Genomic DNA, 112,785 nt, shown 5'->3' with positions numbered 1-112,785 from the left:
CGTGTTCGCCCTGGGCGGACGCGTCGGACGGCCCGTAGCCGGACGGGAACGAGGCGGAGTCGGTACGGTGACCTCACCGGGCCGGTCCGGTGAGATCGGGCGCTGTGCATGTCGGGTGGGATGAGGAGGGTGGCATGGCTGTGCTGCTGCGTGAGGCGATCGGCGGCAGCCTTCGGCGTGCCCGCACCGCGCGTCGGCGGACGCTGCGCGAGGTGTCCCGGCGGGCCCGGGTGAGCCTCGGCTACCTGTCCGAGATCGAACGCGGGCGCAAGGAGCCCTCCAGTGAACTGCTGGCCGCGATCTGCGAGGCCCTCGACATCTCGCTGCCCGACCTCGTCGCGTCGGCCGCCGAGGACATGGCCGCCGCCATGCGGCTGCAGATGATCGTCCCGATCGGCCAGCGGCACGCCGATCTGCGCATCGCCGGCGCCGCCAACCCGTTGGTGAGCCCGCAGCCGTCCGCGCCGCTGGCACCGTCCGCCCCGGTGGCCCGGGTCAGCGCGGCCGCCTGAGCCCGGTTCGTCCGGTTCTGTCCGGCTCCGTCGCCAGCGGCCCACCGTGACCGTTGGGTAGCCTGGTCTCCGGGTCGCCCGGACGGCGGCCTCCGGAAGATCCCCGATATCGTCGGCGGGCGCTGGTAGCGGGCCCCGCGCAATGCCACGATGGGGCGCAGCAAGCGGCGCACCGACGCCCCACAGTCGGACGGCGCGGTGGCAGACGGTGTCGCACTCGGAGGTAGGCGGAGGAGATGGCCAACCCTTTCACGAAGGCCTGGAAGTACCTGATGGCGCTGTTCTCGTCGAAGGTCGACGAGTACGCCGACCCCAAGGTGCAGATCCAGCAGGCCATCGAGGACGCCCAGCGGCAGCATCAGGCGCTGTCCCAGCAGGCCGCCGCGGTGATCGGCAACCAGCGCCAGCTGGAGATGAAGCTGAACCGGCAGCTCGGTGAGATCGAGAAGCTGCAGGCCTCGGCCCGGCAGGCCCTCGTGCTCGCCGATCAGTCCCGCGCCCAGGGCGACGAGACCAAGGCTCAGCAGTACGAGCAGTCCGCGCAGGCGTTCGCGACCCAGCTGGTGACGGCCGAGCAGTCGGTCGAGGACCTCAAGACGTTGCACGACCAGTCCATCCAGGCCGCGGCGCAGGCCAAGCAGTCGGTCGAGCGCAACTCGATGATGCTGCAGCAGAAGATCGCCGAGCGGACCAAGCTGCTCAGCCAGCTCGAACAGGCCAAGATGCAGGAGCAGGCCGCGGCCTCGCTGCGTCAGATGTCCGAGCTGTCGGCGCCGGGCAACACCCCCTCGCTGGAGGAGGTCCGGGACAAGATCGAGCGGCGTTACGCCAATGCGATCGGCTCCGCCGAGCTCGCCCAGAACTCGGTCCAGGGCCGGATGCTCGAGGTCCAGCAGTCGACCGTGGACATGGCCGGGCAGAACCGCCTCGAGCAGATCCGCGCGTCGCTGCACGGCACCCCGGTCGCCGGTGAGGTGACCTCCGGTTCGCAGCAGCCGACCACGCAGCTCCCCGCCTCCCCGCAGAGCGGCCAGCAGACCCAGCAGCAGCCGGGTACCGCCTGAGCCGCGCGCCCCTCACGCGACGCGCCCGTCCCGGTCCGCCGGGGCGGGCGTTCGTCGTTCACGCCCGGGCGGCGCGCCGCTCCCGGCCACCGGCGACCCGGCCGCCGCGCGGCGCCGGGCCCGGCTGGCAGTGCGGGCACCAGTAGGCCACCCGCGCGTACACCCCGTCGCCCTGCTCGGCGGTGCGGATCCGGGTCCCGCACCGCCGGCACCGGCGCCCGGCGCGCTCGAAGATCCAGTGCGCCTCGGCCGGGTGCAGTGAACCTGTGGTGGTCTGTTCCGGGCGGTCGGCGTTGCGCAGCAGCAGCGTGCGGGACAGCGCGACGACCGCAGCCAGGTCGGGCACGTCGCGGACCGGTGTCCACGGCGACAGCCCGAGCAGGAAGCAGACCTCGGTCTTGTAGAGGTTCCCGACCCCGGCCATCACCCGCTGCTCCAGCAGCGCGAGCCCGATCTCGGAGTCGGCCCGGGCGGTGAGCCGGCGCACCGCCTCGGCGGCGTGCGTGTCGTCCCAGGCCGGATCGAGCAGGTCCGGGCCGAGGTGGCCGACGAGCCGGTCCTCGGCGTCGGTGGGCAGCAGCTCCATGTCGTGCAGCGCGAACCCGACGGCGACCCGGTCGTCGGTCTCCAGCACGGCGCGGGCCTCGCGAGCCGGCCGCCGCCAGCGCATCCCCGGCCGATAGAGGTGCCACGAGCCGTCCATCCGGAAGTGGCTGTGCAGGCTGCGGCCGTCGTCGAAGCGGGTGAACAGGTGCTTCCCGACGCTCACCACCCCGAGCACGGTCCGGCCTGCCAGGTCGTGCTCGACGAGCCGCGGATGCCGCAGTTCCCCGCGCAGCAGCCGTCGGCCGGCGAGGGCCGCGTGCAGCCGCTTGCCGGCGAGGTGGACGGTGTCACCCTCGGGCATGAGGGCGACGGTAACCGCGTCCGGCCCTGCCCGCCGCGCGGCGACCGACCGGCGGGCGGTACGCGACCGGGGCGCGCACCGGTCGCGGGCCCCGGTCCGGCCGGTCGGCGTCGGTGATCGATGGCCCGGTCGCGGGTTTCCGGTACCGTTTGTGCTGGGTGCCCGCGCCGGGTGCGCCACCCGCACTGTCCCGCCCACCCAGAAGGGCCCCACACCATGTCCCGCACCGGCACGGTCGCGCAGGCGCTCGCCCTGCTCGTGCTGGGCTACGTGCTCGTCGCCGGCGAACCGGGCGTGGTCATCGGCGTCCTCGGCGCCGCGCTGTGGGCCTGGGGCATGGCCCGGCACGCCTGCGTCGTGCTCCGCGCCACCACGATCTCCGGCCCGGCCACCGCGGTCCGGGCGCTGCGCCGGTCCCTGGACCGGGCCGCGGTGCCTCGTCAGCAGGACCCGGACGCCCCCGGGCACACCCGTGCCCGCGCCCCGTCGGGACTGCTCCCGGCGGTGTAGCCCGCGGGCGCCCTTCCCGGGCGCCCGCACACGGGCGGCGCGGCGTGCACCTCACACCCCGCCCGGCAGCTCGTCGCCGCCTCGACGTGTCCTCATCGTCCCGGCTCCCTGGAGCGTTGCCATGCGGGTTTCCCCCGTCCTGTCCCTCTCGTGCGGCGAGGCCGCCCCGTGCTAGACGTCATCTACTACCCCGTCTCCGCCGTCATGTGGTTCTGGCACCAGGTCTTCGGCTTCCTGCTCGGACCCTCCAGCGGTGTCGCCTGGGCGCTGTCCGTGGTGTTCCTCGTGCTCACCCTGCGCGCCCTGATGATCAAGCCGTTCCTGTCGCAGGTCCGGTCCACCCGCAAGATGCGCGTGCTCGCCCCGCAGATGGCGGAGCTGCGCAAGAAGCATCGCTCCGACAAACAGCGGCTGATGGAGGAGACCCAGAAGCTGCAGCGCGAGCACGGCGTCAACCCGCTCGGCGGCTGCCTGCCGGTGCTGATCCAGATGCCGGTGTTCATCGCGCTGCTGCACGTGCTGCGCTACTTCAACCGGCCGGGTCTGAGCTTCGAGCAGAACGCGGCCATCCCGAACTACGTCTTCGGCCCGGACGAGGTGCGCTCGTTCCTCGAGGCCCGGCTGTTCGGGGCGCCGCTGTCGGCCTACATCAGCATGCCGCAGAACCTGCTCGACTCCTTCGGCTCGCACGTCGAGCGCTGGGAGGTCATCGCCGTCGCGGCGCCGCTGATGGTGCTGGCCGCGGTGGCCACGCACTTCACCGCGCGGTTCTCGCTGCGCCAGCAGCAGACGCAGCCGCAGGCGACCGGCCAGATGGCGCAGATGGCGTCGTTCATGCGGATGACGCCGTGGATCTTCCCGCTCGGTGCGCTCGTCGGTGGGCTGTTCTTCCCGTTCCCGATCGCGATCCTGCTCTACTGGCTGACCAACAACGCCTGGACGATGACCCAGCAGCACCTCGTCTACCGCAAGATGGACGCCGAGGACGCCGAGCTGGCGAAGGTCCGGGCGGTCACCCGGGCGGACACCGCGCCCAAGCCCGGCCAGAAGCCGGCGCCGGCGTTGCTGCCGGGGGCCAAGCCGGTGCCGGTGTCGTCGGCCACGAAGCCGGGAGCCAAGCCCGTCGCGACCGCGCAGCGCGCCGGCGCCCAGCGCGGCGGCAAGGCCGCAGCCGGCCGCAAGCGCCCGGGCAACCGCAAGGGCGGCCGCCGGTGACCTGCGGGGTCCGGACCCGCTGACGCGGCCCGAACGGCCGCGTTCCCCCGCCCGGATCCGCCACGATGGCCGCCATGCGGAGCAACCTGTTCGAACAGCAGCACGCCGAGGTCGCGACCACACAGCGGTTCACCCTGCAGTCGTCGAAGATGCTCAAGGTCCTGCTCGGGCCCGATCTGCTCGCGCTCAAGGGCAGCATGGTCGCCTATCAGGGCCGGGTGGAGTTCCACCACGAGGGCGCGGGCAGCATGGGCAAGCTGGTCAAACGGCTGGTGAGCAGCGAGGACACTCCGCTGATGCGCGTGCGCGGGCAGGGCGAGGTGTTCTTCGCCCACCGCGCGCAGAACATCTTCCTGGTCGGCCTGGAGGGTGACGCGATCAGCGTCAACGGGACCAACCTGCTCGCCTTCGACGCCGAGCTGAGCTGGGACGTCCGCCGGGTCAAGGGCGCCGGCATGGCCACCGGCGGGCTGTTCACCACCGAGATCGGCGGCGAGGGCACCGTTGCGCTCACCTCCGACGGCGAGCCGCTGCTGCTGGACTGTTCGCAGCAGCCCACGTGCGTCGACGTCCAGGCCGCCGTCGCCTGGTCGGCCGGCCTCGTCCCGCAGGTGGTCTCCAGCATGAACATGCGCTCGCTGCTGCGCGGCGGCAGCGGGGAGGCGCTGCAGTACGCCTTCCACGGGCCCGGGTTCGTCGTCGTGCAGCCCTCGGAGGGGGTGCCGGTGGCCACCGGGCAGGGCAGCTGACGGCAGCGCAGGCGGGGGGCCTACCGTCTCGGGTGTGCCCCTCCTGGACCGCCTCCGAGTCCGTCTGCCGGTCGTGCTGCTGGCCGTCGGCCTCGCCGTGCTGCCGGCCGCCGGCTGCGCCTCGGCGAATCAGCAGAACCCCGCGTCGGGGCCGGCACAGAGCCTGTCGCTGGCCGACGCCCTCGACAAGCTCGAGGCGATCAGCCAGGACGAGTGCGATACCCAGCCGCCCGCGACGGTCTACAGCGGGTGCACCCGGTTCCTCACCGAGCTGGCCAACACCCTGAACAGCGTGCGGAGCGAGGCCGCCGGGCTGCCGCAGTCGGCGGCCGTCACCGCTGCCGCCAACACGATCACCTCGGCGATCAACGACTTCAACCAGCGCGGGTGCGCGCCACCGCCGGGCCTGCCGCCGTCCGCCGGCGCGGCCACGCAAGCCCCGTGCGTCACCGACTTCGCGAGGATCCAGGCCGGGCTCCGGCAGCTCATCGCCGTGCTCTCCCCGGTGGTCTCGCGCAGCGCCACCCCCAGCTGACGCCCCCGGCCGCCCAGCCGGCGCGGGTGCGGGCGAGCGCGGCGAACGCGTCGACGGCCGAAGGGGGAGTGGGTGGTCGAACGGCCCCGGCTCGAACTCCAGCGGTCCGGTCCCGGCCAGCAGATCGGCCCAGGCGAGTACCCCGTCACCGGCCACCGCGTGCGGCCGTACGGCACCGCCACGACGGGGTCAGGCCCGGCAGCCCGCGCGGATCGCGGCGACCTCGGCGCGCTTGTCGATCTGCTTGTCGTGTTCGGCAGGTAACCGATCACCCGGTCGCCCGGCCCGACGCCGAGCCGGCGCAGTCCCGCCCGGGCCCGCGCCACCTGATCGCGCAGGTCGCCGAAGGTCAGCTCGCTCGGTTCCCGGGTCTGCGACCGGGCGATCACGGCGGTGCGGCCTGCGTCGGTGTCGTCACCGGGCCCGCCCAGCATGTGCTCGGCGTAACTCAGGGTCGCACCGGGAACACTGCGCGCCCGGCATCTGCGCCGAACCGAGCACCCGCTCGTGCGGGCTGTGCGCGTACCTCGAAGTGCTCCCGGATCGAGAGCAGAACGCCTCCGGTCGTCGATCGACCAGCGCCACAGCGCGTCGTGGTCGGCGAACTCGAGGCCCCGCTCGGTGGCGAGCCAGCCGGCGTAGCGTCCGATCCCGGTGGTCGCCACGGTGTCGGCGGCGGGCTCGCGGAGCACCGCACCGGGGGTGCGGGGGCTGACGTCGGCAGCAGCGCCGCTCATGACCCCGATCATGGCCCGGCGGTCGGCGGCCGTCACCCGTCCCACGAACGGGTGAATACGACAAGCCGGACGGCGGGGGGTGCGCTGCAACGTCTGTCAGGCCCTCGGGTGACAATGACGACCGCGCGGTGGCGGTCAAGGTGATCGCAGGGGCCGCGCCGGGAACGGAGCGGCCGGATGGGTTGGGCGCGCGGACACAGGCGGCGCTGGTTGTCGGGCGCCCTGGGTCTGATGGTCGTGGCGATGCTGTGTGTCGGCGTGGGGCTGGCGACGCATCCGGCGACATTGACGGCGGACAGTGCGGCCGCGGCCCGAGCCGGTTCCGGTTCGGGCTCCGGTTCCGGTCCCGCACCGCAGGGCGACTCCGCCGCGCCGCCCACCGTCGCCGCGGTGCCGCGTCCGGTGGTCTTGATCACACCGGACAGCGGGACCGCGCTCAACCCCACCGACCCCATCGTGGTGAAGGTCGAGCGCGGCACCGCCCACTCGGTCGTGGTGACCAACAGCAAGACCGGCACCGCCGTGCCGGGAAAGCTCACCAAGGACGGCTCGTCCTGGACCTCGAGCGGGACGCTCGCCTACGGCGCAACCTACGACGTCGCGGTCGACAGCGTCGCCACCGACGGCAGCGCCGATCACCAGACCGGCACGGTGCACACGATCTCGCCGAGCGCGCAGGCGTACCCGTCGTTCATCCCGGCGCCGAACCAGCCCTCGGTCGGGGTCGGTCAGCCCATCGTCGTCCGCTTCGACCACCCGATCCACGACCGGGCGACCGCGGAGAAGGACTTGAGCGTCACCGCCAGCCCGCCCCAACCGGGCGGCTGGTACTGGCTGTCGAACACCGAGGTGCACTACCGGCCGCAGTCCTACTGGCGGCCCGGGACCACGATCACGGTGAAGGCGAACCTGTTCGGGGTCGACCTCGGCAGCGGCGTCTACGGCGCGACCGACCGGACCGAGACGGTGCACGTGCACGACGCGTGGATCGCCAAGGCCGACGGCAAGACCGATCAGATGCAGATCTTCGACAACGGCGCGCTGGTCAAGACGATGCCGATCAGCCTCGGCTCGCCGGGCTTCCCGTCGCACACCGGCCCGCACGTCATCACCGACAAGCAGCCCAGCGTGATCATGGATTCGTGCACGTACGGGGTCTGCCAGGGCCAGCCCGGCTACTACCGGGAACAGGTGAACCTCGACGAGCGGATCTCCAACGACGGCGAGTTCGTGCACTCTGCGCCGTGGTCGGTCGACCAGCAGGGCAGCGACAACGTCTCCCACGGGTGCGTCAACCTCAGCCCGGACAACGCGCAGTGGTTCTTCGACCACTTCAACATCGGCGACGTGGTGGAGATCACGAACTCCGGTGGGCCGCCGCTGCCGATCGACGACACCTACGGCGACTGGGAGCTGAGCTGGAGCCAGTGGCAGGCCGGCAGCGCGCTGAACTCCTGAGCGGCGGACCCGCCGCGGCTCACCCCGCGGCGGGCCCGGTGCGGACGTCGCCGAGATCGGCGGTGCGGGTCGTCGACCAGTAGCCCACGATTCGCCGGCGCAGCGTGCAGGCCACCCGGCCGGTCTCGTCGTGGCTCCAGTTGTCCATCCCCGGGTGCGCCCAGATCACCCTGGCGTGCGCCTCGTCGTGCCGGCGCACGTAGGCGCCCTCGACCTCGGGTGGGCACTCCACCGCCCGATCCCGGCGTCGATCATGGTGACGAGCGGGTCGACGATGTAGCTCACCTGGCACCCGGTGATCGTGATGTAGCTGCCGCCGTGCCCGGGCCCGGTGCCGGGGCTCCACGTCGTCCCGGCGCAGCGCGGCGTACCAGCAGCATCCGCTTGCCGAGGGCGGGTGGTCCGGGAGCGCCTCGGCCAGCAGCCGGTGGCCCGGGAGCGCAACCGGCCCAGCCATCGATTCGCTGTGAATCGAGCCCCAGCTGATCAAGTCGCTGTGAAGGCCGCAGAAACGTCAACATTGCGCCCGGCTCGTTCGTCCTCGGATCATGAAGCGCCGTCGACGCCCGAGCCAGACCGTGTTCTGGACCATCACGCTGTCCACCGCACTGGCCGTCGCGTCGGTCGGTACCACCGTCGGGATCGTGCACCGCAGCAGCGTGGTCGCCCAGGCGCCGGTCCGGTCCACGGCGGCGGACGTCCCGGCCCCGGGCCCCGCCGCGCCGGCGCTGAAATCGGCAGCGGCGGTCGCCCCGGCCCGCCCCGAGGTGTCCGATGCGGTCCGTGCGGTGACCGCCGCCGACGCCGACGCCGCGAAGGACGACGACACCCAGTTCGGCATCGCGGTCCTCGACCGGGACACCGGGGACCTCGCGGCCGGGGAGAACGGCGACGTCGCGTTCTATTCGGCGTCGGTGGTCAAGCTGTTCACCGTCGTCGCGATCCTGCACCGGACCGAGACCGACGGGCTGACGCTGACCGCGGCCGACCGCACCGACATCGAGCGCGCGCTCAGCCTCAGCGACGACAACGCGATGGACGCGCTGTGGGAGCAGTTCGGCGGCCCCGAGACCGTGCAGCAGACCATCGACCTGGTCGGGCTGCAGGACACCCGGCCGCCGTCGGACCCCTCACAGTGGGGCGAGACGCTGATCTCCGCACGCGACGTGGTGGCCGTCTACCGGTACGTGCTCACCTCGATGCCGGCCGCCGACCGGGACACGATCATGAACGCGCTCGGCGCCGCGCAGGACTCCGGAGCCGACGGGTTCGACCAGGCGTTCGGCCTGCTCCGGGAGCCCCGGTTGCCGGACGTGGCGGCCAAGCAGGGCTGGATGTGGTTCGGGTCGGACTTCTACCTGCACACCACCGGGGTCGTCGGGTCCGACGACCGCTATGTCGTCGCCCTGCTCAGCAAGCAGCCGGCGAGCGAAGGCTCGGCCGCCGCGAGCACGTCGGTCACCGCGGCCACGAACGACGTGCTCGCCGCGCTCGGCTGAGGTGCGGCGGCTCAGGCCCGCAGCCGCAGGCCCTTGGGGGTGACCCGGAACCCGGCCTCGGTGAGCACCTCGGCGAGTTCCGAACCCAGCGAGTCGACGCCGTCGGCGCGCTCCACCGCCAGCGAGCCCAGCCAGCCTTCGTGCACCGCCCCGGCCAACGCCTCGGCACCCGCGCGCAGCTCGTCGCGGTCGGTGGTGAACGACAGCAGCGACCGGCCGCCCCGCTCGACATAGAGCGCGGGTGCACCCTCGACCAGCACCACCAGCGCGCCGGCCTTGCGGCCGGGCCGGTGCTTGGTGTCGCCGACGGTGTCCGGCCAGACCAGCGCCGCCCCGTAGGGCTGCGCCGGGTCGGCCGCGGCCAGCACCACGCGGGACGGCCCGCTGCCCGCACCCCGGCCCGGGCCGGCCGGGTGGCCGTCGTAACCGTGGTCGATCGGGGCGCCGTCGAACCCCCCGAAGCCGGGGCCGGCATCGTCGCGGGCTGCGTACCCCTCGCCGTCGAAGGCCGGACCACCGGCCGCCGGCGCATCACCGGCCCCGCCGAACGACGTGTCTTCCGGCCGGGACAGGGCACGGAGCCGATCGATCGCCCCCGGCACCGCGAACTGGGCGGCTCCCAACCCGTCGACGACGTAGCCGCGCCGGCACCGCCCGGAGTCCTCCATGGCGCGCAGCACCCGGTACACCCCGGCGAAGCCGCCCGCGACCCGCTCGGTGGACAGCGCCCCGCGGGTGAGCACGCCGTGCCGCTCCAGGAACGCCTCGGCGCGCGCGTGCGCCCGGCGCGTCGGGTCGGGCTCGCGCTCCACCGCGAGCGCCCAGCGGCCACCCACGGAGGGCGGCCCGCCGCGGCCGGGCATGCTCGGGCGCCCGGCGCGCAGCTGCGCGTAGCGACCGCGCGGCGCCGGCCGCCGGGAGCGGTGCGCCCCGCCGCGGCCGCCGGACAGCCGGGCCCGCAGTGGACCGAGGGTGTCGTTGGTGAGCAATCCCGCCCACACCAGGTCCCAGATCGCGGTGACCACCGCGTCGTCGGCCGGCGCCGGCTCCCCGGCGTCGACCAGGGCCCGGCCGGCGCGGTCGGCCAGCTCCCGGAAGAACAGCGCACCGCCTCCGGTCGGGGGCGCGTCGAGATCCGGCAGCCCCAGCGCAGCGAGCACCGCCCGGTGCAGCGGCGTCGCCGCGACATCGGCCTCGGGCTCGGGCAGCAGCAGGTCGGCCACATCGGACGGGGCCACGGCGAGCCAGCCGTCGCTGCCGGCCAGCGGCCCGCACCCGGTCCAGGTGACCTCCCCGGAGGCGGTCAGCTCGTCGAGCAGCGCCGGTGAGTACCCGGGCAGCCGGGCGGGGAGGATGAGCGACTCGAGCGCGCTCGCCGGCAGTGGCGCCCCGGCCAACTGCTCGACCACCCCGAGCACGTCCTCGGCACCCGGCGCCCGGCGCATCCGGCCCCGCCGGCCCGTCCCCGGGCTCGCCGTCTGCACGCCCTGCCACGCCGGCAGGAACCGGCCGAGCGCCCGCTGCTCGACGGGCTCGACCTCGGCGCGCAGCCGGGCCAGCGAGGCGCGGCGCAACCGGCGCAGCACCTCGGCGTCGCAGTACTCCACTCCGTCCGCGCCCGGTCGCAGCTCACCGCGCACCAGCCGTCCCGCACCGGTCAGCCGGTCGAGCACCCCGGCCACCACGGCCACCCCGAGGCCGAAGCGCGCGGCACAGTCGACCGCCGGGAACGGCCCGTGGGTGCGGGCGTAGCGCAGCACGAGGTCGCCGAGCGGGTCGGCCACCGGCTCGGTGAAGGTCTCGGGCACCCCGACCGGCAACGCGGCGCCCAGCGCGTCGCGGACCCGACCGGCGTCCTCGATCGCCAGCCAGCGCTGCTCACCGGCGATCCGCACCCGGATCGCCCGCCGCGCCGACTCCAGATCGGCCAGCCATTCCGGACGCACGCCACGCTCGGCGGCCTCGGCCTCGGTCAGGTCGCCGAGGAAGCGCAGCAGGTCGGCGGCGCCCTCGGCGTCGCGGGCGTGCCGGTCCTGCGCGAGGCGCTGCAGCGAGGCCTCGACCTGGGCCAGCACCTCGGGGTCGAGCAGCTCGCGGATCGCCTCCGATCCGAGCAGCTCGGCCAGCAGCGTCGAGTCCAGCGACAGCGCGGCCGCCCGGCGCTCGGCCAGCGGCGCGTCCATCTCGTACAGGAACATCCCGATGTAGCCGAACAGCAGGCTGCGCGCGAACGGCGACGGCGACGGGGTCGCGACCTCGACGACCTTCACCTTGCGCGCCACCACGTCGGACATCAGCTCGCGCAGGCCGGGCAGGTCGTAGACGTCCTGCACGCACTCGCGCATCGCCTCGAGCGTCACCGGGAACTGCTCGTACCTGCCGGCCACCGCGAGCAGCTGCGCGGAGCGCTGCCGCTGCTGCCACAGCGGGCTGCGCCGCTTCGGGTCCCGGCGGGGGAGCAGCAGCGCGCGCGCCGCGCACTCCCGGAACCGGGACGCGAACAGCGACGACCCGCCCAGCTCGGCCACCACGACCTGCTCGATCTCGGCCGGGTCGAGCAGCACGTCCTCCGCGGTGGGCACGACCTCGGCGCCGTTCTCGTCGACCGCGTCGGGCAGCCGCAGCACGATCCCGTCGTCGGCGCCGGCGGCGTGCACCTCGACCCCGCGCCGCTCCCGCATCCGGGCCGCGATCGCCAGCCCCCACGGGCCGTTGACCTGGGCGCCGAACGGGGAGTGCACGACGAGGCGCCAGTCGCCCAGCTCGTCGCGGAACCGCTCGACCAGGATCGTCCGGTCGCTGGGCACGTGCCGGGTGGTCTCGCGCTGCTCGCGCAGGTACGCGAGCAGGTTGTCGGTGGCCCATTCGTCGAGGCCGGCGGCGCCGGCACGGGCCCGCGCCGGCTCGTCCTCCAGCCCCGACATCTCCCGGACGAAGGCACCCACCGCGCGGCCCAGCTCCAGCGGGCGGCCGATCGACTCGCCCTTCCAGAACGGCATCCGTGCCGGTTGCCCGGGCGCCGGGGTGACGATCACCCGGTCGTGGGTGATGTCCTCGATCTTCCACGACGAGGTGCCGAGCAGGAACGTGTCGCCCACCCGGGACTCGTACACCATCTCCTCGTCGAGCTCACCGACCCGCGAGCCGGCGCCGTCGGCACCGCCCGGCGTCATGACCATGAACAGGCCACGGTCGGGGATGGTCCCGCCGGACGTGACGGCCAGCCGTTGCGCGCCGGGCCGGCCGCGCAGCTCGTCGGTCACCCGGTCCCAGGTGATGCGGGCGCGCAGCTCGCCGAACTCCTCGCTCGGGTAGCGCCCGGCCAGCATGTCCAGCGTCGCGTGCAGCGCCGAATCGGGCAGCGCCGTGAACGGGGCGGCCCGCCGGACGACCTTCGCCAGGTCGTCGAGCTGCCACGGCTCCATCGCCACCATGGCGACGATGTGCTGGGCCAGCACGTCGAGGGGGTTGCGCGGGTAGCGCAGCGACTCGATCGCCCCGCCGGCCATCCGTTCGGCCACGACCGCGCAGGACACCAGGTCGCCGCGGTACTTCGGGAACACCACGCCGCGCGACACCGCGCCGACCTGGTGCCCGGCCCGGCCGACCCGCTGCAGCCCGGACGCGACGCTCGGCGGCGCCTCCACCTGTACGACCAGGTCGACCGCGCCCATGTCGATGCCCAGCTCCAGGCTGGAGGTGGCCACCACGCAGGGCAGCAGGCCGCCCTTGAGCTCCTCCTCGACCAGGGTCCGCTGCTCGCGCGACATCGAGCCGTGGTGGGCCTTGGCGACCGTCGGCAGGGTTCCGCCGCCGACGCCCGACTGCCCGACCGCCTCGGCCGGGAACCTGTCCGGGAGGCCGGCAGCGCCGAGGTCCGGGTCGTCGAGGTCCTGGGCCTCCGCAGTGGCGGCCTCCTCCGCCGCCAGCTCGTTGAGCCGCGACGTGAGACGTTCGGCGAGCCGCCGCGAGTTCGCGAACACGATCGTCGACCGGTGCTCGCGGACCAGGTCCAGCAGCCGGCGCTCCACCGCCGGCCAGATCGAGGGCCGCTGTGCGGTGCCGGCGGCCGACCCGATGACCTCCTCGTCGGAGCTGCCCGGCGCCGGACGCTCGTCGAGCGCCGCGAGATCGGGCACCGGGACCTCGACCGAGACCTCGATCGTCTTGGGGGTCTCGGGCCGGACGATCTCCACCGGCCGCGCGCCGGCCAGGAACGTGGAGACCTCGTCGATCGGGCGGACCGTGGCCGACAGGCCGATCCGCTGCGCCGGGCCGTTCACCAGCAGTTCGTCGAGCCGCTCCAGCGACACCGCCAGGTGCGCGCCGCGCTTGGTGCCCGCCACCGCGTGCACCTCGTCGAGGATGACCGTCTCCACCCCGCGCAGCGACTCCCGTGCCGCGGAGGTGAGCAGCAGGAACAGCGACTCCGGAGTGGTGACCAGCACGTCCGGCGGAGTGCGGGCGAAGAGCCTGCGCTCCTTGGCGGGGGTGTCGCCGGTGCGCATGCCGACGGTGATGTCCGGGACCGGGGCGCCGATCCGCCGTGCCGCCTGCCGGATGCCGGCCAGCGGGGAGCGCAGGTTGCGCTGCACGTCGACCGCGAGCGCCTTGAGCGGCGACACGTACAGCACCCGGCAGCGGTGCCCGGGTTCGCCGGGGGCGGGGGCGCAGGCCAGCCGGTCGAGCGCCCAGAGAAACGCCGCCAGGGTCTTGCCGGAACCGGTGGGAGCGACGACCAGGGCGTGCTTGCCGGCCTGTGCCGCGGTCCACGCACCCTCCTGGGCGGCGGTCGGGGCGGCGAAGGCGCCACGGAACCAGTCACGGGTCGCGGGGGAGAAGTTGTCCAGAACGGTCGGCGCCGATGCGCCGCGGGCGGCGCCTCGCGCCGATGCGTCATTCACGTTGTTCATAGTGCAGTCGACCACCGACATTACGCCTGCCGACGACCCCGGCGAGGATCTTCGAGGCCGCCCCCCGGCCGCCGTTGACCAGGGCAGGAGCGCCGGATCGGACACCCACAGGTGGCCTCGCAGCGGTGCTGCCGATCCCCGCCTGGAGGGGCCCGGCGTGGTCGCCCGCGGCCTCAGCGCCTGCGCTGCTGCCACCACCAGCGCAACAGCACCACCAGCGAGGAGAGCAGGGCGAGCAGGACGACGATCCGCCCGACCGGGGAGGAGAAGCCGGTCGGATCGCCCTGGGCGAGCAGCAGGAACCCGGACACAACGATCAAACTACCGGCGTCCAGGCCGGGGTCGCCGAGCCGAAGGCCGGCGCCGGAGCCGGCCAGTGCAGGCCGCCACCGTGGACGGTGCCCGGCGGCGACGCGAGGGTGAGCCGGCCGTCCGGGGCGTCGACGACCTCGAGATGCGGCGCCGCGTCGACCTCCGCAACCTCCACCGGGCCGTCGGCCCGGGGCTGGTCCAGCAGCCACGCCGCCGTCCCCACCAGCGACAACCGCACGTGCGGGGTGCCTCCGGTCCGGCGCTGCCCGGCCAGCGCGACCAGCGTCGCCGCAGCCGCCAGATAGCCCGTCGCGTGGTCCAGGACCTGCGCGGGCAGCGCCCCCGGCGGCCGCTGCGGGTCCCCACCGCTCTCCACGAATCCGATACCGGTGGCCGCCTGCACCAGGCTGTCGAAGCCGCGCCGCTGCGCCCACGGCCCGCGGTGGCCCCAGGCCGACAGCGTCACGATCGTCAGGCCCGGATGCCGGGCGGCGAGCTTCCGTGGCTCGAGCCCGAACCGGTCGAGCGCGCCCGGGCGGTAGCCCGTGACCACGACGTCGGCGCCGGCCAGCAGTTCCTCCAGCCGGGTGCCGTCGGTGCGCAGGTCGAGCAGCGCGCTGCGCTTGCCGGGCAGGGTGTCCCAGTACTGCAGCGGGATCTCCGGCCGGCCCGGGGCGTCGAGCCGGAGCACGTCGGCACCGTGCGCGGCCAGCGTGCGGGTGGCGACCGGGCCCGCGATGACCCGGGTCAGGTCCAGCACCCGGGGCCGGCGCTGCGGGCGCGGCGCGGCCGGGCCCAGGTCCCTGCGCTCGACGAGCGGCAGCGACCGGGCCGCCCGGCCCGCCTCGGTGGCCCACCATTCCTGCTCGGTGCGCACCGCAGCGGCCACCCCGCCGGCCTCGTGCAGCGCGGTCTCGAGCTCGACCGACGACCACCGCCGCACCGCGGCGGCCAGCTCGTCCGGCCCCGCCGACCCGTCGCAGCCCAGCACCCGCAGCGCCGCGGCCCGGTGCCACGGGTAGTTCGCGTGCAGCCGCAGCCACCCGTCGGCGGTGCGGTGGAAGGCCGACAGCGGGTCGAACGGGTCGCCCGCGCGGGCGCCGTCGCGACGCAGGTACCGCTCGCTGCGCAGGGCGACCGCGAGCTGGCGGGTGTCGAGCCCGACCGGGTCCCGGCCGGCCGTGGTGGCCGCGAGCAGGCTCGCCCCGACGGCGGCGACCCCCACCCCGGTCACCCGGAACCGGGAGCGCAGGGTGTCCATGGGTCCGGTGACGGTGAGCCGGTCGGGCTCGCCGGCCGCACCGCCGACGGCGTTCCAGGCCTGCTGCAGCAGTCGTTCCCACACGTCGCTCAGCCTGCCATCCGCGGGCGCCGCGGGGACGCCGTCCGGGCCGGCCCGGATTCACCGGGTGGCCGGGCCGGCCGGCGGCCGGGTCGTGAAGCTGCCCGGCGACTGTCCGGTGCTCTGTCGGGTCGTCGTCGTCGGCGGCCCGGCCGTGGGGGCGCCCGTCGCCGGCGTGCGCTCCGATCGCCTCGTGGCTGTCGACGGTCCCGTCGTGGTGGCCGGCGGGCCGGGCACGATCGTCGTCGGCGGGCTTGCCGCGGTGGTCCGCGGCTGCCGGGTCGTGACCGGCGCGGGCGGCTCCTGGGTGAGCGGCGCCGGCGGTGCCTGCGTGACCGGGTTCGGCGGCAGTGTCGCCGGGTTCGCCGGGTTCGCCGGGGTCGCCGGGGTCGCCGGGGTCGCCGGGGTCGCCGGGGTCGCCGGGGTCGCCGGGGTCGTCGCCGTCGTCGGCGGGGTGGCCGGTGCCTGTCGTCCCGTCGCGGTGTCCGGCGGCCCGCCGGCCGTGGTGACCGGCGGTGGGGTCGAGCCGTCGGCGGGGGCGCTCGGCACCGCGTGCGGCACGGGGTTCGCGGTGCCCGGCGACGGCTCCGTGCCGGTGGGCGGAGTGGCCGGGCTCGTGCCGGGGGAGGCCGACGGCTGCGGCCCGGCGGCCGACCAGGGGTGGTCGTGGAGCACGGCGGGCTGCAGGGCGGTTCCCGGCGGAGCTGGCCGGTAGCCGGCCGTGCCCGGGACCACGATCAGCGCCGCCCCGCCGGGGACGTCGGCCATGACGAACCGATCGATCATGACGGGCGACCGCCGGATGACCGTGATGGCGCCCGGCGTGAACCCCGCCCAGGGCAGGCCGTGGAAGGACGGAGCCCGGAGGTAGCCCATCGGCGGGGTCAACGGGTCGCCGCAGGAGCATTTGACCGCCGGCTGGCCGAAACGGTCGACCAGCACCGCCGTGCCCGCCTGCAACACCGCAGGCACTTCGGTGGCATCGCCGTCGGCATACCCGTGATCGGTGAGGAATGTGTCCGACCGCAGAATCGCCGGGGACAGTCCGCGGACGTAGCCGGGTATCGCGTCGGGATCGATGTCGAGCACGCCCGCCCAGGCGTCCGCGACCCGCGGGTCGGCCCTCAGCAGGGCGATCAGTCGCTCGCGGTCGCACGCGGGCCCTGCCGCCGTCACCCCGTAGACGCCGGGGCTGTCGGCCAGCAGCGTCCCGCCGGCGGTCTCGACGGGGCTGAGGCCGGCCTGGTCGGCGCCCACGGGCGCGGTGAACGGATCCGGCTGCGGGGTCGACACCGCCTCCAGCGCCACGGCGTCGGGTGCGGGCGCGGGTGCGGCCTCGGTCGCCGGCGCGGACCCGGCCCCGGGAGGTGCGGGCGCACTCCGGGGCGGACCCCGCCAGATCAGGAGCACACCCAGGGTCATGGCCAGCACGGTCGCCATCGCCAGGCACGTCCGTACCACCGACATGAGCCCACCCCCGATCCGGAAGCCCCATCACAGGCGCGATCCGGTGCCCGGCGGCAGAGCCCAAGGTCCCGGCGCCGGGCGGAGCGCGGCCGGTCGCGCCCGGTGGGCGGCGGGCCCGCCGGGAGCGCGGCGGTGATCGGAGCCCTACCCTCGACACGGTGCGACTGACCCACTTTCGTCAGCTGATGGAGGGCGAGTTCGGCCCGGTCCGCGCCGGCTCGCTGGCCAGGGACCACGTCTTCGCCGAGCTCGGGGGGCGGACCGTCGACCAGGCCATCGAGGACGGCATCGACCCGAAGAAGGTCTGGTTGGCGGTGTGCGAGGCCTACGACGTGCCGGCGCAGCGACGCTGAACCGGCACGGAGCCGGCACGCAGCGCCGGAGGGTATCGGATCGGCGTGTCGGTAGCCGATCGAACAGGCGTTCGTATACGCTGTTGTGCACATCGCGGCCCAGCCGTCCACAGCTGGCGGCGCGATCGTCGGGACTGTCGGTGCGACCCAATACGGTTTCATCCGTGGCTCCCCGCAAGACCTCAACCGCACAGTCCCGGACCGCCCCAGAGCGCACATCAGCGAGGTGGCAAGAGATGACCGCACCCGACCGCGAGAAGGCGCTTCAGCTCGCTCTCGCCCAGATCGAGAAGAACCACGGCAAGGGCTCGGTGATGCGCCTCGGCGACGAGACCCGCCCGCCGATCGGTGTGATCCCCACCGGTTCCATCGCGCTCGACGTCGCACTCGGCGTCGGGGGGCTGCCCCGCGGCCGGGTGGTGGAGATCTACGGCCCGGAGTCCAGCGGTAAGACCACGGTGGCGCTGCACGCGGTGGCCAACGCCCAGGCGGCCGGCGGTATCGCGGCCTTCATCGACGCCGAGCACGCGCTCGACCCGGAGTACGCCAAGGCACTCGGGGTCAACACCGACGATCTGCTGGTCTCCCAGCCCGACACCGGTGAGCAGGCACTCGAGATCGCCGACATGCTGATCCGCTCCGGCGCGCTCGACATCATCGTCATCGACTCGGTGGCGGCCCTGGTGCCCCGCGCGGAGATCGAGGGTGAGATGGGCGACAGCCACGTCGGCCTGCAGGCCCGGCTGATGAGCCAGGCACTGCGGAAGATCACCGGTGCGCTGAGCAACTCCGGCACCACCGCGATCTTCATCAACCAGTTGCGCGAGAAGATCGGCGTCATGTTCGGGTCGCCGGAGACCACGACCGGTGGCAAGGCGCTGAAGTTCTACGCCTCGGTGCGTCTCGACATCCGCCGCATCGAGACGCTCAAGGACGGCACCGACATGGTCGGTAGCCGGACCCGCGTCAAGGTCGTGAAGAACAAGGTCGCCCCGCCGTTCAAGCAGGCCGAGTTCGACGTGCTCTACGGCGTCGGCATCAGCCGTGAGGGCTCGCTGATCGACGTCGGCGTGGAGCAGGGCATCATCCGCAAGTCCGGTGCCTGGTACACCTACGAGGGCGACCAGATGGGCCAGGGCAAGGAGAACGCCCGGAAGTTCCTCAAGGACAACCCGGACGTCGCGGCCGAGATCGAGAAGAAGATCAAGGAGAAGCTCGGTATCGGCGCGGTGCTCGACGCCGACGCGGAGCCGCTGCCGGCGCCGGTCGACTTCTGAGCCCGATGGAAGGCCCGGACGAGCGGCCCGAGGGCCGCACCGAGCCGGGCGACGGCACAGCGCAGCGGCCCTCGGGCGTGCGCGTCGCCCGGTTGGACGACTTCGTCATCGGTGAGCAGCAGGACCGATATGCGGTTGCCGCCCTCGACGACGTCGGCGCGACGGCCGACGCTCCGGGTCCGGCCCCGGTGGCGTCACTGGACGACCTGGGGACGACCGGCGGTCCCGGTCCGGTGCCCGTCGCACGGTTCGACACCTCCGAGCCGGCCCGTGGCCGCCGGAACTCGGCCCGGATGCCGGACGCCGGGGACGCGCCCACCACGGACCGTCGCCGCTCCCCGGCCGGGGGACGGGCCCGGCGCGCCGGCGCTGCCGGGCGGGAGGGCTCCGGCGACCGGCCGGTCGGGGCCGACGCCGAGTCCGACAGCCTGAACGGCGGTGGTGTCGTCTCCCGGGCCGCGGCGCCCGGCGATGACCGTCCCGCTGGTGGCCGGCGCCGGCAGCGCCGATCCGGCGTGGACGCCGACGGGCCCGACGGGGGCCCGGCCCGGGGCAGGCCCGGTGCTCGGGGCCGCACCGGTTGGGGAGCGGCGGAGCGTGACGACGACGCCGACCCGGACTCGGTGGCCCGGTCGATCTGCCTGCGGCTGCTCACCGACCGCGCCCGGACCAGGCAGGAGCTCGCCCAGGCGCTGCGCAAGCGCGGCGTTCCCGACGATGCGGCGGCCCGGGTGCTCGACCGGTTCGGTGAGGTCGGCCTGATCGACGACGCGGCGTTCGCGGGGCAGTGGGTCCGTTCCCGCCACACGTTCCGCGGCTTGGGCCGGCGCGCCATCGCGATCGAGCTGCGGCGCAAGGGTGTCGACGACGAGACCGCGGGCGAGGCGCTCGCCGAGGTCGACCAGGAGGCCGAGGAACAGCGCGCCCGTGAGCTCGTGGACCGCAAGCTGCGCACTCAGCGCGGCGAGGTCGACGAGGCCGTGGCCCGCCGGCTGCTGGGCATGCTCGCCCGCAAGGGCTACCCCGCGGGCGTCGCCTACCGGGCGGTGCGGGAAGCACTCGCCGAGCACGCCGCCGAGCTGGCCGAGCAGTTGCCGTCCGGCGACGAGGACTGAGCGCAGCCCGCCAGAGCCGCTCAGCCCCGAGAGCCGGTCAGTTCCGGGGGGCGGGCCGGCGCGGGGTCTCCTCCCGCCACCGGTGCAGCACCTGCACGTCCGCGGAGAGCCCGCCGATCGCGGACACCTCGCCGATGAACGACAGCAGCGTGTCGCAGAAGGCCTGGGAGGCCTGGGTGGGCGCGACGTCGGAGCGGCGGGCCAGCGCGACGGTCCGATACAACGGTGGGGTGAGCACGGTCCGGCGCAGCCGCGGTCGGCCGGCGAACACCAGGTCGGGCACCACGGCGACGCCCGTCCCGGCCTCGACCATCCGCAGGACCGCGTCCATCTCGCCGCCCTCGACGGCGAACTTCGGGGTCACCCCGGCGTCGGCGTAGGCCTGCAGCGTCACCTCGCGCAGGTCGTAGCCCTTGCGGAACATCACCAGCGAGCGCCGGGACAGCTCGGCCACCGACATCGAACCGCGACCCGACGGCGGCCGCCCGGACCGCGGCGAGGCCACCGAGAGGCGTTCCCGCATCAGCGGGGTGATCTCCAGCGACGGGTCGAGGCCCTCCCGCGGCACGACGAGGACCGCGACGTCGAGCAGGCCGCGGGTGAGGTCGCGGACCAGCGGCTGCGAACCGTTCTCACTCAGTTCGAGATGGATGTCCGGGTACTGCTCGTGGAAGACCCGCAGCACGTCGGCCACCACGCCGATGCACAGCGAGGGCGTGGCGCCCACCCGGACCCGCCCGCGGCGCAGCCCGACGATCTCGGCGACCGCGGTCCGGGCGCTTTCGGAGTCCGCGAGAATCCGCCGGGCCAGCGGGAGCACTGCCTCGCCGGCCGGGGTCAGCGTCAGCTCGCCACGTCCACGGTTGACCAGCGGCGCGCCGAGCTCGTCCTCCAGGGCCTTCAGCTGGCGGGACAGTGTGGGCTGCGCGACACCGGATTGATCGGCCGCACGAGTGAAGCTGCGCACGTCCGCCAGCGCGACGAAGTACGCGAGCTGCTGAAGTGTCACGCCTATAGCCTACGTGCATCGAATGTGTCGCAACGATGCATTGGACGGCAGCGGGACCCGGTAGTCGACTGTGCGCCGTGGTGACAACAGTGGCGCGTGGAGCGGGCACGGCCGGCGGCGCCGTTCCCGCGCGACGGCGGCAGCGTGTGCCGTCCGTCCTGCTCAAGTACGTGATGGCCGTGACCGGCGCGATCATGCTGCTCTATCTGGTGCTGCACATGATCGGCAACCTGAAGATCTTCCTCGGGGCTGCCGCCCTCGACGACTACTCCGCGTGGCTGCGCACGATGCTCGAGCCCGCGGTGCCGCGCACCGGGGCCCTCTGGATCATCCGCGTGGTCCTGACCGTGTCGGTGGTGGCCCACATCGTCTCGGCGATCGTGCTGGCCCGCCGTGCCCGTGCGGCCCGCCCGGTCCGCTACACCCACCGCCAGCCGGTGCAGGGCAGCTACGCCGCCCGCACCATGCGCTGGGGCGGCGTGATCATCGCGCTGTTCGTCGTCTACCACCTGCTGGACCTCACCGCGGGGACGCTGAACCCGAACGGTGTGCACGGCGCGGTCTACGACAACGTGGCCGCGGACTTCGCGCCGTCGCACTGGTACGCGACGCTGATCTACGTCATCGCCGTCATCGCCGTGGGCTTCCACGTGCGCCACGGGCTCTGGAGCGGCCTGCAGACGTTCGGCCGCTCGAGTGCGGCGACCCAGAACGCGCTGAAGGGATTCGCCCTGGTCTTCGCCGTCGTGCTGACCGTGGGCTTCCTGTCCGTCCCGCTCGCCGTCACCTTCGGATTGGTCTGATATGAGCTACGTCGACTACACCGTCGGCGCGCCGGTCGTGGACAAGGCCGCGCCCGACGGGCCGATCGAGACCCGCTGGGAGCGCCGGCGCTTCGGTGTGAAGCTGGTCAACCCCGCGAACAAGCGCAAGATGCACATCATCGTCGTGGGCACCGGACTGGCCGGCGGCTCGGCCGCCGCGACCCTGGCCGAGCTGGGCTACCGGGTCAGCTCGTTCTGCTACCAGGACAGCCCGCGCCGCGCGCACAGCATCGCCGCGCAGGGCGGCATCAACGCCGCGAAGAACTACCGCAACGACGGCGACAGCGTCTACCGGCTGTTCTACGACACCGTCAAGGGCGGCGACTTCCGCGCCCGCGAGTCGAACGTGCACCGGCTCGCCGAGATCAGCCGCCAGATCATCGACCAGTGCGTCGCGCAGGGCGTCCCGTTCGCCCGCGAGTACGGCGGCCTGCTCGACAACCGCTCCTTCGGCGGCGCGCAGGTCTCCCGGACCTTCTACGCCCGCGGTCAGACGGGTCAGCAGCTGCTGCTGGGCGCCTACCAGGCCCTCGAGCGTCAGATCGACGCCGGCGGGGTCACCATGTACCCGCGGCACGAGATGCTCGAGCTGATCGTCGTCGACGGCCACGCCCGCGGCATCGTCGCCCGCGACCTGATCACCGGCGAGACCCGCAGCCACCTGGCCGACGCGGTCGTGCTGGCCTCCGGCGGCTACGGCAACGTCTTCTACCTGTCGACGAACGCCAAGGGCTGCAACGTCACCGCGAGCTGGCGGGCGCACCGCAAGGGCGCGCTGTTCGCGAACCCCTGCTACACCCAGATCCACCCGACCTGCATCCCGGTCTCCGGCGACCACCAGTCGAAGCTGACCCTGATGTCGGAGTCGCTGCGCAACGACGGCCGCGTCTGGGTGCCCGAGCGCAAGGGCGACGACCGCAACCCGAACGACATCCCCGAGGACGAGCGGGACTACTTCCTCGAGCGCCAGTACCCGGCCTTCGGCAACCTCGTTCCCCGCGACATCGCCTCCCGCGCGGCGAAGAACGTCTGCGACGAGGGCCGCGGCGTCGGCCCCACCGGGCTGGGCGTCTACCTGGACTTCGCCGAGGTCATCTCGCGCCTCGGCCGCCCGGCCGTCGCGGCGAAGTACGGGAACCTGTTCCAGATGTACCAGCGCATCACCGGCGAGGACCCCTACCAGGTCCCGATGCGGATCTTCCCGGCGGTGCACTACACGATGGGCGGGCTGTGGGTCGACTACGACCTGCAGAGCACCATCCCGGGCCTGTTCGTGGTCGGCGAGGCCAACTTCTCCGACCACGGCGCCAACCGGCTCGGCGCCTCCGCGCTGATGCAGGGCCTGGCCGACGGCTACTTCGTGCTGCCCAACACGATCGGCGACTACCTGGCCACCTACAAGCACGGCCCGGTGGACCCGGACGCTCCCGAGGTGAAGCAGGCCGAGGCCGACGTCGCCGAGCGCGTCGACACGCTGCTGTCGATCAACGGCGAGCGCACCGTCGACTCCTTTCACCGCGAGCTCGGCCACATCATGTGGGAGCAGTGCGGCATGGAGCGCACCGATGCCGGCCTGCGCAAGGCGCTGGACCGGATCCCCGAGCTGCGCAAGGAGTTCTGGGAGAACGTCAAGGTGCCGGGCACGGGCGTCGAGCTCAACCAGAGCCTCGAGCGGGCCGGCCGGGTCGCGGACTTCCTCGAGCTCGGCGAGCTCATGTGCCTCGACGCGCTGCACCGCACCGAGTCCTGCGGCGGGCACTTCCGCGGGGAGAGCCAGACCGAGGACGGCGAGGCCGCCCGTGACGACGAGAACTTCTCCTACGCCGCCGCGTGGGAGTACACCGGCCGCGGCGAGGCCCCGGTCCTCCACAAGGAGGACCTGACCTTCGAGTACGTGACCCCCAGCCAGCGGAGCTACAAGTGAAGTTGCACCTCAAGGTCTGGCGGCAGCAGAACGCCGACGACAAGGGCAAGATCGTCAACTACGACGTGGACGACGCGTCGCCGGACATGTCGTTCCTCGAGCTGCTCGACGTGCTCAACGAGAAGCTCGCCCTGGCGGGCGAGGACCCGGTGGCCTTCGACCACGACTGCCGCGAGGGGATCTGCGGCTCGTGCAGCATGGTGATCGACGGCCAGCCGCACGGCCCGGAGAAGGCGACCACCACCTGCCAGCTGCACATGCGGCACTTCTCCGACGGCGACACGATCACCATCGAGCCCTTCCGGGCCGGCGCGTTCCCGGTGATCAAGGACCTGGTCGTCGACCGGAACGCCTTCGACCGGATCATCCAGGCCGGTGGCTACATCAGTGCCCCGACCGGGTCCGCGCCCGACGCGCACGCCGCCCCGGTGCCGAAGGAGCACGCCGACCGCGCGTTCGCCGCCGCGGCCTGTATCGGCTGCGGTGCCTGCGTGGCGGCGTGCCCGAACGGCTCGGCGTCGCTGTTCCTCGGCGCGAAGATCACCCACCTCGGTGAGCTGCCGCAGGGCCAGCCCGAGCGCAACAGCCGGGTGCTGGCGATGGTCTCCGAGCACGACGCCTCCGGGTTCGGCGGGTGCACCAACACCGGTGAGTGCGCCGTCGCCTGCCCCAAGGAGATCCCGCTCGACGTCATCTCCCAGCTCAACCGGGACTACCTCAACGCGCGGAAGGCCCGCCGCAAGGGCGCGTGACGACAGCGGCGTGACGCCGCACCCGGAGCGGCCCGGCCCCACGACGGGGCCGGGCGCTTCGCCGTTCCCGCAGCACGTCACGGGTGCGTCCCCCGGGTGTGACCCCGGTCTCCAGCAGCGGTTTTGTTCCCACCCTGATCCGCCGTCGGTGTGACTTCCGTCGTAGGCTCACTGTGATCCATACGACCCGACGATGTGGCGTACTGGTGGCCTTCATCCTGGGGGCTGTCCGGAGCGGCGCCGTCGGCTTCGACAGATGAGGACACCCCTGACGTGTCATCCACCACAGACGCGTCCGCCGGGCGGGCGCAGATCGCGGCACGGACACTCCGCACGGATCGATGGTGGCTGCCGCCATTGGCGACCGCGGTGGGCCTGGGCGCCTGGGTCATCTACGCCACGGTCCGGGCCTTCATGCAGGAGTGGTACTTCGTCGCGGACTACAACTACCTGACGCCGTTCTACTCGCCGTGTGTGTCGAACGGCTGCGTGGAGCAGGCCGCACACTTCGGCCGGTTCCTCCCCGACGTGTGGTGGCTGCCGTACGCCGCGATCTCGCTGCCGTTTCTGCTGCTGTTCCGGCTCACCTGCTACTACTACCGGAAGGCCTACTACCGGGCGTTCTGGTTGTCGCCGCCGGCCTGCGCGGTGGCCGAGCCGCACCAGCGCTACACCGGGGAGACCCGTTTCCCGCTGCTGTTCCAGAACCTGCACCGCTACTTCTTCTACATCGCGGCGCTCATCTCGATCATCAACACCTACGACGCGATCAGGGCCTTTCAGAAGGCCGACGGCAGCTTCGGCCTCGGCCTGGGCAACATCATCCTGCTGATCAACGTGGTGTTCCTGTGGGCCTACACGCTGTCCTGCCATTCGTGCCGCAGCATCATCGGCGGCCGGCTGAACCACTTCTCCAAGCACCCGTTGCGCTACAAGCTGTGGGGTCAGGTGAGCCGGCTCAACGGCAAGCACATGCAGCTGGCCTGGACCACGCTGGTGACCCTGGCGGTCACGGACTTCTACATCATGGCCGTCTCGGCCGGCTGGATCCCCGACCTGCGCATCATCAACTGAGGAGGGTGACCAATGACTGAGGTGGAGAGGCACGACTACGACGTCGTGGTCATCGGCGCGGGCGGCGCCGGCCTGCGAGCGGCCATCGAGGCCCGCATGCAGGGCAAGCGCACCGCGATCATCTCCAAGTCGCTGTTCGGCAAGGCGCACACGGTGATGGCCGAGGGCGGCTGCGCGGCGTCGATGGGCAACGCCAACCCCAACGACAACTGGATGGTGCACTACCGCGACACCATGCGCGGCGGGAAGTTCCTCAACAACTGGCGGATGGCCGAGCTGCACGCCAAGGAGGCCCCGGACCGGGTCTGGGAACTGGAGACCTACGGCGCGCTGTTCGACCGCACCAAGGACGGCAAGATCAGCCAGCGCAACTTCGGCGGGCACACCTACCCGCGGCTGGCGCACGTCGGCGACCGCACCGGCCTGGAGCTGATCCGCACGCTGCAGCAGAAGATCGTGTCGCTGCAGCAGGAGGACTTCACGGCCACCGGCGACTACGAGTCGCACATCCGGGTCTTCCACGAGACCACGATCACCGAGCTGCTCAAGACCGACGGGAAGATGTCGGGCGCGTTCGGCTACTACCGCAACACCGGCGCGTTCGTGCTGTTCTCCGCGCCGGCGATCGTGCTGGCGACCGGCGGGGTGGGCAAGAGCTACCAGGTCACGTCGAACTCCTGGGAGTACACCGGCGACGGGCACGCACTCGCCCTGCGCGCGGGCGCCACGCTGATCAACATGGAGTTCCTGCAGTTCCACCCGACGGGCATGGTGTGGCCGCCGTCGGTGAAGGGCATCCTGGTCACCGAGTCGGTCCGCGGTGACGGCGGCGTGCTCCGGAACTCCGAGGGCAAGCGGTTCATGTTCGACTACATCCCGGACGTGTTCAAGGAGCAGTACGCCACCACCGAGGAGGAGGGCGACCGCTGGTACACCGACCCGGACAACAACCGCCGCCCGCCGGAGCTGCTGCCCCGTGACGAGGTCGCCCGGGCGATCAACTCCGAGGTCAAGGCCGGTCGTGGCTCCCCGCACGGCGGGGTGTACCTCGACGTCTCCACCCGGCTCAAGCCGGAGGAGATCATCAAGCGGCTGCCGTCGATGCACCACCAGTTCAAGGAGCTGGCCGACGTCGACATCACCAAGGAGCCGATGGAGGTCGGCCCCACCTGCCATTACGTGATGGGCGGTGTGGAGGTCGACCCGGACACCACGATGTCGACGGTGCCCGGGCTGTTCGCGGCCGGCGAGGTCGCGGGCGGCATGCACGGGTCGAACCGGCTCGGCGGAAACTCGCTGTCCGACCTGTTGGTGTTCGGCCGCCGCGCCGGGCTCGGCGCCGCCGAGTACGTCGACGCCGCCGGTGCCCGACCGGCCGTCGACGAGGCGGACGTCGAGAAGGCGGTCGAGCGGGCGCTGCTGCCGTTCAGCAACGCCACCGACGGCGGCGAGAACCCGTTCGTGGTCCAGCTCGAACTGCAGAAGACGATGCACGAGCTGGTCGGCATCATCCGCCGGGCCGACGAGATGGAGATGGCGCTCAAGAAGCTCGAGGACATCGCCACCCGCACCCGGACCGTCTCCGTGGAGGGACACCGGGAGTTCAACCCGGGCTGGCACCTCGCGCTCGACCTGCGCAACATGCTGCTGGTCTCGCTCTGCGTGGCGAAGGGGGCGCTGGAGCGCCAGGAGAGCCGCGGCGGGCACACCCGCGACGACTTCCCGGTGATGGACTCCGACTGGCGGCACGTGCTGCTGGTGTGCTCCGCGCTCGGCGAGGACAACGTGAACATCGCCCGCGAGGAGCAGGTCCCGATGCGCCCGGACCTGCTCGACCTGTTCGAGCTCGACGAGCTCAAGAAGTACTACACCGGCGAGGAGTTGGGCGGGCACCGCGCCGACAGCGCCGCCGACAGAGCAGCCGGCACCGCGGCCGACCAGGGGGAGAAGGCATGAGTCACTGGCAGCACTTCCGTGTCTGGCGCGGCGACTCGGAGAAGGGCGAGCTGGTCGACTACCCGGTGGAGGTGAACGAGGGCGAGGTCGTCCTCGACATCATCCACCGGCTCCAGCAGACCGAGGCGAACGACCTGGCCGTGCGGTGGAACTGCAAGGCCGGCAAGTGCGGCTCGTGCAGCGCCGAGATCAACGGCCGGCCGCGGTTGATGTGCATGACCCGGATGTCCACGTTCACCGAGGACGAGGTCATCACGGTCACGCCGCTGCGGACCTTCCCGGTGATCCGGGACCTGGTCACCGACGTGTCGTTCAACTACACGAAGGCGCGGGAGATCCCGAGCTTCGCGCCGCCGAAGGACCTCGCGCCCGGCGAGTACCGGATGCAGCAGGTCGACGTGGAGCGGAGCCAGGAGTTCCGCAAGTGCATCGAGTGCTATCTGTGCCAGAACACCTGCCACGTGGTGCGTGACCACGAGGAGAACAAGGAGAACTTCGCGGGCCCGCGTTATCTGATGCGGATCGCGGAGCTGGACATGCACCCGCTGGACAGCGCGGACCGCCAGCTCGCGGCCCAGGAGGAGCACGGCCTGGGCTTCTGCAACATCACCAAGTGCTGCACCGAGGTCTGCCCCGAGCACATCAAGATCACCGACAACGCGCTGATCCCGATGAAGGAGCGCGTGGTCGACCGCAAGTACGACCCGCTGGTGTGGCTCGGCAACAAGATCTTCAAGCGCTCCGGCGCCTGAGACGGGCCTGGCGGCGGGTGGTGCTCTCCGGCACCGCCCGCCGCTCAGTCGTCTGCGCGCATCGACCGGCGGATCTCCTCGAGCCGGTCCCGGCCCGCCTTCTCCCGGGCGGCCTGCTGCTCCTCGGCCGACTGTGCCGCCACGGTGCCCTCGGCCAGTTCCGTCGCGCCCAGCGAGCGGGCGTACCGGCCCTCGATCTTGTCCCGCACATGGTCCAGAGTGGGCACGCCGGACTCGTCGTAGTCGGGGACCGGGTCCGGCGTCGGGGCGGTCGCCGGCACGGCCTTCGCCGGTTCCGTCCGGTGCTCGTCGTCCATCGCGCCCTCTTTCCTCGAGCCTGCGGTGGCTGCATCGCCACGCTACGTCGTGCCGCCGTCCTCGGCCCGTATCCGGGCTGTGCCCGGTGCGGCTGCGCCGTCCGGCGTAGCACCCGGTTGCGCACGTGACGTCCTGGTTCGTCACTCGTTGACCGGTGCGGACCCGGCGCCGCCGTCGTCCGGCTTGTGCGGTGACGAGAGGCAGGACGAATGACGGCTCCGGTCGGATCCGGGGAGAAGGTGGAGGTGTCCCGGATCGCGCTGTCCGGGGTCCCGGTCGATCTGACGCTGCCGGCCGTGCTGGGCGACTACCGGTGGTACGGCAACACCCGGTTCGCCGGTCCGCGCCTCGCCCGGCAGTTCTTCCTCGCCCCGGCGGGCGAGCACCGGGCGATCCCCACGCACATCCTCCCTCGCGCGCGGGAGAGCCGCCGGACCTTCCGCGGCTACGACGCCGTGCTGTTCGAGGCCCCGGACCGCTCGGACGCGGCGCTCGTGCTGGCCGGGCCGTACCACGAGGCGACCACCTGGTTCGGCGGCCCCGCCCCGGATGCCGACGGGCTGGGCCGGCTGGTGAACACGCTGCGCTTCGTCGACTCGCCGTCCGGCGCGACGCTGCGGCCCGCCTCGGACCTGCTCGTCGTGCAGCCCGACGTCACGCTGATCGGCCGCAACGCCGCTTCGGTGCTGATGGTCCGGCGCTCGGCCGAGGCGTTGCCGACGCTGCCGGACTGGGCGGGGCTGCGGCTGCCCGGCGGCGAACTGTGGCGCGGCGAGCGGGTGCTCGACCCCGCCCAGTCCGATCTGGTCGCGGGCACCCCGCACCGGTGGCGCTACCTGCTGGCCGGCGACAGCGCCGTGCTGGACCTGGTGCTGCTCGGCCCGGAGTCGGGCCGGCCGCCGACCGCCCTGGACGAGCAGCAGATCCTCGACGCGCTGGGCGTGCTCGGCGCGCGCTGGGCCGGCTGAGCCGTGTCGCTGTCCCTGGCGGTCGCCCTGATCGCGCTGCTGTTCGCGCTGTTCGCGCTGGTGGCGCTGGTGGCTGTCCATGCGCGGGTGCGGGCGCTGGAGGCCGGGCGCGGTGCCGGCCTGTCGGGCTATGCGGCGCTGGTCGGGCGCCCGGCGCCGGCGTCGGTGCACCCCCGCGCCGGGGAGCGGCTCGCGATCGTGGCCGTGCTGGACGGCGGCTGCGCGCTGTGTCGCAGCGTCTGGGACACCGTCGACGCCGTCGCCGCCGATCGGGCGGGTGACCCGGCGGGTACCCCGGTCCGCTTCGTGGGGCTCGTGGACCGGGTCTCGGACCTCCCGGGTCTCCCGGCCGCGCCCGGCACCCGGATCGAACTGCTCGCCGACATCACCGCCCGGGCGGACCTGTTCGAGGGCTACTCGCCGACGCTGCTCGCCGTGGACGCGGCCGGGACGATCGTGCACCGCAGCTTCGTCTACCCCGACACCGACGTGCGCGCGCTGCTGCTGGACCTGACCGGCCCTGACCGAAGGACAGAGGTGACCGGGGCATGACGCGCTTGGACGACATCCCCACCACCGTGGCCCCGCCCGGGCACGCGCGGCGCAGCGAGATGGTCGCGCGCATCCGGTCCTACCGGCCGAGCCGGCGCACCGTGGTGCGCGGGCTGGTGATCGCCGCGGCCGCGAGTGCGCTGGTGCCGGTGGACTGGTGGCTCACCCGGCGCGGCGCGGCCGCGGCCCCGCACCGCGACGGCGGCGACGACAGGTCCGAGTACGGCTCGTGCATGCCGGACAGCTACGACGAGGAGGTCAACAACTGGTGGGCCGGCGGCCCCGCGGTCTGCTATGGCGGCTGGCGGCGCGGCAGCTACCCGTGCTCGGGCGGCTACCACCGGGAGGGCTCGTACTCCGCGCGGGAGGAGTCCTACACCTCGACCCGGCTGACCACGAACTGCCACGGCCGCAACGCCTGGCGCTGGCACGGCTACCGCTGCTCCGACGCGGTGACCACCGCGACGTTCTCCGACGGCACCGAGTACACCGGCCTGACCATCGCGGCCTGCGCGCTGCCCGAGGACTCCGCAGCGGCGCCCCCGGACCCGGCCCGGCCGCGGCGCAAGAAGCTGCTGGGCGGGCTCGACGGCTGACCACGTGACCCCCTCGGCGCGGCCCCGCGCACGCTGGCCGCTGCATCCGCTGACCACGGTGCTGGCGCTGCTCGTGGCCGGGGCGTTCGCGGCGATGGCGGCGTTCGGGGCGCAGCGTGACCTGGCCACCGCCGCGGCCGGGTTGTTGCTGGTCACGGTGGCCGGCGCGGCGGCGGGGTTCGCGAACTCCGGCTCCACGTGAAGCCACAACTCGGCGTTCCTGCTGAGCGCGCCGGTCTGGCGCGGCAAGCCCGTTGTCTCCTACTTCGGCGGTGGCCTGTTCCTGGGCGCGACCGCGGTGGCGTTCGCCGCCGCGGTGCTGGGCGCGCTGCCGCAGGCGCTGCTGCCCGGCTCCGTGCGGTCGGCGGTGTTCGGCGCGGCGGCGCTGGCAGTGCTCGGCCGGGAACTGCGCCTGTGGCGGTTGCGGGTGCCGGAGAACGCCCGGCTGGTGCCCGAGCGGGTGCAGCACCTGGGCGAGTGGGGCGCGCTGCAGTTCGGCTTCGAGATGGGCACCGGGATGCGCACCTATTCGCCGTCCGCGCTGCCGCACCTGGCGCTGCTCGCGATCGTGCTGGTCGTGCCGTTCCCGGCGGCGTTCGCGGTGGCCACCGGGTTCGCCGCGGGCCGGTTCGCGATGCCGCTGCTGAGCAACGCCTGGAGCGACGACGGCGGCTGGACCGCGCTGTGGGTCCGCTCCGAGCCGGTGGCGCGCCCGCTGCTGGCCCTGACCTGCGTGGGCACGCTGACGGTTGCGATGCTGCTGCGGTGAAGGTCGTCGAGGTCGTCGTGGTCTACGACGTGGGCTGCCCGAAGTGCTCGCAGATCGCCTGGGAGCTGCCCGACTACGTGCGGGTGCCGGTGAAGGTGCGGTCCTGCCGGGATCCGCAGCTGGCCGAGACGTACCCGTCGCTGCGGTCGAGGCCCTGGGCCACCGGCTGCCGGGCGCCCGCGATCGGCACCGTCCACCGCGACGGGTCGGTGCGCTGGTGGCCGGGCCTGACCGGGGCGGCCGGGCTGCTGCCGGTGCTGCGGCCGCGCTGGGCGTGGGAGGCGTTCGGGCTGCTGCGCCAGGCGTTCCGGACGGCGCGCACGCGCTAGCGTGACCGGATGACGATCTCGGAACTGCCGTTCGGATCCTGGCCCACCCCGATCACCTCCGAGCTCGTGGTGGCCGCCGCGGTGCGACTGTCCGAGGCACGGGTCGACGGGACGGACGTGTACTGGTCGGAGGGCCGACCGGTCGAGGGCGGCCGCACCCAGATCGTCCGCCGGGCCGCGGACGGCAGGGTCACCGACCTACTGCCCGACGGGATGGACGCGCGTACCGGGGTGCACGAGTACGGCGGTGCCGCCTGGTGGGTCCGTGACGGCGTCGTCTGGTTCACCAACTGGACCGATCAGCGCCTGTACCGGCTCGAGCGCGGCGCCGCGCCCGTCCCGCTCACACCGGCGCCCGCCCTGCCCCGCGGCGACCGGTACGCCGACGGCGACCTGAGCCCGGACGGCACCGCGATCGTCGCCGTGCGCGAGCACCATCCCGTCGGCGGCAGCGGCGCGGTCGACGTCCGCAACGAGATCGTCCGGCTGGCCGCCGATCGCCCGTCGCAGCCCGAGGTGCTGGTCAGCGGCCCGGACTTCGTCGTCGCGCCCCGGCTGAGCCCGGACGGCGCCGCGCTGGCCTGGGTATCGTGGGACCACCCGTCCATGCCCTGGGACGACACCGTGCTCACCGTGCGCGACCTCGCGAGCGGCACCGACACCGTCGTCGCCGGCGGGCCGGGGGAGTCGGTGGCCGAGCCGCGCTGGCAGGCCGACGGCACGCTGCTGTTCCTGTCGGACCGGACCGGCTGGTGGAACCTGTACCGCTGGACCCCGGGCGGCGCGGTCGAGCCGGTGATCGAACTGGATGCCGAGATCGGCGTGCCGGCCTGGCAGCTCGGATCGTCGCGCTACGCGGTGCTCGGCGACGGCAGAGCCGGCACCGTCGTGTTCGCCCGCTGGCGCGACGGCTACGACGGCCTCGCCGTGCGCCGCCCGGACGGCACCGTGGCCGACCTGGATCTGCCCTTCTCCGCGATCGCAGGAGTCCGCGCCGCCGGACCGGACGGGGTCGTCGTGGTCGCGGGCGCCCCGACCGCCGAGCCCGCCGTGTACCGCATCGGGCTCGCAACCCCGGCGCCGCAGGTCGAGACGCTGCGCCCGCCTCGCGACCTCGGCCTCGACCCCGCGGCGCTGTCGGTGCCCGAGCCGATCTCGTTCCCGTCGGTGGACGGCACGGGTGCCCCGCGCATCGGGCATGCGTTGTTCTACCCGCCGACCGGCAGCGGCCACCGCGGCCCGGACGGTGAGCTGCCGCCGCTGCTCGTCGTGATCCACGGCGGCCCGACCGGTTCGGCGACGCCGGTGCTCTCGGTCGGCACCCAGTACTGGACCAGCCGGGGGTTCGCCGTCGTCGACGTCAACTACGGCGGGTCCACCGGGTACGGCAGGGCCTACCGCGACCTGCTCAAGGGCGCCTGGGGCGTGGTCGACGTGGCCGACTGCATCGCCGCCGCCCGCTGGCTGGGCGAGCAGGGCCGGGTGGATCCGCACCGGCTCGCCATCCGCGGTGGCTCCGCGGGCGGCTACACGACGCTGGCCGCGCTGGCCCGCGAGGACACCCCGTTCGCCGCGGGCGCCGACCACTTCGGGGTCGCCGACCTCGAGGCGCTCGCGGCCGACACCCACAAGTTCGAGAGCCGCTACCTCGACGGGCTGGTCGGGGACTACCCGGCGCAGCGCGAGGTCTACCTCGAGCGGTCCCCGATCCACCACGTGGACCGGTTCGACCGGCCGCTGATCGTGCTGCAGGGCAGCGAGGACGCGGTCGTCCCGCCCAACCAGTCGGAGATGATCGTCGACGCGCTGCGGGCCCGGAAGGTGCCGGTGGCCTACCTGCTCTTCGACGGCGAGCAGCACGGGTTCCGGCGCGCGGAGAACATCCGCCGCGCGCTGGACTCCGAGCTGAGCTTCTACGCCCAGGTGTTCGGGTTCGCGCTGCCGCCCGAGGAGGACATCGCGCCGGTCGAGGTCGAGAACCTCCGCTAGCTAGCGGGAGGCCCGTAGCGCGTCCACCAGCCACTGGAAGGCGGGCACGGTCGGCGGGAACGGGTCCCAGCCGTTGAGCGTGCCGATCAGCTGCCAGTACCGCTCGACGCGCGGGTCGGTGAACGTCGCGATCCGGTCGGCCAGCTCGGCCCGGGCCGCCGCGCCGGTCGCGGGCGGCACGATCCGGTCCAGCACCGCGCGCGCCTCGGCCGAGGCCGGGTCGATGCCCGCGGCCACCGCGCCGCCGGCGTGCTGCACGACCAGGCCCGTGTCGACGTCGCGCTGCGGTGTGCCGGTGGCGTCCGAGCCGGCCACCGCCATCTCCCGGACCCGGGTGCGGAACGACGGGTCGCCGGCCAGCTCGGCCAGCTCGATCCACGCCTCGAGCTGGTCGGCGGTGGGCTCGTCGGGCAGTTCGGCCGGCAGCGTCCGCATCGCGTTCGCGATGCCGGCGCCCGGGGCGTCCGGGTCGGTCCCCGCGAAGGTCGCGTCGACGAACTCGTCGATCATCTGCTGGCGCTGCGCGGCGGAGAACCGGGCGAGGTCGTTCATCAGGGTGGTCTCCCGTTCGGTGCGGGCCCCGCGGGCGAGCAGCGTGCAGACGGTGCGCTGCACCCGCAGGGTGCGGATCTGGCTGTCGAGGGCGCTCACGTGCGCGGCGGCGATCTCTTCGACGCTGCGCTCGCGCAGCAGCACCCGGCGTACGTCGTCCAGTCCGAGGCCGAGCTCGCGCAGTGTGCGCACGAGATCGAGCCGGGCGGCGGCGGTGGCGTCGTAGCGGCGGTAGTTCCCGGCGGAGCGGTCGGTGGGGGGCAACACGCCGGAGTCCGACCAGAACCGGATGGTCCGGACCGGCACACCCGAGCGGCGGGCGAGCTGCCCGATGGTGAGCATCGGCTGCGCGGCGGTCTCGGTGGTCATGGGACCACCTTCGACTCTCCAGCGGGGGGAAGGTCAAGACCGGCCGCGGTGCGGGCTGACAGCAACCGTTCAGGTTCCGCTGACACACTGGCGGCCGTGCAGGTGCTCGCCGCAGGTCCGGGATCCGTACCACCGTTCGCGGACACCCTGCGGACCGCACTGGAGACGGCCGCCGGTCGGCCCGCAGTGCTCGCCGCAGCGGTGCTGGCGCTGATCGTCGTGCTGTGGTCGGCGTCCTGGCGGCTGACCCGAACGGTCGTCACCATCGCCCACGAGGGGGGCCACGCCCTCTTCGCCGTGCTCACCGGCCGCGGGCTCACCGGCATCCGGCTGCACGCCGACACCTCCGGTGTCACGCACTCCACCGGCGCCGGCCGCGGCCCAGGCCTGGTCCTCACCTTCCTCGGCGGCTACCCGGCACCGCCGCTGCTGGGGCTTGCCGGGGCGATCCTGGTGGCCGCCGACCAGACCCAGGTGATGCTGTGGATCGCCACCGGGCTGCTGGTCGCCACCCTGATCCACATCCGGAACCTGTTCGGGGCGCTGGCGGTGCTGGTCACCGGCGCCGCGGTCGCCTCGATCGCGTACTGGGCCCCGCCGGACGTGCGCGCGGTGTTCGCCGCGACGCTGTGCTGGTTCCTGCTGTTCGGTGGGCTGCGCGCGGTCCGGGAGTTGCAGCGCGGCCGCCGCCGGGGGCTGCACTCCGACTCCGACGCCGACGCACTGGCGCGGCTCACCGGGGTGCCCGGCGGCCTGTGGGCGGCCCTGTTCTGGCTGGTCGCAGTGGCGGCGGTGCTCGCGGGCGGCTGGGTACTGCTGCGCTGATCCCGATCGGATGACCGGCACGGCCCGGCCGGAATGCGCGCGGTGTCGATCGTGTTGGCAGGCACAGTGGCGTCCGTCACCGCAGGAGTGGCGGCACCGTTCCGATCGGCGAGGAGAGCGTGATGACGAGCCCGAGAGACTGGAACCAGCAGATCATCGAAGAGTTCCGGGCGAACGGCGGCAAGGTCGGCGGCCAGTTCGCCGGCGCGCCGATGATCCTGATCCACCACATCGGTGCGAAGTCGGGGACGGTGCGGGTGAACCCGCTGGTCTACTTCCCCGACGGCGACCGCTTCGTGATCGTCGCATCGAAGGCCGGGGCGCCCACGAACCCCGACTGGTACCACAACCTCAAGGCGCACCCGCGCATCGACGTCGAGGTGGGCACGCAGACCTTCCCCGTCGACGTGCAGGAGGCCACCGGCGAGGAGCGCGAGGTGCTGTGGAAGCGCATCGTCGAGCAGATGCCGGGGTTCGGTGACTACCAGGCGAACACCTCCCGGAGGATCCCTGTGCTCGTCCTCACCCGGGCGGCCTGAGCCCGGGCACGGCAGGATCGGCGCGGAGAGATCACCGCCGATCGGAGGACACGAACCAGTGAGCATCACCCTGGAGCAGGCCGAGACCATCGTCCGAGCCGCGCTGGCCCACGGCACCGAGCAGGGCTTCAACCCGTTGACCGTCGCCGTGCTCGACCCCGGAGGGGCCCTCGTCGCGCTGGCCCGCCAGGACGGGTCGGGCAACCTGCGCCCGGACATCGCCGTGGCGAAGGCCTGGGGTGTGCTGGGCCTGGGCATGACGAACCGCGCCATCGCGGCCCGCGCCGCCGACTCCCCGGAGTTCTTCACCTCGGTCGCGACCCTGGCCGGTGGCCGCATCCTCTCCGTGCCCGGCGGGGTGTTCGTCCGTGATGCCGACGGGCGGCTGCTCGGGGCGGTCGGCGTCACCGGGGACGCCTCGCTCAACGACGAGGCGGCCGCGGTCGCCGGCATCCGGGCGGCCGGGCTGACGCCGATCACCGGCGCCGAGGACTGACCCACACCGGGCCGGGGCCGGGGGCGGCGACGGCGCCGGGGCTCGCCGTCCTCTCCGCGCTCTCGTCCGGCCTGTCCGGTCCGTTCGCCGAGGCGCTGATCGACGCCGGCTGGGCAGCCACCGGCGCGGTGCTGGTCCGGCTGGGCGGGGCGGCGGTGGTGCTGATGCTGGGCCGGGTCCCGCCCCGGCGTGCCGGGCCCCCGGGCGACCGGCTGGTCTGCCCGGGGGCGCGGGTGGTGGCGCCGGCGGCGCTCAGCTCAGGAAGCCGAGCACGTGCCGGCGCACGACGTCGGGGGCCTCCAGCTGGGGCAGGTGCCCGGCGTTGTCGATGAGCTCCAGCCGGGAGTCACGCAGCCGCGAGGTGAACTCCTCGGCGTAGACGGGGTCCACCAGCTTGTCCTGGGCGCCCCAGATCAGCAGCGTCGGCGCGCTGAGCCGGTGGATCCGCCGGTCCAGGCCCTTGTCCGGGATCGGCCAGATGAAGTGCAGGATGCTGGCCATCCGCATGGCCGCTTCGAACAGTGCCTGCGGGTCGTCCGCGGGTGGGGTCAGCATCGCCGCGAGCGGACTCTGCGGGTCGGCCAGCACGAGGCCGGGCAGGGCCTCCGGCGGGATGCCCGCGATGTCCGGGATCGGCGCGTCGTCGCGCCAGAATCCGATCGGCGCGATGAGCACCAGCTTCGAGACCCGCTTCGGGCTGTTCGAGGCGAACTCGGCGGCGACCATGCCGCCGAAGGAGTGCCCCACCACCTGCACGGTGTCGAGGCCCAGGGCGTCGAGCAGCCCGTCGTAGAACAGCACGAGCTCCCAGATCCCGGGCAGGTGGGTCAGCGCGTCGGACTCGCCGCCGCCGGGGTGCTCGACGGCGTACACGGTGTGGCCCTCGGCCAGCGCGTCGAGGAACGGGTCCCACCAGAGGCCGCCGGCGCCGTGGATGAACAGCACCGGGTCGCCGGCGCCCGCGACGAGGACCCGGGCCTGGATCTGCCCGACCTGGACGAGGCGCTCGGTGACGTCCGCGGAGGGTGCGGTCGTGGTCATCGTCGTCTCCCTCAGGCCTGCGCGCCGGCGGGCGCCTCGGTCACCGCGCGGTTGGCCGCGCCGGACGGCCACCAGTTGTGGGTCCACCCCTCGGAATCCCACACGTGCCGGATCCGCGGCATGACCTCCTCCGCGAACAGCGTGATGTTCTTCTTGGTCAGCTCGTGCGGCATCGAGCCGATCTGCAGCAGCGCGTGCAGGTTGCCGACCCGCAGCGTCTTCGCGGCCTCGATGAGCCGGTCGGCGACGGTGGCCGGGCTGCCGCCGATGATGAAGCCCTCCTCGTTGAGGGTCTTCCAGTTCTTCTCCAGCGCCGCGGCGGCGGCGATGTCACCGGGCTGGTTGGTCTTGATCGCGAACTCGGTGCTCTTGCGTGTCCGGTATCCGGGTGCCTCGAAGAAGTAGGGCGGAATGTGCAGGCACTTCTTGAAGAAGTATGTGACGTGTTCCAGGTACTCCTTCTCGGCCCGTTCGTCGGTCTCGGAGACGCAGATCTGCTGGGCGAATCCGGCGCGGAACGGATTGCGGTCCACGCCCATCTCGTCCATCTTGGCCCAGAATCCGTCCATCAGCTTCTTGCCGAACTTCGCGCCGAAGAAGCTGAGGTAGCTGTAGGTGTAGTCCTTGTTCCCGGCGAGCTCCCAGGTCTCCACGGATCCGCCGCCGGCGAGCCACACCGGCGGGTGCGGCTTCTGCAGCGGCTGCGGCCACGGGTTCACATAGCGCAGCTGGTTGTACCGGCCGTTGAAGGTGAACGGGCCCGGTCTCGTCCAGGCCTGGATGACGAGCTCCTCGGCTTCCCGGAAGCGCGGGCGGGTCTGCGTGGGCGGGACCCCGTAGCAGAAGTTGACGTCCATCGAGGTGCCCACCGGGAACCCGGCCGCGAGCCGTCCGTTGCTCAGCACGTCGAGCATCGCGAACTCCTCGGCGACCCGCGTCGCCGGGGAGTAGAGGGCCAGCGTGTTGCCCAGCACCATGATCGCGCTGTTGTTCGGGGTGCGCCGGGCGAGCGCGGCTGCCATCAGGTTCGGCGAGGCCATGAAGCCGTAGCCGTTCTGGTGGTGCTCGTTGACCCCTACACCGTCGAAGCCGAGCCGGTCGGCGAGCTCGAGCTCGTCGAGGTTCCACTGGTAGTACTGGGCAACCTTGCGCGGATCGCACAGCTCGCTGTTCGGTGGGGTGACCCAGATGCTCTCGTACCTCGATTCGAAGTCGTCCGGGAGATCCCGGTAGGGCATCAGGTGGAAGAAGATCGACTTCATCGACATCCCTTCGTCGGGCCGCGCCGTTGCGGCCGCACGAGCAGCCCGGGCGCCGAGAAGGGCGCGCGGGAACGGGCGTCGTCGGCGGTTCGCCGGGTGACGCTCAGGAGGAACGGACTTAACGAGGTGCCGGAATCGGTGACGGGAGACCGCCCACGGTCGCGTCCACCCCTTTCGCCGAGCCGGGAGATTCCTGCCTTCGGCGCGACGGGACGAGCACGCGTGGCCACCGGCCTGTGACGCCGAACACGTACCGTCCGATGAAACTCCCCCGGGTGGTCCGTTGTCAATGCACACGTTAAGGCATCTGCTTCGACGAATGGTCGTGCCGTTCGATCGTGAATGCAAGATCCAGAGCGTGGCGCCGGAGTGGCTCGATCGGCTGCACGATGTGGGGCCGAACGGCTGTAGGGGGAAACGCACCGGGAACCTACGCTGCGGAATTCGGCGCCATGCCGACCGCCCCCGGGCGGGTGCCGGCGGACGAGGGGGACCGAGGGAGGGGTGAACGCCGTTCACCCCTCCCTTCCCCGCCGATCAGGCCTGCATCGCCGCGGCGAACGCCTCCAGCTCGCGCGGGATGTCCGGCCCCGCCGGCTGATAGGCGATCTCGGTGGAGCCGCCTGCCTCCAGCTTCGCGATCTTGTCCCGCCATTCCGACGCGGTCAGGGCCAGGCCGCCCTTCACCATCAGCTCGCCGGTGACGAACGGCTCGTCGCGCTCGTTGACCGCCACCAGGTGCCGGTCGTGCAGCGCGAGATGCCGCTTCTCGGGTGGGACGTCGTCGTACGCGGCGGCCCACTCCCGGCCGCGCTCGGGCAGCAGTTCGTCGATGACGCCGTGCTCGACGGCCCAGTGCAGCACGATGCTCAACCCGTGCCCGGCGGCGTCGATCACCCGCTGGGAACCGGGGTCCTCGCCGTCGTCGAGCACGGTGCCGAAGTCGAGGATGACGCTCGAGGCGAAGTCCGGGTTCGGTACGAGCACGGTGAGCACCTCGGCGCCGAGCTCGCGGGTCACCCCGTAGCCCTTCGGGCCGTTCGCGGCGATGACCCAGTCGACCTCGATGGGGCGGGCGGGCCCGAACCGCTCGTCCGGTGCCATCATCTTCATGATGCCGCCCTCCCACTCGACCTCCTCGCCGCGCAGCAGGGCCTGCAGCACCAGCGTGTACTCGCGGACCTTGGCCCAGGGCAGTGGTCGCTTGCCCATGGAGAGCCGTCCGGTGAACCCCGAGCCGACGCCGACCATCACGCGGTCCTGGCCGGCGATCGAGGCGAGGGTGCCGATCGCCGAGGCGGTGATCATGGGGTGGCGCAGGCTCGGGATCAGCACGCCCGGGCCGAGCTTGATCCGCTCGGTGATCTCCGCCGCGCGGCAGAGCTGGACCCAGACGTCAGGGTAGAGGGCGGGCGAGTCGTAGAAGAAGGCGCGCTCGTATCCCAGCGATTCGGCGATACGGGCGTGCTCGTGGCTCTCCAGCGAGGTGGCGAACGCGCACGACATCTTCATTGCTGACGGCCTCCGGCTCGGTGTCCGATGGGGTGAGGACTCGCCGCCGACGCTAGTTGGGGGTGACGTGGATGACTGTCCGATCGCCGGACACCGGGGTCAGGGCAGCCCGCGGGGCCGATCCGGGCCCTGGTCAGTGCCGGCCGAGCAGGTTGTCCGACACTCCTGCGAGGTGCTCGCGCATCCGGTCGCGGGCGCCGTCGGGGTCGCGGTCGCGCAGCGCGTCGACGATCGCGGTGTGCTCGGCGTGGTAACAGCGTCGTCGCTCCGGTGTGGACGTCCGGCTCTTCAGGCTGCCCCACACCGGCAGCGCGCGGGCGTCGTTCATCACGTCGAACATGGTCAGCAGCAGTCCGTTGTGCGCGGCCTGTGCGATCGCCCGGTGCAGCGCCCCGTCCCACGCCTCGAAACCCTCGTGGTCGTCGCTCTGCCCGCCGCGGGCGAGGCAGTGCGCGATGCGGTCGAGGTCGGCCTGGGTGGCGACGCGCGCGGCCAGGGACGCCACCTGTGGCTCGATCAGCAGACGCACCTGCATGATCTCCGCCGGACTCGTGTCGGCCGGGGCCATGCCGGGCCGGTCCGGCGGTTCGGTGACGAAGGTGCCGCGGCCGACGTGGCGGACCACGAGCCCGTCGCGTTCGAGGGCGGCCAGCGCGCGGCGCACCGCGCTGCGCGGGGCGGCCAGCCGCTCGACGAGGTCGCGCTCGGTGGGCAGCTGGGATCCGGGGCCGAGCGTGCCGTCCTGGGCGCCTGCGGCGAGCAGCGCCCGCAGCGTCTGCTCCACGGTCGTCACGATCGCACACTCTAGCGCGTCGATCTGAACCAATCGAGACCAATCATTCGGACCGCTGTTTTCGCACGTGGATGCCTATCGACAGTCCACTGAAGGGGGCGTACGGTTCACCGCTATCACCATTGGTATCAATTGGTTCAGATTGGTTCTACAGATGAAGCTGGTGACCTTCTCCGCCGGATCCGGACCGCGCGTCGGTGTCGTCGACGCCGACCGCGGAGTGGTCCGCGACCTGAGTGGACGGCTGCCGGCCGGCGCGGGACTGCTCGACCTGATCGACGGCTGGGCCGAGCTGGGGCCGTCACTGGCCGCGGCCACCGGGACCGCCGACGATCCCGAGCACGCCCTCGACCCCGAGCACGCCCTCGACGCGGTCACGCTGCTCGCGCCCATCCCCGTGCCGCGGCGCAACATCTTCTGCGTCGGCAAGAACTACCGCGAGCACGTCGCCGAGTTCGGCCGCAGCGGCTACGACACCCCGAGCCGCTCGGAGGCGCTGCCCGACAAGCCGATCGTCTTCTCGAAGGCGACCACGTCGGTGACCGGTCCGGGCACCGAGATCGACCCGCACCCCGGCGTGGCCCACGAACTGGACTACGAGGCCGAGCTCGCGGTGATCATCGGAACCGGGGGGCGCACGATCCCGGCGGAGCGGGCCTACGAGCACGTGTGGGGCTACACGATCGTCAACGACGTCACCGCCCGCGACCTGCAGCGCGACCACAAGCAGTGGCTGCTCGGCAAGTCGCTGGACACGTACTGCCCGATGGGGCCGTGGGCGGTCACCGCCGACGAGGTCGGCGATGTCACCCGGCTCCAGGTCGAATCGTGGGTCAACGGGGAGCGCAGGCAGAAGGCGTCCGTCGCCGATCTGATCTTCGACATCCCCACGCTCATCGCGACCATCTCCGCGGGCATCACGCTGCTGCCCGGCGACGTCATCGCCACCGGCACCCCGGCCGGCGTCGGCATCGGCTTCGACCCGCCGCGCTTCCTGACCGGCGGCGACGTCGTCGAGATCGCCGTCACCGGCCTGGGCACCCTCACCAACCGCGTCGGCCGAACACCCACCGAAGAAGGAGACACGTGAACGTCAACGGCAAGGAGCTGGCGGTTGCGATCGACGGGGAGGGCCCCGCGGTCCTGCTCGTGCACGGCCTGGGCGGGACCTCGAACTTCTACCAGGTGCAGGCCGACGCGCTGGCGGGGAGCTTCCAGGTGATCCGCCCGGACCTGGAGGGCTCCGGGCGGTCCCCGGCGGTCGGCCACCCCAGCATCGACAGCTACGCCGAGGACCTCGCCGCGCTGCTCGACGGGCTCGGCCTCACCGGCGCACGGGTCGTCGGACACTCGATGGGCACCCTCGTGGTCCGCGCGCTGGCCGCGAAGCGCCCCGACCTGGTGTCCTCGCTGGTGTTGCTCGGCGCGGTCCGCGAGCCCGCCGAGGCCGGGCGGCAGGCCCAGCGCGATCGCGCCGCCGTGCTGCGGGAGAAGGGCACCGCCGCCGTCGCACCCGGCGTCGTCGCCAACGCGTTGTCGGAGACCACCCGGCGCGAGCGGCCCGAGGTCGCCGCGTTCGTCCGCGAACTCGTCATGCGCCAGGACGCCGAGGGCTACGCGCGCAGCTGCGAGGCGCTCGCCGGTGCGGGCGACCCGGGCCCGATCGACCAGGCGCTGCCGCTGCTGCTCATCACCGGCGACGACGACAAGGTCGGCCCGCCCGAGGCCAGCCAGGAGCTCGCCGACGCCCACGGCAACGCCCGCGTCGAGATCCTCCCCGGCGTCGGGCACTGGACCGCCCTCGAGGCCGCCGGACCCGTCACCGACCTGTTGCGCAGCTTCCTCTAGATCGCTCACCCTCACCGACGAGGAGATCAACCCATGCCCGTCCCGACCGAGAAGGTCCTGTTCACCGGCGTCAGCATCCTGGACTCCACGGGCGCCGTCCCGTACCCCGGTGACGTCCTGATCGAGAACGACCGCATCGCCACGGTCGGCACCGTGGACCCGGCGCGCAGCGCGGGCGCGCGGGTGGTGCAGGGCCGCGGCCGCACCCTGATGTCCGGGCTCTGCGACGCGCACACCCACTTCACCTGGAACAACAGCGCCGACCTCGACGGCCTGGGCACCATGCCCGTCGAGGAGCACCTGCTCTTCGCCATCGAGTCGGCCCGGACCTACATCGACTCCGGGTACACCATGTGTGTCGGGGCGGCCTCGGCCAAGCCGCGGCTCGACGTCGTCTGCCGGGACGCGATCAACGCCGGGCGCATCCCCGGCCCGCGGTACCTGGCCAACGGCCCGGAGATCGCCGTGACCGGCGGCGCGCTGATCCCGTCGATCACGACGTTCGCCGACGGTCCCGAGGGCATGCGTAAGGCGGTCCGCGAGCTGATCGGCCTCGGCGTGGACCAGATCAAGCTGTCGATGACCGGCGAGGAGATCACCGGCACGCTGCGCGCGGAGGACACCTACTTCTCCGACGAGGAGGTCGCGGCCGCGGTCACCGAGGCGCACCGCCGCGGTGTCCGGGTCTGCGCGCACGCCCGCAGTGCCGAGAGCGTGAAGATGTGCGTCCGGCACGGGGTCGACATCATCTATCACGCCAGCTTCACCGACGCCGAGGGCATGGACATGCTCGAGGCCGCCAAGGACTGGGTGTTCGTCGCGCCGGGCATCAACTGGCTCGTCGCGACCCTGTACGAGGCGGAGAGCTTCGGCTTCCCGCAGGAGGCCGCCGAGGCGGTCGGGTACAAGAGGGAACTGGAGATCGCCACCGAGGGTCTGCGCGAGATGCACCGCCGCGGGATCAAGCTGCTCCCCGGCGGGGACTACGGCTTCGCCTGGACCCCGCACGGCACCTACGCCCGCGACCTCGAGCACTTCGTGGAGCGGCTCGGGTTCACGCCGATGGAGGCGATCCTGTCGGCCACCGCGCTCGGCGGGGAGATCATGCTTCGCCCCGACGAGCTGGGGAAGGTCCAGCCCGGGTACCTCGCCGACCTGATCCTGGTCGACGGCGACCCGCTGGCCGACATCACGATCCTGCAGGACCAGGACCGGCTGCACTACATCATGAAGGACGGCCGGTTCCACAAGGAGCACGCCGCCGAGCCGGTCGCGGCCGCCGCCTGATCGAGACCGTCACCGCCGCCCGGTTCGCGGACCTGTTCGGAGAACCGGGCGGCGCGGCGTCGACGACCGAGGAGCTCGATGGCCCTGCTGATCTGCCGTACCTGCCCGCGCTACGACCCGCGCGAGACCGGGGAGTTCGGCCGCCGGCTCAGCGCCGCCATCGCCGAGCACCCGCAGGCTCGCCACCTGCACGTCCGCAAGGTCGCCTGCCTCGGTGGCTGCCCCGACGACGGGGTTGTCGCGGTGGACGGGCCGGGGAAGGCGCGGGTCCGCTTCACCGGCATCAGCGCCGACGACGCCGAGGCCGTGCTCGCCGCGGCCGCGGCGCACGACGCCTGCCTGTCCGGGGTGCCACCGGACTGGGAGGTCCCGACGGCGCTGTCCGATCGGGTCAGCTCGGTGACGCTGAAACGCCCGGCGATCCGGACCCCGCACGCAGCGGGCGCTGTCGCCGGTCAGTGAGTCGACGCCGGGACGATCCCCGCGGGCGGGGTCACCGCGGCGTCGCGAGTCCCGGTCTGGGTGCGGACGCTGCCCAGCGCCACGAACGCCGCCACCAGGACGACGATGAACGCGGCCAGCGCGAACCACAGCAGGCGGTGGCGGCGCGGCCGCTTGTGCCGGGCCGACCGCGATGCCGGGGACGGCGGGGGCGGCCAGTGCGGCGGGCGGCGCTGCGCCGGGATGCGCACAGCGCGATGCCGGGCGCGCAGCCGCGACGACGGGCGCGGGGTCCATTGCGAGGTCATCGCGGTCTCGGTCCGGTCAGATGTCGGGGGCAGGGTCTGTCCTTCGAGCGTGTGGTCGGGTCCGGCGTGACCGGTTGCCCAGACAAATAGTCACACGAGGCGGCGTCCGGCGCACCGAGAAGGCCCGGAACCGCCGTATCGGGTGGATTCCGGGCCTCCGGGCCTCCGGGCCGAGGCATGGCCCCGGCTCCGCGTACGACGAAAGCCCCGGTGTCCCCACCCGAGAACAGGGGACACCGGGGCTTCGTGGCCTGACGGCCTGATCACCCAGCCTGAACGCGTCGCCGCAGCTCAGGTGGCGTTACCGATCAGACGTCGTAGTAGAGGGCGAACTCGTACGGGTGCGGGCGCAGCCGCAGCGGGTCGATCTCGGCCTCGCGCTTGTAGGAGATCCACGTCTCGATCAGGTCGGGGGTGAACACGCCACCCTCGAGCAGGTAGTCATGGTCCTCCTCGAGCCGGTTGATCACGGCCTCGAGGCTGGCCGGCACCTGCGGGATGTCCTTGGCTTCCTCGGGCGGCAGCTCGTAGAGGTCCTTGTCGACCGGGGCCGGCGGCTCGATCTTGTTCTTGATGCCGTCGAGGCCGGCCATCATCATCGCCGCGAACGCCAGGTACGGGTTACCCGAGGAATCGGGGCAGCGGAACTCGAGGCGCTTGGCCTTCGGGTTGTTACCCGACAGCGGGATCCGGATGCAGGCCGAGCGGTTGCGGGCCGAGTAGACCAGGTTCACCGGGGCCTCGAAGCCGGGGACCAGGCGGTGGTAGGAGTTCACCGTCGGGTTGGTGAACGCGAGCAGGCTCGGGGCGTGGTGCAGCAGGCCGCCGATGTAGTAGCGCGCCACGTCGGACAGGCCGCCGTAGCCGGCCTCGTCGTGGAACAGCGGCACGCCGTCCTTCCACAGCGACTGGTGGGCGTGCATGCCCGAGCCGTTGTCGCCGAACAGCGGCTTCGGCATGAAGGTGACGGTCTTGCCCGCCTGCCACGCGGTGTTCTTGATGATGTACTTGAACAGCATCACGTCGTCGGCCGAGTGCAGCAGCGTGTTGAACTTGTAGTTGATCTCGGCCTGTCCCGCGGTGCCGACCTCGTGGTGGCCGCGCTCGACGACGAAGCCGCTGTTGGCCAGGTTGGTGACCATGTCGTCGCGCAGGTCGGCGTAGTGGTCGACCGGCGGGACCGGGAAGTAGCCGCCCTTGTAGGCGACCTTGTAGCCGAGGTTGCCGCCCTCCTCCTCGCGACCGGTGTTCCACCAGCCCTCGACGGAGTCGATGTGGCTGTACTGCTGGTGCGGGTCGGAGCCGAACCGCACCGAGTCGAAGATGTAGAACTCGGCCTCGGCGCCGAAGTAGCAGGTGTCCGCGATGCCCGACGCGGCCAGGTACTCCTCGGCCTTGCGGGCGACGTTGCGCGGGTCACGGCTGTAGGGCTCGCCCGTCAGCGGGTCGTGCACGAAGAAGTTCATGTTGAGCGTCTTGTGCTTGCGGAACGGGTCGAGCCGCGCCGTCGCCGGATCCGGCAACAGCGACATGTCCGACTCGTTGATGGCCTGGAAACCACGGACGGACGAACCGTCGAAGGCGACGCCGTCGTCCAGGAAGTCCTGGTCGACCGCGGAGGCTGGGACGGTGAGGTGCTGCATGACGCCGGGCAGGTCGCAGAACCTGATGTCGACGTACTCGACCTTCTCGTCCGAGATGTACTTCAGTACCTCTTCGGAGTTGCTGAACACGCTCACTGGCTCCTTCGGTCGACGCCGGGACTGGCCGCGACGCTATGGCCGCGTTGTTGCCCGTCGGTCACTCGTTCGTTTCACGGAGGTTAACGGGCCCGTTTAGCGGCTCGCCTCACACCAGCCGCCTAGGCTATGAGCCATGGCCCGTTGGATCGACTCCTGGTTGCCCGGATCACCCGTCGGATCATCTGCTGGGCCGGATGGCGGCACGACCAGCACCTATCCGGGTGAGAAGTTCGGGCTTCCGCGCAACGGGGTGGGCGCGGTGGCCGGCTTCGGCCGGCGGCTCGGCGCCGTCACCGTCGACTGGTTGCTCGGCTACCTGATCGCGCTGCTGTTCGCCGGGCCCGACGCCTTCGGCGCGCACTCGAACTTCGGCTGGACGGTCTGGCTCGTCTGGTTCGTCCTCACCGTGGTACCGGTCGCGATCTTCGGCGCGACGGCGGGGATGACGGCGCTGGGCATCCGCGTGGCATCCATCGACTCCGCCGCGCTGATCGGCGTCCCGCGGGCCCTGTTACGGACCGTGCTGCTGGGGGTCGTCATCCCGGCCCTGCTGCGCGACGCCGACGGTCGGGGCTGGCACGACCGCGCCGCGCGGACGGTGGTCATCCGCACGCGCTGAGCCGGGCGGTCAGCGCCGGCGGACGGTCCGCTGCACGCTGCGCATCTTCGCCCCGGCCGGCATCGGGCCCTTGGGCATCGCGGCGGCGCGCGAACCGAGGGCGGCGAGGCGGGACTCCAGGGTGTCCATCTGCTTGGCGTCGATGTTGCGCGGCAGCTTCATCAGGTGCCGCTGCAGCTTGCTGAGCGGGATCTGCCCCTCGTCGTTGCCGACGACGACGTCGTAGATCGGCGTCGAACCGACCACCCGGGCGGTCCGCTTCTTCTCCTGGGCGAGCAGGCTCTTCACCCGGTGCGGCGCGCCCTCGGCGACGAGGATGATCCCGGGCCGGCCGATGACCCGGTGTACGGCGTCGAGGTGCGTGGTGCCCGCGACGCCGGGGGTGACCCGCCACTGGCCGCGCATGTTGTCCAGCGCCCAGCCGGCGGCCCCGGGTTGCCCGTCGGCCTTCGTGTAGACCGATCTCTGCACGCGACGACCGAAGATGCTGATCGCGGCCAGGACGCCGATCGCGATGCCCAGCGGCAGGAACACCCACTGCAGGTTCCAGATCAGGCCGAGGCAGAACACCACCACGACCGCGAGCAGGAAGACACCGACCATCCACGGGATGAGCGCCTTGTCCTCGCGGCGTTGCATCTTGAACGCCTCGAAGATCTGCTTGCGACGCTGCTTGGAGGCCTCACGCTTCTCGCGCTTGGCTTGCTGCTGCGCCGCCTTCTGGGCTGCCTTGTCGGGCTTGCCGGCCATGCGCCCCAGGATACGGGCTTAACGGGCCAGCAGAGACCTGGCCTCCTGGGCGGCGGCGCCCTCGGCGGCCAGGTGCGCGAGTTCGGGGGACAGCTGCTCCCCGCGGTGCGCGACGGTCTGGGCGTAGAGCCGCCCGGCCCGGTAGGAGGAGCGCACCAGCGGCCCGGCCATCACCCCAGCGAACCCGATCTGCTCGGCCGCCTCGGCGTGTTCGACGAACTCCTCGGGCTTGACCCAGCGCTCCACCGGGTGATGCCGCTTGGACGGGCGCAGGTACTGGGTGATCGTGATGATCTCGCAGCCGGCCGCGTGCAGGTCGCGCAGCGCCGCGGTGACTTCGTCGGGGGTCTCGCCCATGCCGAGGATCAGGTTCGACTTGGTGACCAGCCCGTCCTCCCGGGCCCGGGTCAGCACCTGAAGCGAGCGGGCGTAGCGGAACCCGGGGCGGATCCGGCGGAAGATCCGCGGCACCGTCTCCAGGTTGTGCGCCAGCACCTCCGGCCGGGAGCCGAACACCTCGGCCAGCTGGGCGTCGTCGGCGTTGAAGTCCGGGATCAGCAGCTCCACGCCGGTACCCGGGTTGAGCGCGTGGATCTGCCGGACGGTCTCGGCGTACAGCCAGGCCCCCCCGTCGGGCAGGTCGTCGCGGGCCACCCCGGTGACCGTGGAGTAGCGCAGGCCCATGGTGCGCACCGACTCGGCGACCCGGCGCGGCTCGTCGCGGTCCAGCTCGGCCGGCTTGCCGGTGTCGATCTGGCAGAAGTCGCAGCGGCGGGTGCACTGCTCGCCGCCGATCAGGAAGGTGGCCTCGCGGTCTTCCCAGCACTCGTAGATGTTCGGGCAGCCCGCCTCCTCGCACACCGTGTGCAGGCCGCCGGAGCGCACCAGCGACTTCAGCTCGGTGTACTGCGGGCCGGTCCGCGCCCGGGTGCGGATCCACGACGGCTTGCGCTCGATCGGGGTCTCGCTGTTGCGGACCTCGAGACGCAGCAACTTGCGGCCTTCGGGTGCGATGGTCACGGCGAGAAGACTACGCCGGGCGTCTCACTTCGGATCGGGTTGCACCGACGTGGCAGCTGCCGTGCGCTCCCACAGCCGCCGGGCCAGCACCACGTCCGCCGCGGCGGCGCTCGGCTGGGCGGCCCCGGGGTGCCCGCGGGTCTCGCCGAGCCGGTCGGGCCCGATGTAGTCGCCCCCGCGGACCTGCGCGGCGGTGGCCGCGTAGAGCTGCGGCAACATCCCCGCCCGCACCGGCTGGGTGATCAGTTTGTTGATCGGGCCGCTCAGCGCGCCGAGCAGCCTGCTGCGCAACCGCATCGAGTTGCCGAGCAGGTCGGTGTCGGCCAGCCCCGGATGTGCGGCGACGGAGATCACGTCGGCGCCCTCGGCGCGCAGCCGGCGGTCGAGCTCGGTGGCGAACAGCAGGTTCGCCAGCTTCGACGCGCTGTACGCCGTCGAGGGTAGGTAGCGGCGGCGGGCGAAGTGCAGATCGTCGACGTCCAGGCCACCGCCACGGTGCGCCAGGCTCGACAGCGTCACCACCCGGGCCGCCCGCTGCGGAGTGCCGGCCGCGCGCAACGCCGGCATCAGCAGCCAGGTCAGCGCGGCGTGGCCGAGGTGGTTGGTGCCGATCTGCAGTTCGAACCCGTCGACGGTGAATCGCGGCGGGGTGCCCATCACGCCGGCGTTGTTCATCAGCACGTGCAGCGCGTTCCCGGTGCGCTCCCGCACGTCGGCGGCCGCGTTGCGGACCGAGTCCAGATCGGCCAGGTCGAGCTCGATGAGCTCGGCGCCCGGCCCGCCCTCCTTGCGCACCCGGGTCAGCGCCGCCTTGCCGCGCTCGCGGTCGCGGGCGGTGAGCAGCACCCGGGCGCCGCACCCGGCCAGCGCGATCGCCGACGCGAGCCCGAGGCCCGAGGTGGCGCCGGTGACGAGGACCGTGCGCCCGCTCTGGTCCGGGATGTGCTCGAGGCTCCAGCAACTCACGAGCGTCGGTCTTACCCGTTGCGCCGCGGCGGCGCCAACCGATCACCGGGGCTAGCCTTGGCAGCCGTGGACTTTCGGATCTTCACCGAGCCCCAGCAGGGCGCCTTCTACGACGACCTGCTCCGGGTCGCCCGTGCGACCGAGGACGCCGGTTACGACGCGTTCTTCCGCTCCGACCACTACCTCGCCATGGGCAGCGCCAGCGGCGAGCCCGGCCCCACCGACGCCTGGGTGACCTTGGCCGCACTGGCCCGCGAGACCCGGCGGATCCGGCTCGGCACCCTGGTCACCTCGGCCACGTTCCGGCTTCCCGGGCCGCTCGCGGTCGCGGTCGCGAACGTCGACCAGATGTCCGGCGGCCGCATCGAGCTGGGCCTGGGCACCGGCTGGTTCGAGGCCGAGCACACCGCCTACGGGATCCCGTTCCCGCCGCTGGCCGAGCGCTTCGACCGGCTCTCCGAGCAGCTCGCGATCATCACCGGGCTGTGGGCGACGTTGCCGGGCGACCGGTTCGACTTCGACGGCCGGTACTACCGCGTCGCCGACTCGCCGGCGCTGCCCAAGCCGGTGCAGCAGCCGCGCCCGCCGGTGATCATCGGTGGTCAGGGCAAGCGTCGCACCCCGCAGCTCGCTGCCCACTACGCCGACGAGTTCAACGTCCCGTTCTCGCCGGTCGACGCCGTGGCCGCGCAGTTCGAGCGGGTCGACCAGGCCTGCAAAAAGATCGGCCGGGACCCGTCCCAGCTGATCCGCTCCGTCGCGCAGACCGTCTGCGTCGGGCGCGACGACACCGAGGTCGCCAACCGCGCGCTGGCCATCGGCCGGGAGGTCGACGACCTGCGGGAGAACGGCCTGGCCGGTACGCCCGCGGAGGTCGTGGACCGGCTCGGCACCTGGCGCGAGCGCACCGGCGTGACCCGGGTCTACCTCCAGCTTCTCGACCTCAACGACATCGACCAGATCGAGCTGATCGCCGCCGAGGTCGTCCCGCAGCTGCGCTGAGGTCTCGCCTCAGTGCAGCGACGGGTGCAGTTGCAGGTCGAGCCCCGCCACGTCCGGGGCGGCCTGCTTCGGCACCGGGTGCTCGGTCACCGGCAGCGCACCGTCGAGCGCGGCGATGACCGCCGCGGCGACCGTGTCGCGCATCTCGGCCACGGTGACCCGCCGCCCGAGCTCCACCGACAGTGAACTCACCCCGGCGTCGGTGATGCCGCAGGGCACGATCCGGTCGAACTCGGCGAGGTCGGGGTCGCAGTTCAGGGCGAAGCCGTGCAGCGTGACGCCGCCCTGTACCCGCACCCCGATCGCGCCGAGCTTGCGTTCCGGGCGCCCGCCGCCCGCCGGCAGCCACACGCCGCTGCGTCCCTCGACCCGCCCGGCGGCGCTCACACCCAGCCCGGCGCACACCGCGATCAGGGCCTCCTCGAGCCGGCGCACGTAGTCGACGACGTCGAGCGGCTCATCCAGCGCGATGATCGGATAGCCGACGATCTGACCCGGCCCGTGCCAGGTGATCCGGCCGCCGCGGTCGACGTCGATGACCGGGGAGCCGTCGGTCGGCCGGTCCTCGGGCCGGGTGCGCTTTCCCGCGGTGTACACCGACGGGTGTTCCAGCAGCATCAGCACGTCCGGCCCGGTGCCGTCGCGGCGGGCCTGCGCGTGCTCGCGCTGCAGGTCCCACGCCGCGAGGTAGTCGATCGAGTCGATGACGTCGACGCGCAGTGGCTCGGTGCTGCGGCGGCAGGAGCGGGTGGTGGGACGGCCGGAGTTCGACGCAGCACTCGACATGACGGCCACGCTACGCCCGGCTGCGGGTGATGCGGGAGGAGCGCTTCGCCACGCCGGGCCGGCCTCCCGGATCCGCCGACTCACCCTCCCGAAAACGCCGACTCGCGGGTCAGGGGGCGCCGGTCATTCGGTGGCCGCCGCGAGCGCCTCGCCCAGGGCCTGGTGGCGGAACTGGAAGCCGGCGTGGAGCAGCTTGGCCGGTATCGCCCGCTGGCCGTTGAGCAGCAGTTCCTGGCCCATCTCGCCGAGCGCGGCGCGGATCGCGAAGGCCGGCACCGGGAACGCCGTCGGGCGCCCCAGCGCGGACGCGAGCGCCGAGGTGAACTCCGCGTTGGTCACCGGGGTCGGCCCGGTCAGGTTCACCGGGCCGGTCAGCGCGTCGTTCTCGATCGCGAACCGGATCGCGCCGACCTCGTCGTCCAGGGAGATCCACGGCATGTACTGCCGGCCGTCACCGAGACGCCCGCCGAGGAAGCCCTTGAACAGCGGCCGCAGCCGGCCGAGCAGGCCACCGGCGCGGGAGAGCACCAGCCCGGTGCGCAGCAGCACGACGCGGGCCCCCGCGTCGCGGGCCCGGCCGGTGGCGGCCTCCCAGTCGCGGCAGACCTCGGCCAGGAATCCGGTGCCCGACGGGGCGCTCTCGTCGACCGCGCGCCCATCGGTGTCGCCGTAGTACCCGACGGCCGAGCCGCTGATCATGGCCGGGACGCCGTGCTCGGCGACCGCTGTGGCGAGCACCTCGGTGGGCACGTTGCGGCTGTCGCGGATCAGCTGCTTGCGCGACCCGCTCCACGGGCGGTCGCCGATGCCGACCCCGTTGAGGTTGACGACGGCGTCGACGCCGTCGAAGGTGCCGTCGTCGACGCCACCGGCCGGGGGATCCCAGCCGCGCTCGTCGGGCGCGGCCGGCCTGCGCCGGACCAGTCGCAGGACGTCATGCCCGGCCTCCCGGAGCTGGGCGACCAGGGCGGTTCCGATCAGGCCGGACGATCCGGCGACGACGACGCGCACACCCGAGATCCTTCCGGACCCCGGCGGGGTGCGCGACCCGGGCCTGCGAAGTCGTTCGTGCGCGGCGAGTGGTGCCTGCGCACCACTCGCCGCGCACGAGGGTCACATCCCGAGCTCGGACTCGAACGCGCCCTCCTCGAGGCGCGCCTTGACCGCGCTCACGAAGCGACCGGCGTCCGCGCCGTCGACGAGCCGGTGGTCGTAGGTCAGCGGCAGGAAGCACACCGAGCGGATCGCGATGGTGTCCTCGCCGTCCGGGCCCGGCACCACCACGGGCTGCTTGGTGATCGCGCCGGTGCCGAGGATGCCGACCTGCGGCTGGTTGATGATCGGCGTGTCGAACAGGGCGCCCGCGCTGCCGATGTTGGTGATCGTGAAGGTGCCACCGGACAGCTCGTCGGGGGCGATCTTGTTGGCCCGGGTCCGGGCGGCCAGGTCGGCGATCCGCCTGGCCAGGCCGGCGATGTTCAGCTCGTCGGCGTTGTGGATCACCGGGACGAGCAGCCCGCGGGGGGTGTCCACCGCGATCGCCAGGTGCACGGCGCCGTGGTAGGTCACTTCCTTGGTCTCGTCGTTGATCGACGCGTTGAGCTGCGGGAACGCCTTGAGCGCCTCGACGGTCGCCTTCGCGAAGAACGGCAGGTAGGTGAGCTTGACGCCCTCGCGGGCCTCGAACTCGGCCTTCGCCCGGGCCCGCAGCTTCGCCACCCGGGTGACGTCGACCTCCTGCACGGTGGTGAGCTGGGCGGAGACCCGCAGGGAGTCGGTCATCCGCTGGGCGATCACCTGCCGCAGCCGCGGCATCTTGACCGTGGTGCCCGGTTGCGGGCCGTCGGCGGGTGCGGTCGGCCGGGCCGCCGGGGTCCTCGACGGCGCCGCGGCCGCGGCCGGGGCGGTCCGCTGCGGCTCGGCGGCCGGCGCGGCTGTTTTCTGCTGCGCGGCCTCGGCCGCGGCCAGCACGTCCTGCTTGCGGATGCGGCCGCCGACGCCGGTGCCCTCGATCGTGTCGAGGTCGATGTCGTGCTCGGCGGCGAGCTTGCGCACCAGCGGGGTCACGTACGGGGCGCCACGGGACTCGCCCCCGGCCTCCGTGGCCGGCTCCGGCGCGGTTTCGGCCTTGCCGTTGGCGCGGACCTTCTCCGCAGCCGGCGCGGCGGGCTCGGCCTGCTTCGCGGCCGGCTGCTCCCGGGCCTGGTCCACGGGCGCGGGCTCCGTCTTCGGCTCGGGCTTGGGCGCCGCAGCCGGGGCGGGCGCCGCGGCTGCGTCACCGACGACGGCGAGCTGCGCGCCGACCTCGACGGTCTCGTCCTCGGCGACGGTGATCTCCAGGACGGTGCCGGCGACCGGCGACGGGATCTCGGTGTCGACCTTGTCGGTGGACACCTCGAGCAGCGGCTCGTCGACCGCGACGGTGTCGCCGACCTGCTTGAGCCAGCGGGTGACGGTGCCCTCGGTGACACTCTCGCCGAGCTCCGGCATCGTCACCGGGGTGCCGGCCCCCGAGGACGAGGGGGCGGCCGGCGCGGCCTCGGCCCGCGGGGCCTCCTGCGGCTCCTCGGCCCGGGAGGTGGGCTCCTCGGCGGGCGCGGGCTCGGCCTCGGCCTGCGCGGGCTCGGCGCCACCCCCGCCGCCGGAACCGGCGCCCTCGTCACCCTCGCCGATCACCGCGAGTTCGCCGCCGACCTCGACCGTCTCGTCCTCACCGGCGACGATGCGCTGCAGCACACCGGCGGCCGGGGACGGGATCTCGGTGTCGACCTTGTCGGTCGAGACCTCGAGCAGCGGCTCGTCGACCTCGACCCTGTCACCCTCCTGCTTGAGCCAGCGGGTGACGGTTCCCTCGGTGACGCTCTCACCGAGCGCGGGCATCTGGACGGAGAAGGCCATGACGGGTCGGAGCTCCTCTTTCTACGGTGAGCCAGGTTCAGGCGGCGGTCGGCCGGCCGTCAACCGTGGGTGTGCAGCGGTTTGCCGGCCAACGCGAGGTGTGCCTCGCCGAAGGCCTCGTTCTGGGTCGGGTGGGCGTGGATGAGGGCGGCGACGTCCTCGGCTTGTGCATCCCAGTTGTAGACCAGCTGGGCTTCGCCGATGAGCTCGCCCACCCGGGCGCCGACCATGTGAATGCCCACCACCGGACCCTCTGTCCCCGGGGCACCGGCCTTGATCAGCTTGATCGCGCCGGAGGTGCGCAGGATCTGGGACTTGCCGTTGCCGCCCAGGTCGTAGGTCAGGGTCTGGATCTCGCCGTGCCGCTCGCGGGCCTGGGTCTCGGTCAGCCCGACCGAGGCGACCTCGGGCTCGCAGTAGGTGACCCGGGGGATGCCGGCCTCGTCGATGACCGGCGGGTTCAGTCCGGCGATGTCCTCGGCGACGAAGATGCCCTGGGCGAAACCACGGTGGGCGAGCTGCAGGCCGGGCACGATGTCACCGACGGCGTAGACACCGGGCAGGTTGGTGCGCAGCCGCTCGTCGGTGATCACGAAGCCGCGTTCCATGGTGACGCCGGCCTCGTCGTAGCCGTGGCCGGCGGTGTTCGGGCCGCGGCCGACGGCGACGAGCAGCAGGTCGGCCTCGATGTCCTCGCCGGTCTCCAGCGACACGGTCACACCGTTGTCGGTCTGCTTGGCCCCGGTGAACTTCACCCCGGTCTTGAATCCGATCTTGCGGCGGCGGAAGGCGCGCTCGAGCTGCTTGGACGCGAACTCGTCCTCGTTCGGCACCAGCCGGGGCAGCGCCTCGACCACGGTGACCTCGGCGCCGAAGGACTTCCACACCGACGCGAACTCGACGCCGATCACGCCGCCGCCGAGCACCACGACCCGGTCCGGGACCTCGTCGAGGGTCAGCGCCTGGTCGGAGGTGATGATCCGGCCGCCGATCTCCAGGTCGGGCAGGCTGCGGGCGTAGGAGCCGGTGGCCAGCACCACGTTCGCGCCGACGTAGCGCTCGCCGTCGACCTCGACCGCATTCGGCGCCACGAAGGTCCCCGCGCCGTTCACCAGCTCGATCTTGCGGGACGTCACCAGCCCCTGCAGTCCCTTGTAGAGCTTGCCGACGACGCCGTCCTTGTAGGCGTTGACCCCGGCCATGTCGATGCCCGCGACCGAGCTCTTGACCCCGATCTGGTCGCCCTCGCGGGCGGCGTCGGCCACCTCCGCGGCGTGCAGCAGGGCCTTGGTCGGGATGCAGCCGCGGTGCAGGCACGTCCCGCCGAGCTTGTCCTTCTCCACCAGGACCACGGACATCCCCAGCTCGGCCGCCCGCAGGGCACAGGCGTAACCCCCCGACCCACCACCGAGGATCACCAGGTCGGCGTTGTGCTCGGGCACGTCAGGACTCCTTCTTCTGCTCGCTGGGCGACGTCGAGCAAGTCGCGGCGCCCATCTTGTCACCCTGCGCGGTTCGGCGTCGGGCTGGGCCGATCGGGAGAAAAACGGACGCCCGCGACGTTGGAACCATCGACGGGCGTGCCGTGACCAGCGGCACCGGACGGGAGGTGGCGCGATGGGCCTGTTCGGCAGGTTCCGGGGGGACGGACCGGGCAGGTTGCGCCGGGTCGGCGGCGGTGACGAGGAACACCTGCGGTCGTGGGCGACGGCCCGAGAGGGCGTCGAGGCCTTTGTGGAACCGCGTACCACCGTGACCGACACGACGATGGTGCTCGTGGCCAAGGACGGCGAGTGGACGCGCCGGCGGGTGTCCGGTCCGGACCGCGCGAAGAAGCTGGCCCGGTCGCTGAAGATCCCGGTCTACGACGTGCAACTCGTCGGCTACCCCCAGCGCATGCGCGACCACGACGCCCGGCAGAAGGTGCTGCGCGAGCGGGAGCGCCGCCGTGACCTGGGCGCCTGACGGCACACGACCGGGGTGCGGTCAGTGCAGCGTGCGGGCCCGGCGGCGGCCGATCGCCCGCATGACCGGCTCGAGCCGCAGCATCGGGCCGGGTGCCAGCGCGGTCGAGCGCATCAGCGCCCCACGCCATCCGGGCAGCGTCCGGTACACGCGGCGGGTGCCGAACATGTCGGCCAGGGCCCGGGCGACCTGCGCGGGCGTGACCAGCACGCCGCTGCGCACCAGGGCCTTGGCCTGGCCGTCGTCGGCCATCGACCGCAGCAGCTCGGTGTTCACCCCGTCGGGGCAGATCGCGTGCACCCCGATCCGCTCGGCGCGCAACTCGCAGGCCTGCGCGGCGGCGAGCGACAACACCGCGGCCTTGGTCGCGGCGTAGAGCGACAGCCCCGGGACCGGGCCCAGCGCGCTCAGCGACGCGGTGATGCCGATGTCCCCGCCGGGCGTCCCCGCGGCGGTCTGCTCGCGGAACGCGGCGACCGCGGCGCGGCAGCCCCACACGACGCCCATCAGGTTGACCTCGACCAGCGCCCGGACGTGCTCGGACGACAGCTCGGACAGCGCCCCGTCGAAGCCGACGCCGGCGTTGTTCACCCACGCGCCCAGCGGAGCCAGCTCGCGGGCGCGGGCCGCGACGTCGTGGGCGGCGTGCTCGTCGGTGACGTCGTAGCCGACCCCGGCCGCCGCCCCGATCCGGGTGGCGGTGGCGGCCGCCGCGGCGGCGTCGACGTCGGTCACCAGCACCCGGTAGCCGCGCCGGACGAGCTCGGTCCCGATCGCCTCGCCGATCCCGCGTCCACCCCCGGTGACGACGGCGGAGCGGGGAGCGTGGGCGGGCACGGTGTGGGAGCGGCGAGGCATGCCGGGCAGTATGCCCTTGGTTACTGCCCGGTAGGTAGACCCGGAACCGTGATCAGCCGTTCTCGGCGATGTCGGAGAGCACCGCGAAGATGGTGCGTACCGGCACGCCGGTGCCGCCCTTGCCGGTGTAGCCCCACGGCCCGCCGCTGTTGAACGCCGGACCGGCCACATCGATGTGCGCCCAGGGCAGGTTCTCCGGAACGAACTCGCGCAGGAAGACCCCGGCCGCCAGCATGCCGCCGAAGCGGTGGCCGGTGACGTTGGCGATGTCGGCGATCCGCGAGTCCAGGTCGGGTCGCAGGTGGTCGGGCAGCGGCATCGGCCAGCCGCCCTCGCCGGTCGCCTGCGCGTGGCGCGCGACCCGGTCCCGGAACTCGTCGCTGCCCATGATCCCGGCGGTGCGGGTGCCCAGCGCGACCATCTGTGCGCCCGTCAGGGTGGAGGTCTCGATGAGGTAGTCGGGGTCGTCCTCGCCCGCGCGGACGATCGCGTCGGCCAGGATCAGCCGGCCCTCGGCGTCGGTGTTGAGCACCTCGACGGTCTTGCCGCCGTACATGCGCAGCACGTCACCCGGGCGATAGGCGGTGTCCGAGGGCATGTTCTCGGCCATCGGCACCGTCGCGGTCACCGCGACCGGCAGGCCCAGCTGCGCGGCCAACACCGTCGTCGCGATCACCGCGGCGGCCCCGGACATATCCGAGGTCATGTGGTCCATGTTCGCCGCCGGCTTGATCGAGATCCCGCCGGTGTCGAACGTGATGCCCTTGCCGACCAGCGCCACCTTCGCCCGCGGCGCATCGCCGCCGGACCAGCGCAGCCGGACCAGCCGCGGCTTGCGGGAGGACCCGCTGCCCACGCCGAGCACGCCGCCGTAGCCGCCCTCGGCCAGCGCGGCGTCGTCGAGCACCTCGACCTCGAGGCCGGCCGCCTCGCCGAGCTCGCGGGCCCGGGCGGCGAACGTCTCGGGGTAGAGGTCGTTGGGCGGGGTGTTGATCAGGTCGCGGGCGGTGCGCACGGCGTCGGCGACGGCCGCGCAGCGGCGCAGCGTCTCCTCGCCGTCGTCCGCAGTGGTCAGCAGGTCCACCCGCTCGACCGGGTTCTTGGCGCCCGAGCCGTTGCCGTTCGAGCCCTTGTAGGCGGTGAACGTGTAGGCCCCCAGCGAAGAACCCTCGGCCGCCGCGGGCAGGTCGATGCGGCCGAGCGTGCTGACCGCGGTGCCGGTGCCGGCCAGCGCCCGGGCGGCCGCACCGGAGGCCCGGCGCACCTGCTCCGGCTCGGGCTTCCCGTCGGCGTCGGGCTTGCCCAGCCCGACGCCCACCACGACCGGTGCGGCGACCGCGCCCCGGCTCGGCAGCCGCACGACCTCGTCGGCCTTGCCCGAGGCCCCGGCCAGCGCGAACTCCTCGGCCAGCTTGCCGCCGAACGCCGCGTCCACCTCCTCGGCGCCGGGGGCGAGCGTCGGCCCGTTCCCGTCCGATCCCGCCGGGATCAGACCCACGACGACCGCATCGGCCTCCGCGGTCGCGGCCGATTCGTTCCGGATGCGCAGCTCGGTGGACACGGGGCTCCTCGGAAGACGGGTTCAGACGGCTGCACAGCGGTGTGCAGTGATGACGAGACCGCTTCGAAATGCTAATGACACCGGCGGGCCCCCCTTTCAGGCAGCCCCGGATGCGAGGCTGGGCGTCGTGCCCCCGCCCCTGTCCGGACGCCTGGGGACCGCCGACGCGGTCGCTCTCGGCCTCGCGGCCATGCTCGGCGCCGGGGTGTTCGCGGTGTTCTCCCCGGCTGCCGCGGCGGCCGGGCCCTGGCTGCCGGCCGCGGTCGTCCTGGCCGGGGTCGTCGCGTTGTGCAACGCCGCGTCGACGGCCGATCTCGCCGTGGCCCACCCGGCGAGCGGTGGCGGGTACGGCTACGCCCGGGAACGGCTCTCGCCGGCGGCCGGACGACTCGCCGGCGTCGCGTTCCTCGTCGGGAAGATCGCGTCCGCCGCGGCGGCCGCCGGGGTGTTCGGCAGCTACGTGCTGCCGGCACATCCGGTGGTCACCGCGACCGTCGTGATCGTCGTCGTCACGGCGCTGAACATCGCCGGGGTGCGCCAGACCGTGCGGTCGGCGTGGTTGCTGGCCGGCGGCACGCTCGCGGTGCTCCTGGTGGTGGTCGTCGTCGGGCTGTTCGGCCCCGGGGGGGCGAACTCCTGGTCGGCCTCGGCGAGCACGGAGCCGGTGATGGCGAACGAGCCGATGCCGGGCGCGCTGGGGGTGTTCACCGCGGCCGGGCTGGTCTTCTTCGCGTTCGCCGGCTACGCCCGCATCGCCACGCTCGGCCGGGACGTGCGCGACCCGGCGCGGACTCTGCGCCGGGCGGTCATGATCGCGCTGGGCATCACCCTGGTCGTCTACCTCGCGGTCGCCGGGGCGCTGCTGGTCGGGCTCGGCACCGACCGGTTGGTCACCGAGCGGTCCCCGCTGGTCGCACTCGTCGACACCGGGCAGGCGCCGGCCCTCGGCGTGCTGGTGCGGGTCGGAGCGGCGGTGGCGGCCGGGTCGGCGCTGCTGTCGGCGCTGGCAGGGGCCGGCCGGACCGGGCTGGCGATGGCGCGGCGCCACGAGTTGCCGCACGTGCTGGCGGCGATCGGCCCGAAGGGCACGCCGTGGCGTGCCGACCTGGTCGGCGGGGTGCTCGCGATCGTGGTCGCGGTGCTGGCCGGCCCGGCGGCCGCGATCGCGCTGTCCGCGTGCTCGGTGCTCGTCCACTACGCGGTGGTCAACCTCGCGGCGTTGCGGCTGCCCACGGTGCTCCGCCGGTGGCCGGCCTGGACCTCGGTGCTCGGGTTGCTGCTGTGCATCGGGCTCGCGGTGCTGCTGCCGTTGGCGTCGGTGCTCGTCACCGCGATCGCACTGGTGGCGGGCTGGCTGCTGTGCACCCTGCTGGGCCGCTGGGCGGCAGCCCGCGGCGCGACCCCCGGCTGACCGGGCCGCCCCACCCGATCCTGCCGACTCGCACACCCGAACCTGCCGACTCGCGGGATGGGGTTCCCCGCGAGTCGGCAGGTTCTGGTTGGTGTGTCGGCACTTCTCGGCGACGCGGGTACGGTGCCGCCGTGAGCGAACCCGCGGACCTGCTGGCCAGCCCGCTGCACGACCGGCACGTCGCGCTCGGCGCGACCATGGGAGCGTTCGGCGGCTGGTCGATGCCGCTGTCCTACCCCGACGGGACGGTCGCCGAGCACACCGCCGTGCGCGAGACCGTCGGGATCTTCGACGTCAGCCACCTCGGCAAGCTGTCGATCACCGGCCCGGGGGCCGCCGAGTTCGTCAACTCGTGCCTCACCGCCGACCTCGGGAAGATCTCGCCCGGGCACGCGCAGTACACGCTGGCCTGCACCGAGTCCGGCGGCGTCGTCGACGACCTGATCGTCTACCTGGTGGGCCCGGACGAGGTGCTCGCGGTGCCCAACGCGGCGAACGCCGCCGAGGTCGCCGACCGGCTGCGCGCCGCCGCCCCGGCCGGGATCACCATCACCGACCGGCACCGCGACATCGCCGTCCTCGCCGTGCAGGGCCCGCGCTCGGCCGAGCTGGTGAGTACGGTGCTCGGCATCGCGGGCTCGGCGAGCCTGGCCGACCTGGACTACATGGCCTTCGCCGACGCCGGCCGGATCCGCGTCTGCCGGACCGGGTACACCGGCGAGCACGGCTACGAGCTGCTGGTGCCCGCCGCGGAGGCGGCCGCGGTCTGGGACGCGCTGCTGACCGGGGCGGCCGCGCTGGGCGGGCGCCCGGCCGGCCTGGGTGCGCGCGACACCCTGCGCACCGAGATGGGCTACCCGCTGCACGGCCAGGACCTCTCGCCCGAGATCAGCCCGGTGCAGGCGGGCAGCGGCTGGGCGGTCGGCTGGTCGAAGCCCGCGTTCTGGGGCCGCGACGCGCTGGTCGCGGAGAAGGCGGCCGGCCCGGTGCGGCGGCTGCGCGGGCTGCGCGCCACCGGCCGCGGCGTACCCCGGCCCGGGATGGACGTGCTGCGCGACGGGCAGAGGATCGGTGTGACCACGTCGGGCACGTTCTCCCCGACGCTCAAGACCGGCATCGCGCTGGCGCTGATCGACTCCGCGGCCGGCGTCGGGCCGGACGACACGGTGACCATCGACGTCCGCGGCCGCAGCCTCGACGCCACGGTGGTCCGGCCGCCGTTCGTGGCCTCGCACGTGCGCTGACCTCGCCGTCGTCCGTGAGGTCCGCCACCTGACGGCCGAGAATCGCGCCGGAGGTCGGACTTGCGACCATCGGTCTTGCCGGACGGGTTACCGTCTGCGCTATGAGCGCGCCGCACTTCGCCCGGACCCTCAACCCCGCACCGGTGCCGGAGGCCCGGCGCGCGGAGATCGTTGCCGCCCCGGGCTTCGGCCGGTACTTCACCGACCACATGGTGACCATCCGCTGGACGCAGGGGGAGGGCTGGCACGACCCGGCGGTCGTGCCCTACGGGCCGCTGACCCTCGACCCGGCCTCGATGGTGCTGCACTACGGCCAGGAGATCTTCGAGGGGCTCAAGGCCTACCAGCAGCCGGACGGCTCCATCGCCTCGTTCCGGCCGGAGGCCAACGCGGCCCGCTTCCGTTCCTCGGCCATCCGGCTCGGCATGGCGCCGCTGCCCGACGACCTGTTCCTCGCCTCGCTCTCCGAGCTGATCGAGGTCGACCGGGCCTGGATGCCGCCGGCCGGCGGCGAGGAGTCGATGTACCTGCGGCCCTTCATGATCGCCACTGAGGTGGGGCTGGGCGTGCGTCCCGCCTCGGAGTACCTCTACGCGCTGATCGCGTCCCCGGCCGGGGCGTACTTCCCCGGTGGGGTCAAGCCGGTCGACGTGTGGCTGTGCACCGACTACACCCGCGCCGCGATCGGCGGGACCGGCGCGGCGAAGTGCGGCGGGAACTATGCAGCGTCGCTGCTCCCGCAGGCCCAGGCCGCCGAGCACGGCTGCGCCCAGGTCGCCTACCTCGACGCCGCGGAGCGCAGGTGGGTCGAGGAGATGGGCGGGATGAACCTGTTCTACGTCTTTGGCTCCGGCGACGACGTGGAGGTCGTCACGCCGGAACTGTCCGGCTCGATCCTGCCCGGCATCACCCGCGACTCGCTGCTGGTGCTGGCCAAGGAGCTGGGCTGCCAGGTCACCGAGCGCAAGATCGCGGCGCAGGAGTGGCTGGAGGGCGCCGCGGACGGGCGGATCAGCGAGGTCTTCGCGTGCGGCACCGCCGCCGTGATCACCCCGGTCGGGCGGGTCAAGCACAACGACGGCGAGGTCACCGTGGCCGACGGTGAGCCCGGCCCGGTCACCACCCGGCTGCGCAGCCTGCTCACCGAGATCCAGCGCGGCACCGCGCCGGACACACACTCCTGGATGCGCACCCTGGCCCCGGCCGGCGCCTGACGACGTTCGGGCTCAGCCCGCGCTGAGCGCGACGAGCACGACGGTCACGCCCAGTTCCGAGGCCGCGCCCAGCACGTCGCCGGTCACCCCGCCGAACCGGCGGCGGGTGTGCGCCGACAGCGCGACGACCACGGTGGCCGCCAGCAGCACCGCGAGCGGCCCCTGCCACGGCCGCCCCGGCACCGTGAGGACCGCGGCACCGGCCAGGGCCGCCCACCACAGTGGCGCGACCCAGCACGGCTGGGAACCGGCCACCGTCGAGCCCAGCCCGCCCGGGCGCGCGGCCGGTACCCCGCGCCGCGCGCACCAGCCGAACCCGGCCCGGCCGGCCGCGGTGGCGAGCACGGTCGTGGCGACCAGACCGGCGGCGGGCCGGGTGGCCAATGCCGCGAGCGCCGCGGCCTGCGCGCCGAGCGTCACCAGCAGTGTGACGACCGCGAACGGGCCGGCGCCACCGTCGCGCATGACCGCCAGTGCCCGCTCCGGCGGGCCGTAGCAGCCCAGCCCATCGGCGGTGTCGGCCAGCCCGTCGAGGTGCATGCCGCGGGTGGCCAGGGCCAGAAACCCGATCGTGAGCAGGCCCCCGGCCAGGGCCGGCACACCCAGCGCGGTCAGCCCGAGCAGCACCGCCGCGGCCGCGGCGCCGAGCAGCGCGCCGACCAGCGGCGCCCACCGGATCGCCGCCGCGGCCACCCGGGGGTCCAGCGCGGCGCCGTCGGCGGGTCCGGCGCGGACCGGCAGCACGGTCAGCCAGCTGACGGCCAGCGCCAGACCCCGCACCTCAGGCCCCGGGCTTCGCCGGGGCGATCCCAGTGTCCGCGGCGGTCGCGGTCTCGGCGAGCAACCGGGCCGACATCTGCAGCAGCGGCACCACGGCCAGCGCGCCGCTGCCGTCACCGAGGCGGACCTGCAGGTCGAGCAGCGGGGTCAGCTGCAGCTGGTCGAGCACGAGCGCCATCGCCGGCTCGGGGGAGCGTTGCGCGGCCAGCCACCATTCCCGCGCACCGGGCGCCAGCTCCTCGGCGACGAGCGCCGCGGCGCCGGCGACGAGCCCGTCGAGGAGGACCGGGGTCTTGCGCAGCGCGGCCTGCACCAGGAATCCGGTGAGCACGGCGAGGTCGGCGCCGCCGGCCACCCGGAGCAGCGCCAGCGGGTCGCGGGTGAACGGGCGCGCGCGGCGCAGCCCGTCGCGGATCGCGGCGGCCTTGCGCATCCAGGTGTCGTCGTCGATGCCGCTGCCCCGGCCGACCACGGCGACCGGCTCGGTCCCGGTCAGCGCCGCCACCAGGACCGACGCCGGGGTGGTGGCCCCGACGCCGAGGGAGGCCGGGACGAGCAGGTCGGCGCCCGCGTCGACCTCCTCGTCGGCCAGCGTGCGCCCGATGGCGAACGCGGCGGTCGTCTCGTCCCCGGTGAGCGCGTCGGCGCGATCGATCCACCCGGAGCCGCTGCGCACGCGGTAGCGGGCGGCCGCGGCGGTGCCGTCCGCCGTGTTGTCCGAGCCGTGGTCGAGGCCGACGTCGACGACCCGCACCGACGCGCCGGCCACCGGGGCGAGCACCGACGCGGGCAGGGTCTGTTCGCGGGCCGCGGCGACCTGCCGGGCCGTCACCCCGGGCGGGTAGGCGGACACACCGGCCTCGGCGATGCCGTGGTCAGCGGCGATCACCACGACCCGCGGCCGGGCCGGTGGCCGCGGCGGGCAGATGCCCTGGCACGCGGCCAGCCAGCAGCCGAGCTCGGCGAGCAGGCCGAGGCCGCCGGTCGGGACCGCGAGCTCGGCGTGCCGGGCGACGGCGGCCCGCCGGGACTCGGCGTCGGGGGCGGTGACGGCGGGGAGGGCTGGGGCGTCCACGACGCCTTCCTATCGCGCCGCTACTTCAGCCGCACCGGCAGGCCGGCCACGAGCAGCAGCACCTCGTCGCACACCCGGGCCAGCGCGGCGTTGACCAGGCCCAGCTCGTCACGGAACAGCCGTCCGGCGCGGGTCGCCGGGATCACCCCGAGCCCGACCTCCGCCGAGACCAGCACCACCCGCCCGGTGCAGCCGGCGACCGCGTCGACCAGTGCGGACACCTGGGCGCCGACCGCGGGCGGCACCTCGGGGCACCCCCAGGCACCGGCGTCGTCGAGCACCGCGGTCAGCCAGGTGACGAGGTCGTCGACCAGCAACGGGGCGTCGCCCGGGCCGGTGCCGGCCAGCAGCGTGACGAGATCGGGCTCCTCGACGGTCACCCACGCCGGTGGGCGACGCGCCCGGTGCGCCGCGATCCGGCCGGTCCACTCCCCGTCGTCGTCGCGGCGCCGGGCGGTGGCGGCGTAGCGGACAGGGGCGTCGGCGGACAGCAGGTCCTCGGCGTACGCGGACTTGCCGGACCGGGCCCCACCCAGCACGAGCGTGCGACGGGCGGCGATCACTCCCGTCACGCTAGCCTCTCGCCGTGGCATTCCGGTGGCGGTACCTGGACGCGGCGGGTGAACCCGTCGACGGCCCCGACGAGACCTTCGACGACCAGGGCCAGGCCGAGCAGTGGTTCGGCGATGCCTGGGAGGAGCTGCGGATCGACGGCGTCGACGCCGTGGTGCTGCTCGACGGCGACGACGAGGTGTACGGCCCGATGAGCCTGCAGGAGGGCTGAGCCCGAACCTCGAGACGCGCCGTACCGGGTACTGCGCCCGACACAGCGCGTCTCGACACGTCGCTGCGATCCGATCGGAGCTGCTGTTCAGCTGTTGGCCGGGACGAAGCCGTAGCAGTAGCTCGACCTGTCGTCGAAGATCCAGATGTCGTCGCCGGTCTTCTGGCCGACGATTCCGGCCTGCGTCGATCCGTGCCGGCTCGGAACCGCTTCACCCGGTCACGGGTGTGGGGCCGGCATTGCCGCCTTCCGCCAGCACCGTCCGGCTCGCCCACTGGTTGATGGCGGCCTGGACGCACCAGACATCGTGATGGTCGGGAGAACCGGCACCGATCGGGGCGACCCCGGCGCGGCGAACGCCTGGCCGGCCAGGGCTACCGCCGACAGTGCCACCGCCGCTGCCAGCGTGCCGACGCGCACGGGCGGCGACGGAGCAGCCGGGACGTCCCACATCGACCTGATCTTCCCGGTGGCCCTGTCGCCGCCGGTGGCGGCCGGCCCGGCCCTCGCCGCCCCGGCGACGGCTGCCGCCCCGGCCTCGGTGGGCGGCACCGCCCCCGCCTGCATCGGGCGCACCGGGGGCTCCGACGACAGGTTCGGTGGGGGCTGGTGGGAGACCGTGACGAACAACTGCGGCAAGACCATGCGCGTCGAGGTCCTGGGCAGCGTCTCCTGGCAGCACAGCGCCTGCCACACGCCGGCTCCCGGCCAGAGCTTCACGCACACCGAGCACCACTTCGGGCACTACGACAAGACCGTGGTCTGCTGACCCCAGACCGCGTTGATCAAGCCCCTCCGGGACTGCGGACGGAGGGGCTAGACGTTCGCGCCGCGCTCGACCCGCGGCTTGGGGATCCGTAGCTTGCGCAGCTGGCTGGCCCGGGTGAACGCGTACCACCCGGTGCTCAGGCCGCTGATCTGCTCGTTCGGGAACTTCGCCCGGGCCTTGCGGGTGACCTGCGTGCCGAGGAACACGCCGTCCACGATCATCGCGAGCAGTGCGACCAGGCTGAACAGGCTCAGGTACTGCTGTACGGCCGGGATCGGCAGCAGCACCGAGAGCACCACCACACCGGCGAGCGGCATGAACAGGCCCATGAGGTGCGGCCGGGAGTCCACGATGTCGCGGATGTAGGCCTTGACCGGACCGCGGTCGCGCGGCAGGAGCACCTTGTCGTCGCCTGCGGCCATCCGCTGCCGGCGCTCGGCGGCCTGCTGCCGGCGCTCGTCCCGGCTGGGGCGGTTGGCTCGGGCGAGGCGGGCCGCCTCGCGCTGGGTCCGCGGCGGGGCCGGGGCCGGGCCGCGGCGCTTGTTCTCGGCGTCGCGGCGCCTGGGCGTCGGGCGGCCCTTGCCCTGCGTGCGGGTGCCGTTGACGGCCGGTCCGGTGTCCTGCCCGGAGTTCTGCTCCGGAGCGGACCCTTCGGCGCCGGTGTCGGCGGTCTGGTCGGAGCGGCGCAGGAACCTCACAAACCCCAGCCTACGGGCGGTAGCCTGCGACGCGTGCGGGTGGTGGTCGCTCCGGATTCCTTCGGCGGAACGCTGAGCGCGACGGCGGCGGCCGCCGCCATCGCCGACGGGTGGCGCCGCGCGGCGCCCGATGACGATCTTCGGCTGCTCCCGCTGGCCGACGGCGGCACCGGCTTCGTCGATGTACTGCACACCGCTCTGGGCGGGACCCGGCACGAGCGGACCGTCACCGGCCCGTTCAGCGCCCCCGTGGCGGCCGAATGGCTGCAGGTCGGGGGCACCGCGTACCTGGAGTCGGCGGCCGCGTGCGGGCTGCACCTGGTGCCGCAGGAGCTGCGCACGCCCGACACCGCCGGCCGGGTCACCAGCCGCGGGGTCGGTGAGCTGATCGCCGCGGCCCGCGACGCCGGGGCGACCGAGATCGTCGTCGGCCTCGGCGGGTCGGCGACCACCGACGGCGGCGCCGGCATGCTGGCCGCCCTCGGGGCCGAGCCGGTCGACGCCACCGGTGCGCCGGTCCCGGACGGCGGGGCGGTGCTGGCCCGGTGTGCCCGGCTGGACGGCCGGCCGAAGCTGAACGGGGTGCGGCTGGTGGCCGCCGCCGACGTGGACAACCCGTTGCTCGGCCGGCACGGCGCCGCCGCGGTGTTCGGGCCGCAGAAGGGCGCCGACGACGCCGCGGTGGCCGTGCTCGACGCCGCGCTCGCCGTGTTCGCCGACGTGCTGGCCACGGCACTGGGCGGTTCCGAGGGCAGGGACGTGCGCGACGAACCCGGCGCCGGGGCGGCCGGTGGACTCGGGGCGGCGCTGCTGGCCTGCGGCGCGCGCCGGGTGTCCGGGGCCGGGCTGGTCCGGGACCTGGTGGGGCTGGACGCCGCGCTGGACGGGGTGGCGGCGTCCTCGGGACTCGCCGTCACCGGCGAGGGCAGCTTCGACTGGCAGTCGCTGCGCGGGAAGCTGATCACCGCGGTGGCCCGGGCCGCAGCCGACCGTGGGGTCCCGTGCCTGGTGCTGGCCGGCCAGGTGTCGGTGGGCCGGCGGGAGGCCGCCTCGGTCGGGGTGGACGCGGCGTATTCGGTGTCGGACGAGGTGGGCGGCGTCGAGGCCTCGATGGCCGACCCGGCGGGCACACTGGCCGCGCTCGCCGAGCGGGTCGCCGCCCGCTGGAGCCGCTGACCGGATCACCCGGGGGGTGGTGCGGATCACCCCGGTGCTCCGGGCGGGCTCGCCGACGCCGGCAGCGGTGTCGTGGAGAAGGCCTACTATGGGGTCGGCACGTGGAACTGCGGGCAGCGCCGGGAACGACCGGGGCGCCGGGAACGGATCCACGGCACAAGGAACAGCATTGCCCCGCGCGTTGTTGGGAGAGTCATGACCGTCGAGAACACCGTCCAGAGCGACGCGGCCACCGAGACGCACGGCGTCGAGCTGACCGACGCTGCCGCGATCAAGGCCCGTGCGCTGCTGGACCAGGAAGGCCGCGACGACATGCACCTGCGCATCGCGGTGCAGCCGGGCGGCTGTGCCGGCCTGCGCTACCAGCTGTTCTTCGACGACAGGTCGCTGGACGGCGACCTGTTCCGCGAGTTCCACGGTCTCAAGGTCGGGGTCGACCGGATGAGCGCTCCCTACCTGCAGGGTGCCGTCATCGACTTCGTGGACACGATCGAGAAGCAGGGCTTCACGATCGACAACCCGAACGCCGGTGGCTCCTGCGCCTGCGGCGACTCGTTCAACTGATCGACACCGACCCGCCGGCCCGCCGGCGGTTGCCGGTCGTTCCCGGACCCCCGGTCCCCCTGGCGTACGCGCTCTGGGCCCGGGGGTCCGCTGCATCGGGAGGTAGGGTGATCGACCGTGCCTATCGCAGTGACCGGATCCATCGCCACCGACCACCTGATGCACTTCCCGGGGAAGTTCAACGACCAGTTGGTGGCCGAGCAGCTGCAGCGGGTGTCGCTCAGCTTCCTCGTCGATGACCTGGTGATCCGCCGTGGCGGGGTGGCCGGCAACATCGCGTTCGCGCTCGGGGTGCTCGGGCAGGCCCCGGTGCTCGTGGGCGCGGTCGGTTCGGACTTCGCCGACTATCGGTCCTGGCTGGAGCGGCACGGCGTGGACTGCGCCGGTGTGCACGTGTACGACGACGTGCACACCGCCCGGTTCGTCTGCACCACCGACGACGACATGTGCCAGATCGCGTCCTTCTACGCCGGCGCGATGGCCCGGGCCCGTGAGATCGAGCTCGGCCCGGTCGCCGAGCGGGTCGGCGGGCTCGACCTGGTGCTCGTCGGCGCCAACGACCCCGAGGCCATGGTGCGGCACACCGACGAGTGCCGGCAGCGTGGCTTCGCGTTCGCGGCCGACCCCTCGCAGCAGCTCGCGCGCATGGAGGGCCCGGAGATCCGCCGGCTCGTCGAGGGCGCGACGTACCTGCTCACGAACGACTACGAGTGGGAGCTGATGCTCAAGAAGACCGGCTGGACCGAGGAGCAGGTCCGCGAACTGGTCGACATCCGCATCACCACGCTCGGCGAGAAGGGCGTGCAGATCGTCGGGCGCGACGGCGTCGAGCTCAAGGTCGGTGTCGTCCCGGAGACCGGCAAGGTCGACCCGACCGGCGTGGGTGACGCGTTCCGCGCCGGCTTCCTGGCCGGGACCGCGGGCGGGCTGGGGCTGGAGCGGGCCGCGCAGCTGGGCTCGCTGATCGCGGTGAACGTCCTGGAGACCGACGGCCCGCAGGAGTGGACCTGGGACCGGGCGCGGGGCCTCGACCGGCTGCGCGACGCCTACGGTCCCGAGGCCGCCGCGGAGATCGCCCCCGTCCTCCCCGCCTGACCCCGCGAGTCGCCCTTCTCGGGAGCGAGAGTCGGCGTTTTCCGTAGGGCGAGTCGTCCTTCTCGGGGCCCCGCCGCCCTCCTCGCCGGGCGCCCCGCGCCCGAGGGCGAGCTAGCCGTCCGTGCGGTCGTCGAGCTTGCGGGTCAGGTCCGTGATGTGGGCGCGCGCGTCGCGCAGGTCGCTGCGGGCCTGTGCCAGCTCGTCGGTGCGCTCGTCGAGATCGCTGCGCGTCTCCTTCAGCTCGCGTCCGGCCCCGGCCAACTCGTCCTCGAGCAGCACGATCCGGTGCGCGGAGACCAGCGTGTGGCCCTCGTCGAACAGCGTCCGCAGCCGGGCGGCGATGGTCAGCTGGCGCCGGGAGTAGCGCCGGTGCCCGCCGGCGGTGCGGTGCGGGCTGAGCACTCCGCCGGCGTCCAGGCTGCGCAGGAATGCAGGCTGGACGCCGAGCAGTTCCGCAGCCTGTCCCATCGTGACGGCCGGGTAATCCTCGTCGTCCAGCCTGCTCAGGTTCATCCGTCTCCTGCGTGCGATGTGGTGCCGTGACCGGTCAGGTGCCTCCCGAACGGTCCGTCAAACGTGTTGTGTCGAACGGCGGATCTCAGCCGCCCGCGTTCGCCGTCAGCGCCTGCGGCTCCGCGTCGTGGGCGATCGCGATGCGCCGGGGCTTGGCCCGCTCGGCGACCGGGATCGTGACGGTCAGGACGCCGTCGCGGTAGGTCGCAGCCAACTGGTCGGTGTCCAGGCTGCGGCCCAGCATCAACTGCCGGCTGAACGTGCCGCGCGGGCGCTCGCTGACCAGCCAGGCGGCTGCGTCGTGCGGGGCGCTGCGCTCGGCGCGGACGGTCAACGTGTTGCCCTCGACGGTGACGTCGATCGAGCCCGGGTCGACTCCCGGCAGGTCGAAGGAGGCGACGAAGTGGTCGTCGAGCCGGCAGACGTCCATCGGCATGCCGGTCCGCGAGGGCCGGGCGGCGGAGTCGGCCAACCGGTCGAACAGACGGAACGCGTCGGTGGCGAGGGGCTCGTAGTTGAGCAGCATCGCGATGTCTCCTTTCTCGGGTGCTGCCAACCTGGCAGTGCTCTGACGATGAAAGTTGTACCTGCGACTGCAAATTGAGTCAAGCGGCCGTCGCAAGAAAAGTCGTCACACGTCAAGCTCCCATTCCCCGGGCCGGTCCAGCGGGAGGAACCCCATGGCCTCGTCGATCGAGACCATGTACGGGGTGGAGTCGGCGTTGTACGGGTTGGAGTCGGCGTCGATCGGGCGCAGCGCAGGGTGCCGGTCGCGCACCAGCGCCAGGTTCGCGAGCTCCACGAGCATGCCGAGCCGGCGACCGCGGTGCCGGCCCGGCGCATCCCGCGGGCCCGGCAGGTCGCGTCGCGCGCGAATGCGCTGCGCGTCGTAGTGCTCCGGGTCCAGGTTCAGCTGTCGGCGCAGCTCAGAGCCGGACGGGGTACGCCGGCTCCGGGACCTCCGGCCGGATCCGCCGCTCGACGAAGATGCCGTGCCAGATCAGGAACACCAGCAGCGTCCAGATCCGGCGGCTGTGGTCGATCGGGCCGGTGCGGTGCGCGTCGAGCATCCGCTGCACCGCGGCGAGGTCGACGAGATGGTCGGCCTGCGAGTCGCGGATGATGCCGCGGGCCCAGGCGTACATCTCGTCGCGCAGCCAGAGCCGGATCGGCACCGGGAAGCCGAGCTTGCGGCGGTGCAGCACGTGCGAGGGCACGATCCCCTCGAGCGCCCGGCGCAGCGCGTACTTGGTGGTCCCGGAGCCGTCGGAGCGGCCCGAGATCTTCTGCTCCAGCGGCAGTCCGGACGCGACCTCGAACACCGCGGGATCGAGGAAGGGCACCCGCAGCTCGAGCGAGTTGGCCATCGTCATCTTGTCGGCCTTCACCAGGATGTCGCCGCGCAGCCAGGTGAACAGGTCGACGTGCTGCATCCGGGCCACCGGGTCCCAGTCGACGGAGTCGGCGTAGTGCGGCGCGGTGATGTCGGTGTAGGAGCGCCGCGGGTCGTACTGCCGCAACAGCCCCGCCAGCTCGCCGTCGCGGAAGATCCGGGCGTTGCCGTAGTAGCGCTCCTCCAGCGGCAGCGCGCCCCGGCGCAGCAGGTCCTTGCCGCGCATGCCCTCGGGAAGCCGTCGCGAGGCCTTGCCGAGCAGCGGCCGCAGCGCGCCCGGCACCTTCTCGAACGGCGCGAGCGACAGCGGCTCGCGGTAGATGGTGTAGCCGCCGAACAGCTCGTCGGCGCCCTCCCCGGACAGCACGACCTTGACGTGCTGGCGGGCCTCCCGGGCGATGAACCACAGCGGGACGAGCGCCGGGTCGGCCACCGGGTCGTCGAGGTACCAGACGATGAGCGGCAGTGCCTCCATCATCTCGTCGGGCTTGACGGTGCGGACGACGTGGCGCACCCCGATCGCGGCGGCCGACTCGGCGGCCACGTCGACCTCGGAGTAGCCCTCGCGTTCGAACCCGGTGGTGAAGGTGATCAGGTCCGGGTTGTGTTCCTTGGCCAGTGCGGCGATCGCGGTGGAGTCGATGCCCCCGGAGAGGAAGGCGCCGACCGTCACGTCCGCGCGCATGTGCTTGGCGACCGAGTCGCGCAGCACGTCGGCGATCCGTCCGTGCAGCGCGGCCTCCCCGTGCGGGCCCGCGGGTGTGCCCGAGCCGCGGACGTCGAAGGTGGGGAAGAAGTAGCGCTCGTGCTCCACCTCGCCGCCCGGGCGCACGGTGAAGTACGTGCCGGACTCGACCCGGCGGACCGCGCGGTGCAGCGTCGCCGGCTCGGGGACGTACTGCAGCAGCAGGTAGTGCTGCAGCGCCGCGGCGTCGAGGTCGCCGCCGACGCCGCCGGACATGCCCAGCGCGCCGGCCATCGACAGCAGGCTCTTCTTCTCACTGGCGAACGCGACGCCCGCGGGGCCGGTGGCCATGAACAGCGGCTTGATGCCGAACGGGTCGCGGGCTCCGAACAGCACCCGCTCCTGGCGGTCCCAGATGAGGAAGGCGAACATCCCGCGCAGCCGGCGCACGGCCTGGGGGCCCCAGTAGTGGTAGGCCGCCACGATCGCCTCGGTGTCGCCGTCCGTGGCGAACGTCGCCCCGTGGCGGGCGGTGAGCTCCGCGCGCAGTTCCAGGTAGTTGTAGATCTCGCCGTTGAAGGCGATGGTGTAGCGCCCGTCCGCGTACTGCAGCGGCTGGTGGGAGTGCTCCACGTCGATGATCGACAACCGGTTGAAACCGAACACCACGTCGGCGTCGTTCCAGGTGCCGCTCTCGTCGGGCCCGCGGTGGCGTTGGCAGCGCAGGGCACGCGCCGTCGGCTCGATCCGGTAGGCCGCGTCGGCCCCGGCGGTCAGCAGTCCCAGCAGTCCGCACACAGCGAGCCAGTATGCCGAGGCCCCCCACCCGGACGTGCCACACCCGACGGGCGATTGGGCGATCAGCTCGGCTAGGCTCTACGCCGGGTCGAAGAACGTGAATGCGCGTTCGGCGACCGTGGCCTGGTCAGAGCATGTTTGAACGGGCCGTGTCAGGTGCACCAACACGGGCATGAGGGCAGGGAGGCGGCGAGCAGTGGGCCGAGCACAGCGCGGGGGAGACCGCGGCCGCACCGGTGTCAGGCGGGCGGTCAAGCTGGTCGGGTTGTCCGCACTGGTCATCCCGCTGACCACCGGTTGCTCGGTGCAGGAGGCCATCCGCTTCGGCTGGCCGGAGGGCGTCACGCCCGAGGCCGAGCAGATGCGGCATCTGTGGACCTGGTCGGCGATTGCGGCACTCATCGTGGGTGTCATCACCTGGGGCGCGATGTTCTGGGCGGTGATCTTCCACCGCAAGCGCAAGGGCGACGACGACACGCCGCCCCGCCAGACCCAGTACAACCTGCCGGTCGAGATCGTCTTCACGGTCGTTCCGACGATCATCGTGGCCGTGCTGTTCGGCTTCACGGTGAACGTGCAGAACTACGTGACGTCGAAGACCCCGAACCCCGACGTGCGGGTCGCGGTCACCGCGTTCCAGTGGAACTGGCAGTTCGACTACACCGGCACCCGCACCCCGAACGGGCGGCCGGTCGAGACCCTGGGCACCAGCGCGACGATCCCGATCCTGGTGCTGCCGACGGATCGGCGGATCCAGTTCACGCTCACGTCCAGGGACGTCATCCACAGCTTCTGGGTGCCGGAGTTCCTGTTCAAGCGTGACGTCTTCCCGATGCCGGAGAAGAACGACACGGACAACGTGTTCCAGATCGCCAAGATCGACCGTGAGGGTGCCTTCGTCGGCCGCTGCGCCGAGCTGTGCGGCGCCTACCACGCGGCGATGAACTTCGAGGTGCGCGCGCTGCAGCCGGCCCTCTACGACCGCTACATCGCGCTGCGCAGCCAGAACAACCCGCAGACCGGTGCGCCCTACACCGCGGGCGAGGCCCTGGCCGCGCTGAACTGTGGTCAGTGGTGCGCGCCGGAGGCGATCACCACCTACCCGTTCGCCACCAACCGTACCCAGCGGGCGGCCACGCTGCCGACCAGCGGCTGACCGGGCGCAGAGGAGCATTCCCCGATGAAGGTCGAATCCCGGATCTTCGAGATCTGCACCGCGTTCTTCTTCCTCGCCGCGATCGTCTACAGCGTCCTGGCCAAGGAGCCGGTCGGCATGGCCGCGCTGTTCCTCACCGGTGGTCTGTCGCTGATCGTCGGCACCTACTTCCGGTTCGTGTCCCGGCGGCTGGAGTCCCGCCCCGAGGACAACCCGGACGCCGAGGTGTCCGACGGTGCGGGCGAGATCGGCTTCTTCTCGCCGGGAAGCTACTGGCCGATCGCGGTGGCCGCGTCCGCCGCGCTCGTCGGGCTCGGCCTGGCGTTCTGGTACATCTGGCTGATCGTCATCGCCGGGGTGATCCTGCTGATCACCGTCGGTGGCCTGGTCTTCGAGTACCACATCCGGCCCGCCGACCACTGAGCACGAACCACGACGCCGGGTCCGCGCACCGCGCGGACCCGGCGTCGTGGGTGTGCGGGCCGTGTCTACAGCTCCCGGTGCATGATGTGCAGCCCCACCAGCCCGGCGCTCGGATGCCGGAACGCCCGCGGCACCGTGCCGATCACCTCGAAGCCCAGCGAGCGCCACAGCCCGACGGCGCGGATGTTCGCTTCGACCACGGCGTTGAACTGCATCGCCGTGTAGCCGCGCCGGCGCGCCTCGTCGAGCACGTGCCCGGCCAGCCGCCGCCCGATCCCGCCGCCGGCCTGGTCCGGGTCGACCATGAACCCGGCGTTGGCGACGTGGTCGCCGAGGCCGGGCTGCACGGGCTTGAGCTGCGCCGTGGCCACGATGCGCGCCCCGGCGGCGGGGACGAGGCGCTCGGCGACGAACACCGCGGCCGGCGGCGGCGCCATCCACGCGGCGCGCGCGGCAGGCTCCGTTGTCGCGGGGTGCCAGGTGTAGGTCTCGCCGGCGCTGACCACGCGGTGCCAGATCGGCCAGATCGCCGGCCAGTCGGTGGTGGTGGCGGTCCGTATCCGGAGGTCGGTGCTCGTCGCGGTCACCGCCCCATCCTGCCCGGCTCGGGTGCGGCCGACGTCAGCCGCGCGCGGCCTTGCCCAGCGCATGCCGCGCGATGATCACCTGCTGGATCTGGCTGGTGCCCTCGTAGATCCGGAACAACCGGGCGTCGCGGTAGAACCGCTCCACGGCCACCCCGCGCATGTAGCCCGCGCCGCCGTGGACCTGGACCGCGCGGTCGGCGACCCGGCCGACCATCTCCGAGCAGAAGTACTTGGCCGCCGAGGGGCCGGCCACCTTGTCGGTGCCCGCGTCGAAGGCCCGTGCGGTCTCCAGCACCAGCGCGCGCCCGGCGTAGTAGTCGGTCACCGAGTCCGCGATCAGGCCCTGGACCAGCTGGAACGTCGCGATCGGCGTGCCGCCGGCCTGCCGGGTCTGGGCGAAGCTCACCGATTCGGAGACCAGCCGGTTCGCCATGCCGACGCACAGCGCGGCGATGTGCACCCGGCCGTGGGCCAGACACTTGGCGGCGGTGAGGAAGCCGTTGTCGATGCCCGCCTCGCCGCCGATCACGGCATCCGTGGGGACGCGGACGTCGTCGAGGTAGACGTCGGCGGTCCAGGCGCCGAACTGGCCCATCTTGTGGTCCTTGGGCCCGACCGAGAGCCCGGGGGTGTCGGTGGGGACCAGGAAGGTGGAGATACCCCGGTTGCCCGGGGCGTCGGGGTTGGTCCGGGCGAACACCATGATCACGTCGGCGACCGGGGCGTTCGTGATGTAGCGCTTGGCGCCGTTGATCACCCAGTCCGAGCCGTCGCGGCGGGCCGTGGTGGTCAGCGTGGACGGGTCGGAGCCGGCGTCGGCCTCGGTGAGCCCGAACGACGCGGTGACCTCGCCGGAGGCCAGCCGGGGCAGCCAGGCCTTCTTCTGCTCGTCGGTGGCGCCCTCGAGCAGCACGTGCCCGGCGATGCCGTTGTTGGTGCCGAACAGCGACCGCAGTGCCGGGGTGGTCCAGCCGAGCTCGAAGACGAGCTGGACCTCCTCGGTGGTGCTCAGGCCCAGCCCGCCGTACTCCTCGGGGATGGTGAAGCCGTACAGGCCCATCGCCTTGCACTGCTCGACCAGCGATGCGGGGATCTCGTTCTGGGCGTCGATCTGCTCCTCGAGCGGCACGACCTCGGAGCGGATGAACTCGCGCACCGAGGACAGCACGTCGGCCAGGTCAGCGGGATCCACGTCGTCGTCTCACTCTCGTCGGGCCTAGGGGTCGATGGCGACGCTAGTCTGCGGGTGCGCCGCCGGGGAGGGGGCCTGATCAGCGCTCGACCCCCGTTCGCCCGGCCCGTGCGCGGCCGGGCTGCTGCACTGACCGGAGCGCATCGGCCGGCGCGGAGCGGCAAGCCGGGGCGCGGGATGGACCACCAGGTCGACCCGGCGCGGCGTGTTCCCGCCCAGCTGCAGCCGGACGGCGGCCGACGTGTATCCGGGCGCGCTGGCCACCAGGACGTGCGGCCCGGCCAGCCTTCCGGGCACCCGGAAGGTGCCGTCGGGTGCCAGCTCGGCGTGAGCGGCCTGCTGGCCGCTGCCGTCGATGACGGTCACGGAGCCGGCCGTCACCGGCTCGCCGTCCGCGGTCCGGACGGTCCCGCCGAGCCGGGCGTCGGCCGGTCGGGGCGCGACGGCCCGGGGCGCGACCGGGAGCGCGTCCGCCGGGACGGCGGCAGAGACCTCGTGCAGCAGTTCGTGCAGGCGCACCAGCGGCCGGGTGGCGGGATGGACGGCGGCGGCGGCACCGGGCCGGGTGGCCTGCAGCAACATGCTGTCGGCGCGGGCCAGATGCTCGTGCACCTCCCGGTCGGGCCGGTACGTCCCGACCTCGGCGAGCCGGCCCGCCGCGTCACCCAGCGCCTGGGCGGCGTCGGCCAGCTCGGGCGGCGCGGGCTCGGAATGGCGGCGTAGCCACATCGTCAGGGAACGCGCGGAGATGCCGCAGTCCTCGTAGAGCCGGAGCCGGTCGCGTATCCGGCCCGGATCGTTGCCCAGGACCACCGGCCAGGTCAGCGGCCTGGCCACGAGCGCGAGCTGGCGTAACCGGTCGTCGAGGGTGCGGGCTAGCTCCCCGAGATCGGACGGGGTGGCGTCGGGCTCGGGTCCCCGGCGGGTTTCGGGACGGATCCGGCGCGCGGTGGCGCCCAGCAGCTCCGCCAGTGCGCCGAGCACGGCGGTGCGGGCGGCCCGCGCGGTGTCCCGGGTGCTCGTGGGCACCAGGATCAGCGCCACGACGATGCCGACCGCGGCGCCGACCGCGGTCTCGGTGAGCCGCAACAGCAGAAGCTGGTCGCTGAACTGGTGCAGCACGTCGTACATCTCCGCAACCATGATCGTGACGAAGAAGACCATGAGCGCGTAGTTCACGGTGAACAGGTAGAACGCGGCGAAGACGCTGACCAGGATCACGGCGAGGATGGCAGGGGTGTTGCCGGCGGTCAGGTCGGCCAGCAGTATCGCCGCGGCCAGCCCGATCAGGGTGCCCAGCACCCGGTTGAACGCCTTGGCGACGGTCTCCGAGCGGGTGCTGGTGCCGGTGAAGGCGAGGAACGCGGCCAGCACCGCCCAGTAGTAGCGGGTCGGGGACACCATCTCGCCGAGCAGGATCGCCAGCCCGCCCGCCACCGCCATCTGCACGGCCTGCCGGGTGGTGAGGTCCAGGCCGCGCAGCGGGTTCAGCCGGTGGGAGCGCGCCGAGACGTCCGCCGCGGTGGCCACCGAGCCGGGGAGCATGCCACCCATCACGAGGGTGACGGCCGGGGTGAACGGCTCGGGTTCCGCGCCGCCGGCGCCCGCGGTGCCGGCGGCGGGCTGGTCGCACCACGGCCGCGCGAGCTCGACGATGTCGATCGCCATCGTTGCCAGCCGCTGGGCCGGCCACCAGCCGGGCGTGTCGGTGGCGGCGGCTCGGCGGGCCAGGTCGAGGAGGGCGCGTGCCTGGGCTGCGGCGCCGTCGTGGTCGCCACGGCCCAGTCGTGCGGCGACCCGGCGGGCGGCCTCGACGAGCGCGGCGTCCGCGCCGACCAGGGCGTCGGCGGCGACGGCGAAGGCGTCGACGGCGGCCTGGGAATCGATGAGCCGGCGCCGCGACGCCGCTGCGGACCGCCCACGGGGCAGCGCCGCCGGGTCGCCCAGCCAGCCTTCGACGATCAGTGCGGTCTCGGCGAGCCGCAGCTGCAGCGACCGCAGCCGGGCGCGTCGGCGGGGGAGGGCCTCCACGTCGTCGGGCGCGGTGGCGAGCAGGTCGGCGGCGGCCCGGCCCACGGCGTCGGTGCGTCCGGCGAACGCCCGTAGCGCGTGGCGCATCACGCGCGCCGGTCGTCGGCGCAGCACGGTCACCGAGAGCAACAGGGTCCACGCCGTCGCGACGACCGCGGCGAGGAGCATGAAGGGGAACGTGGCGAACGTCGGGTGCAGGAACAGGCCGAAGAAGTAGCCCATCCAGCCCAGGAAGCCGTAGTGGAAGAACGCCGGGCCGAACCGCCGCACGTAGGCCGCGACGAATATCACCCCCACGAACAGCCCGAGCTCCAGGTGCTGGTGGCCGCCGACCAGGACGGCGAGGAACATCCCGAGGCCGAACGCGACCGGGAGGAACACCCCGGTCCGCAGCCGCTCGCCGACGGTCGGTGCGGTCAAGCCGTTCGAGCCCATCATCGCGACGACGGCGCCGATGAGCATCGGGACCAAGGCCGACTGGCTGGGGGCGAACAGCCGGACGAAAGCGAACTCCAGGGCGAGCGCGCTGCCCACGCTGAGCAGGGCGCCCAGCGCCATCCGGAACCGGTTGCCGCCGGGATCGGACGCGATGAGCCGGTCACGCAGACCGCTGCGCCGCAGACCGGGGTCGGGAGATGGGCCGACAGCACTCTGCACGGTGTCCCCCCGGCGCGGTAGAAGGTTACTTTGCACTGCTAATAATTCTACCTGTATCACGGTCGTCACACGACCTTGCGTGACCGCACGAACGCTCTGCGGTGCAGCCGGCGGGTCGCGGCAGCAGGTGGGTCACCGCTGATCGGCCGGGACGTACGCAGGGCCGATCGCCCCGCAGGCCCGCAGCTCGGCGATCTCCTGCTCGCTCAGGCCCACGCCGGCGAGCACCGCGTCGGTGTGCTCTCCCAGGCCCGGAACCGCGCCCATCACCGGTTCGTGCCCGGCGATGATCGGCGGCGGGAGCAGCGCGGGCAGCTTCCCCACCGGGGAGTCGATCTCGCGCCAGCGGTCCCGGGCGGTCAGATGCGGGTGCGTGACGACGTCGCTGGGCGTGTTGTAGCGGGCGTTGCCGATTCCGGCCGCGTTCGCGGCGGCCTGCACCTCGGCGAGATCATGGCGTGCGCACCACGCCGCGACCTGGGCGTCGAGGAGATCGCGGTGCACGACCCGGTCCGGGTTGCGCAGGAAGCGTTCGTCGGCGGCGAGGTCGGGGCGCCCCATCATCCCGCCCGCCAGCCGCTGCCATTCCTGGTCGTTGGTGGTGCCGAGCACGACGGTCTGTGCGTCGGCGGTGCGGTAGGCGCCGTAGGGGGAGACCGCGGGGGAGCCCATCCCGACCGGCTCCTGATCGACCCCGGTGTGCCGGGTGTGGTTGAGCGCGTAGCCCATGAGTTCGGTCATGGTGTCGAACATGCTGACGGCGACGGTGCTGCCGCGCCCCGTCCGCCCGCGGTCGTGCAGGGTGGCCAGGATCGAGATGGCGGCGTAGAGCCCGGTGCACGCGTCGGCCATCGGCGGGCCGGGCTTGGCCGGGGCTCCGGGCCGGCCGGTGATCGAGCAGGCGCCCGACTCGGCCTGCACCAGCAGGTCGTAGGCGCGCCTGTCCGACAACGGGCCGCCCGTCCCGTAGCCGGAGATCTCCAGCGCCACGAGGTGCGGATGCCGGGCCTCGACGTCGGCAGCTGCGATGCCCAGCCTCGCGGTGGCGCCGGGCGCGAGGTTGGAGACGAGGACGTCGGCCTCGGCGAGCAGCCGGTGCAGGACGTCGAGCCCGGCGGGCTCCTTGAGGTTCAGGGTCACCGACTCCTTGGCCCGGTTGACCCAGACGAAGTGCGCGGCCAGGCCGTTCACGACGTCGTCGTAGTCGCGCGCGATATCACCGCCGCGCGGGTTCTCCACCTTGATCACCCGGGCGCCGAGGTCGGCCAGGGTGCGCGTGCACAGTGGCGCGGAGACCGCCTGCTCCAGGGCGACGACGGTGACACCGGCCAGCGGTCCGCCCGGCGCCTGCGGTTCGCTCATCCGGTCACCACGGCGAGCGCGAACCCGTCGTGGCCCTTGCTGCCGACGGTCTGGATCTCGGTCGCGCTGACCCGGCGCTCGGCCGCCAGCCGCTCGTTGAACCGGCGGGTGCCCTGTACCGCGGCGTCGTCGCTGTCGGCGTCGATCACCCGGCCGCCCCGGATCACGTTGTCCACGATGATCACGCCGCCGGGCCGGGCCAGCCGCAGCGCCCACTCGAAGTACTCGGCGTTCGAGGGCTTGTCGGCGTCGACGAAGACCAGGTCGAACGGGGCGTCGATGTCCTCGGCCACGCCGGGCAGGGTGTCGAGCGCCCGGCCCCGGCGGATCTCGACGACCTTGTCCAGTCCGGCCCGCGCGATGTTCGCGGCGGCCACGTCCGCGTGCTTCGCCGAGTACTCGAGGGTGATCAGCTTCCCGTCCACCGGGAGCGCCCGGGCCAGCCAGATCGTGCTGTAGCCGCCGAGGGTGCCGATCTCCAGGACGCGGCGCGCGTCGATGGCCCTGGCCAGCAGGTGCAGCAGCTTGCCCTGCGCGGGGGAGACGTCGATCGCCGGCAGCCCGGCCTGCGCGTTCGCCTCCAGCGTGGCGTCGAGGGCGGGATCGGCCCCGACGAGCAGATCGGTGATGTAGTCGTCGACCGCGCTCCAGTGCGCCTGACCGTCGCTCATGTCCCCACCCTCTCACCCCCGGGCGGTCCCGCCGGGGCACGTGACGGGCAGCACCCCACTGCCGCGCCCGACGGGCAATCGGTCAACGAGGTCAGCGATTAGGGTGCGACGCATGTCGGATGCTTACGCCAGGTTCTCCGCGCTGCGCTTCGAGCGCCCGGAGGACGGGATCCTGAGGATCGTCCTCGACGGCCCGAACCTCAACGCCGTCGGGCCCGCCGAGCACGAGCAGCTGGCCGACGTCTGGCCGGTCATCGACCGCGACGAGTCGGTGCGCGTCGTCGTCATCCAGGGCGCGGGCAAGGCGTTCTCCGCGGGTGGCTCGTTCGACCTGGTCACCGAGATGGCGAACGACCCCGCGGTGCGCACCCGCGCCCTGCGCGAGGCCCGTGACCTGGTCTACAACGTGATCAACTGTTCGAAGCCGATCGTGTCGGCGATCCACGGTCCCGCCGTCGGGGCAGGGCTCGCCGTCGCGCTGCTCGCCGACATCTCCATCGCCGGCCGCAACGCCAAGATCGTCGACGGGCACACCCGCCTCGGCGTGGCCGCCGGCGACCACGCTGTGATCAACTGGCCGCTGCTGTGCGGGATGGCCAAGGCCAAGTACTACCTGCTCACCTGCGACGCGCTCACCGGCGAGGAGGCCGAGCGGATCGGGCTCGTCTCGATGTGCGTCGACGACTCCGAGGTGCACGACAAGGCCATGGAAGTCGCCCGCAAGCTCGTCGCCGGCGCACCCAGCGCGATCAGTTGGACGAAGTACGCGCTGAACAACTGGTACCGCGCGGCCGGCCCGTCCTTCGACGCGTCGCTGGCCCTGGAGTTCTACGGCTTCGGGCTGCCGGACGTGCAGGAGGGCATCGCGGCGCACCGCGAGAAGCGCGCCCCCACGTTCTCCGGGCCGACCGCATGACGGTGCCGCCGGCGGGTGACACGGTCGTCTTCGACGGGACCGCGGGCAAGCTCGTCGGCGACCGCTGGCCCGCGGCGGGTGAGCGCACCGGGGGCACCGTGCTGCTGCTGCACGGCGGCGGCCAGACCCGGCACTCGTGGTTCCGCACCGCAGCGTCGCTCGCCGCGCAGGGATGGACCGCGATCGCGCTCGACGCCCGTGGGCACGGCGACAGCGACTGGGCCCCGGACGGCGACTACTCGGTGGACGCGCTGGTCGCCGACCTCGCCGCGGTGGTCGCGGCACTCGGGGAGCGTCCGGTGCTCGTCGGCGCGTCCATGGGCGGGATGACCTCGCTGATCGGGCAGGGCGAGCGCGGCGACCTCGCCCGCGCGCTCGTCCTGGTCGACATCGTGCCGAAGGTCGAGGAGGAGGGCGTTGCCCGGATCATGGCGTTCATGCGCGCCAACCCGGACGGCTTCGGCTCCCTCGAGGAGGTCGCCGAGGCGGTGCGCGCCTACAACCCGCACCGCACCCGGCCCACCAGCCCCGACGGGCTGCGCAAGAACGTGCGGCTCCGCGAGGACGGGCGCTGGTACTGGCACTGGGACCCGGCGTTCCTGCGGGTCGGTGAGGAGCCGAACCGGGAGGCCTCCCACGCGCGGGCCCGCGCGGCGGCGGCCCGGGTGCGGGTGCCCACGATGCTGGTGCGCGGCGCGCAGTCCGACATCGTCAGCGCCGACGGGGTGCGTGAACTGCTGGCGCTGATCCCGGGCTCCCGGCACGTCGACGTCTCCGCGACCGGACACATGGTGGCCGGCGACGACAACGACGTGTTCACCCGGCGCGTGATCGACTTCCTGGAGGAGGCGCCCGCCGTGCGCGGCTGAGGGCGACGGTGCCTGCCCGGACGAGCCTCGTTGCATCCCGGGGGTGAACACATCGCCGCATGTCCGACCCGCCAGGACCAGGCCCGTCGAGTTCCGCGAATGGGACGGTCGCCCTCGATCGGGGGAGGTGGGCGGTGCGGATCGGGGTTCGAACCATCGCGCATGCGGTCCTGGGGGCGACCGTGGTGGCCGGGGCGGTCGCCGGGTGCAGCACGAGCCCGCCGGATCAGACCCCGGCCACGCAGAGTGCGGCCGCGCAGGTACAGAAGAACTTCGTGGACGTGGTGAACACGGTGCTGCCGTCGGTGGTGGAGATCCAGAGCGCCGCCGGGAGCGGTTCCGGGACCGTCTTCGACGGCGCCGGGCACATCCTGACCAACGCGCACGTGGTGGGCCGGGAGACCCGGTTCAACGTCCGGCTGTCCACCGGGACCGTGCAACTGCCGGCCAGGCTGATCGCCTCCTACCCGCCCGACGACGTCGCCGTCATCCAGATCCAGGGCGGCCCGAACCTGCGGCCGGCCCGGTACGGACGCTCGTCCGGCCTGGCCGTCGGCGACATCGTGATGGCCATGGGCAGCCCGCTCGGCCTGACCTCCAGCGTCACCGAGGGCATCGTCTCGGCGACCGGCCGCACCGTGCCCGAGCCGCCGAGCGACAACTCGGCGGGCACCGTGCTGCGGCAGGTCATGCAGACCAGCGCGCCGATCAACCCGGGCAACAGTGGCGGGGCGCTCGTCGACCTGGCCGGCGAGGTCGTCGGCATCCCGACGCTGGCCGCGGTCGATCCCGAACTCGGCGGTACCGCGCCGGGCATCGGTTTCGCACTGCCCAGCGACATCGCCGTCGACCTGGCCAACCAGATCGTCGCAGAAGGCCGGGTCGTCAACAGCCACCGCGCGTCCCTCGGCGCCAGCGTGCAGACGGTGACCGATCCCGACGGCAAGCCGGTCGGCGCGGGCATCGTCGCCGTCCAGCCCGGCGGGCCGGCGGCCCAGGCCGGCCTGCGGCCCGGTGACGTGATCACCGCGATCGACAACCAGACAATCACGGATGCCATCACGTTGCAGACGGTGATCGCCCAGCACAACCCGGGCGACAAGGTGAACGTCACCGTGCAGCGCGACGGGGCGGCGATGACCGTCCCGGTTGTCCTCGGTGAACTGCCCGCCACCTGAACGGGGAGTCAAGGGCCCATGATCAGGGAGATCGCGCTCGACACCGTCGAGTTCGTCTGTCCCTCGGGACATCCGCGATGGAGCGAGGAGCACCACGTCGTGCACTACGAGGACGCCGACGGGGGGCAGTACGAGTTCTTCTCGCTGCAGGGCGTTCCGGTGCCGTCGCCGTACACGATCGACGGCGCCCCGCCCTGCCCCGAGTGCGGCGGCCTGGTGCTCGGCCGGATGATCGCCCGCCGGTTCCTGGAGATACCGAACGGGACCCGCACCGACGCCGGCGCAGGCCGCTACGCGCAGCAGGATCCGGTGCCGGTCGACCGCCGCGGCGGCCAGGAACCACCGCCGTACTGGCCGGGGCCGAGCTGAGCCGACGGGCTCAGAGCCTGCTCAGCGCCACCTTCGCGACGGCGACGGCGGCGTCGCGGGTCCGGGCCTCGTCGCCGGCGCCCTGCAGTGTGACGTCGAGGGTGGTCCCGCCGGCGCTGACCAGCACGCCACCGACGCCGGTGGGCAGGTCCGCGTCGCTGTAGAAGAACAGCGCGCGGTCGCCGAGGCCGGGGACCTCGGTGCCCGCGACGCCGACCGAGTTGCGGGAGGCATCCGCCTTGGCCTCGAACCGCGCGGCCGGCTCGACGCCCACGCTCAGCCCGACGCCCGCCGGGCCCGGGCCGAACGCGCACACCGTGCGCGCCGCACCGCCGGTGCCGGCCGGTCGCGCGAACTCCAGGCCGCTCGCGGCGCTGATCTGCGCCGGCGGGACCAGCGAGCACGCCTCGGGCAGCGCGCCGGTGCCGGCCGCGGCCGATCGTGCGGCCTGCCCCGCGGAGGTCGCGGCCGCGGACGGCCCACCGGAGGTGGTGGGATCCCCGCCGCTGCACGCGGCGATCAGCAGCGCAGGGGCCAGCGCGAGAGCGGCGATCCCGCGAAGCGGAAGACGGACAGATCGGGCAGACACCCCGCGGACAGTAGCGTCGCACCCGTTCGGTACCGGAAGGCGGGGTTCCGCGCGGCCGCGTCGTACCGTCGTGGTCGAGCGCGACGGCCGTCCGCGCCGCCCGACCCCACCGGAGGCGACCGTGTCCCAAGAGCCCGTCCCCGCGCAGCCCTTGCCACTGGCCGGCATGCGAGTGGTGGAGGTGTCGTCGTTCGTCGCGGCCCCGCTCGGCGGTATGACACTGGCCCAGCTCGGCGCCGAGGTGATCCGCGTCGATCCGCTCGGCGGCGCGCCCGACCACCACCGCTGGCCGCTCGCCCCGTCCGGGACGAGCCTGTACTGGGCCGGGCTGAACAAGGGCAAGAAGTCGGTGTCGGTCGACTTCCGGTCCTCCGAGGGGCAGGCGCTGGTCACCCGGCTGGTCGCCGAGTCCGGCCCGGACGGCGGGATCGTGCTGACCAACGCCGTCGGCCGCGGCTGGCTCGGCTTCGACGCGCTCGTCGCGCACCGCCCCGACCTCATCCACGTGCAGATCGAGGGTCACCACGACGGCACGCCGGCCGTCGATTACACGGTGAACGCGGCCGTCGGCTTCCCGATGGTGACCGGGCCCGAGGGCCACGCCGACCCGGTCAACCACGTGCTCCCGGCCTGGGACATCGCGTGCGGGCTCTACTCGGCGCTCGGCATCCTCGGCGCCGACCGCCAGCGCCGGGTCACCGGCCGCGGGCAGCGGATGAGCGTCGCGCTCTACGACGTCGCGCTGGCCGCGGCGGGCAACCTCGGATTCCTGGCCGAGGCGCAGGTCAACCGGGTGGTGCGCAAGCGGCTGGGCAACTACCTCTACGGCGGGTTCGCCCGGGACTTCGCCACCCGCGACGGCGGCCGGGTCATGGTCGTCGCGCTGACCAAGCGGCACTGGGCCGACCTGCTCACCGCCACCGGGCTGGTGGACGTCGTGGGCGCGCTGGAGAAGAGCCTCGGCGTCGACTTCTCCTCCGAGGACGACCGGTTCGAGTACCGCGAGGTGCTGGCCGGGCTGCTGTCGCGGTGGTTCTCCCGGACCGACCTGGCCGACGTGAAGGCCGAACTGACGGGCACCTCGCTGCTCTGGTCGACCTACAACACGTTCTCCGATCTGGTCGCGGATGCGGGCGACGGCCGGGCGGTGATCGCCGAGAACCCGATGATGCACCTCATCGACCAGCCCGGCGTGGGGCGGCACCTCGCGCCCGGGATCCCGGTTGCGCTGGACGGCACGTCGCAGGCGCCGGCCCGGGCCCCGGTGCTGGGTGAGCACACTGACGACGTGCTCGCCGGCCTCGGCCTGTCCGCCGAGGAGGTGGCGGGCCTGCACGAACGCGGTGTGGTGCGCGGTATCGACGGCTGATCGGGGCTCGTCGGGCGCGGCGGGTCACGCCGACCGGGCCGTACCCAGGCCTCGACCGGCGACCGCCGCCGCGGCCAGGAACCCCGACAGCCGTCCCGCCGCCGCCCGCGGCAGCACCGCCACCCAGGTCCGGATCCTGAATGTGGTCACGACCACACGATGGCGCGGGCGCCGACAGTTTCCGCCACGCCCGCCGGACCGCGGGATTGTCGGATGTCCGGTGACCGGGTCAGGATGGGACGGCGGACCGCGACGGAGGGGGACCGGCATGGCCGAGCACGACCTGGTGGTCCGGGCAGGCAGCGTGGTGGACGGCACCGGGGCGCCGGCGCGCACCGCCGACGTCGCCGTCCAGGGCGACCGGGTCGTCGAGGTCGGCCGGGTGAGCGGCCGGGGCAGGCGCGAGATCGACGCCGACGGTGTCGTCGTCGCGCCCGGGTTCGTCGACATCCACACCCACTATGACGGCCAGGCGACCTGGGAGTCCCGGCTGCAGCCCTCGTCCTGGCACGGCGTGACCACGGTCGTGATGGGCAACTGCGGGGTCGGGTTCGCCCCGGCCGTACCCCGGCACCGGGACCGGCTCATCGAGCTGATGGAGGGCGTCGAGGACATCCCCGGAATCGCCCTGCACGAGGGGCTCAGCTGGGAGTGGCAGACGTTCCCGGAGTACCTGACGGCGCTCGAGGGCCGCCCGCACGACGTCGACCTGGCCGCGCAGGTCCCGCACGCCGCGCTGCGGGTGCACGCGATGGGGGAGCGGGCCGCCGCGCACGCCGAGGCCACGCCCGAGGAGATCGCGTTGATGGCGCGGCTCGCGAAGGAGGCCGTGCAGGCGGGAGCGCTGGGCTTCACCACCTCGCGGACGCTGAACCACAAGAGCGTCGACGGCGAGCTGACCCCGTCCTACGACGTCGGGGCCGACGAGCTGGCCGCGATCGCCGCTGCGATCGGCGAGACCGGAACCGGCGTGCTGCAACTGGTCTCGGACTTCCCCGACCCGGCTGCGGAGTTCGGGCTGCTGCGGCGGATGGCGCGCGAGTCCGGCCGGCCGCTGTCGGTGTCACTGGTGCAGTTCCCGCTGGCACCCGAGCGGCACCGCGAGGTGCTCGGCCTGCTCGAGGCCGCGCACGCCGACGGGCTGCCGATCCGGGCGCAGGTCGCGGCCCGGCCGGTGGGGATGCTGCTGGGACTGCAGAACACGCTGCACCCGTATCTGACCAACCCGGTGTGGCGGCGGCTGGCCGACCTCGCCCCGGCCGAGCAGGCCGCCCGGATGGCCGAGCCGGGGATGCGCGCGCAGATCCTCGCCGCGCAGACCCGGGAGAAGGACCGCAACCGGCTCGGGGGCAACCTGATCCACAAGTACGAGCTGATGTACGAGCTCAGCGACCCGCCGGACTACGAGCCGCCGGCCTCGGAGTCGATCGCGGCGCGCGCCGCCCGGGCCGGGGTGTCCCCGGTCGAGTTCGCCTACGACCTGATGGTCGCCGACGGGGGCCGCGGGATGCTGTACCTGACCAGCGCGAACTACGTCGACGGCAACCTCGACGCGGTGCGCGAGATGCTCGCCCACCCGCACACCGTGCCCGGCCTGTCCGACGGCGGCGCGCACGTCGGCACGATCTGCGACGGCAGCTTCCCGACCACGCTGCTCGCGCACTGGACCCGCGACCGCGCGGGCGAGCGCCTCGGCCTGCCCTTCGTCGTGCAACGCCAGGCCCGCGACACCGCCCGCGTCGTCGGGCTGGACGATCGTGGGGTGCTCGCGCCGGGCTACCGCGCCGACCTGAACGTGATCGACATCGACGCGCTGCGGCTGCACCGGCCACAGATGCGCTTCGACCTTCCGGCCGGCGGGCGGCGGCTGGTGCAGCGGGCCACCGGGTACCGGCACACCGTCGTCGCCGGGCAGGAGACCTACCGCGACGGCGAGCCGACGGAGGCGCTGCCCGGCCGGCTGGTGCGCGGCCCGCAGCCGGCCCCGGCGTAGGGCCTCCCGCGGCGCACCGGTCCACCGTCGCGGCATCCGGAACACGACGTGTCGCGTTTGCTTGACAGAGCGATGTGACCGACGCCATATTTCTGCGCATGAACCGCACCTTCTCCGGGGTGCGGCCAGGCCGGACACGATCGTCACGATGAGGTGGTCGAGCGTGCCACTCGCGCGCCAGGAACTCTCGACGGTACGGGCCCTGCGGCCGGTCGATCACGGTACGGCGTGGACACGACACGCCCGCGGCACCGCGGCCCGGGAGAGCCCCCGCCCGTCCCGGCTGCTGCGTGCCGCCGGGCCGGTCCTCGACCGGCTCGCCGCGGAGCTCGACGGGCAGCCGGTCGTGATGCTGCTGGCCGACCCGGGGGCGCGGGTGCTGGCCCGGGTCGCCGGCCGGCCCGAGCTCGAGGCCTGGCTCGACGAGCTGCGCGTCCGGCCGGGCACCTGCCTGGACGAGGAGGAGGCCGGCACCAACGCCATCGGCCGCGCCCTCGAGGAGCGCCGGCCGGTCGTGGTCTCCGGCCGGGAGCACACCCGGCAGCGGCTGCACGGCTTCAGCTGCTGCGCGGTCCCGGTGCGCAACGCGGTCACCGGCGTGGTCCGCGGCGTCCTGGGCATCGGTTGCCGGGCCGACGAACCCAGCGGGCTGCTGCGCCCGCTGGTCTCCGAGGCGGTCCGGCGCATCGAGTCCCGGCTGTCCACCGGCACCGCACACCACGAACGGCTGCTGCTGGAGCGCTTCCTGCAGGCCACCCGGCGCTCACCGGTCGCGGTCGTCTCGCTGAACCGCGATGTGCTGATGAGCAACACGATGGCCGCGACCCTGGTCGGCCCGTCGGATCAGGCGCTGCTGTGGGAGTGGGCCTCCGGACGGCTCGTCGGCCGGACCGAGTACACCGGCGAGCTGCGGCTCTCCGGCGGCGTGGTCGTCCGCGCCCGGTGCAGTCGGGTGGGCGGCGACGAGCAGACCGGCATCCTCATCGAGATGCGCCCCGCGGCGGGCGGGCTGGTCGCCGCGGTCCGCAGCACCGACGACGCCGGCGGCGGCACCGTCGGGCTGCCCGGGCGCAGCGGCGCGGCCGACCGGATCCGCCGGGAGGTCGCCACGGCCGCCGGCGCGCGGCTGCCGGTGCTGCTGACCGGCGCACCGGGTGTCGGCAAGCTGTTCGTGGCCCGGCACCTGCACGAACGGACCCGTGCCGGGCAGCGGTTCAGCGTGCTGCCGCCCGGTGACGGGGCCGGGTGGGCGGCCCGGTTCGCCGAGGCGCTGCGCACCTGCGGCACAGTGGTGCTGCGGCACGCCGACGAGTTGCCCGACGAGTTGCTCACCGACGTGGTCGACGCCGTCGAACGGCTGGGGCAGGATCCCGGCGCGCACCCGGTGACGCTGGTCGCGACCGTCCGCGCCGGGGGCGCCGACCGGCCGGCGACCGACCGGCTCCGTGCCTGGTTCCCGGTGCGACTGCACCTGCCGCCGCTGCGCCGTCGCGCCGACGACGTCCCGGACATCGCCGCGGTGATCATCCGCGAGCACGCCCGGTATCCGTCGCCGCCGCGGCTGCGCTCGGCCACGGTGCAGAACCTGATGCGCCAGGAATGGCCGGGCAACGTCCGCGAGCTGCGCGCGGTGCTCACCGGGGCGCTGATGCGGTCGATGGGATCGGACATCGGGATCGAGCACCTGCCGCCGGAGTACCGGGAGGCGCCGATCGCGGCCCGGTTGACCCCGATGCAGCGCGCCGAGCGGGAGGCCTTGCTCGATGCCCTCGACGACAGCGACGGCAACAAGCAGGCCGCGGCCGAGCGGCTCGGGATCGCCCGCTCCACGCTCTACCGCAAGCTGCGCATCCTCGGCATCGACGGCCGCTGCCTCAGCGGCTGACCCACCCGCGCACCTGCGCGCCCGTTCGTGGCACAAGGTGCCGGAGCGTGTGTCCCAGAACGCGGCATCACGAACGGGCGGCGACTGGCTAGCGTCGACACCGGTGCCGTGACGACGAGGAGGTCGGCAGTGGGCGACGCGGGTGATCTGCAGTTCCTGCGCTGGGCGGGTGACGGCCCGGTCGGCACGGTGTGGCTGAACCGGCCGCCGGTCAACGCGGTGACGCAGCAGATGTACGCGGAGATCCGGCAGTTCTTCACGCACCTGTCCGACTACCTGCCCGACGCGCGGGCGATCGTGCTCACCGGCGAGGGCAGGCATTTCTGCGGCGGCAACGACCTCACCGAGTTCCAGACCATGGACCCCGGCAACGCCGGGGAGCGGATGCGCCACGTCCGGGAGGCTTTCTGGGCGATCTACGACGCGCCGGTGCCGGTGATCGCCGCGGTGCACGGGGTCGCGGTCGGCACCGGGCTCGCCATCGCGGCGTCGTGCGACCTGGTGGTCGCCGCCGAGGGTGCGAAGCTCGGGCTGCCGGAGGTGAACGTGGGCGTCATGGGCGGGGCGAAGCACCTGTCCCGCCTGGTCCCGCAGGCCCTGGTGCGCTACCTGCACTACACCGGCGACCCGCTGCCCGCCGAGGAATTCGCCCGCTACGGCGGCGTGCTCACCGTGGTTGCACCCGAGAGGCTGCTCGACGAGGCCTACGCCGTCGCCGCGAAGATCGTGCGGCACAGCCCGGTGACGCTGCGGTTCGCCAAACAGTCGCTCAACGCCATCGAGTACATGGATCTGAAGGGCGGCTACGAGTACGAGCAGGGCCTGTCCGGGGAGCTGTCGGCCTACGCCGACGCCAAGGAGGCGGTGAACGCGTTCTTCGAGCGGCGCCCGCCGCAGTACACGGGGCGCTGAGATGAGCGAGATCGAGCAGTTCCGGTCCCGAGCGCGCAAGTGGCTCGCCGAGGCCGGCATCCCCGGCGTCCCGCTGGATCTCGAGGAGCGGTTCGCGGTGTTGCGCGACTGGCAGCGCACGCTGTTCGACGCCGGGTGGATGGGCCTGTCCTGGCCGTGCGAGGCCGGCGGGCAGGGGCTGAGCCCGCGTCACCAGTTCGTGTTCGCCGAGGAGTTGGCCCGGGCGCACGCGCCGGCGCCGATCGGGTTGATCGGGCTCGACGTCGTCGGGCCGTCGATCAACGCGTTCGGCACCCCCGAGCAGCGTGCCCGCTTTCTGCCGCCGCTGTTGTCCGGCGAGGAGATCTGGTGCCAGGGCTTCTCCGAGCCCGGGTCCGGGTCCGACCTCGCGTCGCTGCGCACCCGCGCGGTGCGCGACGGCGAGGACTACGTGGTCGACGGGCAGAAGGTGTGGACGAGCTGGGGTGCCTACGCCGACTGGTGCGCGTTGCTGTGCCGCACCGATCCGGCGGCGGCCCCCAAGCACGCCGGCATCTCCTACCTGCTCGTCGACATGACCTCGCCGGGGATCACCGTGCGCCCCATCGTGCAGATGACCGGCGACCCCGAGTTCTGCGAGGTGTTCTTCGACGGCGTGCGGGTGCCGGCGGCGAACCTGCTGGGGGAGGAGAACGGCGGCTGGCGGATCGCGCTGGACACGCTGTCCCGCGAGCGCGGCAACTACACGATGCGCCGCCGGGTGGAGATCGAATGGATGTTGGCCGACGCCGTCGCGCAGCTGCGCGCGATCCCGGAGTCCCGCCGCGCCGACCCGCGGGTGGCCGAAGAGATCGGGAAGGCGGATCTGGCGCTGCGGGTGCTGGAGGCGCAGACCCGCCGCACCCTCGACCGGTTGACCGCGGACACCGGCGCGGACCCGCTCGACTCGATCGACAAGCTCGTGCTCAACGACACCGAGCAGGCCGTGTGTGCGGCCATCGCCGAGCTGCTCGGCCCGTTCCGGGTGGCCCCGGGCACCAGCCCGCTGGGCCTGGACGCCGGGCGCTGGGTGCATGACCACTACTACTCCCGGGCCGCGTCGATCTACGGCGGGACGGCCCAGATCCAGCGCAACATCGTCGCCGAGCGACTGCTCGGGCTGCCCAGAGGGTGATCATGGACGCTGTCGACGACCTGGTGACACCGATCCGTGAATTTCTGGATCGCCGACTGCCCCCCGAGCGGCACCGCGAAGCGCTGGCCGGGCGGGACCCGGGCTTGCTCACCGAACTCCGCGAGCTCGGCTGGGCCGACCTGTCGCGGCCCGAGGCCGACGGCGGCCTGGGGGTGCCGCTCGCGCAGCTGCGCGGCCTGGCCGAGCTGGTGGGGGAACGGCTGGTGCCCGGCCCGCTGGTCGAGCAGCTCGTATTGCCCGCGTGCCTTGGGCTCGTGCGCGGAAATGGTCGCCGGAACGGCGATTTCCGCGCACAAGCGCTAGCCGATCCCGGGGTGACGCTGGGCTGGCGCGGTGAGATCGGCGGTTTCTCGCTGACGGGCGACCGGCTCACCGGGACCCTCGAACTGGTCCGGCACGCCGCGCAGGCCGAGGCGCTGGTGCTGGTCGCCGAGGGCCCCGGCGGCCCCGTGCTCGTCGCCCTGCCCGCGGGCGACCCCGCCCTGACGATCACCTCGCTGCGCAGCGACGATCCGGCCGCGCACTACGCCCGGGTCACCGTCGCCGACCGGGCCGTCGCTCCCGGCGAGGTGCTGGCCACCGGCGCCGGGGCCGCCGCGCTGCTGGTGCGGATCCGGGCCTGGCTGCGGCTGTTCACCGCATGCGAGCTGGCCGGCGTCGCGCGCCGGGTGCTCGCCGACTCGGTGGCCTACGCCGGACAGCGCGAGCAGTTCGGCCGCCCGATCGGCGCGTTCCAGGCCGTCAAGCATCTGCTGGCCGGGATGGCACAGGCGTCGCTGTCGCTGGATGCGCTGTGCGCCGCCGCGGCCGACGATGCCGCCGAGGCCGAGGCGCGAGGTGACCTGGCTGCGCTGGAGGCACACGGCTGGGCGGCCAAGGCGTTCGCCGCGCGCAGCGCCCGCGCCGTCGCCGAGGACGGGCTGCAGGTGCACGGCGGCATCGGCTTCACCACCGAGTACGACCTGCACCACTATCTGCGCCGGGCGCTGGCGCTGCGCAGCTGGTACGGCGACGAGCGCGAGCTGACCCCGCTGCTCGGCGCCCGCCGCCTGGGCCGGTCGGCATGATCGCCCCGACCCGGCTCGGCCCGGACATCGTCGTCGCCGCCACCGGTCCCCACGGCTGGCGCGACCACCTGATCGACACCGACCTCGCCGAGCGGGCCCGCACCCAGCCCGGCCGGCTCGCCGTCGTCGACCGGCACCGGACGCTGACCTACGGCGAGCTCGACGCGCTGGTCGACGCGACCGCGCGGGCGCTGCGGGCCCGCGGCATCGGCCCCGGCGACGTGGTGGCCTGGCAGCTGCCCAACTGGGTCGAGGGGTTCGCGGTGCACCACGGCGCGTTGCGGCTCGGCGCGGTCAGCAACCCGATCATCCCGATCTACCGGCACCGCGAGGTCGGCTTCATCCTGCGTCAGTCCCGGGCCCGGATCGTCGTGGTGCCCGGGGTGTTCCGCGGCTTCGACCACCCGGTGATGATCGCCGAGCTACGCGGGGAGCTTCCGGATCTGCGCGACGTCGTCGTGGTCGCCGGGCAGGCCGGAGCCGGTGAGCTGCGATTCGACGAGTTCGTCGCGGCCGCGCCACCCGACCCGTTGCCGGCGGTTGCGCGCGACGCGAACGACGTGGTGCTGCTGCTCTACACCTCCGGCACCACCGCGGACCCCAAGGGCGCGCTGCACACGCACAACACCCTCGACTACGAGAACCGCAGCATCGTCGAGCTGTTCGGGCTCACCGGCGACGATGTGGTGTTCATGCCGTCGCCGGTCACCCACATCACCGGGGTGCTCTACGGGCTGCACCTGCCGTTCCTGCTCGGCTCGGCGGTCGTGCTGCAGGACGTGTGGGAACCCGGCCGCGCGCTGGATCTGCTGGAACGCCATCGCTGCAGCTTCGTCGTCGGCGCGACCCCGTTCCTGCACGGGATCACCCACCATCCCGACCGGGCGGCGCACGATCTGAGCGCGCTGCGGGTGTTCGGCTGCGGCGGCGCCGACGTGCCCCCGGAACTGATCCGCCGCGCGGGGCGCGAACTGGACTGCCTGGCCACCCGGATCTACGGCTCGACGGAGTTCCCGACGCTGTCCAGCGGGAACGCGGATGACCCGCTGGAGGCCCGCGCCACCACCGACGGCCGGCTGATCGGGGCGGCGCAGGCGCAGGTCGTCGACGAGCAGGGCGCGCCGGTTCCGCCGGGTACGGGCGGTGAACTGCTGGTCCGCGGGCCGGACCTGTTCGTCGGCTATCTGGATCCGGCGCTCAACGATGAGGCGTTCGACGCCGAGGGCTGGTTCCACACCGGTGACCTGGCCGTTCTCGACGCCGAGGGCTACGTGACGATCACCGGGCGGCGCAAGGACATCATCGTGCGCGGCGGGGAGAACATCTCCGCCAAGGAGATCGAGGACCTGCTGTTCACCCATCCCGCGGTCGCCGACGTCGCGGTGGTGGGCATGCCGGACCCGGTGATGGTGGAGCGGATCTGTGCCTACGTCGTGCCGGGCGACGGCGCGGTGACCCTCGCCGACCTCGTGGGGTTCCTGCGCGGGCACCGGATCGCCAACCAGAAGCTGCCCGAGCGGCTGGAGATCGTCGACGCGCTGCCGCGCACGGCCAGCGGCAAGATCCAGAAGTTCAAGCTGCGCGAGGACATCCGGGCCCGCCTCGCCGCGACCTGACCGCGGGCTCAACCCCGCCAGACGACCGGGCGCGACGCCAGGTCCCGGTACTTCTTGTGCCAGTAGGCCCGGGTCTCGTCCATGTGCTCGCGCATGGCCTGCTCGGCGGCGGCGCCGTCCCGCGCGCGCAACGCGGTGACGATCGTGGCGTGCATCCGGGCCGCCGCGAGGTAGCGCCGCGGCGAGTACGTGACCCCGCCCGATACGCCGTCAGCCACGCTGGCCAGCGAGTCGAGGAACACCTCGAGCACCACGCTGTGGGCGGCCCGGCACAGCGTCGAGTGGAACGTGCGGTTCTGCTCGTGGAAGACCTCGGGATCCTCCGGGGAGGCCTCGATCAGCCGCACCGTCTCGTCCAGCACCTCGATCTCGGCGTCGGAGATCCGCTCGGCGGCCAACCGGGCGATCATCGGCTCCAGCGCGCGGCGGGCCTCCATGACGTCGTCGAGGGAGGCGTCCTCGAACTGGAGGATGAGCGAGAGCGCCTCGCCCAGGTCGCAGGGCCGCGGTCGCCGCACGACGGGGCCGCCGCCGGGCCCCGGCCGGATCGTGATGACGTTGCGGGTCTCCAGCAGGCGCAGCGCCTCCCGGATCGTCGCCCGGCCGACCGCGAAGCTCTCGATCATCTCCCGCTCGGTGGGCAGCACGCTGCCCGGCGCGAGGCCGGCCTCGACGATGTGCGTGGCCAGTTCCCGGGCGATCACCTCGGACATCTTCGGGTTACGCCGGCGGCCGTTCGTGGCGGCGTTCGTCACGGTGGGTGCACCTCCCTGCTCCATCCGGACCGGCGTCGGGCTCTGCCGGAATCATATCCGGGTATCCCGCACTCCGACCCCCGTCGAGCCTGACGCGACACCATTCTCAGCGCGCCCCAGTGGCCGAATATCGGACGGTCGGACGGGCCTGCTCCCACTAACGTTCGCCGTGCACCACAACGCCCGGCCACGCCTCCGTGGCATTCCGGGCCCGCCGATCACGAGAACGTGATCGGCCAATGCAGCACGACATCAACATGCCGACGCTCGGGCGAGGAGTTCAGCGGTGAAGTTCATCTTTTTCATGCTGCCGGCGCTACCGGCTTCGGAAAGGGAGCGCGAAGCACTGCGGCCGATCGGTCACAAAACCGAGAAATGGCAGCAGATGCTGACCGAGGTCCGGGAACTGTCCAAGATGGCCGACGACTACGGCTTCGAGGCCATCTGCTTCCCGGAGCACCACCTGCACACCGAGGGCATGGAGCAAGGGGGCCCGTCCTCTCTGTACCTGGACGTCGCCCACCACACCAAGAACATCAAGGTCGGCCCGGTCGGCTACGTGCTGCCCAGCCACAACCCGGTCAAGCTGGCCATCGACACGGCGTGGCTGGACCAGATGACCCAGGGTCGGACGGTCGTCGGCATGGCGCGCGGGTACCAGGAGCGCTGGTTCAACGCCTTGACCCAGCTGCTCCCGGTCCAGACGGCGACCAGCGACGCGAGCGAGCGCGACAAGCTGAACCGCGAGCTGTTCGAAGAGTGCTACCGGATCCTCAAGATGGCGTGGAAGGAGGAGGCGTTCAGCTACGACGGGAAGTTCTACAAGTTCCCCTACCCGTACCCGGCCTCTCCATGGCCCGCCGGTGACTACACCCGGCGGTTCGGTGCCGACGGCGAAATGGGTGACGACGGCCTGCTGCACAAGATCTCCGTCGTTCCGAAGCCGTACCAGAAGCCGCACCCGAAGATGTTCCAGGCGTTCTCGATGAGTGAGAACACCATTCGGTGGACAGCCCGCGAGGGGATCACCCCGATCATCCTGACCTCCATTCCCGAGGATTACCACAAGATGGTCGAGGCTTACCAGGACGAGGCGAAGCAGCACCTCGGCCTCGACCTGGCGCTCGGTGAGAACACCGGCGTGCTGCGGTCGGTCCACTTCGGCCGCAACAAGGACGAGGCGATGCGCCAGGCGCGGCGCGGGGTGTCGGGCGTGGGCTGGAGGGAGTTCTGGGGCCACCACGGTTTCTACGAGGTGTTCCGCAAGGCAGGCGAGACCGGCCCCGTCCCGCAGACGGTCGAGCGGATGGAGGAGTCGCACTACCTCTACGCCGGCGACGTGGGCGCGGTGAAGGAGAAGATGCACGAGCTGTGGGAGAACGGCAGCCCGGAGTACTTCGTCTGGTGGGCCGACCAGGGCTTCCTGCCCTTCAATGAGGTCAGGCGGAACCTGCAGCTGTTCGGCGAGAAGATCATGCCGGAGTTTCCCGGGTAGGCCCGGCCCGGGATGACGGGTGGCCGAGCCGGTGCCGCCGGCCCGGCCACCCCGACCGCGCGTCCGGCAACTCATGGTCGTGTCTGAATATGGGACGTGCCGGTGTGCGCTCCGCCACTAGCGTTCGCCGACGGGAAGATCCGCTTCTCACCGGTGGCCGCCCCGGCCCATCGGACGAACGCCAGTACGACGCCACCCGGGACGACCCGCCCCGTCGGTCCACAGTGGATCACGCTGGGCCGACATCCGTCGTCCTCCGGGTCGTCGCCCACGGGAGAGGACGCCTCACGATGACAACCGGCACAGCCACGAAGCTGTGGGCACTCGACGGCGCGAAGTTCACTCTGGACCGCGGCCTGCTGGTCGTCGGCGGCACCGGCAACATCTACATCCCGGTCCCGACCTACGTCATCCAGCACCCCCGCGGGCTGGTGCTGGTCGACACCGGCATCGCCCCGGAGGCCGTCGACGACCCGGAAGGCACCTACGGCGAACTCGCCACCCACCTCGGCCTGGAGTACACCTCCGACCTGCGGGTGGACAAGCAGCTGGAGGCCGTCGGCTTCAAGGCCGACGACATCACCCACGTGATCATCACGCACTCGCACTTCGACCACACCGGCGCGATCAAGCTCTTCCCGAACGCCCGGTTCTACATCGGGGCGCCGGACCTGGCCTACGCCTACTGGCCGATGCCCGCGGCGTCGGTGTTCTTCCGCACCGCCGACATCGAGCCTGCCCGCGGCTTCAACTGGAACCCGCTCACCGGCGACCACGACCTGTTCGGCGACGGCAGCATCCAGATCCTCAGCCTGCCCGGGCACACCCCCGGCAACAGCAGCGTGCTCGTCCGGCTGCCGAACCAGAACATCATGCTCACCGGCGACACCGTGCACGTGCCGGAGGCGCTGTCCGACGACCTGCCGATGCCGTCGGACTACAGCACGCTCGACGCCGTGCACTCGATCCGCAGGCTCAAGCAGATCGCGCACGCCAACGACGCCACGATCATCATTCAGCACGACCCCGATGACTGGGCGAAGCTGAAGGCCCTCGGCGAGGCCATCGACTGATGGGTGTCCTCGTCGACTACCGCTGCCGCGGCTGCGGGGCGCGCACCGAGCACTGGGTCGCGCGTCCCGTGCCGGCCGAGGCCGCGTGCGGCCGGTGCGGGGCACCGGCCCGCCGGCAGTTCGGCGGGGCGCTGCTCACCGGTGCGCCGGAGCCCAGGCCCGTCGAGCCGCGGACCGGCAGTGGCGGGGCGTGCGGGCACGCGCCGGGCATCCCGGGAACCTGCACGCTGACCCCGACAGCCGCCCGGATGCTCACCGCGCGGGCGCGCGGCGACAACCGGGCGCTCGAGCGGGAGATCGCCTACCAGGAGAAGGCGATCAAGGCCGGGACCCTGGACCCCAACGCGTCGGTGGTCACCACGTTCGCCGGCGGGCCCGTCGCATCGACCCCGGCTCCCGCGCCCGCGCAGGCCCCGAGCTCGCTCGCCGTCTCGCCCCAGGTTGTTCGAGAGAAGGAGATCGGATGTCGTTCTATGCCGTCATCTGGCGCTACACCGACGACACCTCGGTGATCGACGGAGCCCGTGCGGGGCACGGCGCCTACCTCAAGGAACTCGTCGGTCAGGGCAAGCTGAAGGAGGCCGGTCCCTTCGTGGACGGCACCGGCGGCGTGCTGGTGGTCGAGGCCGCGGGCCAGGACGAGCTGAAGACCCTGCTGGACGGCGACCCCTACGTCTCCGAGGGCGTGGTGGTGGACCAGCAGGTCGTCGAGTGGAAGCCGGTGATCGGCCCCTTCGCCGGGTAGCGGCTGCGCCGCCTGTGCGCGGTACGTGGTGCTCCAGCGCCATGTGCCGCGCACGAGCGGTGGCAGCCGCCAACTCGCGCAGCGCGAACTTCTGGATCTTGCCGGTGAGGGTCCGGGGGAGCGTGTCGACCAGCTCGAGGCATGGCCACGATCGCCGGCTCGGCCACGTCGGGGTGAGCGAGGAGCAGGCCTCGATAACCCAGGACCGGGTGGAACGGGGGTCGGGTTACCCGTCGAGATGCCCGCGGACCGTTGCGAGCCGCTCGTACTGGGTCAGCGGATCGGCCGCGGCCGGGAACAGCACGAAACCCGCCGCGCCGGCCGCCCGCAGCGCCGCGAGGCCCTCGGCGACCTCGTGGGCGCCGCCGATCAGACTCCAGCGCTCCACCGCCGCCAGCGGCAGCCCGTACTGCCCGGCGACGAACCGTGCGGCCTCCTCCCGCGCCGACTCCCGGCTCTGCGCACCGGCGGTGACGTGCGTGAACACCATCATCAGCGGTGTGCACGGCGGCCGGCCGTACTGCTCGGCGCATTCGCGCAGCCGTTCGTGGGCGCGGCGCAGCCGGTCCGGCGAGGTCCACACGCCCAGCCACCCGTCCGCGACCCGGGCGGCGCGGCGCAGCCCGGCGTCCGAGCGTCCCCCGATGATCAGTGGGACCGGGTCGGGCACCGGCTCGAGAGCGGGCGAGCGGGTGGGCAGCAGCGGACCGGGATGGTCGACGGCGTCGCCGCGCAGCAACGCAGCGATGATCTGCACCGACTCGTCGAGCCGGGCGCCGCGCTCGGTCACCGGCACCCCGGCCGCCTCGAACTCCGCAGGGTTCTCGCCCCCGACGCCCGCGCCGAGCAGCACCCGGCCGGGCGCCAGGGTCGCGACCGTGGCGACCTGCTTGGCCGTCCACACCGGATTGCGCAGCGGCAGCAGCAGCACGCCGGCCCCCAGGAGCAGCCGCTCGGTGCCGGCCGCGGCGGCCGAGAGCGCGCAGAGTGCGTCGAGCACCGGCGGGTGGAAGCTCAGATGGTCGCCGACCCAGCCGGAGTCGAACCCCAGCTCCTCGGCGAGCCGCGCACCGCGGACCAGCGGCGGCGGGCCCAGCCGGAACGGGTCGAAGCTCGGCAGCATCACGCCGACCCCGGCGTCGGCGACTTGCAGGGCCAATGTCCCACCACTTCCGTGCGCCGCCGCGACCCCTGGGCGGCGCCGTCGGCGGGCACTAGCGTCGCAGAAGGCACCATAAGCACTCACCGGCAACGGAGCGGGGTGGACGCGGCGTGGATTTCGCCTTCGACGACGACCAGGAGTCTTTCCGCAAAGAGCTTCGACGGTTCGCTACGACGGCGCTCGCGCCGCATTACCAGTCCGACGACCGGGCCGGCGTGATGCGCCCGGAGCTGCCGGGACAACTGGCCGGCATGGGGTTGACCGGGCTGCGGATCCCGGAGCGGTTCGGCGGCCAGGGGGCCGACGCCGTGACCACCGGACTGGCCGCCGAGGAGATCTCCCGCGCCGACGTCAACGTGTGCTACCTGCTGCTCAACAGCGCCCTGATCGCCGACATCCTGGTCGCCAACGCGACCGAGGAGCAGCTCGCGCGCTGGCTGCCGCCGATCGCATCGGGGGAGACGGTGCCGGCGCTGTGCCTGACCGAGCCCGGCGCCGGCTCGGATGCCGCGCACCTGACGCTGCGCGCCGAGCCCGACGGCGACGGCTGGCGGCTGGTGGGGGAGAAGACCTCGATCACGCTGGGCATGTACGCCGACGTCGCGGTGGTGTTCGCGCGGACCGGCGGTGCTGGTGCTCGCGGGATCAGTGCGTTCTTCGTGCGGCTGGACGCTCCGGGCCTGTCCCGCACCCCGCTCGACGACCTGGGCAGCCGGTCGATCGGTCGCGCGTCGCTGTACTTCGACGGGCTGCGGGTGGGCCGGGACGATCTCATCGGCGCCGACGGAGCCGGGTTCGTGTCGGTGATGCGCGGGTTCGACTACTCCCGGGCGATCATCGGGCTGATGTGCCTGGGCATCGCGGCGGCCGCACTGGACGACGCGTTCGACTACGCCCGGACCCGGGAGGCGTTCGGCGCCCCGATCGGGAAGAACCAGGGCCTGGCGTTCCCGCTGGTGGAGTCGGCGACCTACCTCGCCGGGGCCCGGCACCTCTGCTACGAGGCGCTGTGGCGCAAGGACCAGGGCCTGGACCACACCGTGCAGGCCAACATGGCCAAGTGGTGGGCGCCCAAGCTCGGCATGGAGGTCGTGCACCAGGCCCTGCTCACCTTCGGTCACGCCGCCTGGTCGACGGACAACCCGCAGGGCCAGCGGCTGCGCGACGTGATCGGTCTGCAGATCGGCGACGGGACGGCACAGATAGCGAAACTGGTGGTGGCTCGGCAGTTGCTGGGCCGGGAGTTCGCGCCCTGAGGTGCGCACCCGATTGGCCTGCCACCGGCCGGCGTGCCACCCGGGCGCGCTCCAACCGATCCCGGATGTGTCCGGAGCCGGGTGGAGCGCGCCTCGCCGCGCCGCCGGGGACCGGCACCGCGCGGCCGACCTCCACCATCGCCTCGAAGAACCGGGCGTTCGCGTGCGAGATCTGCCAGCTCGCGAACAGCACCCCGACCACCTCGGCGTTCGGCACCGTCGCGAGATCCAGGCCGTCGAGCGCGGCACCGAGTTCGGGGCCGGGCGATATCTCCGCCCATCCCGCCGGTTCCGCTTCCATGACTCGAACATACGGTCGAAAACCGACGAAACGGGCGCCACCGCAAGGCTGTCGGGAATCGATTCGCGATCGCGAATCCGGCACCGATGAGTTCGGCCGCGATCCGGGGTCTCAACAGGCAAGAACCACAGTGATCTCGACGGAGGTAGGCCATGGCCAAGATCCTGTACTCAGCCACCATGTCACTGGACGGCTTCATCGCAGGCCCCGGTGGCGACATGTCCTGGTTGACCGAGCACCTCGGGCCCAACCCGCCCATCGACGAGGTGATCGGCAAGATCGGTGCGCTTCTCGTCGGCAACCGCACCTTCCGCGGCGACGATCCGCACAAGGGCGTCCCGGACAAGGAGGGCAAGCCGTTCGGTGGCGGGTGGAGCGGCCCGCAGTTCGTGCTCACCCACCACGCCCCCGCGACGCCGGTGCCGGGTGTCACCTTCGTCGCCGACCTCGACAGCGGCGTCGCCGCGGCCAAGGCCGCCGCCGGTGACAAATATGTCAACGTTCTCGGCGCCGAGGTCGCCCGGCAGTGCCTCGATGCGGGCGTGCTCGACGAGATCCTCGTGTGCGTCGCGCCCGTCATGCTCGGCGACGGCGTCCGGCTGTTCGACCACCCGGGCGGGACCAACGTCAAGCTCGAACGCGTCAGCCTGACCCACGCACCGGGCGCGACGAACCTCTGGCTGCGCGTCGTCTGACGAGTCCGGGTCAGGCCGGGAAGACCGCCTTCCGCTTCTCGAAGAACGCTGCCCGGCCCTCCGCGAAGTCCGGCCCGGCCAGTAGCGTCAGCTGGGCCTCCTTCTCCGTGGCCAGCAGGGCTGTCAGGTCGGCGTGCGCACCGCTGAGGGCGGCCTTGTTCGCGGCCAGCGCATCCCGGGACCGGGCCGCCAACAACGCCGCGCGGTGCTGTGCGGCCTCGAGCGCGGTGCCGGGAGCCGTCAGTCGCTCCACCAGGCCGATCCGCTGCGCCTGCGCCGCCTCCATCACCTCGCCGAACATGATCATCTCGGTGGCGCGGCCCCGGCCGATCCGGCGCGGCAGCGACCAGGACAGGCCGCCGTCGGTGCCGAGGCCGATGGTGCCGAACGAGGCGCAGAAGCGGGCGTCGTCGGCAGCCACGACGTGATCGGCGAGCGCGACGAGCGAGAGCCCCGCGCCGAACGCGCCGCCCTCGACCGCGGCGACCACCGGCTTGGGGCCGCCCGCCAGCGCCTCGGCCAGCTCGGAGAGCACCCGCAGCCGGTACTCGCCGGCTGCGGGGTCCGCGCTCATCGAGCTGATGTCCCCGCCGGCGCAGAAGAACCCGCCCGCCCCGGTCAGCACCACCACCCGGCAGCGCGCGTCGTCCATCGCAGCGCGCACGGCGTCGCGCAACTCCACCCGCATCTCCAGCGACAGCGCGTTGCGTCGCTTCGGCTCGTTCAGGGTCAGCGTGCGCACCCCACCGGAATCGACCACGTCGACGAAGTCCATGCCGCTAGCCAAGCACGTCGCGGCCGCGAACCGTGTCCGTTCTCGGTACGCCGGCGAGATCCGGCCTGCCGGGGTTCGGTCCGGTCGTCCCCGAACGACCGTGGGCCGGACCGGCACCGCGATCGCCCGGAGGATCCGGAGCGATCGAGAAGCCCGTCTCGCAGATCTTCATCCCGCTCGGATCGCTGCTGTCCGGCGGCGGCCGCGCGACGAGGGTCGGCCTTCTGACCTGCACGGAGTGTAGTCCGTTCGGCTCCGCACGAACGCTTGAGATATCGCCCGTGTGCGTGGTGACGGCTACGGGCGCACCCGGCATGCTCGGTTGGCCATCCACAGTCGACCATTCGGGAAGGCCCGACATGACGATGCGCGATGATCGGGTGCCGGACCTGCGGACCGGTGGTGGCCGGCGCCGGTGGTTCACCACGTCGACGTGGGCACTGGCCGCGTTGCTCGGTGTGATGACGTTCGGCACCCCGCCGTCCGCGAGCCCCGTCACGACGGTCACGGTGCGCGCCGCCTCGGACTCCACTGCGGCTGCGCACGGCCACCCCGGCGACACGCCGCGCACCGGCGGCGTGCTCAGCGGGCTGCTGTCCGGCGGGTCCCGGGCCTCGGCGCCGAACGCCGAACCGGCCTCGACGCTGCAGCTGCGGCCGGCCGAGTTCACCAACCGCGTGCCCGACGGCAGGGCCGAGGTCGCGGTGCAGACCGCGATGGCGCAGATCGGGCTGCCCTACCAGTGGGGAGGCAACGGTCCGGCCAACGGGGACCGCGGCTTCGACTGCTCGGGCCTCACCACGTTCAGCTACGCCGCCGCCGGGATCGCGCTCCCGCGCACCGCGCAGACCCAGTACAACCGTGGCCCGCACGTCACGGCGGGCGCCCCGTTGCAACCCGGTGACCTGATCTTCTACGGCTCTCCGGGGAAGGTGCACCACGTCGGCATGTACATCGGCGACAGCCGGATGGTGAACGCGCCGACGTTCGGCAAGCCCGTCCAGACCGCCTACTACCGGTGGCGCGGCGACGACTACCTCGGTGCGACCCGTCCGGCCGCCACCGGTGTGCCGCTCGCGGGGCTGCTGCTGGAGGCGCCGCAGGCGTCGCAGCCGTCCGACCCGGCGGCGTCGCCGTTGATCTTCGACGCGCCGCCGGCCCCGCTGCCCCGGGGACCACTGCCGGAGCCGGGTGTCGCGCTGCCCCCGGAGGCGGTCACCGCGGCGGCCGCGATCGCTGCGGCCGACGAGGAATCGGCGCACACGCCGAGCACTGTGCAGCTGGTCGTGCCCATACCGGGCCGGCCTCCGGCCGACGGGTCGCCGGGCGTGGTCCGCAACGGCCCCGGCGCGCAGCCCGCCGCGCCGTCGGGCACGGCCGGCCCGTTCACCGCTGCGGACCCGGGGACCGTGCCCGGCGGGCCTACGCCCGGACCGGGTCCGGGGCGCGCGGGGCCGGCGCCCGCTGGGCCACCGGCTCCCACGACCCCACCGGCCCGGACGCCGTCGCCCGCATCGACTACCGCAGGATCGGCGCCGTCGGTCGCCGCCCGTTCGGGCACGCCGGCTCCGGTGGCCCCGCCGCCGGCCAGCACCGCGGCTCCGCGGATCGCCGTGCCGGCGACGGCGACCGCGGCGACGCTGCCGGGCGGGACGGTCGAGCTCGCACCGGTCGCGCAACGGGCCACCGGGCTGCCGGAGGCCCCCGCCGGGGGCGGTGGGGTGTGGTCGAGCGGCGGTCACACGGTGATCACGCTCGGCTCGCCCGCACTGGTCGACGGCGTGCTCGTGGGTGCACCGATCACGGTCCGCTACTCGGCCGGGTCGACGCGGACGTTCACCGTGCGGGACCGCGCGGTGGACGTGACGAGCGTCGCCGCGGCCCGGCTGCTGGCGGCTGCTCCGCGTGGCGCGCTGGTCGCGCTGGCCGCGACCGGCCCCGGCAGCTGGGTCGTCCTCACCGCGGCCTGAACCCGGACAGCAGCCGGCCCCACGTCGCTGGGGGACGACGTGGGGCCGGGGTCCGGATCATCGCTCGGCGTGCCGATGGCGGCTCAGCCGGCGGCCCCGGCGGTGGGGGCCGCGGGTTCGGGCGTGGTCGATGCGGCGCCGATCGAGGTGGTCGGGTCCGCGAGGGGTTCGGGCGGCGCGGTGGTCGTGGGGGTCGTGGTCGTCGTGCGGGTCGACGTGGCCCGGGTCGTCGGGGTGGCCGACGTGGCCGGAGCCGTCGGGGTGGCCGACGTGGCCGGAGCCGTCGGGGTGGCCGGCGCGGCCGGGGTCGTGGTGGTGCTCGTCGCGGCCGGCGCCGGCGGGGCGGTGGTCCGCGTGGTGGCGGTCGTGGACCGGGCCGGGACCGCCGACGGGGTGCCGGTGACGCCCGCGGCACCGACCGGATTCGCGGTGGTGTTGTTCTCCAGCGGCGAGACTCCGGTGCCGTCGACCGGGTAGAACCGCACCCAGTCCACGTACATCCGGGACTGCTGGACGGCGCCGCCCTTGGGGAACCAGTCGAGCTGAATGGTCATGTGCATCGGCCCGGGCGGAAATGCCGAGGTGTCGGTGGTGGACCACCATTCCTGGCCGTCGACGAAGGTGGTGATCTTCGTCGGGGTCCATTCGACGGCCCAGTTGTGCCATTGCGTGGCGTCGATGCCGACTTCGCCGCCGATCTGGGAATTGTCGGCGCCGTAGTGCAGGAAGGCGTTGGTCTTCTGGCGGGTGGGGTCCATCATCTCCATGAAGTCGATCTCGCCGCCGACGGGGAAGTTCTCCGCGTCGGGCCACAGCAGCAGCAGCGCGTTGTAGGACGGATCGCTGGCGGGGGCCTTGATCCGGCCTTCCCAGCGGCCGTACATGGAGCCGAAGTTCCAAGCCATGCCCGCGGTGGTGCCGTCCGGGTCGCCGGTGATGGTCAGGTAACCGTTCCCGACCGAGGCGGCGCCGGGGCTGCGCCGCCCGTTGCCGGCGTGGCCCGGGCCGTCGTAGACGTTCCACTGCTCGAGGCCCTCGTCGAACTCCTCGACGCGGGCCGGGGCACCCCAGCCGTGCATCTGCGCCGCGGACGTTCCGCCGTCACCGGTGAGCGTCACCGGCGGGCTGCTGCTCGACGAGCCGGCGGAACCGGCGTTCGCGGGCGAGTCGGGACCGGACGATTCCGTCGGTGCCGATCCGGCCGACGCCGATCCGGCCGCCGCCGACGTGCTCTGCGGCGCCGGGGCCTCGGACGACGGCGCGCTCGCGACCGGGCCGGTGATCTGGCCGTCGGACGTGGCGGCACCGCCGAGTCCGGTGCCGGGCAGGCAGTCGGCGGCCTGCGGGGTGACGGTGCAGCCGACCGCGGGCGGGCGCGCGCCGCCGGTAGCAGCGGATCCCGCGTCATCCGTAGACAGGGCGCTCATCGCCAACATCACGGCGGCGGCGGCGATCCTGCAGGCCTGCAGCCCGACCAGCATGTCTCGATCCCCTCGTCGATGATCCTCTCGCGCTGCGGCGCGGCCCCGGACGGTGCCGCCGCCGGGCAGCCCGGCACGCTCGTCGAGCGTGTCCGCGGCGTGCCGGCCCGGACAGCCCGAGGCCGGGGGATCGGCACCCCCCACTTATGGGGGCCCGGGCCGCGGGCGTCACCCGGAGCTGCTGATCTGCTGCTCGGCGTGCCGGCCGATCGCCATCGCGGCGAGCCGGCGGGTGTGCGGGGCGGCCTGCACACCCAGGTCCTGCAGCCCGCGCCGGCACGCCCGGCAGGCGCGCATCGCCTCGGCGGAACGCCCGGCACGAATGGTGCGGGCCCGGCGGGGGACCAGGTGGCCGCGGGTAGGGAGTCCCGGCCCCGTGTTTGCAGGGTCGGCGCAGCGGCGCAGGTCAGCCCACAGGCAGCCGGGCATCGGCGACGGTGCCGTCCGCGGATGCGGTCACGGTGAGCACGCCGCCGAGATCGGTGACCCGGTCGGCAAGCAGTCGCAGGCCGAGACGGCCGTCGGGGCCCGTGCGATCGCGTCCGCAGGCACCCCGACGCCGTTGTCGACGATGCGCAGCCGGACACGGGGGCGGACCTGTAGGTCCACCGCCGTCGACCCGGGTCCCGCGATGGGTAACCCCTGCGGCGACCGACAGCCGGTGGAGGTGACGCGGTGGTTGAGAGCTGGTCGTGGCTCCCGGGAGCCGTGGGGTTCGTGGTGTGCACGCTGCTGTTCGGGCTGGCCATGCTGATCGTGGCGGTGTTCGGCACGGTCGTGGTCGGTATCATGCGGATCAGCGGCCTGCTGAGCTTCTGAACGGGCGCTCCCGCGCTCAGCAGTCTTCGGCGCGGCGCCGTGGGCACCCCTGATTGAGGGGGCGCAAACCCCTCCTTTGCGGCTCACGACGGCATGATCCTGTCGATCAGACTCGGCGGGTCAGCGTGTCGACAGCCGCCGGGAGAGCCATGCGCAGCATGACAGCGACGGCACGCCGGATGCTGATCGTGGGCCTGCCGAGCCTCGTGGCGCCGTGCCGCGGACACCACCCCGACCCGCGCCGGCCGCTGACCGGCGAGACGAGCGCCGGAGAACCGTGGTGGCAGTGAGGACGCCCGCCGGCCGGCCGGCCGGGCCGGATGCCCGCGGGTCCGGGCCGTCATCGGCCTCGATCCAGGTGGAGCGGCTCTCCGGCCGCTCGCTGGTGACCCGCTATGCGGTGACCGGGCTGCTGACGTTGCTGGTGGTCGCGGTCGTGACCGCCTACGCGAGCCGGCTGCTGGGCATCCAGGAGGCCGTCGACGACGCACGGCGTGCCACCCGGGTGGTCGCCGGGGTGGCCGTCGAGCCGGCCCTGCAGGACGAGTTGCTGACCGGGGATCCCGGCGCGATCGCGGCGCTGGACACCCTGGTGCGCCGCGAGGTGCTGCGCAACTGGCTGGTCCGGGTCAAGATCTGGGACCGGACCGGGCGCGTCCTGTACTCCGACGAACCGCGGCTCATCGGTCAGCAGTTCGGGCTGCGCGGCGACGAGCTCGACTCCTTCGTCACCGGCACCACCAAGGCCGAGCTGAGCAACCTGTCGGATCCGGAGAACCGCTACGAGAACCGCGACACCGAGTTGCTCGAGGTCTACCTGCCGGTGCGCACTCCCAACGGGGAGAGGGTGCTGTTCGAGGCCTACTACCGCTACGCCGGCGTCACCCGGGCCGGCCAGCGGATCTGGCTGCGGTTCGCCCCGTACAGCCTCGGCGCACTGCTGCTGCTGTCACTGGCCCAGGCCCCGATCGCGATCGCGATGGCCCGCCGGTTGCGGCGTAACCAGGCACAGCGCGAGGCGCTGCTGCGCCGGGCCATCGAGGCGACCGACGCCGAACGCAGGCGGATCGCCGCCGACCTGCACGACGGCGTCGTGCAGAACCTCGCCGGCGTGGCGTTCTCGCTCGGGGCCGCCACGCGTCGCGGCGGGGCCGATGCCCGGCAGTCCCGGGAGGCCGCGGACCGGGTGCGGCAGGCCGTGCAGTCGCTTCGCTCGCTGCTCGTCGAGATCTACCCGCCGAACCTCTACGAGGAGGGGCTGGCCGCCGCGCTGGCCGACCTGGCCGCCGGGCCGGGCACGCACGGCATCGAGGCCGAGGTGGCCATCACGGCGCCGCTGGACCGGCTCGGCGTCGCCGAGACCGAGTTGATCTACCGGGTCGCCCAGGAGGGCCTGCGGAACGTGGTCGCCCACGCCGCCGCCTCCCGAGTGGACATCCGGGTGACCGCCGAGGACGGCGCCACCGTGCTGAGGATCACCGACGACGGGCGCGGGATGGATCTGGAGCACCTGCCCTCCCGCCCCGGGCACCTGGGCCTGCGCGCCCTGGCCGACCTGGCCCACGAGGTCGGCGCGGCGCTGATCGTGGAGTCCGCGCCCGGGGCCGGCACGACGCTGATGCTCGAGGTGCCGGCCCGGTGATCAGAGTGCTGGTCGTGGACGACCACGCCATCGTCCGCCAGGGCCTCGAGCAGCTGCTCGGCACGGCCGACGACATCGAGCTCGTCGGCACCGCCGGCGACGGCGAGCAGGCCTGCGCGCTGGCCGGCGAGCTGCGCCCCGACGTCGTCCTGATGGACCTCGCGATGCCCGTGGTCGACGGCGTGCGGGCCACCGCCCGCATCACCACGGAGCTGCCGGCGGCGCGGGTCGTGGTGCTGACCTCCTACGGCGACGAGTCGAGGATCATGGACGCGCTCGACGCCGGCGCGCAGGGCTACCTGCTCAAGCACACCGACCCGGACGCGCTGCTCGACGGGATCCGCGCGGCTCACACCGGCGGCGCCCCGCTGGACCCGCGGGCGGGCCGCGTGCTGCTCGACCGCCGGCACCGCGCGCCCGCGTCGCGGGAGCTGACCCAGCGGGAGAGCGAGGTGCTCACGTTGGTCGCCGAGGGGCTGGCGAACAAGCAGATCGCCCGCCGGCTGGGCATCACCGAGCGCACCGTCAAGGCGCACCTGACGAACGCCTTCCAGGGCATCGGGGTCAGCGACCGGGTGCAAGCGGCCCTGTGGGCACGAGAGCACCTGCATCCGACGGAACGCTGAGCGGGGCCGGTCGCGGCGGCGCCGAGTCCGGCCCGGGCCACACGTCGAGCTGCGGGGCGAACAGCAGTTGCCACAGCACGAGCAGTCCGAACGCCGCCGTCAGCAGCGCCCCGGCCTGCGCGGTGCGGCGCGCCAGGCGGGTGGCGCGGGCCCGGCGCGGATCCGGCGGCGGGGCGGTCAGGACGACGCTGTGCGTTCCGTTCCGTGCCGGCGTCCGGTCGGGCGCGGACGGTACTGGCGGTCGTGACACGTTCGATCGTGCCGCGCGGGCGGGACACCGGGGAGCTGGCCGATGGTGCTAGTACCCGGGGCCGGGTACTAGCACCAGGGTCGTATTGCCCGCCGGTGCCGCCGGACCGCACTCTCGGTCGTGGAATTCCTCGGCACCGGCGCCAGGCCGGCGACGGGGACATCCGCCGCCCGTGCCCGGGTGGCCCGCCACTTCCAGGAGCTCCCCGTGTCCCCATCCACCCCCGCTCTCCCCGTCCCGGTCGGTCCCCTCCCGGCCGGGGCGGGGGACCCGTCATGACCGCCGCGGCGCGGCCGCGCGTGGTCGTGGTCGGCCAGGGCCGCGCCGGCGCGATCTCCGCCCGCCGCTCGGCCATGGCCGGGCACGACACCGTGCGGTTCGATCCCTGGGGCGGGCGGATCGAGGACCTCGCGTCGGCGGACCGCGAGCGCGCGGCCGGCCGGCGTTCCGGTGACCTCCGGGTCGCCACCGATCCGGTGTGCTGCGCGGGGCTCGACGTCGCAGTGCTGGCGGTGCCCGCCGCCCCGCGCGATGCGGGCCCGGGACACAACACGCTGGAGATCGCGGCGGCCGTGATCGCCGAGTACCTGCGCCCGGGCACCCTCGTCGTGCTGGAGTCGACGGCCCGCCCCGGCACGACCGAGGAGGTCGTGCTGCCGACGCTGGAGTTCCTCTCCGGGCTGCGTGCCGGGACCGACTTCGCGCTCGGGTACAGCCCGGAGCCCGCCCGCGGCCCGGAGAGCCCGCGGGTGGTGTCCGGTGTGGACGCCGCCTCGCGGGCGCGGGTCGAGGCGTTCTACGGCTCGCTCGGGTTCGGCTGCGTCGCGGTCACCTCGCCGCGAGTCGCCGAGCTCGTGTCGCTGCTGGAACGCGACGCCCGCGAGGTCGACGTCACGGTGGTCGACCGGCTCGCCGTGCTCGCCGGCGACGCGGGGCTGGCCGTGCGGTCGCTGGTCCGGCCCGCGCCCGGTGTGGACACCACGGCGGTGCACCTGGTGCACCCCGAGGACGCGGTCCCCGACGGGCCACCGGCGCGGCACGCCCTGTGCTGGTCCACGTCGCGGCGCCGCGTCGCCGGTGGCTACCGCTGACCCGGCGATCGAACCGATGACGATGTTCCCGCATGATGTCGTCGCACGTCACAGCGCTGGTGCCGGCGCTGGACGACCCCCTCGTTGAGGGGTTCGCGCTCCCCAGTCCGTGGGCTGGCCGCGAAACGTTCGGCCCCACATGCTCGACATCGTGCCAGTGCGCCGACCCTCTCGGGCAACCACGACCATCGCCCCCCACCGCCCGCTTCCTTGCGGGGGACGTACGGCCGCTGCCGGCTGGGTGCTCGCCGCCGTGCTCGGTGCGGTCACGGTCGGCACCGTCCCCGCTGTCGCGCCCCTGGATGCCGGGGCCGGCGGCGTGACCGACCCGGCGCCGTCGGCGAACTCCCTCGCTGTCACCGCCGACCGGGTGGCACCTGCCGTGGCCACCGCCGCCGGGACCCCGGCAGATGTGAGGGCGGCGGAACCACGGCCCGCCGCCTTCACCACCGACGCGCCCGACGACCGGGCCCGCGTCGCCGTCGCCAGCGCCATGGCCCAGATCGGCCTGCCCTACGTCTGGGGTGGTGACGGCCCGGCCAACGGCGACGCCGGCTTCGACTGCTCCGGGCTGACCACGTACGCCTACGGCATCGCCGGTGTCCGGCTTCCGCGGACCGCGCACTCCCAGTACTACGCAGGCCCGCACGTCCCCACCGGTGCCCCGTTGCAGCCCGGTGACCTCGTCTTCTACGGCACGCCGGCCAAGGTTCACCACGTCGGCATGTACATCGGGGCCGGCCGGATGGTCAACGCCCCGACGTTCGGCAAGCCCGTACAGGTGGCGTTCTACCGCTACCGCGGCGACGACTACCTCGGCGCCACCCGGCCGGCGGCGAAACCCGGATCGCTGACCCCCGGTGTGCTGCCGGACGTGCCCCCGGCCCCCGCCGAACCGTCGGGTCCCGCGGACACCGAGTTCCGCGCCCCGGTCGCACCGCTCCCGCCGGTGCTGCCGCAACCGGGCGACCCGCAGCCGCCGGAGGCGGAATCGGCGGCCGCCGCGATCGCGGAGAGCGCCACGGTCCAGGGTGCGCAGGCCGCCCCGCAGCCGCCGGCGACCGGCCTGCCCGGCGGCACCGGTATCGCGGCCGCGCCGACAACCCCGCCGGTGACCGCCCTGACGGCCCCGCCGGCGACCCCGGCCGAGACGGCCTCGCCGGCGGCCCCGGCCGAGACGGCCTCGCCGGCGACGACCCCGCCGACGACCACCGCCC

At 73.1% G+C, this 112,785-nt stretch carries 110 protein-coding genes and 1 pseudogene; 67 read left to right on the top strand and 44 right to left on the bottom strand.

Annotation, left to right across the window (positions count from 1 at the left end):
• The first annotated feature begins 134 nt into the window (after positions 1–134).
• Both HF526_RS01620 and HF526_RS01615 read left to right on the top strand, forming a co-directional pair.
• Positions 135–512: a helix-turn-helix domain-containing protein gene (locus tag HF526_RS01620; protein ID WP_169379400.1), complete on the top strand. Its 378-nt coding sequence runs from the start codon at positions 135–137 to the stop codon at positions 510–512.
• A 236-nt stretch (positions 513–748) separates the two neighbouring features.
• A complete protein-coding gene (locus HF526_RS01615; protein WP_169379399.1) occupies positions 749–1,576 on the top strand; it encodes a PspA/IM30 family protein in 828 nt (275 codons plus the stop codon).
• Between the two features lie 58 nt (positions 1,577–1,634).
• Here the strand turns inward: HF526_RS01615 and HF526_RS01610 are convergent, their stop codons facing one another.
• Entirely contained in the window at positions 1,635–2,483 is an 849-nt protein-coding gene (locus tag HF526_RS01610; RefSeq protein ID WP_169379398.1) for a DNA-formamidopyrimidine glycosylase family protein, read from the bottom strand.
• 216 nt (positions 2,484–2,699) lie between these two features.
• Here HF526_RS01610 and HF526_RS01605 point away from each other — a divergent pair, with 216 nt between their 5' ends.
• From HF526_RS01605 to HF526_RS01585, 5 genes are all read left to right on the top strand, one after another.
• Entirely contained in the window at positions 2,700–2,993 is a 294-nt protein-coding gene (locus tag HF526_RS01605; RefSeq protein WP_169379397.1) for a DUF6412 domain-containing protein, read from the top strand.
• Between the two features lie 168 nt (positions 2,994–3,161).
• The gene (gene yidC, locus HF526_RS01600) at positions 3,162–4,208 is read left to right on the top strand and encodes a membrane protein insertase YidC (protein ID WP_169379396.1); all 1,047 of its coding nucleotides are present in this window, start codon (positions 3,162–3,164) and stop codon (positions 4,206–4,208) included.
• Between the two features lie 74 nt (positions 4,209–4,282).
• Positions 4,283–4,957, top strand: a complete 675-nt coding sequence (locus tag HF526_RS01595) for an AIM24 family protein (RefSeq protein ID WP_169379395.1) — start codon at positions 4,283–4,285, stop codon at positions 4,955–4,957.
• Between the two features lie 34 nt (positions 4,958–4,991).
• On the top strand, positions 4,992–5,492 hold the full coding sequence (locus HF526_RS01590; protein ID WP_169379394.1) for a hypothetical protein: 501 nt from the start codon (positions 4,992–4,994) through the stop codon (positions 5,490–5,492).
• Between the two features lie 914 nt (positions 5,493–6,406).
• Positions 6,407–7,687 carry a L,D-transpeptidase gene (locus HF526_RS01585; protein ID WP_169379393.1) on the top strand — a complete coding sequence of 427 codons (1,281 nt, stop codon included), beginning with the start codon at positions 6,407–6,409 and terminating at the stop codon, positions 7,685–7,687.
• A gap of 19 nt (positions 7,688–7,706) precedes the next feature.
• Here the strand turns inward: HF526_RS01585 and HF526_RS01580 are convergent, their stop codons facing one another.
• Entirely contained in the window at positions 7,707–7,919 is a 213-nt protein-coding gene (locus HF526_RS01580; protein WP_169379392.1) for a hypothetical protein, read from the bottom strand.
• Positions 7,920–8,235: 316 nt separating this feature from the next.
• On the opposite strand from HF526_RS01580, the gene HF526_RS01575 reads away from it, so the two are divergent.
• Entirely contained in the window at positions 8,236–9,186 is a 951-nt protein-coding gene (locus tag HF526_RS01575; protein WP_169379391.1) for a serine hydrolase, read from the top strand.
• 11 nt (positions 9,187–9,197) lie between these two features.
• Here HF526_RS01575 and HF526_RS01570 read toward each other — a convergent pair whose 3' ends face one another.
• The 4 genes from HF526_RS01570 to HF526_RS01555 form a co-directional block, all read right to left on the bottom strand.
• Positions 9,198–14,090: an ATP-dependent helicase gene (locus tag HF526_RS01570; protein ID WP_338051219.1), complete on the bottom strand. Its 4,893-nt coding sequence runs from the start codon at positions 14,088–14,090 to the stop codon at positions 9,198–9,200.
• Between the two features lie 182 nt (positions 14,091–14,272).
• The gene (locus HF526_RS01565) at positions 14,273–14,410 is read right to left on the bottom strand and encodes a hypothetical protein (RefSeq protein ID WP_338051218.1); all 138 of its coding nucleotides are present in this window, start codon (positions 14,408–14,410) and stop codon (positions 14,273–14,275) included.
• Positions 14,411–14,415: 5 nt separating this feature from the next.
• Positions 14,416–15,756: a CoA transferase gene (locus tag HF526_RS01560; protein WP_211176618.1), complete on the bottom strand. Its 1,341-nt coding sequence runs from the start codon at positions 15,754–15,756 to the stop codon at positions 14,416–14,418.
• A gap of 57 nt (positions 15,757–15,813) precedes the next feature.
• Entirely contained in the window at positions 15,814–17,220 is a 1,407-nt protein-coding gene (locus tag HF526_RS01555) for a DUF6777 domain-containing protein (RefSeq protein ID WP_169379388.1), read from the bottom strand.
• A 158-nt stretch (positions 17,221–17,378) separates the two neighbouring features.
• Between HF526_RS01555 and HF526_RS01550 the strand changes: the two genes are divergently transcribed.
• From HF526_RS01550 to recX, 3 genes are all read left to right on the top strand, one after another.
• The gene (locus HF526_RS01550) at positions 17,379–17,573 is read left to right on the top strand and encodes a DUF3046 domain-containing protein (RefSeq protein ID WP_169379387.1); all 195 of its coding nucleotides are present in this window, start codon (positions 17,379–17,381) and stop codon (positions 17,571–17,573) included.
• Between the two features lie 236 nt (positions 17,574–17,809).
• Positions 17,810–18,850: a recombinase RecA gene (gene recA / locus HF526_RS01545; protein WP_169379386.1), complete on the top strand. Its 1,041-nt coding sequence runs from the start codon at positions 17,810–17,812 to the stop codon at positions 18,848–18,850.
• Positions 18,851–18,855: 5 nt separating this feature from the next.
• Positions 18,856–19,965, top strand: a complete 1,110-nt coding sequence (gene recX / locus HF526_RS36090) for a recombination regulator RecX (protein ID WP_338051217.1) — start codon at positions 18,856–18,858, stop codon at positions 19,963–19,965.
• Positions 19,966–20,002: 37 nt separating this feature from the next.
• On the opposite strand, the gene HF526_RS01535 is transcribed toward recX, so the two are convergent.
• The gene (locus tag HF526_RS01535; protein WP_169379385.1) at positions 20,003–20,974 is read right to left on the bottom strand and encodes a LysR substrate-binding domain-containing protein; all 972 of its coding nucleotides are present in this window, start codon (positions 20,972–20,974) and stop codon (positions 20,003–20,005) included.
• Between the two features lie 146 nt (positions 20,975–21,120).
• Between HF526_RS01535 and HF526_RS01530 the strand changes: the two genes are divergently transcribed.
• The 6 genes from HF526_RS01530 to HF526_RS01505 all read left to right on the top strand — a co-directional run bounded on the left by HF526_RS01530 (position 21,121) and on the right by HF526_RS01505 (position 28,256).
• Complete coding sequence (locus HF526_RS01530) at positions 21,121–21,777, top strand: succinate dehydrogenase cytochrome b subunit (RefSeq protein WP_338051215.1); 657 nt, start codon at positions 21,121–21,123, stop codon at positions 21,775–21,777.
• Between the two features lies 1 nt (position 21,778).
• Complete coding sequence (locus tag HF526_RS01525; RefSeq protein WP_169379383.1) at positions 21,779–23,722, top strand: fumarate reductase/succinate dehydrogenase flavoprotein subunit; 1,944 nt, start codon at positions 21,779–21,781, stop codon at positions 23,720–23,722.
• Entirely contained in the window at positions 23,719–24,474 is a 756-nt protein-coding gene (locus tag HF526_RS01520; RefSeq protein ID WP_169379382.1) for a succinate dehydrogenase/fumarate reductase iron-sulfur subunit, read from the top strand. Before HF526_RS01525 ends, HF526_RS01520 begins: the two co-directional genes overlap by 4 nt.
• A 273-nt stretch (positions 24,475–24,747) precedes the next feature.
• On the top strand, positions 24,748–25,548 hold the full coding sequence (locus tag HF526_RS01515) for a hypothetical protein (protein ID WP_169379381.1): 801 nt from the start codon (positions 24,748–24,750) through the stop codon (positions 25,546–25,548).
• A gap of 12 nt (positions 25,549–25,560) precedes the next feature.
• Complete coding sequence (locus HF526_RS01510; RefSeq protein ID WP_169379380.1) at positions 25,561–27,504, top strand: fumarate reductase/succinate dehydrogenase flavoprotein subunit; 1,944 nt, start codon at positions 25,561–25,563, stop codon at positions 27,502–27,504.
• Positions 27,501–28,256: a succinate dehydrogenase/fumarate reductase iron-sulfur subunit gene (locus tag HF526_RS01505; protein WP_169379379.1), complete on the top strand. Its 756-nt coding sequence runs from the start codon at positions 27,501–27,503 to the stop codon at positions 28,254–28,256. Before HF526_RS01510 ends, HF526_RS01505 begins: the two co-directional genes overlap by 4 nt.
• A gap of 44 nt (positions 28,257–28,300) precedes the next feature.
• On the opposite strand, the gene HF526_RS01500 is transcribed toward HF526_RS01505, so the two are convergent.
• Positions 28,301–28,573, bottom strand: a complete 273-nt coding sequence (locus HF526_RS01500) for a hypothetical protein (protein ID WP_169379378.1) — start codon at positions 28,571–28,573, stop codon at positions 28,301–28,303.
• 210 nt (positions 28,574–28,783) lie between these two features.
• Between HF526_RS01500 and HF526_RS01495 the strand changes: the two genes are divergently transcribed.
• The 7 genes from HF526_RS01495 (at position 28,784) to HF526_RS01465 (ending at position 33,777) form a co-directional block, all read left to right on the top strand.
• Positions 28,784–29,542: a hypothetical protein gene (locus tag HF526_RS01495; RefSeq protein WP_169379377.1), complete on the top strand. Its 759-nt coding sequence runs from the start codon at positions 28,784–28,786 to the stop codon at positions 29,540–29,542.
• Between the two features lie 3 nt (positions 29,543–29,545).
• The gene (locus tag HF526_RS01490) at positions 29,546–30,094 is read left to right on the top strand and encodes a hypothetical protein (protein WP_169379376.1); all 549 of its coding nucleotides are present in this window, start codon (positions 29,546–29,548) and stop codon (positions 30,092–30,094) included.
• Positions 30,091–30,690, top strand: coding sequence for a hypothetical protein (locus tag HF526_RS01485; RefSeq protein ID WP_169379375.1), 600 nt, complete (start codon positions 30,091–30,093; stop codon positions 30,688–30,690). Before HF526_RS01490 ends, HF526_RS01485 begins: the two co-directional genes overlap by 4 nt.
• 4 nt (positions 30,691–30,694) lie before the next feature.
• A complete protein-coding gene (locus HF526_RS01480) occupies positions 30,695–30,892 on the top strand; it encodes a hypothetical protein (protein WP_169379374.1) in 198 nt (65 codons plus the stop codon).
• Between the two features lie 96 nt (positions 30,893–30,988).
• A complete protein-coding gene (locus HF526_RS01475; RefSeq protein WP_169379373.1) occupies positions 30,989–31,459 on the top strand; it encodes a hypothetical protein in 471 nt (156 codons plus the stop codon).
• Positions 31,456–31,788: a hypothetical protein gene (locus HF526_RS01470; protein WP_338051214.1), complete on the top strand. Its 333-nt coding sequence runs from the start codon at positions 31,456–31,458 to the stop codon at positions 31,786–31,788. The genes HF526_RS01475 and HF526_RS01470 overlap by 4 nt, the downstream gene beginning before the upstream one ends.
• A gap of 9 nt (positions 31,789–31,797) precedes the next feature.
• Positions 31,798–33,777: a S9 family peptidase gene (locus tag HF526_RS01465; RefSeq protein ID WP_169379372.1), complete on the top strand. Its 1,980-nt coding sequence runs from the start codon at positions 31,798–31,800 to the stop codon at positions 33,775–33,777.
• On the opposite strand, the gene HF526_RS01460 is transcribed toward HF526_RS01465, so the two are convergent.
• Positions 33,778–34,698 (bottom strand): helix-turn-helix domain-containing protein, encoded by a 921-nt coding sequence (locus HF526_RS01460; protein ID WP_239028159.1) that lies wholly within the window; start codon positions 34,696–34,698, stop codon positions 33,778–33,780.
• A 96-nt stretch (positions 34,699–34,794) separates the two neighbouring features.
• On the opposite strand from HF526_RS01460, the gene HF526_RS01455 reads away from it, so the two are divergent.
• The 3 genes from HF526_RS01455 (at position 34,795) to HF526_RS01445 (ending at position 36,558) form a co-directional block, all read left to right on the top strand.
• Entirely contained in the window at positions 34,795–35,523 is a 729-nt protein-coding gene (locus tag HF526_RS01455; RefSeq protein WP_338051213.1) for a M50 family metallopeptidase, read from the top strand.
• Between the two features lie 122 nt (positions 35,524–35,645).
• Positions 35,646–36,062: a nitroreductase family deazaflavin-dependent oxidoreductase gene (locus HF526_RS01450; RefSeq protein ID WP_169379371.1), complete on the top strand. Its 417-nt coding sequence runs from the start codon at positions 35,646–35,648 to the stop codon at positions 36,060–36,062.
• 58 nt (positions 36,063–36,120) lie between these two features.
• Positions 36,121–36,558 (top strand): heme-binding protein, encoded by a 438-nt coding sequence (locus HF526_RS01445; RefSeq protein ID WP_169379370.1) that lies wholly within the window; start codon positions 36,121–36,123, stop codon positions 36,556–36,558.
• Positions 36,559–36,810: 252 nt separating this feature from the next.
• Here the strand turns inward: HF526_RS01445 and HF526_RS01440 are convergent, their stop codons facing one another.
• From HF526_RS01440 to HF526_RS01425, 4 genes are all read right to left on the bottom strand, one after another.
• The gene (locus tag HF526_RS01440; protein ID WP_169379369.1) at positions 36,811–37,599 is read right to left on the bottom strand and encodes an alpha/beta fold hydrolase; all 789 of its coding nucleotides are present in this window, start codon (positions 37,597–37,599) and stop codon (positions 36,811–36,813) included.
• Between the two features lie 11 nt (positions 37,600–37,610).
• Complete coding sequence (locus tag HF526_RS01435; RefSeq protein ID WP_169379368.1) at positions 37,611–38,861, bottom strand: LLM class flavin-dependent oxidoreductase; 1,251 nt, start codon at positions 38,859–38,861, stop codon at positions 37,611–37,613.
• A 537-nt stretch (positions 38,862–39,398) separates the two neighbouring features.
• Positions 39,399–40,373 (bottom strand): LLM class flavin-dependent oxidoreductase, encoded by a 975-nt coding sequence (locus tag HF526_RS01430; protein WP_169379367.1) that lies wholly within the window; start codon positions 40,371–40,373, stop codon positions 39,399–39,401.
• 133 nt (positions 40,374–40,506) lie between these two features.
• Entirely contained in the window at positions 40,507–41,166 is a 660-nt protein-coding gene (locus HF526_RS01425; protein WP_211176617.1) for a FadR/GntR family transcriptional regulator, read from the bottom strand.
• Between the two features lie 154 nt (positions 41,167–41,320).
• Here HF526_RS01425 and HF526_RS01420 point away from each other — a divergent pair, with 154 nt between their 5' ends.
• From HF526_RS01420 to HF526_RS01405, 4 genes are all read left to right on the top strand, one after another.
• Complete coding sequence (locus HF526_RS01420) at positions 41,321–42,256, top strand: fumarylacetoacetate hydrolase family protein (RefSeq protein ID WP_169379366.1); 936 nt, start codon at positions 41,321–41,323, stop codon at positions 42,254–42,256.
• The gene (locus HF526_RS01415) at positions 42,253–43,014 is read left to right on the top strand and encodes an alpha/beta fold hydrolase (protein ID WP_169379365.1); all 762 of its coding nucleotides are present in this window, start codon (positions 42,253–42,255) and stop codon (positions 43,012–43,014) included. Before HF526_RS01420 ends, HF526_RS01415 begins: the two co-directional genes overlap by 4 nt.
• A 33-nt stretch (positions 43,015–43,047) precedes the next feature.
• On the top strand, positions 43,048–44,301 hold the full coding sequence (locus tag HF526_RS01410; protein ID WP_169379364.1) for a metal-dependent hydrolase family protein: 1,254 nt from the start codon (positions 43,048–43,050) through the stop codon (positions 44,299–44,301).
• A 78-nt stretch (positions 44,302–44,379) separates the two neighbouring features.
• Positions 44,380–44,763: a DUF1636 family protein gene (locus HF526_RS01405; RefSeq protein WP_169379363.1), complete on the top strand. Its 384-nt coding sequence runs from the start codon at positions 44,380–44,382 to the stop codon at positions 44,761–44,763.
• On the opposite strand, the gene HF526_RS01400 is transcribed toward HF526_RS01405, so the two are convergent.
• Both HF526_RS01400 and glnA read right to left on the bottom strand, forming a co-directional pair.
• A complete protein-coding gene (locus tag HF526_RS01400; protein ID WP_169379362.1) occupies positions 44,757–45,050 on the bottom strand; it encodes a hypothetical protein in 294 nt (97 codons plus the stop codon). The genes HF526_RS01405 and HF526_RS01400 overlap by 7 nt on opposite strands.
• A 308-nt stretch (positions 45,051–45,358) precedes the next feature.
• Complete coding sequence (glnA, locus tag HF526_RS01395; RefSeq protein ID WP_169379478.1) at positions 45,359–46,783, bottom strand: type I glutamate--ammonia ligase; 1,425 nt, start codon at positions 46,781–46,783, stop codon at positions 45,359–45,361.
• Positions 46,784–46,925: 142 nt separating this feature from the next.
• Here glnA and HF526_RS01390 point away from each other — a divergent pair, with 142 nt between their 5' ends.
• Positions 46,926–47,411 (top strand): RDD family protein, encoded by a 486-nt coding sequence (locus tag HF526_RS01390; protein WP_169379361.1) that lies wholly within the window; start codon positions 46,926–46,928, stop codon positions 47,409–47,411.
• Positions 47,412–47,420: 9 nt separating this feature from the next.
• On the opposite strand, the gene HF526_RS01385 is transcribed toward HF526_RS01390, so the two are convergent.
• Genes HF526_RS01385 through HF526_RS01375 form a run of 3 tightly spaced genes read right to left on the bottom strand, consistent with a single transcriptional unit; the run spans position 47,421 to position 50,147 of the window.
• Positions 47,421–48,161, bottom strand: a complete 741-nt coding sequence (locus tag HF526_RS01385) for a DUF4191 domain-containing protein (RefSeq protein ID WP_169379360.1) — start codon at positions 48,159–48,161, stop codon at positions 47,421–47,423.
• Between the two features lie 18 nt (positions 48,162–48,179).
• Positions 48,180–49,181, bottom strand: coding sequence for a lipoyl synthase (gene lipA, locus HF526_RS01380; protein WP_169379359.1), 1,002 nt, complete (start codon positions 49,179–49,181; stop codon positions 48,180–48,182).
• A gap of 24 nt (positions 49,182–49,205) precedes the next feature.
• Positions 49,206–50,147, bottom strand: coding sequence for an oxidoreductase (locus HF526_RS01375; RefSeq protein ID WP_169379358.1), 942 nt, complete (start codon positions 50,145–50,147; stop codon positions 49,206–49,208).
• A 66-nt stretch (positions 50,148–50,213) separates the two neighbouring features.
• Between HF526_RS01375 and HF526_RS01370 the strand changes: the two genes are divergently transcribed.
• Positions 50,214–51,149 carry a TIGR03560 family F420-dependent LLM class oxidoreductase gene (locus HF526_RS01370; protein WP_169379357.1) on the top strand — a complete coding sequence of 312 codons (936 nt, stop codon included), beginning with the start codon at positions 50,214–50,216 and terminating at the stop codon, positions 51,147–51,149.
• A 9-nt stretch (positions 51,150–51,158) separates the two neighbouring features.
• Here HF526_RS01370 and lipB read toward each other — a convergent pair whose 3' ends face one another.
• From lipB to lpdA, 4 genes are all read right to left on the bottom strand, one after another.
• Positions 51,159–51,935, bottom strand: a complete 777-nt coding sequence (lipB, locus tag HF526_RS01365) for a lipoyl(octanoyl) transferase LipB (protein ID WP_169379356.1) — start codon at positions 51,933–51,935, stop codon at positions 51,159–51,161.
• Positions 51,936–52,058: 123 nt separating this feature from the next.
• Positions 52,059–52,946, bottom strand: coding sequence for a TIGR01777 family oxidoreductase (locus HF526_RS01360; RefSeq protein ID WP_338051212.1), 888 nt, complete (start codon positions 52,944–52,946; stop codon positions 52,059–52,061).
• Positions 52,947–53,048: 102 nt separating this feature from the next.
• A complete protein-coding gene (gene sucB / locus HF526_RS01355; RefSeq protein ID WP_169379355.1) occupies positions 53,049–54,833 on the bottom strand; it encodes a 2-oxoglutarate dehydrogenase, E2 component, dihydrolipoamide succinyltransferase in 1,785 nt (594 codons plus the stop codon).
• 59 nt (positions 54,834–54,892) lie between these two features.
• On the bottom strand, positions 54,893–56,275 hold the full coding sequence (gene lpdA, locus HF526_RS01350; protein ID WP_169379354.1) for a dihydrolipoyl dehydrogenase: 1,383 nt from the start codon (positions 56,273–56,275) through the stop codon (positions 54,893–54,895).
• Positions 56,276–56,450: 175 nt separating this feature from the next.
• Between lpdA and HF526_RS01345 the strand changes: the two genes are divergently transcribed.
• The gene (locus HF526_RS01345; protein WP_169379353.1) at positions 56,451–56,798 is read left to right on the top strand and encodes an oxidoreductase; all 348 of its coding nucleotides are present in this window, start codon (positions 56,451–56,453) and stop codon (positions 56,796–56,798) included.
• A gap of 21 nt (positions 56,799–56,819) precedes the next feature.
• Here the strand turns inward: HF526_RS01345 and HF526_RS01340 are convergent, their stop codons facing one another.
• Together HF526_RS01340 and HF526_RS01335 are read right to left on the bottom strand one after the other, a co-directional pair.
• On the bottom strand, positions 56,820–57,656 hold the full coding sequence (locus tag HF526_RS01340; RefSeq protein WP_169379352.1) for an SDR family NAD(P)-dependent oxidoreductase: 837 nt from the start codon (positions 57,654–57,656) through the stop codon (positions 56,820–56,822).
• A gap of 52 nt (positions 57,657–57,708) precedes the next feature.
• Positions 57,709–59,217, bottom strand: coding sequence for a leucyl aminopeptidase (locus HF526_RS01335; RefSeq protein WP_169379351.1), 1,509 nt, complete (start codon positions 59,215–59,217; stop codon positions 57,709–57,711).
• Positions 59,218–59,344: 127 nt separating this feature from the next.
• Here HF526_RS01335 and HF526_RS01330 point away from each other — a divergent pair, with 127 nt between their 5' ends.
• From HF526_RS01330 to HF526_RS01320, 3 genes are all read left to right on the top strand, one after another.
• Positions 59,345–60,628 carry an APC family permease gene (locus HF526_RS01330; protein ID WP_338051211.1) on the top strand — a complete coding sequence of 428 codons (1,284 nt, stop codon included), beginning with the start codon at positions 59,345–59,347 and terminating at the stop codon, positions 60,626–60,628.
• Positions 60,629–60,759: 131 nt separating this feature from the next.
• A complete protein-coding gene (gcvT, locus tag HF526_RS01325) occupies positions 60,760–61,872 on the top strand; it encodes a glycine cleavage system aminomethyltransferase GcvT (protein ID WP_169379349.1) in 1,113 nt (370 codons plus the stop codon).
• A 101-nt stretch (positions 61,873–61,973) separates the two neighbouring features.
• Positions 61,974–63,086: a branched-chain amino acid aminotransferase gene (locus HF526_RS01320; RefSeq protein ID WP_169379348.1), complete on the top strand. Its 1,113-nt coding sequence runs from the start codon at positions 61,974–61,976 to the stop codon at positions 63,084–63,086.
• A 12-nt stretch (positions 63,087–63,098) separates the two neighbouring features.
• On the opposite strand, the gene HF526_RS01315 is transcribed toward HF526_RS01320, so the two are convergent.
• Genes HF526_RS01315 through HF526_RS01305 form a run of 3 tightly spaced genes read right to left on the bottom strand, consistent with a single transcriptional unit; the run spans position 63,099 to position 65,501 of the window.
• A complete protein-coding gene (locus tag HF526_RS01315; protein WP_169379347.1) occupies positions 63,099–63,866 on the bottom strand; it encodes an adenosylcobinamide-GDP ribazoletransferase in 768 nt (255 codons plus the stop codon).
• A 1-nt stretch (position 63,867) separates the two neighbouring features.
• Positions 63,868–64,941, bottom strand: coding sequence for a nicotinate-nucleotide--dimethylbenzimidazole phosphoribosyltransferase (locus HF526_RS01310; RefSeq protein WP_169379346.1), 1,074 nt, complete (start codon positions 64,939–64,941; stop codon positions 63,868–63,870).
• 20 nt (positions 64,942–64,961) lie between these two features.
• Positions 64,962–65,501, bottom strand: coding sequence for a bifunctional adenosylcobinamide kinase/adenosylcobinamide-phosphate guanylyltransferase (locus HF526_RS01305; RefSeq protein WP_338051234.1), 540 nt, complete (start codon positions 65,499–65,501; stop codon positions 64,962–64,964).
• A 26-nt stretch (positions 65,502–65,527) separates the two neighbouring features.
• Here HF526_RS01305 and HF526_RS01300 point away from each other — a divergent pair, with 26 nt between their 5' ends.
• Positions 65,528–65,725, top strand: a complete 198-nt coding sequence (locus HF526_RS01300; protein WP_169379344.1) for a hypothetical protein — start codon at positions 65,528–65,530, stop codon at positions 65,723–65,725.
• A gap of 406 nt (positions 65,726–66,131) precedes the next feature.
• A complete protein-coding gene (locus HF526_RS01295; RefSeq protein ID WP_169379343.1) occupies positions 66,132–66,494 on the top strand; it encodes a hypothetical protein in 363 nt (120 codons plus the stop codon).
• A gap of 47 nt (positions 66,495–66,541) precedes the next feature.
• Here the strand turns inward: HF526_RS01295 and HF526_RS01290 are convergent, their stop codons facing one another.
• A complete protein-coding gene (locus HF526_RS01290; RefSeq protein ID WP_169379342.1) occupies positions 66,542–67,192 on the bottom strand; it encodes a DUF3043 domain-containing protein in 651 nt (216 codons plus the stop codon).
• 33 nt (positions 67,193–67,225) lie between these two features.
• Here HF526_RS01290 and HF526_RS01285 point away from each other — a divergent pair, with 33 nt between their 5' ends.
• The 3 genes from HF526_RS01285 (at position 67,226) to HF526_RS01275 (ending at position 70,027) form a co-directional block, all read left to right on the top strand.
• The gene (locus HF526_RS01285) at positions 67,226–68,368 is read left to right on the top strand and encodes a glycerate kinase (protein WP_169379341.1); all 1,143 of its coding nucleotides are present in this window, start codon (positions 67,226–67,228) and stop codon (positions 68,366–68,368) included.
• A 195-nt stretch (positions 68,369–68,563) separates the two neighbouring features.
• Positions 68,564–68,932, top strand: a complete 369-nt coding sequence (locus tag HF526_RS01280; protein ID WP_169379340.1) for a HesB/IscA family protein — start codon at positions 68,564–68,566, stop codon at positions 68,930–68,932.
• A 159-nt stretch (positions 68,933–69,091) separates the two neighbouring features.
• Entirely contained in the window at positions 69,092–70,027 is a 936-nt protein-coding gene (locus tag HF526_RS01275) for a carbohydrate kinase family protein (RefSeq protein ID WP_169379476.1), read from the top strand.
• 111 nt (positions 70,028–70,138) lie between these two features.
• On the opposite strand, the gene HF526_RS01270 is transcribed toward HF526_RS01275, so the two are convergent.
• The 4 genes from HF526_RS01270 to asnB form a co-directional block, all read right to left on the bottom strand.
• Positions 70,139–70,540, bottom strand: a complete 402-nt coding sequence (locus tag HF526_RS01270; protein ID WP_169379339.1) for a helix-turn-helix domain-containing protein — start codon at positions 70,538–70,540, stop codon at positions 70,139–70,141.
• An 85-nt stretch (positions 70,541–70,625) separates the two neighbouring features.
• Positions 70,626–71,066 (bottom strand): Hsp20/alpha crystallin family protein, encoded by a 441-nt coding sequence (locus HF526_RS01265; protein WP_169379338.1) that lies wholly within the window; start codon positions 71,064–71,066, stop codon positions 70,626–70,628.
• A 105-nt stretch (positions 71,067–71,171) separates the two neighbouring features.
• Complete coding sequence (locus tag HF526_RS01260; RefSeq protein ID WP_169379337.1) at positions 71,172–71,348, bottom strand: hypothetical protein; 177 nt, start codon at positions 71,346–71,348, stop codon at positions 71,172–71,174.
• 118 nt (positions 71,349–71,466) lie between these two features.
• Complete coding sequence (gene asnB, locus HF526_RS01255) at positions 71,467–73,416, bottom strand: asparagine synthase (glutamine-hydrolyzing) (RefSeq protein WP_169379336.1); 1,950 nt, start codon at positions 73,414–73,416, stop codon at positions 71,467–71,469.
• 196 nt (positions 73,417–73,612) lie between these two features.
• Between asnB and ctaC the strand changes: the two genes are divergently transcribed.
• Complete coding sequence (gene ctaC / locus HF526_RS01250; protein ID WP_338051210.1) at positions 73,613–74,572, top strand: aa3-type cytochrome oxidase subunit II; 960 nt, start codon at positions 73,613–73,615, stop codon at positions 74,570–74,572.
• 24 nt (positions 74,573–74,596) lie between these two features.
• Complete coding sequence (locus HF526_RS01245; RefSeq protein ID WP_169379334.1) at positions 74,597–74,995, top strand: cytochrome c oxidase subunit 4; 399 nt, start codon at positions 74,597–74,599, stop codon at positions 74,993–74,995.
• A 65-nt stretch (positions 74,996–75,060) separates the two neighbouring features.
• On the opposite strand, the gene HF526_RS36085 is transcribed toward HF526_RS01245, so the two are convergent.
• From HF526_RS36085 to HF526_RS01220, 5 genes are all read right to left on the bottom strand, one after another.
• Positions 75,061–75,582, bottom strand: a complete 522-nt coding sequence (locus HF526_RS36085; protein ID WP_338051209.1) for a GNAT family N-acetyltransferase — start codon at positions 75,580–75,582, stop codon at positions 75,061–75,063.
• A gap of 34 nt (positions 75,583–75,616) precedes the next feature.
• On the bottom strand, positions 75,617–76,774 hold the full coding sequence (locus HF526_RS01235) for an acyl-CoA dehydrogenase family protein (RefSeq protein ID WP_169379332.1): 1,158 nt from the start codon (positions 76,772–76,774) through the stop codon (positions 75,617–75,619).
• A 24-nt stretch (positions 76,775–76,798) separates the two neighbouring features.
• On the bottom strand, positions 76,799–79,462 hold the full coding sequence (locus tag HF526_RS36735) for an FUSC family protein (RefSeq protein WP_169379331.1): 2,664 nt from the start codon (positions 79,460–79,462) through the stop codon (positions 76,799–76,801).
• Between the two features lie 132 nt (positions 79,463–79,594).
• Positions 79,595–80,824, bottom strand: coding sequence for a CaiB/BaiF CoA transferase family protein (locus HF526_RS01225; protein WP_169379330.1), 1,230 nt, complete (start codon positions 80,822–80,824; stop codon positions 79,595–79,597).
• Complete coding sequence (locus HF526_RS01220; RefSeq protein ID WP_169379329.1) at positions 80,821–81,495, bottom strand: O-methyltransferase; 675 nt, start codon at positions 81,493–81,495, stop codon at positions 80,821–80,823. Before HF526_RS01220 ends, HF526_RS01225 begins: the two co-directional genes overlap by 4 nt.
• Positions 81,496–81,607: 112 nt before the next feature.
• On the opposite strand from HF526_RS01220, the gene HF526_RS01215 reads away from it, so the two are divergent.
• The 4 genes from HF526_RS01215 to HF526_RS01200 all read left to right on the top strand — a co-directional run bounded on the left by HF526_RS01215 (position 81,608) and on the right by HF526_RS01200 (position 84,827).
• Positions 81,608–82,411 (top strand): enoyl-CoA hydratase/isomerase family protein, encoded by an 804-nt coding sequence (locus HF526_RS01215; RefSeq protein ID WP_169379328.1) that lies wholly within the window; start codon positions 81,608–81,610, stop codon positions 82,409–82,411.
• Positions 82,408–83,280, top strand: a complete 873-nt coding sequence (locus tag HF526_RS01210) for an alpha/beta fold hydrolase (RefSeq protein ID WP_169379327.1) — start codon at positions 82,408–82,410, stop codon at positions 83,278–83,280. The genes HF526_RS01215 and HF526_RS01210 overlap by 4 nt, the downstream gene beginning before the upstream one ends.
• 134 nt (positions 83,281–83,414) lie before the next feature.
• Complete coding sequence (locus HF526_RS01205) at positions 83,415–84,458, top strand: S1C family serine protease (RefSeq protein ID WP_338051208.1); 1,044 nt, start codon at positions 83,415–83,417, stop codon at positions 84,456–84,458.
• A gap of 18 nt (positions 84,459–84,476) precedes the next feature.
• Positions 84,477–84,827: a hypothetical protein gene (locus HF526_RS01200; protein ID WP_169379325.1), complete on the top strand. Its 351-nt coding sequence runs from the start codon at positions 84,477–84,479 to the stop codon at positions 84,825–84,827.
• Between the two features lie 10 nt (positions 84,828–84,837).
• Here the strand turns inward: HF526_RS01200 and HF526_RS01195 are convergent, their stop codons facing one another.
• The gene (locus tag HF526_RS01195; RefSeq protein ID WP_169379324.1) at positions 84,838–85,416 is read right to left on the bottom strand and encodes a DUF3558 family protein; all 579 of its coding nucleotides are present in this window, start codon (positions 85,414–85,416) and stop codon (positions 84,838–84,840) included.
• A gap of 166 nt (positions 85,417–85,582) precedes the next feature.
• Here HF526_RS01195 and HF526_RS01190 point away from each other — a divergent pair, with 166 nt between their 5' ends.
• Entirely contained in the window at positions 85,583–86,785 is a 1,203-nt protein-coding gene (locus HF526_RS01190; RefSeq protein WP_169379323.1) for a CoA transferase, read from the top strand.
• A gap of 24 nt (positions 86,786–86,809) precedes the next feature.
• On the opposite strand, the gene HF526_RS36080 is transcribed toward HF526_RS01190, so the two are convergent.
• On the bottom strand, positions 86,810–86,935 hold the full coding sequence (locus HF526_RS36080) for a hypothetical protein (RefSeq protein WP_275403844.1): 126 nt from the start codon (positions 86,933–86,935) through the stop codon (positions 86,810–86,812).
• Between the two features lie 118 nt (positions 86,936–87,053).
• Between HF526_RS36080 and HF526_RS01185 the strand changes: the two genes are divergently transcribed.
• From HF526_RS01185 to HF526_RS01160, 6 genes are all read left to right on the top strand, one after another.
• On the top strand, positions 87,054–88,778 hold the full coding sequence (locus HF526_RS01185) for an N-acyl-D-amino-acid deacylase family protein (protein ID WP_169379322.1): 1,725 nt from the start codon (positions 87,054–87,056) through the stop codon (positions 88,776–88,778).
• A 148-nt stretch (positions 88,779–88,926) separates the two neighbouring features.
• Complete coding sequence (locus tag HF526_RS01180; RefSeq protein WP_169379321.1) at positions 88,927–90,663, top strand: sigma-54-dependent Fis family transcriptional regulator; 1,737 nt, start codon at positions 88,927–88,929, stop codon at positions 90,661–90,663.
• A 129-nt stretch (positions 90,664–90,792) separates the two neighbouring features.
• A complete protein-coding gene (locus tag HF526_RS01175; protein ID WP_169379320.1) occupies positions 90,793–91,575 on the top strand; it encodes an enoyl-CoA hydratase-related protein in 783 nt (260 codons plus the stop codon).
• 1 nt (position 91,576) lies between these two features.
• Positions 91,577–92,728, top strand: coding sequence for an acyl-CoA dehydrogenase family protein (locus HF526_RS01170; RefSeq protein ID WP_169379319.1), 1,152 nt, complete (start codon positions 91,577–91,579; stop codon positions 92,726–92,728).
• Between the two features lie 2 nt (positions 92,729–92,730).
• Entirely contained in the window at positions 92,731–93,816 is a 1,086-nt protein-coding gene (locus HF526_RS01165; protein ID WP_169379318.1) for an acyl-CoA dehydrogenase family protein, read from the top strand.
• The gene (locus HF526_RS01160; protein WP_169379317.1) at positions 93,813–95,432 is read left to right on the top strand and encodes an AMP-binding protein; all 1,620 of its coding nucleotides are present in this window, start codon (positions 93,813–93,815) and stop codon (positions 95,430–95,432) included. Before HF526_RS01165 ends, HF526_RS01160 begins: the two co-directional genes overlap by 4 nt.
• An 8-nt stretch (positions 95,433–95,440) precedes the next feature.
• Here HF526_RS01160 and HF526_RS01155 read toward each other — a convergent pair whose 3' ends face one another.
• On the bottom strand, positions 95,441–96,187 hold the full coding sequence (locus HF526_RS01155) for an FCD domain-containing protein (RefSeq protein ID WP_169379316.1): 747 nt from the start codon (positions 96,185–96,187) through the stop codon (positions 95,441–95,443).
• Positions 96,188–96,473: 286 nt separating this feature from the next.
• Here HF526_RS01155 and HF526_RS01150 point away from each other — a divergent pair, with 286 nt between their 5' ends.
• The 4 genes from HF526_RS01150 (at position 96,474) to HF526_RS01135 (ending at position 99,500) form a co-directional block, all read left to right on the top strand.
• Positions 96,474–97,682, top strand: coding sequence for an LLM class flavin-dependent oxidoreductase (locus tag HF526_RS01150; protein WP_169379315.1), 1,209 nt, complete (start codon positions 96,474–96,476; stop codon positions 97,680–97,682).
• Between the two features lie 290 nt (positions 97,683–97,972).
• Positions 97,973–98,755, top strand: a complete 783-nt coding sequence (locus tag HF526_RS01145) for an N-acyl homoserine lactonase family protein (RefSeq protein ID WP_169379314.1) — start codon at positions 97,973–97,975, stop codon at positions 98,753–98,755.
• Positions 98,755–99,267: a zinc ribbon domain-containing protein gene (locus tag HF526_RS01140; protein ID WP_169379313.1), complete on the top strand. Its 513-nt coding sequence runs from the start codon at positions 98,755–98,757 to the stop codon at positions 99,265–99,267. The genes HF526_RS01145 and HF526_RS01140 overlap by 1 nt, the downstream gene beginning before the upstream one ends.
• Positions 99,219–99,500 (top strand): YciI family protein, encoded by a 282-nt coding sequence (locus tag HF526_RS01135; protein ID WP_169379312.1) that lies wholly within the window; start codon positions 99,219–99,221, stop codon positions 99,498–99,500. The genes HF526_RS01140 and HF526_RS01135 overlap by 49 nt, the downstream gene beginning before the upstream one ends.
• 226 nt (positions 99,501–99,726) lie before the next feature.
• On the opposite strand, the gene HF526_RS01130 is transcribed toward HF526_RS01135, so the two are convergent.
• On the bottom strand, positions 99,727–100,659 hold the full coding sequence (locus HF526_RS01130; protein WP_169379311.1) for an LLM class flavin-dependent oxidoreductase: 933 nt from the start codon (positions 100,657–100,659) through the stop codon (positions 99,727–99,729).
• A gap of 113 nt (positions 100,660–100,772) precedes the next feature.
• On the opposite strand from HF526_RS01130, the gene HF526_RS36070 reads away from it, so the two are divergent.
• Positions 100,773–101,918: an acyl-CoA dehydrogenase family protein gene (locus HF526_RS36070; RefSeq protein ID WP_169379310.1), complete on the top strand. Its 1,146-nt coding sequence runs from the start codon at positions 100,773–100,775 to the stop codon at positions 101,916–101,918.
• A 453-nt stretch (positions 101,919–102,371) separates the two neighbouring features.
• Entirely contained in the window at positions 102,372–102,914 is a 543-nt protein-coding gene (locus tag HF526_RS01120) for a dihydrofolate reductase family protein (RefSeq protein ID WP_169379309.1), read from the top strand.
• A 10-nt stretch (positions 102,915–102,924) separates the two neighbouring features.
• Here the strand turns inward: HF526_RS01120 and HF526_RS01115 are convergent, their stop codons facing one another.
• A complete protein-coding gene (locus HF526_RS01115; protein WP_169379308.1) occupies positions 102,925–103,689 on the bottom strand; it encodes an enoyl-CoA hydratase/isomerase family protein in 765 nt (254 codons plus the stop codon).
• Between the two features lie 359 nt (positions 103,690–104,048).
• Here HF526_RS01115 and HF526_RS36730 point away from each other — a divergent pair, with 359 nt between their 5' ends.
• Positions 104,049–105,659, top strand: coding sequence for a C40 family peptidase (locus HF526_RS36730; protein ID WP_338051207.1), 1,611 nt, complete (start codon positions 104,049–104,051; stop codon positions 105,657–105,659).
• An 83-nt stretch (positions 105,660–105,742) separates the two neighbouring features.
• Here the strand turns inward: HF526_RS36730 and HF526_RS01105 are convergent, their stop codons facing one another.
• Positions 105,743–107,140 carry a glycoside hydrolase family 16 protein gene (locus HF526_RS01105; protein WP_169379307.1) on the bottom strand — a complete coding sequence of 466 codons (1,398 nt, stop codon included), beginning with the start codon at positions 107,138–107,140 and terminating at the stop codon, positions 105,743–105,745.
• A 168-nt stretch (positions 107,141–107,308) separates the two neighbouring features.
• Entirely contained in the window at positions 107,309–107,569 is a 261-nt protein-coding gene (locus tag HF526_RS01100; RefSeq protein ID WP_169379306.1) for a hypothetical protein, read from the bottom strand.
• Between the two features lie 246 nt (positions 107,570–107,815).
• Here HF526_RS01100 and HF526_RS01095 point away from each other — a divergent pair, with 246 nt between their 5' ends.
• The 5 genes and pseudogenes from HF526_RS01095 to HF526_RS34920 form a co-directional block, all read left to right on the top strand.
• Positions 107,816–107,959 (top strand): hypothetical protein, encoded by a 144-nt coding sequence (locus HF526_RS01095; RefSeq protein WP_169379305.1) that lies wholly within the window; start codon positions 107,816–107,818, stop codon positions 107,957–107,959.
• 286 nt (positions 107,960–108,245) lie between these two features.
• Entirely contained in the window at positions 108,246–109,601 is a 1,356-nt protein-coding gene (locus HF526_RS36725) for an ATP-binding protein (RefSeq protein ID WP_169379304.1), read from the top strand.
• A complete protein-coding gene (locus tag HF526_RS01085; RefSeq protein ID WP_169379303.1) occupies positions 109,598–110,227 on the top strand; it encodes a response regulator in 630 nt (209 codons plus the stop codon). The genes HF526_RS36725 and HF526_RS01085 overlap by 4 nt, the downstream gene beginning before the upstream one ends.
• Positions 110,228–110,752: 525 nt before the next feature.
• Positions 110,753–111,568, top strand: coding sequence for a nucleotide sugar dehydrogenase (locus HF526_RS01080; RefSeq protein ID WP_169379302.1), 816 nt, complete (start codon positions 110,753–110,755; stop codon positions 111,566–111,568).
• Between the two features lie 496 nt (positions 111,569–112,064).
• A pseudogene (locus tag HF526_RS34920) lies at positions 112,065–112,403 on the top strand (C40 family peptidase); the annotation flags it as partial.
• Positions 112,404–112,785: the final 382 nt, after the last annotated feature.

The organism is Pseudonocardia acidicola, assembly GCF_012911935.1.
GTDB classification, from domain to species: domain Bacteria; phylum Actinomycetota; class Actinomycetes; order Mycobacteriales; family Pseudonocardiaceae; genus Pseudonocardia; species Pseudonocardia acidicola.
The sequence above is the reverse complement of the archived record's forward strand: the minus strand, read 5'-3'. Positions and strand labels throughout refer to the sequence as shown.

What these genes read in the sequence shown, in the direction of transcription:
- HF526_RS01620 (WP_169379400.1), top strand. Translation starts at nt 135, where the DNA reads ATGGCTGTGCTGCTGCGTGAGGCGATCGGCGGCAGCCTTCGGCGTGCC.
- HF526_RS01615 (WP_169379399.1), top strand. Translation starts at nt 749, where the DNA reads ATGGCCAACCCTTTCACGAAGGCCTGGAAGTACCTGATGGCGCTGTTC.
- HF526_RS01610 (WP_169379398.1), bottom strand. Translation starts at nt 2,483, where the DNA reads ATGCCCGAGGGTGACACCGTCCACCTCGCCGGCAAGCGGCTGCACGCG.
- HF526_RS01605 (WP_169379397.1), top strand. Translation starts at nt 2,700, where the DNA reads ATGTCCCGCACCGGCACGGTCGCGCAGGCGCTCGCCCTGCTCGTGCTG.
- HF526_RS01595 (WP_169379395.1), top strand. Translation starts at nt 4,283, where the DNA reads ATGCGGAGCAACCTGTTCGAACAGCAGCACGCCGAGGTCGCGACCACA.
- HF526_RS01585 (WP_169379393.1), top strand. Translation starts at nt 6,407, where the DNA reads ATGGGTTGGGCGCGCGGACACAGGCGGCGCTGGTTGTCGGGCGCCCTG.
- HF526_RS01575 (WP_169379391.1), top strand. Translation starts at nt 8,236, where the DNA reads ATGAAGCGCCGTCGACGCCCGAGCCAGACCGTGTTCTGGACCATCACG.
- HF526_RS01555 (WP_169379388.1), bottom strand. Translation starts at nt 17,220, where the DNA reads ATGTCGGTGGTACGGACGTGCCTGGCGATGGCGACCGTGCTGGCCATG.
- recA (WP_169379386.1), top strand. Translation starts at nt 17,810, where the DNA reads ATGACCGCACCCGACCGCGAGAAGGCGCTTCAGCTCGCTCTCGCCCAG.
- recX (WP_338051217.1), top strand. Translation starts at nt 18,856, where the DNA reads ATGGAAGGCCCGGACGAGCGGCCCGAGGGCCGCACCGAGCCGGGCGAC.
- HF526_RS01525 (WP_169379383.1), top strand. Translation starts at nt 21,779, where the DNA reads ATGAGCTACGTCGACTACACCGTCGGCGCGCCGGTCGTGGACAAGGCC.
- HF526_RS01510 (WP_169379380.1), top strand. Translation starts at nt 25,561, where the DNA reads ATGACTGAGGTGGAGAGGCACGACTACGACGTCGTGGTCATCGGCGCG.
- HF526_RS01505 (WP_169379379.1), top strand. Translation starts at nt 27,501, where the DNA reads ATGAGTCACTGGCAGCACTTCCGTGTCTGGCGCGGCGACTCGGAGAAG.
- HF526_RS01500 (WP_169379378.1), bottom strand. Translation starts at nt 28,573, where the DNA reads ATGGACGACGAGCACCGGACGGAACCGGCGAAGGCCGTGCCGGCGACC.
- HF526_RS01495 (WP_169379377.1), top strand. Translation starts at nt 28,784, where the DNA reads ATGACGGCTCCGGTCGGATCCGGGGAGAAGGTGGAGGTGTCCCGGATC.
- HF526_RS01485 (WP_169379375.1), top strand. Translation starts at nt 30,091, where the DNA reads ATGACGCGCTTGGACGACATCCCCACCACCGTGGCCCCGCCCGGGCAC.
- HF526_RS01465 (WP_169379372.1), top strand. Translation starts at nt 31,798, where the DNA reads ATGACGATCTCGGAACTGCCGTTCGGATCCTGGCCCACCCCGATCACC.
- HF526_RS01460 (WP_239028159.1), bottom strand. Translation starts at nt 34,698, where the DNA reads ATGACCACCGAGACCGCCGCGCAGCCGATGCTCACCATCGGGCAGCTC.
- HF526_RS01450 (WP_169379371.1), top strand. Translation starts at nt 35,646, where the DNA reads ATGACGAGCCCGAGAGACTGGAACCAGCAGATCATCGAAGAGTTCCGG.
- HF526_RS01440 (WP_169379369.1), bottom strand. Translation starts at nt 37,599, where the DNA reads ATGACCACGACCGCACCCTCCGCGGACGTCACCGAGCGCCTCGTCCAG.
- HF526_RS01435 (WP_169379368.1), bottom strand. Translation starts at nt 38,861, where the DNA reads ATGAAGTCGATCTTCTTCCACCTGATGCCCTACCGGGATCTCCCGGAC.
- HF526_RS01430 (WP_169379367.1), bottom strand. Translation starts at nt 40,373, where the DNA reads ATGAAGATGTCGTGCGCGTTCGCCACCTCGCTGGAGAGCCACGAGCAC.
- HF526_RS01420 (WP_169379366.1), top strand. Translation starts at nt 41,321, where the DNA reads ATGAAGCTGGTGACCTTCTCCGCCGGATCCGGACCGCGCGTCGGTGTC.
- HF526_RS01410 (WP_169379364.1), top strand. Translation starts at nt 43,048, where the DNA reads ATGCCCGTCCCGACCGAGAAGGTCCTGTTCACCGGCGTCAGCATCCTG.
- HF526_RS01405 (WP_169379363.1), top strand. Translation starts at nt 44,380, where the DNA reads ATGGCCCTGCTGATCTGCCGTACCTGCCCGCGCTACGACCCGCGCGAG.
- HF526_RS01400 (WP_169379362.1), bottom strand. Translation starts at nt 45,050, where the DNA reads ATGACCTCGCAATGGACCCCGCGCCCGTCGTCGCGGCTGCGCGCCCGG.
- HF526_RS01390 (WP_169379361.1), top strand. Translation starts at nt 46,926, where the DNA reads ATGGCCCGTTGGATCGACTCCTGGTTGCCCGGATCACCCGTCGGATCA.
- HF526_RS01385 (WP_169379360.1), bottom strand. Translation starts at nt 48,161, where the DNA reads ATGGCCGGCAAGCCCGACAAGGCAGCCCAGAAGGCGGCGCAGCAGCAA.
- lipB (WP_169379356.1), bottom strand. Translation starts at nt 51,935, where the DNA reads ATGTCGAGTGCTGCGTCGAACTCCGGCCGTCCCACCACCCGCTCCTGC.
- sucB (WP_169379355.1), bottom strand. Translation starts at nt 54,833, where the DNA reads ATGGCCTTCTCCGTCCAGATGCCCGCGCTCGGTGAGAGCGTCACCGAG.
- HF526_RS01345 (WP_169379353.1), top strand. Translation starts at nt 56,451, where the DNA reads ATGGGCCTGTTCGGCAGGTTCCGGGGGGACGGACCGGGCAGGTTGCGC.
- HF526_RS01340 (WP_169379352.1), bottom strand. Translation starts at nt 57,656, where the DNA reads ATGCCTCGCCGCTCCCACACCGTGCCCGCCCACGCTCCCCGCTCCGCC.
- HF526_RS01320 (WP_169379348.1), top strand. Translation starts at nt 61,974, where the DNA reads ATGAGCGCGCCGCACTTCGCCCGGACCCTCAACCCCGCACCGGTGCCG.
- HF526_RS01280 (WP_169379340.1), top strand. Translation starts at nt 68,564, where the DNA reads ATGACCGTCGAGAACACCGTCCAGAGCGACGCGGCCACCGAGACGCAC.
- HF526_RS01275 (WP_169379476.1), top strand. Translation starts at nt 69,092, where the DNA reads ATGCACTTCCCGGGGAAGTTCAACGACCAGTTGGTGGCCGAGCAGCTG.
- HF526_RS01270 (WP_169379339.1), bottom strand. Translation starts at nt 70,540, where the DNA reads ATGAACCTGAGCAGGCTGGACGACGAGGATTACCCGGCCGTCACGATG.
- HF526_RS01265 (WP_169379338.1), bottom strand. Translation starts at nt 71,066, where the DNA reads ATGCTGCTCAACTACGAGCCCCTCGCCACCGACGCGTTCCGTCTGTTC.
- HF526_RS01260 (WP_169379337.1), bottom strand. Translation starts at nt 71,348, where the DNA reads ATGCTCGTGGAGCTCGCGAACCTGGCGCTGGTGCGCGACCGGCACCCT.
- HF526_RS01245 (WP_169379334.1), top strand. Translation starts at nt 74,597, where the DNA reads ATGAAGGTCGAATCCCGGATCTTCGAGATCTGCACCGCGTTCTTCTTC.
- HF526_RS01225 (WP_169379330.1), bottom strand. Translation starts at nt 80,824, where the DNA reads ATGAGCGAACCGCAGGCGCCGGGCGGACCGCTGGCCGGTGTCACCGTC.
- HF526_RS01220 (WP_169379329.1), bottom strand. Translation starts at nt 81,495, where the DNA reads ATGAGCGACGGTCAGGCGCACTGGAGCGCGGTCGACGACTACATCACC.
- HF526_RS01215 (WP_169379328.1), top strand. Translation starts at nt 81,608, where the DNA reads ATGTCGGATGCTTACGCCAGGTTCTCCGCGCTGCGCTTCGAGCGCCCG.
- HF526_RS01210 (WP_169379327.1), top strand. Translation starts at nt 82,408, where the DNA reads ATGACGGTGCCGCCGGCGGGTGACACGGTCGTCTTCGACGGGACCGCG.
- HF526_RS01200 (WP_169379325.1), top strand. Translation starts at nt 84,477, where the DNA reads ATGATCAGGGAGATCGCGCTCGACACCGTCGAGTTCGTCTGTCCCTCG.
- HF526_RS01190 (WP_169379323.1), top strand. Translation starts at nt 85,583, where the DNA reads ATGCGAGTGGTGGAGGTGTCGTCGTTCGTCGCGGCCCCGCTCGGCGGT.
- HF526_RS01185 (WP_169379322.1), top strand. Translation starts at nt 87,054, where the DNA reads ATGGCCGAGCACGACCTGGTGGTCCGGGCAGGCAGCGTGGTGGACGGC.
- HF526_RS01180 (WP_169379321.1), top strand. Translation starts at nt 88,927, where the DNA reads ATGAGGTGGTCGAGCGTGCCACTCGCGCGCCAGGAACTCTCGACGGTA.
- HF526_RS01170 (WP_169379319.1), top strand. Translation starts at nt 91,577, where the DNA reads ATGAGCGAGATCGAGCAGTTCCGGTCCCGAGCGCGCAAGTGGCTCGCC.
- HF526_RS01165 (WP_169379318.1), top strand. Translation starts at nt 92,731, where the DNA reads ATGGACGCTGTCGACGACCTGGTGACACCGATCCGTGAATTTCTGGAT.
- HF526_RS01160 (WP_169379317.1), top strand. Translation starts at nt 93,813, where the DNA reads ATGATCGCCCCGACCCGGCTCGGCCCGGACATCGTCGTCGCCGCCACC.
- HF526_RS01145 (WP_169379314.1), top strand. Translation starts at nt 97,973, where the DNA reads ATGACAACCGGCACAGCCACGAAGCTGTGGGCACTCGACGGCGCGAAG.
- HF526_RS01140 (WP_169379313.1), top strand. Translation starts at nt 98,755, where the DNA reads ATGGGTGTCCTCGTCGACTACCGCTGCCGCGGCTGCGGGGCGCGCACC.
- HF526_RS01135 (WP_169379312.1), top strand. Translation starts at nt 99,219, where the DNA reads ATGTCGTTCTATGCCGTCATCTGGCGCTACACCGACGACACCTCGGTG.
- HF526_RS01120 (WP_169379309.1), top strand. Translation starts at nt 102,372, where the DNA reads ATGGCCAAGATCCTGTACTCAGCCACCATGTCACTGGACGGCTTCATC.
- HF526_RS01115 (WP_169379308.1), bottom strand. Translation starts at nt 103,689, where the DNA reads ATGGACTTCGTCGACGTGGTCGATTCCGGTGGGGTGCGCACGCTGACC.
- HF526_RS36730 (WP_338051207.1), top strand. Translation starts at nt 104,049, where the DNA reads ATGACGATGCGCGATGATCGGGTGCCGGACCTGCGGACCGGTGGTGGC.
- HF526_RS01105 (WP_169379307.1), bottom strand. Translation starts at nt 107,140, where the DNA reads ATGCTGGTCGGGCTGCAGGCCTGCAGGATCGCCGCCGCCGCCGTGATG.
- HF526_RS01100 (WP_169379306.1), bottom strand. Translation starts at nt 107,569, where the DNA reads ATGCCCGGCTGCCTGTGGGCTGACCTGCGCCGCTGCGCCGACCCTGCA.
- HF526_RS01080 (WP_169379302.1), top strand. Translation starts at nt 110,753, where the DNA reads ATGACCGCCGCGGCGCGGCCGCGCGTGGTCGTGGTCGGCCAGGGCCGC.